This is a genomic window from Cellvibrio sp. ARAG 10.3 (genome assembly GCF_051846955.1).
Classification (GTDB): domain Bacteria; phylum Pseudomonadota; class Gammaproteobacteria; order Pseudomonadales; family Cellvibrionaceae; genus Cellvibrio.
Map to the genome: position 1 here is coordinate 1 of NZ_JBPYCU010000017.1, position 104,048 is coordinate 104,048.

The following is a 104,048-nucleotide window of genomic DNA, read 5'->3' on the forward strand; positions in this document are numbered from 1 at the left end:
ATATGACGTCACTGACGGAAACAACATCGATCCTGCAAGCGCTCGAAGCGCTCAAAAAAGAAAAATGGCTGCCGCACTTGGAAGAACTCCTAGGGCGTTTCGCAGGTTTCGAGTATGAACAGAATGCGGCACTCAACAAAGAGTTGGAAGTGGTGCTGTGGGATATCGTCGCGGTTTTCCAGCGATCAGCGGATTCGCCGTACCTTCGGTTGCTCTATCGCCGCATTTCCGAGCTGGAGTGTTGGCACTATCGTGCAACGCGGTCAGAAACATCCGGAGAACAATCATTCTGGAATCCACTGGAGGAGAAATACATTGATTTCAAACAGGCCGGCAGCACGCACTGTTACATGGCTGACTCCGGTTATCCCGCGCGCGATGTGATTAGAAAGTGGTGCGAGCAACGACTGAAATGAAACTGCTGAAAACGCTGTTCAAACTGCCCCACGTTCTCCCGTTAGGTACATCCAATGCCCCAATTATATTCGATGAATTGGACATGCGCGCGCTCCCGCCACTACGGTCAACGACACTTCTGGAGCTTGTCGGGTTTGATGAACGGCTGACGCAGCTATATCGGACGGTGGGTATCTCGGAGAACCACTTCGACGTCTTGTATCGCCAGCCCGTGCACGCACTCGCTGAGGCGGTCCAGCTGGCGCCGGCGAGTGAAAACAATCACCACTGCGGTCCTGGCGGCCTACTGAAACATACGCTCGAAGTGACTGCTACAGCTTTACATATTCGTAAGAGTTACCAGTTACCGCTGGGCGGTAATCCCGAGGACATGGCCCGAGAAGAACACCATTGGACCTACGGTGTTTTCGTTGCGTGCCTGCTACACGATATCGGAAAAATTCTGACGCGTTTTCAGATCGTGTTGAACATGCCCGATGGTACACAGAAGCTGTGGAACCCGCACAGCGAACCCATCTACGAAACTGGCGCAGTGTCATACGGCATAGTGTTTGAAGAGTGCGAGTACAAAGCCCACCAGCGCATGGGCGTCACCTTATACTCAAGTATCATTCCACAAATTGCGAGGGCCTGGCTGGCGCAACATTCGGTCGTAATGTCACAAACACTTGCATCGATTTGGGGCGATACCTACGAGAGTCAGGTGATTGGAGATATCGTCACTCAGGCGGATCGCGCAAGCACCGGTGCAAACACTGATGTTACGAATGCGGATCTGCGTTTCCCCGGTGCGCGTGAAAGTCTGGCGGATCGGCTGATTCAAAAGCTGCGACAGTTATTGAGCGATGGCGCAATCAAACTCAACAAAGACGGCGGCATGGGTTGGGTTGCCAATGAAGATGTCTACCTGGTGTGTCGGCCGCTGGCTGAATTGCTGGTCAAGTCATTTGAAGACATTGGCGCAACAGGAATTCCGTCTGATCCTGTGCGCATTTATGACGTACTGCAAGAGCATGGTTTTGCGTTACCCACTTCGGATGGTAAAGCCATCTGGAAGATCGATGTGCAAGACAATCAGGGAAAATTTTCGCATACATTAACATGCCTCAAATTCAAAACCCGCCGACTGTTTTTACCCGTGAGACTGCCCCAGAGTTTTGATGGTGTTATCCGAATGTTTGCGCCAGATGATGACGCTGCGCCAGCATCAGTTCCGGCGCCTTTGCGCCAATCAGTTCAAGAAACTGCCCCAGAAAAACCGGCTACGCGTGAGCCTGCTCCAGCACCCGACATTGACACAGCACCAGCTGAGGCTGAGCAAAACATGCGTGAGGCTGGTACAACAGCGCCTGATGAGTATGGGACAGTTGCCCACGATAGCGATGTGACCGAATCGACTGGAGAAGAAACTGAGTCAGCCGCAGAGGCGGAGAACTCTGATCACGATGCGTTTGTACACAAGCCTCCGGCCTCATCTCCACCTCCACCGACGAGCTCACCAGGTGAGTTCAAGGACACGCCTGCCAAAGCGCCTAAACCAAACAAACAAGATCCTATGGCTTCGGCGAGCATTCGAATTACTGACTGGCATGAAGACGTCGCACATGAATTTTGGGAGTGGGTTTGCGAAGGCGTTTTGAATCGGCGTCTCGCGGCGAACAACACAACGGCCTCTGTGCACTTTGTTGAAGAAGGCGTATTCCTCGTCACGCCGCGAATTTTCAAACACTACTGCAAACACGCGAAGCTGGGAGAGGATTCCTACACGAAATTGCAGAAGCGCTTCCAGCGGCTGGGATATCACCGTAGAACCGCTCTCAGTCGCTTAAACGTCCACCCCTATCTCGTCGACACGGGGAACGGAAACCCCCCATCGAAATTGAATGGGTGGGTGATTCCCTATAACCGAGTCTTTCCTGAAGGCGCTGAGTTGCCCCAGCCCAACAAACTCCTGAAACCGGCCGACGCAGAACCGGTTCCAGCATCTGATGCGTAGAGTTGTCGCCAAAAGTTGCAAATTTATGAAAAGATGCTATTTATTCCCATTCGCGATAAGCAAGAATACTTTTTATGTGTTTTTGGGAGAGTAATTTGTCATGAAGATGCTGGATATCGCTCGGATATATGTGTCGGTGAACATCAATAACGATGATACGTCATCGACGGCGATGCGCGCCGCTCGACTATTTGACGAACGCACGGGCATAGCGGATATAGCAGAAATAGATTTCGCTGCGATCGGTCGTTTTAAAGCGGCCGTACTCGCTGTTGGAAAGCCGGTCACCTATAACGGCTATCTGAGATACCTCAAATTGCTGGGTAAATGGGCGCTGGCCGAGGGCTACTGGACGAGAAACTGGTTTGAGTCGGTCCGGAAATTGCCTGAGCCAGACGCGCCGCACAAGACGATCGAGCCGGAAGTTTTTGCGGAAGCAATGAAATTTCTACACAGTAATGAAGCGCTTCAGCCCGCCTGGTTCTGGCGGATCGTCATTCGGTTTTTGTACTTTACTGGCGTGCGCCGGCGGCAGATTGTTCATGTGCAGCTGCGCGATATCGATTTAACGAATCGAGTGCTTACGGCGAGTTATCGCGGCTCTAAAACTCAACGCGAGTGGCAAATTCCACTTGCGGACGAGGTAATCGAGGATCTTCGGTATCTCATCCGTCGAAATGAAAACGTACTGGGCAGAAGGATGCGGCCAGATGATTACGTGTTTAATGTCAGCCGGTTTTACTCTCGGTATAAATCTGATCCAGCCAGGCCTGGGCGGATGGATGGACCCCAATTTACGGGATTCATGAAGCGGCTTTCCGCCCGAATCGGCATGCGTATCGGGATGCACCGGATACGGCATACCTGCGCGACGGACCTTTGTGATTTCGACGACGATGAGAGTCCCGATTTGTTCGCAGCACAACAAATTTTAGGCCACACCATGTTGTCGACCACACGCGGGTATGTGAAGACAAAGGTGCACCGGATGAGGATGCGAATAAATAAGCTGGAATTTCCAAAACAAGGTAAAATCTAGGTGATTCAGCCTAATTTTTGGAAAAAGTTTGACAAAAACACAGATAATAGACGATATTAATTAGTGCCGGGCTCCGTTATGGGTCGCGCAGTCTAATACAGTCAGCAATGACTCACTTCTAAATTCCTCGCATATGCACCAATTCTGCGGGATGAGGTGGGGCCGCTACGGCCCCACTCATAGAATTGGTAGCTAGAGGCGGACTTGAACCGCCGACCCCAGCATTATGAGTGCTGTGCTCTAACCGGCTGAGCTACCTAGCCATACGTGAGGGCGCGTATTTTGGGGCGCGCTTGGGGGATTGTCAACCCTCGATTTAAGATTGGCTTAACCGGGCTTTGGGGGCTTATCGGTATATGGGGCGGGTATGGTGACTTGCTTTTTACCGTTTGAGGAGCAGGCTGGCCTAGCATTCTGGCGCTGCGGTAAGTTGCTATCCGCAGTATTTTTCTTTTGTATGAGTTTTGTACTAATTCGTTCCGGCTCGCTGTGGCCTCCATCGAACTGTTTTGTCCATCGTTCATCTCGCTTTCGACTTCCATGGTGCTCTTGAAATTCAAATGACCTATTACATAATCAAGTGGTCTGGTCCAGCTAATCCAGATACTTTTTTGCCGCCTTTTTCACTTGGTACGATAATTCCGCTATCCGCTTCCCTCTCATCTGTCGCATTTACTTGAAAACGTTTTCCGCAAAAATATTATTTTTTTCACGCAAGCACTAACTCAAAAAAATTATCCTGAAATCGTTTTCAGAAATTTGAAAACGATTTCTTTTTTTCAAAGCTTTGTTTTCTGCTGGACAGGTAATCCTGCACGTCTTTAAGATGATCTTCGTTGGGTGAGCAGTTTTCTTATAAGCAACAATCCGCTGCAAATGTTCCACCCGATACCTATGCATTAACTTACTCAAAAAGGGAATTTTTCATCTGACAACTATTGGCCTTTTTTCCAAAGTAATAAGAGTCGGATGATAAAAAATAATCCATAAATGAATAATTGGAGAGGTTCATGAACATCAAACGAGGCTTTAAGAAAAAAATTCTGGTAAGTGCCATCGCTTCTTATGCGGCAATGGGTTTGAGTGCTCAGGCACAAGCGCAGGCTGGCGATGATACGGTTGAGGAAATTGTTGTCACGGGCGTTAGGGGGGCTCTGACATCGGCAATGGACACCAAGCGTGAGTCTTCCGGTATTGTCGATGTGATTAACGCGCAAGATATCGGTAAATTCCCGGACACTAACCTGGCTGAGTCGCTGCAGCGTATTCCGGGTGTGTCGATCAATCGCGAAGGCGGCGAAGGAAAATTTGTGACGGTACGGGGTTTTGGTCCCGGCTTTAACGTGGTGACGCTGAATGGCCGTCAGCTGACCTCGGAAAATAATAACCGCGATTTTGAATTCGATACGCTCGGATCAGAAATGATTAACGCTATCGTAGTCAATAAGAGTGGTTCAGCGCTTGCTGATTCCGGTGGCATCGGCTCTGTTATTGATCTGCAAACGCCACGGCCTTTTGATGTGGGCAACAAGCTTGCCGGTACGGTCAAGTACAACTACGAAAGCCTCGCAGAAGAGGGAAGCCCCCAAGCCTCGCTGTTATACAGCGGCAACTTTGCGGAGGATACGCTGGGGATTTTATTTGCCTACAATCACTTTGAACGGGATTCGCGCGTTAATCGTGTAACCAACGCGAACTGGGCGCGGGTGGAAGCCAATTCGGGTTCCAATTTGTATCCCGATGCGTCGGAGTTGCGCTCCAACGCTAATCCGGATGGCCGTTTGTACTTGCCACAAAATCACTTTATCCAGGTACAACGCGATCAACGCACGCGCGACAACGCGAATTTGGTTGTGCAGTTTGCGCCCAATGATGATTTCACTATCACGGCAGATGTGTTGTATTCCGAGTTCGAGTTATTGCGCGATCAAAATATGCTGGTGCATTGGTTCGGCAGCCGCCCGGATTGGCGCGATGTTGTGGCGGATGAAAACGGCACAGTGACACACTTTATTGCGGATCGACGCGAAGGCGAGGGCGTTGTGCAGGCCACCGAATTTAACGCAATTAAAGAAAACCGCGAGTCCAGCACCTTGATGGGCGGGCTTAATTTTGCGTGGGATGTAACAGATACCCTGACACTTTCCATGGATGCTTATCGCTCTGAATCTGAATACGATGACCCTATGGGTTATGGTAATTCACAGGTGACCATGGGTTATCGCAACCGCCTCACCTGGGATTTGGGTGATGGCTTTATTCCCGCCATCTCCGGTTTTGAGTCGGGTACGGGTTCGGTTCCCTATCAGCCGGATGCTAACGGTAACTTGACAATTCCGAATGGCGATTATCTTGATCCCAATAATTTGCGGCCGGGCTTTACGATTCGTAACGGTCGTATTGTGGATGACACCATTGATCAATTCAAAATTGGCGGTGCATTTAAATCCAACGAAGCAACAGGATTGGTAAAAGCGGATTTTGGTCTTTCCATGAAAAGCCGCACCAAGGCGCGTCAACAATTTACCACCGGGCGTGGCTTGACAGAGCAAGAGGCCGCGACAATTGCGCAGAATGAACCGCGCGCTTACGTCGGCCCGGGTGCAACGCTGAATTGTATGTTTTGCGGTGGCGAGTTCTTCTGGACGGAAATTACCCCGCCGCAAGTGTCCGTGCTTGATGCGGGTTCTGACTTCCTCAGTGGTGTAAGTGGCAGCGGCAATATTCAAACCCAATGGTTGAAGTTTGATCACGATGAATTCCGTCGTATTTACGAGGGGCACGTTGGTGTTCCTTTCACGACGGTTAATGTGCCTTCGGAGTCTTACGACATTGAAGAAGACATTATGTCGCTCTACACGCAGTTGGAGTTCGCCGGTGATTTGGGTGGTTACCCTTACGGTTTCGTTACGGGCTTGCGCTATGAAAAAACCGATCTGACCATTACCGGAAATCTCGCATCGATTCTGCGCGTTGAGGCTGAAGGTGCGGAAGTGCTGAACGAAGTGCTTACGCCGGTCACGCCGACCAAGCTGGAATCGGATTATGCGATGTTCCTCCCGAATGTGAATTTCAGAATTGATTTCACTGAAGACCTGGTGGCGCGCGCGGCTTATTCTAAAACCATTACTCGCCCGTCCATGCAGGAGTTGCGTCCCAACCTGGAGTTCCGCGATCTTAAACAAAACGGACCCTATCCGGTTACGGCAGGCAACCCGGACCTGAAGCCGCTGGAGTCGGATAATATCGATCTCTCGCTGGAGTGGTATTACGGCTCCGGCAGCTACGCCTCTATCGGTGTGTTCTACAAGCAGGTGGATAATTTTATTGTTAACGCAACGAGTGGGCAGGTTTTCCTGGGTGAAGATGGTGAGCCTATTACTGACCCGGCCACCGGTAGCATTACCATCATTCCGCCCGGTGGTGCGCCGTCTGATCTTATCGATCCCAATGATCAGGTCATCGAATTTGCGGTAACCAAGCCGTCAAATGTTGAGACCGCTGATGTCAACGGTTACGAGTTGGCGGTGCAACACATGTTCGGTGAAACCGGCTTTGGTGTTGTTGCCAACGCGACTTTCGTCAATACCAATGCCGAGTATGATTTGAACAAGTTTGACCAGGGCTTTGCGTTGGTTGGTCTGAGCGATTCCTACAACCTTGTGGGTTTCTATGAAAACGATAAGTTTGAAGTGCGTTTGGCCTACAACTATCGCGATGGCTTCTTGCAATCACTGGATCAGGGCGGCGTAGCGGAGCCAACCTTTGTTGAGGATTACGGCCAGTTCGATTTGAGTGCGAGCTATAACCTGCTGGAAAATGTTTCTGTGTTCCTGGAAGGTATTAACCTGACGGGTGAAGAAACACGGTGGCATGGTCGCTTTGCCAATCAGTTCTTGCTGGCTGAAGAGAGTGGTCCACGTTATACGGTGGGTGTGCGCGCATCCTTTTAATCGCGCTTTTCAGTAAGGCGCAAACAAGGGCCTTTTCTATAAAGGCCCTTTCTATGAAGGCCCTTTCTATATTTGTGCATAAAGCCAAACATCCAATGTTGAACATATCATGGTAAATGACAGCGTAAGGCATGTGGTTATCGTCGGTGGCGGAACGGCTGGCTGGATCACAGCGGGTGTTCTTGCTGCAAAATGTGTGAAAGAACAGGGGCGCGATCTAACGATTACCCTGATTGAATCCCCGACGATTGGCAATGTGGGCGTGGGTGAAGGAACCTGGCCGTCAATGCGGACGACCTTGCAAACCATGGGTATTTCTGAAACGGAATTTATCCAGCAATGCGATGCCACCTTCAAACAAGGCGCACGTTTTAATCGCTGGGTTGATAATGCCGACACCGATTTTTATTACCATCCTTTAATGCTTCCCTATAATCTGGGGCCACTGAGTACGGTGACTCATTGGCTGGACAATGCACCCAACGCCGAAGGGTTATCTTATTCGGCGACAGTCTGTCATCAGGAGGCCATTTGTGAGGCGGGGTTGGCTCCCAAATCGATTACCACTCCTGAATACCAAGGCAACCTGAATTATGCCTATCACCTGGATACCAACAAATTCGCCGCGTTTATCAAAGCTCATTGCATTGACAAGCTCGGTGTTCGCCATGTGGTCAATGACATTGTTGATACTCGTGCGGGCGATGATGGCGAGGTAGCTGCACTGCAACTGGCTGATAGTTCTGAATTGGTTGCGGATTTTTATATTGATTGTTCGGGCTTTGCCGGCTTGTTAATTGACAAGCACTTCAAGGTTCCCTTCATTGATAAAAGCGACGTGTTATTTTGTGATAGGGCGGTTGCCGTGCAATGCCCTTATGGCGCTGACGGGCAATCCGCTATCGCCAGCCACACGATCTCCACAGCGACCGGGTCCGGTTGGATTTGGGATATCGGTTTGCAAAGCCGGCGCGGCATCGGGCATGTTTATTCTAGCCGTTATCTCAGCGATGAAGTAGCCGCACAGCAGTTGCGTGATTATGTTGGCGCTGCAGCGCTAGGTTTACCTTTACGGTTTATCAAGTATACGCCGGGCCACAGGGAAAAATCCTGGCAAAGGAATTGTGTGGCGGTGGGGTTGTCTGCCGGTTTTGTCGAACCACTGGAGGCTTCATCTATCTTGCTCGTGGAAATTTCCGCGTACTGGATCGCAGAAAAAATCCCGCACACTAAAAACGGCTTTGCGCGTTGCGAGCAGCAATTCAATGAGATTTTCCGCTACCGCTGGGATACCATCATTGAGTTTTTAAAACTCCACTACTGTTTATCAAAACGTAGCGATACGTCCTTCTGGCGTGACAACATCAGCCCGGAATCCATTCCTGACGCGCTCCTTGATAAACTTGATATGTGGCAAGCGCAATGCCCCTCGGTATTGGATTTTTTGAGCCGGGCGGATGTTTTTCCCCTGGAGAGCTATTGCTATATTTTATATGGCATGAAGTTCAAGACGGCTACCCATACGCCGAATGAAAAACACCTGCAACGACTCGAAGATAAAATCGTTAACCAGCGTCGACAGCGACAGGCGTTGATGAGCGCTTTACCGTCCAATCGTTCGCTTATTGAGGCGATTCATAAGCACGGCCTACAGAAGATATAAACCTATGAATGCAAATATTGATGTGCTGGATGATAAAACCCACGAAGATCTTCAGGTCGACTTTAAAGAGGCAAGAAAGTCGGCATATAAACAGCGACTGATTCCGGTGGTTGTTTCGGAGTTTCATTCGCTGATGTTTCACTACCCGATTGTTTTTGTTAAAGACGGCGAGACCGGGGCGTTTACCTGCTCGTTATTGCTGGGCGTGTCAGGGGAGGCGAGCCTGCTTGAAGACCAGGATATCACCAATGACGAGGTGCTACCGTTAAACGTGCGTCGGCTTCCGCTGGTTGCTATAGAGTCATCGGATGATAGCGGGCCGGTGATCGGCGTAAATCTTGATTCGCCGGGGGTGGGTAAGGGAGAAAAATTATTTGCATCACAATCTTCGGGATTGGAGTCTGCGGTGGCGGCGCTTGGGGAACTGTACCGCGGCTACAAAGACACCGATGCGTTTATAAAGACTGCCCTGGAACTGGGTTTGATCACCACGCTTAAAGCAGAAATACAATTTAACGGCAAACCCAGGATTGCACTGGAAGGGCTTTACGGGATTGATACCAATAAAGTGCCGCAGATCACCGACAGCGCTGACAAAGATAAATTTCTAACTATTGCCAATTTCGCTTATGCACAAAGTTTTTCTCTATACAACATGCGCAAGCTCACCTTTCTCACAGCTTGAATAATTTCTTCTGTTTGCTCTTCCTGCTTCAACGCATTTCTTTATCTCCCTTTCTAAATCTGCGCAGCATTCTGGTGTTGCGCAGATCAACGATTTATAAAATATCCTTCCTGTCAGTTTATTCATAATTAATTGGCTATAAAAAATAATACTCGGAAATCGTTTTCATAAAATTGAAAACGATTTCATTTTTTTCAGCGCCTTTTATTCTGTGTAAGCAGCCGCTAAGCTAAGGGCTGGGTTAATTTTCTAATCATCAGTCGACGTAAAAATAATGAAAAATTTATTATTGATATTGGTTTCTTTTATGCTTGTTACCTCTTGTTCTCATAAAAAGATCGATACCTTAGTGTCATCTCCCTCCAGCAATCTGAGTGTGGAATTTTTCCTGACACAAGAAGGCCAGCCTGCGTATCGCGTGCTGTATAAAGGGGGCGAGGTCGTGAGCAAGTCATTGATGGGCTTCAAGCTGAAGGACGCACCGGATTTGGCTAGCGGTTTCAAGATCATTTCTTCTGATGCCTCCAGCTTTGCAAATACCTGGGAGCAACCCTGGGGCGAAGAGCGCTACATAGAAAATCGCTACACAGAGCTGCGAGTTGGCCTGCAGGAAGTCGGCGATTTACAGCGTAAGTTGAATATTGTTTTTCGCGTGTATGACGATGGCCTGGGATTTCGTTACGAATTTCCGCAGCAACCACAATTGGGCTCATTCACCATTATGGATGAGCTAACTGAATTCGCGCTCACCGGTGATCACTCAGCCTGGTGGACGCCGGGCCAGGCGGGCAACCAATATGAATACCTGTACCAGAACACTCCCGTCAGCGAGATGAAGCTGGTGCATACACCGCTGACTATGGAAACGGCCGATGGGACGTTTATCAGTCTGCATGAGGCCGCCTTGTTTGATTATCCCACCATGAACCTCGCGGTAACGTCCGGCACATCCTTGCAGGCCGCTTTGGTTCCCTGGAGCAAAACGTCGGATGTTAAAGCGAAGGTAACCACGCCCTTTGCAACACCCTGGCGGACAATTCAGGTCGCCGATAAAGCCACTGATTTATTGACGTCATATTTGATCCTCAATTTGAACGAGCCGAATAAACTCGGCGACGTATCCTGGGTCAAGCCCGGCAAATATGTGGGTATCTGGTGGGAGTTGCATTTGGAAAAAGGCTCCTGGAATCAGGGGCCAAAACACGGTGCCACGACGGCGAATACAAAAAAATATATCGACTTTGCGGCTGAGCATGGCTTTGCCGGGGTGCTGGTGGAAGGTTGGAATGTCGGTTGGGATGGTGAGTGGTGGAATCACGGTGGCGATGCGTTCGATTTCACCAAACCCTATCCCGACTATGATGTGGATGAAGTTACGCGCTACGCGAAAGAAAAAGGTGTTTACATTATTGGCCATCACGAAACCGGTGCATCCACGGATAACTACGAGCGACAACTGGAAGCAGCTTATAAATTTCTCGAAAAATACGGCATGAAGACGGTAAAAACCGGATACGTGGAAACCGGAGAGTTATTAACAAATGGTCATTACCATCACGGCCAGTTTTTTGTTCGCCATGCACAAAAAGTTACCGAGATCGCGGCCAAGCATAAGGTGATGGTCGTTGCTCACGAAACGGTAAAAGATACCGGTGAGCGCCGCACCTATCCGAACTTGATTTCGCGTGAAGTGGCACGCGGCCAGGAGTACGATGCCTGGGCAACCGACGGTGGAAATCCGCCGGATCACACAACGATTCTGCCCTTTACCCGTATGCTCTCCGGCCCTATGGATTTTACGCCGGGCGCCTTTGAATTGACCTTGCCCGACCGTCCCAACAATCAGGTGAACACGACGCTGGCAAAACAACTGGCTTTGTATGTGGTGATTTATTCGCCGGTACAAATGGCATCCGACCTGCCGGAACATTACGAACAACACCCGCAAGCGCTGCAATTTATTAAAGACGTTGCGGTGGATTGGGAAACAACGCGGGTATTGGGTGGAGAGATCGGCAAATATGTCAGCATCGCCCGCCAGGAGCGTGACAGTGATAACTGGTTTGTCGGTGCCATTACCAATGAAGATGAGCGTGACCTGACAGTAGCGCTGGATTTTCTGCCCTCAGGAAAACGCTACACCGCCAGAATTTATCGCGATGCAGATGATGCGGATTATCGCTCCAATCCTGCAGCATATGTTGTTGAGACACGGCAGGTATCCGCAGCGGATACACTGGACTTGTATCTGGCACCCGGCGGTGGCGCCGCCATCAGTTTGTTGGCTGAATAAAGTGGTGATTATTAACCCATAAAAAATTTACGCAATGGTATTCCGGTCCCCAGGTGCATACGCCGACCTCCGGTACCTTGAGCAGAGGATTTCAATAACCTGCTTCTTCTGTCAGGTTGCGATGTCGGTTTACAACTCTGCTCTTTTTTATAACCCGATTGGTGGTGCCGGATGTTGCGGCATCACCAATCCATCTGGCCGTAGGGCTGGATAAACTTCTTCCTCAAGTATGCTGACCAGGCCGGCAGGGCTTAGGCTTTTTCGCTATTTTGCGACTCGGTTGCCAATAATCAGGTGCACAAATCCCCGCAGCTGGCTAGTATCAAGTCAGCTCCTATGGCACATTTCCTGTCATCGGCAAACAATAAGATTTTCCCAACACCCCTGTGCATGACAAACCTTCTATAACAAGCTGAATGTGGGGATCGATATGATCGGTATTAAAGAAATTGCCAAAGAGGCCAACGTCTCGCCCGCCACCGTCTCGCGGGTGCTCAGGAATCCTGAGCTGGTTGCAGAGGCCAAGCGCAATACGGTTTTGGAAGTCATCAAGCGTACCGGTTATACGCCGAACAGTTTGGGGGTAAGCCTGCGCAAATCCAAGACTTACAATCTGGTTGCTGTCATTCCCGACGTGATCAGTGCCTTTAATTATCCGGTCATCCGCGCGATAGAAAGCATTGCGTTACAACACGGTTATTCATTGTTGCTGGGCGATACCCAGGAGCAGGAAAGCCGCGAGCGCTCGTTCGCTGCCATGGCCCGCTCGCGCCAGGCCGATGGTATTTTATTATTCTGCTCGCGCTTGCCCTTTGATATTGATCCCGCGCTTCCACTTGCTGACCAACTACCGCCAATGGTTAATGCCTGTGAAACCGTATCGGTTACCGGCTTGCCGAAAGTGAATATCGACAATGCTGCCGCCGCTGAAGATGCGGTAAATTATTTGCTCTCCCTCGGCCACCGCCGCATCGGTGTTGTCGCCGGCAACATGACCTCACCCAGCACCCTGGACCGCCTGCAAGGCTATCGCCGTGCGCTGCAAAAAGCCGGCTTGCCTTACGAAGAAGAATTGATAGAAGTGGGTGACTACGGTTTACAAAAAGCCGAACAGGCCACACGCAAATTGGTCGCGCGCGAAAATCGCCCCACTGCGATCTTCGCATTCAGCGACGAAATGGCCATGAGCTGCCTGGCTACCTTGCATAACCTCGGCTACAAAATTCCGCAGGATTTTTCGGTGATGGGCTTCGATAATATCTCCTATGCCCAATACTGCTATCCCGCCCTCACCACCATCGCCCAACCCATGACGGAGATCGGCATCGCCTGTATGGAATTGCTACTGCCCCAGTTAAATGGCGAGCCGATGCAGGAATGCAACAAGATACTGCCGCACAAGTTGATTGTGCGGAATAGTACGGGGGTGGTGGGTGGTTGAGTTCGTTATGTAATGGGCACAAAACTCGTATCAATCACCTTACTCAACACCTGCTCACTACCATTCACCAGCACATGGGCCGTGCAGTTCATGCAGGGGTCAAAGCTCTGAATTGTGCGTTGAATATCAATCGCGGCAAAGTCATCGGCAGTGCGAAAACCGGTTTCCAACAGGGGCGTATTCAGTAGTGCTTTTTCCATCGGCCCTGGTGTACGGGCGGGTGTGGTGGTACCGGCGTTGATGCGTGAGGGGATGGCGATCTGGTAATTCTCAATCTGTTGGTTTTTGATTACCGCCCAATGGGCGAGGAAGCCGCGGCTGGCGCCCCATAATCCCACACCGAATTGTTTGGCCTGTGTTTCATGTATGTTTGCATCGTCTGCGGTGCGGGTTTTTGTTTCGCCGGCGGCGAGCAAGCGGCAAGCGTTGTCAATATTTTCCTGCGTGACGGCCAGATTAAACGCGAGTGCGTAAGCGCGCGCCCGATTGCGTGCGAAGGTGTTCCAGATGTCTGGGATATGCCATTCAAGTTCGAGGGCCTGTTTGGCAGAACCGCTCAGCAGGAAATTCAGACTGGAGCCTGTGGCGTGGAGGTAAGGACTCGTGGGAATTTTTTGCGCAGCGGCGGTGAGATAGAGACGCGCATAAGCGCCGACTTCAAAGTTGTGTCCGCGCCAGGTCAGGCTTGACCCCCAGCTATAAGCGTTCGTATTGGTATTTTTGATGGATTGGATTTTTTTATTCCAGGGGTGACGCTCGCTGATGGCGTTACCCAACGGGTCTTGTTTGATCAGGTCAGCATCAGAGATGTTTGTGCGGGTTTGAAAGGAATAATCCAGGCTCTCTTCCATCCCGGCATTCAGTTGGCTCAGTGAAATACAGGCGAGTTTACCGTTGATAACTGCTGCTGGTGTGGACCAGCGATATTGCCCCCAGATATCACACGTTTGGTAGCGGCCATCATAGTGGTCTGGATGATCCCATTGACCAAAGTCCAGTAGCGAGGCATCGCTACGTCCCAGGTCTTCGTAACGCGGGTTGGCTGTTAACATAAAATCAAAAATATCATCCCAGATAGCGGCCGCCTTTTGGCTGTATTCCATGAAGGGTTGCAATAGCTTGCTGAATTCGGCGAGTTTATGTGCGTCGGCGGTGATACTGACCCCGCCGGGAATAATGGATTCAGAGTGTGGATATTTTCCGCCCAGCAGAACGTAAGCCTGGCGGGCCAGAGACACCATCTGCAAAGCTTCCCGGTAGAGTGATCCCGTGCCCTTGTTCAATTCAACCATGATGTCACTGATGCGTGAAAAGCCATGCATGTGCACAAATTGACTCTTGCTTTGTAGCGCCCTGGTCCAGATGTCCGGGTTGGTTTTTTCAACAACGGCCTGGGAATAATCCGGCCCTGCCAGCACAAATAAATGCATGCAGTTGTCGCTCAGGTATTGGCAACTGAGCAGTAAATTCCGTAACACAATCCCGAACGGCGGCGGCTTTATACCTAGCGCCATTTCAAGGCAAAGCGCAGACGCGGTGGCGTGTACTCCGCCACAAATGCCCGAGGCGGTGGCGCTGACCAGTCCGACTTTATCCAGTGCGCGTCCCGGTAGTAAGGATTCGTAACCGCGAAAAAATGTTGCTGCGGATGCGGCCTCAACGATGCTTTTATTATCCAGATCCACACGGCAATTTACCGCCAAACCACCTTCCAGGCGGTTCATCGGATCAGCGCTGTGTGAAAGGCTGGCAAGGTGTTGTTGTTTTACCAGCTCTTGCATGCCGGGGCTCAGCCGCGGTGCGTGAGCATCCCGCTGTTGCTGCTTGGTGGTATTGATGAATGCCGCTAATTCCAGTTCCATTGCGTGCTCCGTATGTCAGGCTTCTGCGGTTAAGTGTGCTTCTTCAACTTCCCAATCCGGTGCGGCGATATGGCCATACCAGGCTTTTTCCGGTGCATCACCATAAAGCGCATTCCTGACCTTGATCCAGATCTGGTTGCCCCAGTCGTAATGCCAGTACAGGATAGGGTCGTTGAGAAAACCTTCGCTGCGCAGTGCCCAATCCATCAGGCGGCGATTCCACAAGCGTTCATCGTCGTCGGGGATAAGTCCCTGTTGCCATTGTTTTTCAAAATAATCCGTCGTGCTCGCGTCAATAATTTCTTCAAAACGGGTGCCCATGTTCATCCAGTGGCCGGTGCTTTTCTGGCGCAAGGTAACATCGATCGAGGCGCCGGTAATATGAATCGGAAAGGTACGGGCATCTTGCGGATTAAAGTTGCGCGGATCGCGCAAGTAGCCCAAGGCATATTGCCGCCACATAGCTTCATCGCCATGGGGAAGTTCGCGACGACCACGTTCGTAAAAAAACGTCCATAAGCCACGTTGGCATTCGATGGGACGATAAGCATCCAGTATCAACAGTTCAGCATTGTAGGGGGCGAGTAACTGATTGGCGCGCGCCAGTTTTTCAGCAATGGTTTTTCTCAGCCAGCCTTCCTGGCGCGAGCCTTGAATTGGCTTTTTATAAGGTGGATTGCTGCCGTCGGTAATAGCGTGCCATGACAAAAAAGGCAAATCATAATGCTTCAGGTTGACCAATGGTTCCTGGTAGAACGGCGATTGTTCATCAATCGGGATGTGAAAATGCGGTGCGCGAATCAGTTGCAAATCGACTAATGGAATCGTGTGGTCAATGTCATACATACCTGGTCGTCCTTTAGGTTATGAAGCGTCGAATATTTCGCTGGCATTGGCCAGCACTCGCATCTTGTCAGCGAAAAGCGGGCCGCTGTAGCGTCGCTCCAGTAGCGCCAGTGAATGAATTTTCCGGCGCGTTGGTTGATCAATGGCATTGATGAGATAGCGAAAATTCTCCGCAGTTTCATTGAACAACCGGCCGAGGCAGCGTGCAGTGGGTGAGGTCTGCGGGTCGCACAACAAGCGCGCAAATGTATCGAGCGATTGCCATTGGCTGCTATTGATCTGGTATTCAATATCGGGATAGCGATGGGCCAGAGTTTTATCAACGGTAAAAATATATAACCAGATACAGTTGCGCACCTGGAGCTGCTCAAACCGCGCTTGCATAAATTGTTGCTGCGTGCCGGTCACGTTGATGTCGTTGATAACGATCACCGATTTGCGCTGGAACTGGGTTAACAGGCTTTTGCTGTCAATATGTTGTTGAACGCGCTGTCGTTCAGCGATGCGCTCTTGCAGATTATTCCTGCTGTAGTTGTTGTAGTGTTTGATGTCTTCTGCGGTGCGAATCTCTACTTGCTGTGGACTCAGGCGTGGTTCTACCAACGGAATATAATAACCCCGTTGTTGCAGCGCATCCTGAATCTGCCGTGCCATCAGGTTAGCCGCGGCAGGCAATTGATAAAACGCCGGTGCGGTCAGTATCCATTGGTCCTGTTGAAAGCTGTTTTTTTGCAACACGTCGAGCGCCAGTTGGCTTAACGCTTGAGAAAAAAAATGAACGTGCGGTAAATAGCCAAGCTTCATACCGGGATAGTGGCGATAGCGCGGCTGGTCCAGCATCAAGGGCAGTGAATTGACATCTTCCAGTGAGTGGATGTGGCTTGTCCGGCTTGATGATTGCGTAACGGATCTTTCCATTGGTGTGCGCGTCCGGGGCGTTTTTATTCGTTGTTGTTATACGCCGTCGTTACCACACAGCGTTGGCGTGGCAACGACGGTTTTCAATTACCGCTAGCGGAGATCAAAGGCTGAGCTTTTAATCATCTTCCTATTAATCGCTTGTTTTTGCGCTGCAGGCAAGGCACTGGAAGGCACTGCATCCAGCTCCTTACCTTTTCCGCCCACGCCGTTTGCCAGGAAGCTGAAGTCGCGCCCAAGTTGCTGCGCGGCGCCGTGGCAGCCCTGACAACCACCCATGCTGAATTGTGCCGCCGGGACCGGTTGGTTTTGTTGCACATTGAGTGATACGTTATTGTAAGTGGCCGGCGGTGTTGAGGTATTGAGTTTCGGGTCAGGATAAACACATTGTGTATTGCCTATGTCGCCGCGGCAATTTACAAAATATTGTTGGTTCTTATCCTGTATGCCCTGCACAGGCACGCCGCCATTTAGCAAAATGCCGGTGAATAATTGAATGCCGGGTTGGCTACTTTCCACCACGATATTTGCGAGAAAGTAGTTGCTCGCAGTGGAATCGCTGGTGGGGATAGCCTGTACGCCTTTGAGACGATAATTGGCCCAGATATTATCCTGGTCCAGACTTTTGATCAGCGCGTTCACCTGGTTGTTCACGTCGTTAACTTCCTTGATGATCGTATTAGGTTGCACTACCGTCGTGTAGTCTTGCGAGATGGCGCCGGCATCGGGTAAGTCGTAGGTGGTTTGTTTATTTTGTTGTGCCGGTTGGCCGGGCGCATTGATTGAATAGGCTCCCGTTACGGTAGCCGTGTGCGGATCATCGCTCGGTGTCTGGTAAGACAAGTTGTTGTAAGTGGTCTTGTAAGCCGGGTCGGTAATCTTGTTGTTGCTATCGCGGGTTACCGCATCCACATGTTCAAAGGTGGTAAAGATAAATTCCTGATAGTTGGCGGTCTTCTGGATGATATGTAGGGCGATCAACGCGAAGGTATCGGTATGAATCGTCGGTACACCACTGGCATCCATGATGTAATAGGTCGCGCTGGCCTGATGATAATTTTGGGGATTGGAATTTTTAATATCCTTAACCCGGCGCCAGGCTGATTTCACTTCTACAACACCGTCAGGAAAATCCCATGACACAGAAGAGCTGGGCGCTTTACGTGCAGGATCGAGCGCGTAGCTTGCTTCAATTTCGTTAACCTTGGCCATAAATAACACCGGGAATTCCGGTGCATAGGAATTCTGGTAGTACAGGAAGTTCTGGCTGATCTGGTTGGTTTCATCCAGGTAAACATAATTTTGACCTGACACGGTTAACGGTACCGTCTTATCACTGTTGTCGGTGTAAAAGGTGTAGTACACCGGCAGTTGCTGAATCGGTGATGGAGGTTTTTGGCTGGTGTAAAACGGAAAGGCTTCGGTGCGATGATAAAAACTTTCGAAAACCAGCGGGTTATCAACACCGGGTGAGGTACCGGTATCAATAAAATTATTCTTACCATTGCCTACTGCGCGACCCTGACCGCTGCTGAGTGTGGCGCTGGTTTGTTGTGTTGCGGCAATAAACAAGCGCCAGGCGTAGTTGGCGAACTGGGTCTGGTTAGCGCCGCTCACCAGGTCGGCAGGAAAATCTGTGACCGGTTTGGTCAGGTCATTTTTGGTAATGCTGTCACCGTTATCCGGTGTTGCAGAAAAAGCCGTGTGTGCGGCAAAAGTTAATAGCAATGCGCTGGTGATTTTAAGAATAAGAGGTTGCGGTTGCATTGGATTAATCTCCATGAAGATGTCATTGATCGGCTGTTATCCACCTCAAGCCGTTGCTTTGTTCCACTCGTGGTTGTGGGGTATTTCACCTTTGGCGAGAGGTGCAATCAGTTCAACGGAAAAACTTTCACCCAGAGGCGCCACCCAAATGCGGGATGAAAGATTGACTTTAAAGAGTTCAAATAACTTGTCATCGTCTGCGCGGGTTTCGCTGTATACTCGACGGTCAATCAATTGATAAAACTCAATGGGCACGAAATCTTCGCGCAATTTTACATGGGCAGTTTGTTGCCCATCACTGACCCACCATTCAAACTTCATTTCGCTGTTGCAGCGGTTTACGCAGTTTTCATTTTGCATGACCGTCAGGCAGTCACGATCAGCACAGCCCGTTACATAATTGAGTGAGTCGAGCACGCCGGGGCCGGGGTGACCGCTCACCACAACAAGATTGTCGCGGCTCCATAATTGCTTTTCCGATAGCGCCAGAGCCGCAACCTGCATTGCGCGATAACCCACCGCCGTTCCCCACCAGAGCGAACGCTGGTGTTGTGCGGTGGCTTCCTGATAGTCGAGCGTGAGTAACTTGCCGTGGTCGAGTACACGGATCAATAATCCTTCTGCAGGAAGATGATCAAGAGAGGAAATAGCGTTCATGAGAAGATCCTTTTTAAGCGTAATAAAATGACCGGAAGATTTAACGGTGCTAACAAATGCGTGGCAGTTGTTCGCCCACCAGCATGTCCACTATGCGTTTACCCCCAAAGCTGGTTTGCATATGAACGCGGCCGGCGCGACCTTCGGCCAATACTGAACCAATGTCGGCGGCGTCCTGGCCGAGTGGGTGCGCGCGCATGGCGGCCAGAGCGGCAGCGGTTTCCGCTTCGGGCACCACGGCAACCAGTTTGCCTTCGTTGGCGAGATATAGCGGATCAAGCCCGAGTATTTCGCAGAAGCCTTTGATCTCAGTGCGAATCGGTGTACGCGCTTCATGAATTTCAATCGCGCAGCGCGAGGTCTCGGCAATTTCGTTAAGCACGGATGCAATGCCCCCGCGCGTCGCATCGCGAATAAAACGCGTATTGGGCGCCGCGCGCAGCAAACTTTGAATCAAGGTATGTAAGGGCGCGCAGTCACTTTCTATGGGGCAAGAGAGTTGCATATCACCGCGCGCGTTGAGGATCGCGGCACCGTGATCTCCTAAAAAGCCGTTCACCAGAATGTGATCGCCGGGGCGGGCTTGATGTGCACCCAATTGATAGTCTTTATGGATGACACCTACACCGGCAGTATTAATAAAAATTTTGTCGCAACTGCCGCGCTCCACAACTTTGGTATCACCCGTCACGATATGAACGCCTGCGGCTCTGGCGGTGGCGGCCATGGACGCGACAATCTGGCGCAGTGTGTCAACCTGCATGCCTTCTTCGATAATCATGGCGCAGGTTAGATACAAGGGCGTGGCGCCCCCCACAGCCAGATCATTGACGGTGCCGCAGATCGCCAACTTGCCAATGTCACCGCCGGGAAAAAATAATGGATCAATCACGTAAGAATCGGTGGTTATTGCCAGACGGTCGCCGTAGCTCGCCAGATCCTCCAGAGAAAAGCGTGCCTGGTCTTCCAGTGTATTTAACGCGGGGTTGCTGAATGCATCGATAAAGACATCATCAATCAAATCGCGCATGGCTTTACCGCCGCCACCGTGAGCCAGTGTAATAACATGACTGACTAACTTTCCCTGACGAATCCGGGATGTTGGCGAGTTTTCGTCAATCGGCTTTTTTTCTGCGATATTCATACTCTGAGCTCCTCAATGTCATCTTCCATTTGCACCGCATCAATGCGATCACCGCCGTACAGGTAATAGGCTGCACAGGCGCCTTCGCTGGATACCATCAGTGCGCCAACCGGGGTTTCCGGCGTGCAGGCTTTGCCGAATACTTTGCATTGCCAGGGTTTTATTGCCCCTTTCAACACTTCGCCACACTGGCAGGACTCGGGGTCGGCAATCGTGACGGTTTGGGTGGAGAATTTTTTCTCGGCATCATAGGCGCTGTATTGTTTATTCAGCTGCACGCCGGAGTGATCAATGGAGCCCAGGCCGCGCCACTCAAAAAATTGGCGCAATTCAAACACCTTGCTAATTGCTTCCAGAGCCATCCTGTTGCCGTGTTCCGGTACGATGCGGTTGTATTGATTTTCCACTCGCGCTTCACCAGCTTGTAATTGCTTCAGGACCATCCACAGGGACTGCAAAATGTCGAGTGGCTCGAAGCCCGCCACCACCACCGGGCGATGGTATTGCTCGGCAATAAAACTGTAGGGCTGGTTGCCGATTACCATGCTCACGTGGCCTGGCCCGAGGAATCCGTCGAGTTGTAAATCCGGCGAATCCAGCACTGCCTTGATGGTGGGAATAATGGTGATGTGATTACAAAACAGTGAAAAATTGGCGATGCCTTTTGCTTCGGCCTGCAGCACGGTCAAGGCTGTGCTGGGCATGGTGGTTTCAAATCCCAGGCCGAAGAAAACCACTTCCTTATCCGGATTCTTCTTCGCAATGCTGAGTGCATCCAGCGGGGAATACACCATGCGCACATCGGCACCGTCCGCCTTCGCTTCAAGCAAACTTTTTTTCGAGCCGGGTACGCGAATGGCGTCGCCAAACGTGGTGAAGATGACATTGTCCTGTTCGGCAATGGCGACACAGTCGTCGACGCGGCCGCGCGGTAATACGCAGACCGGGCAACCGGGGCCGTGAATTAATTCGATACTTGGCGGCAACATATTTTCAATGCCGTACCGAAAGATGGAATGGGTATGGCCGCCGCAAACTTCCATGATGTAGGTGGGGCGCTGTTGGTTATCCGCCAGCGCGTCGGCAATCTCGATAATGTTGCCAAGCAGAACTTTTGCTTTGTGTGGATCGCGAAATTCATCAACGTATTTCATCGCCGGTCTCCTTTGTATTTATCTTTCCGCGCGTATCAGCCAGTAAGGTATGCACCAGATCCCACAGCACGTGGTAGATAGCTACATGGCATTCCTGTACACGGTGAATGCTGGTGGAATCCACAATCAGGCAATGGTCCAGTTGCAGTTTGGCCATTTCGCCGCCGTTGCCACCGGCCAGCGCAATGGTGGTTGCTCCAATCTTTTGTGCCTGCTTCAGTGCCCGTATCAAATTCTCTGAATTACCACTGGTGGAGACGGCAATTAGCGCATCATTTTCTTTAACCAGGTTTGCAACCTGCCGGGCATACACATGCTGATAACCTACGTCGTTAGCGATGGCTGTCATCACGGTTTTGTCGCAACTTAAATCGTAGGCGGGCAGGGCTGGTCGCCCTGTCGTGACCGGGTGTAAAAATTCCACGGCGATATGCGCGGCATCGGAACTGGAGCCGCCGTTGCCCATGGTGAAAAGTTGCCCCTTGCGGTTGTAAACCCCGGCGATTGCCTGGGCGCACTTCACCATGGCCTGCGCGTGGGAACTGAAAAATGCTGTCACGACGCGCTGGTGTTCGGCGATTTTCTTGTCAATGGAATCCAGCAGTGCATGGTTCAACACGGCGGCGTCGGATGGTGTGTTATTGAGGAACGGATAAAGCGCCTGCAAGCTGGCGTTATTGTCGGAATGATTCATCAGGATTCTCCCTCCTGAATTGCGGCCATCTCTTCCTGCATATTGCCCAGCTCCGTGAGCACCGCGAGCGTTGCCTGCGCTTCGGCTTCATTGATAACACTCATGGCGAAGCCGACATGCACGAGCACCCAATTGTCGAGATATTGCTGGAGGTCCGTATTCGGTTCGGCAATGCAACTGAGATTAACAGCCCGCTGGATACCGCCGACATCGACAATGCCGACCTGTTGTTCCGCGTCAATAATGCTGACGATCTTGCCTGGTATTCCTAAGCACATAGTTCTTCCCCTGCTGGTTAACTCAGATTATTGTTAAAGCATCTTTGCTGCTGCGATGACTGCTTGTCCCAATGCGATGCCGCCATCGTTTGTTGGGATATGGGTGTGTGTAATGCCGCGCAGCTGTTGTTTTTCCAATGCGTGTTCGAGCCCCTGCAACAGGATCGCATTCTGGAAACATCCACCCGACAAGACGACGTCAGCAAAATGAAACTCTTTATGTAATTGCTGGATAAGGTGCGCAATGCTGTCAATTAATCCGCGATGGAAGCGTGCAGCAATGACGTCGGTGGATTGCTTTTTCTGAAGGTCATTCAAGAGTGCCGGCCAAAGGCTGGCGATATTAAGCTGGAGTAAACGATGACCTTGCGCATCGTTTATTTGCTCCAGGCGTAAGTTATAGGGACGATCAACCGTGTTATTGAGCACGGCGTCAGCGTCCGTCATCATCTCTAATTCGATTGCGGCCTGGCCTTCAAAATGCACCTGTTCTGCACACAGGCCGAGCGCACCAGCCACGGCGTCAAACAGGCGCCCCATGGAACTGCTCAACGGACTGTTGATCTGTTGTGCGAGCATTGTGTGCAGCGTAGGTAAAGGTTTGCCTGCAAAAAAAGCGGCTAGCGATGTATCGCCATACAAGGTCACAAACGTATCCCAGCTCATGCTGTTGCAGATCTGCGCATAGGTATTGCGCCAGGGCTGTTTGATGGCTTGCGCTGCTCCGGGCATGGCCACGGGTTTAAGCAAAGCCACGCGGCGATAATCGCGGTAAGTTGCCAACAAAAATTCGCCGCCCCAGAGTTCGCCTTCATCACCTAATCCCAGTCCGTCCAGTGCAATGCCCAGGACCGGCGGATGATCAAGGGATAGATTATTTTCAGCCATGGCACTGGCAATATGGGCGTGATGATGTTGAACCTTTATGAGCTCCAGCCGTTGCTGTTGGGCGTCACGCTGCGCGAATTTGCTGGAAAGATATTCGGGGTGTTTGTCAGCTACCAGGTGCTGCAGATTACAAGAAAATATTTGCCGATACAGTTGCAGATTTTTTTCGAAGTCAGCAGCCGTTTCTACCTCTTCCAGATCGCCTTGATGTTGTGACAGGATCGCCGCGCCCTGTTTAACCAGACAGAAGGTTGACTTCAGTTCGGCGCCGTAGGCGATGATATTGTCGGCGCGCTCAAACCCGGCCGGTAAACTGATGGAGCGAGGGGCGTAGCCGCGCGCGCGGCGCAGGACCCTGACGTTATTGCCCACGCATCGCACGACAGAATCATCAATACGATTGGCGATGTCGCGGTTGTGATAAACCATCAGGTCGGCAATATGGCCAAGTTTTTCCAAGGCTTCCTGGTTATCAATAATCTGCGGTTCACCGGAGACATTACCGCTGGTCATTACCAGCGGGCGATCAAACGCCCGGCACAGCAAATGATGTAGCGGCGTATATGGCAGCATAAAACCCAATAAATCGGTTCCCGGTGCAATCGCAGATGAGAGCATGTCAGGGCAGTGTGACGTTGCGTGTCTTCGCAGCAGCACAATCGGCGCTGCACTACTGCACAACGCGGCTTGCTCTGCTTTAGAAATCTCGCAGTAATTACGAATGTTTTCGAGATGGCTGCACATAAGTGCAAAGGGTTTGGCATAACGTTGTTTGCGTTCGCGCAAGCGCTGTACGGCCAGATGATTGGTGGCATCGCAACATAAATGAAATCCACCCAAACCTTTAATGGCGACAATCTTGCCCGTTTCAAGCGAGTCAGCGAGGTGGTTCAGGATGTGCTGTGTCTGTTCGCGGGGATCGCCGGAAAGTGTAAAGGACGCTTCAGAAAAATGATGGAGTAATAATGTTGGGCCGCACTCATGGCAGGCAACGGGTTGCGCATGAAAACGTCGATCCAGTGGATTACGGTATTCCGCTTCGCAGGCTGCACACAAACTGAAAGGTTCCATTGTGGTATTGCGACGGTCGTAAGGAATACCCTGGACAATGGACAAACGCGGGCCGCAGTGCGTGCAGTTGGTAAAGGGATAGAGATAGCGGCGTTCAGCCGGATTCAGGATTTCTTCCAGGCACGCGTTGCAGGTGGCGGCATCCGCTGATATCTCTGTGCGCCCGTGGGATGTGCCGGATTGGCTGATGCAAAAATTTTTATAAGACCATTGCGCGGCTGTTGCGCTGCATTCAATTGAATCAATTCGAGCGAGGGGCGGAGGTTCTTTTTCCAGCCGTTGTAAAAAATTGCGGATGTCTTCCTCAATTCCAGTCAACCGAATAAGTACGCCGTCAGTATCATTAAACACTTCGCCTTTGAGTCGATGCTCAAGCGCCAATCGATAGACTGTCGGGCGGAAGCCCACACCCTGAACAGTACCTCTGACTCTGACTTCACGGTTTTCCAGTGCGATATTTACCACAACTGGTTACCTCCTTGGTATAGGCAAAAGGGCCATCCGCCTTACATCAGAATACTGGCAGAAATGAAAATGCGCGTTAACAGGACGGTCAAGGTTTTCCCGTTATCTTTATCAGAATACGTGTTTCTGATGTGACCGTTGGTATAAAACCTTGAGCGTAACGGCCGAGATGTAAAAATTACTATAGTCACCAACATATAGAAATTACAGAGAATTACCTGAAAAATTTTTTAAATTAAATTTTTTACTCGTCCATTGATGGACGCTTATCATTTTTTTAAATGATGTGATTGAACGCATGATTTTTTGTTTATTAAAAATGTAATGAATTCCGCCAGAAAATAATCTTGCATCTCTATATATGCGAAACAACAAAAATAATAATTCTGGCGACAAATATTACAGGAGATTACACCGGCTGGTGATTGGAAAAAAAGCCGCTACAGTTGTACAGGAATGTGAGTGGTAGCCGTAACGATATATCCATACAGACAAATACCCACGGAGGGTAATCATGCTAAGAACACGTCTTTTGTTGTGCAGTATTTTTTTTGCAACGGCGGTTCACGCCCAGCCTCAATCACAAATTAAACAGCTTGGCTATGTCGATGCCGCCTGTTCAATTTCACCCAAAGAGTTCAATTCCTGGTTTGTGAACGGATCGATCAGTAAAAATGGTCTCGTGGGTTTTGCAGATAGTGTGAATTTTCCAACCGACAATACCAAGTGCGATTTTTACAAGTGGGCGCACCAGATGTTTTTATGGATTACGTCCCCGGTAAACGGTGGTATTTTGTTGGATACCGCCACCTTTTACGATATGTATACCGATGGTGTTGATGCCTCCACGGGCAATACGATTTATCGCTATGTGTCCAACAGCCCCGATACTGTCAATAAGGGTTTTGCCTTGCGTGATACAAAACCGCAAGCGATCCAGCCGGGCGGGCAGGCCGGCGGCAGCGATACCTTGCTTTCGCTCAATGGTTCGCTAGTGTATTTTGCTGTTCATGCCAATGATGTTTATGCCTGGTTTAATACCGCGCTCACAAACAACAAATTACCAGCCACCACGCCATTCCCAACTACGCAAACAGAGCTGAATGCGGTGCTCAGTTACGCGAATAGTCAAGGCGCGAAAATCGGGGATGGCAATGCACTGACAATGGAACTGAAAACCGCTTGGATCGATGCGGCCACCGTGAGTAATGTTGCAGACTATGTCACTATCGTGGCGATGGTTCCCAATTATGTCAAAACCAGTGATACCCAATGGACAATCAGTACTGCAGCACCCACCGTACAAAAAACATTGGCCTTGGTTGGTATCCATGTGGTTGGTCCGGTGCAGGGGCATCCGGAGATGGTGTGGGCGACGTTTGAACATCGCAACAATGCGCCGGACAACACCTTCTATTTCAATGACCTGTTCGGCAAAACCCAATCGGTGCCCTATAACTCCACCGGCCAGTGGAATTTTATGGCAAACGGCGGCAGCCAGACCGGTGCACTGGTGGCGCAGATGACCGTGGATTCGACTAACGGCAGTATCAATGCGACCCCGGGAAATAAAATTCAGGCTAACAACGTCTACCGTGTTAATCCCTGGGGTAATGCACCTACCCAGGATTCTGCGGAAAATAACAGTGAATTGATTTCTCTGAACCTGGACATCCTCGTGATGTTGGGCCTGGTAGGCGATGTGCGCAGCAATTATTTTCAGGTGGGTGCGGTGTGGACGAAGGACGGCTCTATTCCGTCTGGCCCGACAGATTCCGAATTAATCGGTTCACTGCTGTTGGCCAACTCCACGATGGAAACCTATCACCAGCAGGGAACTGCAACATCAGATCAAGGCTGCTTTGGTTGCCATTTTGCTTCAACCAGTACCGGCACCAGCCATGTATTCAGCCTGGCCAATATTCCGTTGGTATCGACCGGCCCAACGGCCAAGAAAAAATAAATCAGTATTGAAGAGGAAACAAACGGCACCACGGAGGGTGCCGATGTGTTAACTGGCCAGCGTATCCAGATAGTCCATGGCGGCCTCATAGGCACTGCCATCCAGTCTCCGGCCATCGTAGATCCCGTTAAAAAATGTCAGGCATAAATTAGCGGCGTTGATCGGCATATTGTCCCGTTTTAAATAGGTGTCCAGAAAGGAGCGATTATTCTGTTTGGCAGCATCCAGCAAGATAGGGCTTAACATGCCTACGTCGCGCAATAGGGGTTGTTTTAGCATCTTGTGGATTTGCGTTAAAAAAATGGTACCAAAGGCGCTGTGGGATAATTGCTTCCACTCATTGATGACCTGGTTGCAGGCATAACGATAAAAGTCGAGAAATTCATTGCCGCGGTCCATCACAATGACGGCATTGTTGACCCGCTCAGAGACAATAATTTTCTCTCCTTCTTGATGGACCCAATGCTCCTGGCAAAACAGAAATTTACAGGCAGGAAGTTCAGACAAAAAATGGGCGGGATTATTGATATACACATCCGCATCAATCCAGATTACCCGATCATAAGTACCCAGTAGCTCCTTGGCCAATTCCAGGCGTGCCACATCGGATACCAGATGACGCTGATTGCCAACCGCCGACCGTAACCGGGCGGGCGCATAATTAAAAAACTCGTCATCATAAAAGTGGTAGGCAAAGCCCCGCAGCTTCGCCCAGCCGGACACAGTCGCCAGACATCGCGCCATCCAGTCGGGTACATCGGTGGTGCGAAATGATTGATACACCGCAGTCTTCATGAAAATCGGCTCCATTGCATTAGCATGATTGCGGAGTTGTGACTCCACAAGCCGGTGATACTAGCCGATCCTTGACCAAAATGCCTTGCCACCTGTCTCGCTTGAATGATCCACGAAGCCGCAAATAAAAAAGCCCCGATATTGCTATCGAGGCTTTCGAATGTGGTGCCCAGGAGAGGACTTGAACCTCCACGGCCTTTCGGCCACCAGCACCTGAAGCTGGCGTGTCTACCAATTTCACCACCGGGGCAGGGAGTGCTCGGCGCTGTTTGCCGAGGCCGCGAACTATAAATATCCCCTCTTGGGTTGTCAACGGGCTCCCCCCGACTTTTTAGCATTTTATTTATGCCAAATTGTAAGGATTCCGCGTCTTTTCGTGTGTTTGCGCAGCACTGACCCTATAATCAGGCTATCTCCGGGCTTGTGATATGAATATCGCAGCCCTATTTCAGGTCTAACCGCTTTAAACCCCATCTCCAGGGACCCTAACAGGACATTTATTTTGACGAAACGCAAACTGCCCAAAGCCGACCCTTTTGCTCAGCGCGAGGCCGACAAGTACGAAAACCCCATCCCCAGCCGTGAATACATCCTCGAATTGTTAGATAAGGCGGCCTATCCCGTTACTCATGCCGAAATGTGCGACTTGCTGAACCTGACCGGGGAAGATGAAATAGAGGCGCTGCGCCGCCGCCTGATCGCGATGTCGCGGGACGGGCAACTGATCAGTAATCGCCGCGACGCCTATGTTCGGCCCGACAAGATTGATGTGGTCCGTGGCCGCGTACAAGGCCATCGCGATGGCTATGGCTTCGTGATCCCCGCCGAGGGCGGCGAAGACATCTACCTCCATAACCGCCAGATGCGCCGGGTGTTCGACGGCGACGAAGTGTTGGTGCGCCTGTCTGGCCAACAATATCGCGGCAAGGAAGAGGGTGCTATTGTTGAGGTACTGTCGCGCAATACCAAGCAGGTGGCCGGGCGCTTCTTTAATGAAGAAGGCGTGCAGTTTGTGCGGCCGGAGAATGTGCGCATCACCCAGGACATCATGATTCCTTTCGGTGCCTGGGGCGGTGCGGAGCCGGGGCAGATCGTGGTGGTGGAGATCACCCAACAGCCGGATAAAAACCGTCTGCCGGTAGGCCGGGTGATCCGCGTGCTGGGCAATCACATGGCGCCGGGGATGGAGATTGAACTGGCGATCCAGTCCCACGGTATTCCTAACATCTGGCCACCGGCGGTTGAAGCTGAGGCGACCGGCATACCCGCCGAGGTGCAGGAAGCCGACAAGCTGCATCGTATTGATGTGCGCCACTTGCCGTTTGTCACCATTGATGGCGAAGACGCACGCGACTTTGACGACGCGGTGCTGTGTGAGCGCCGCAAAGGCGGTTGGCGTTTGTACGTGGCTATCGCTGACGTGTCGCACTATGTGCACGTTGATAATGCGCTGGATAAAGAGGCGTGCCTGCGCGGTAACTCCGTTTATTTTCCCGACTTTGTGGTACCCATGTTGCCCGAAGCGCTGTCCAACGGCTTGTGCTCACTCAATCCCCAGGTGGACCGACTGTGCATGGTGTGCGAGATGACCATCACGGATGCCGGGAAAATCTCCGGCTATCAATTTTACGAAGGGGTGATGCACTCCCACGCGCGCCTGACCTACACCCAGGTGGGCGAGATCCTGGAACACGGGGATGACAACCAGCATCCTCTGCGCCAGCAGTTCCATCACGTTTTGCCGCAATTGCATCGGTTGCACGATCTCTACAAATGTCTACGTGAAGCGCGTGACGAGCGTGGTGCAATTGATTTTGAAACGGTCGAGACGCGTATCGTGTTCAATGAAGAACGTAAGATTGAGCGCATCGTGCCGGTGCGTCGCAACGACGCGCACAAATTAATTGAAGAATGCATGCTCTGCGCCAACGTTTGTGCGGCCAAATTTATACAGAAGCACGATCTCACCGGCTTGTATCGCGTCCACGAAGGTCCGACAGAGCAGAAGCTGGATAACCTCCGTGAATTTCTCGGCGAGTTGGGCTTGTCTTTGTCCGGCGGTGATACACCGACCTCGCTGGATTACCAGGCCTTGATGGAGCAACTCGAAAACCGCGCGGACAGCAACATGATCCAGACCGTCATGCTGCGCAGCCTGCGTCAGGCGATGTACCAGGTGGAAAACCTCGGCCATTTCGGTTTAGGTTATGAAGCCTATACCCACTTTACCTCGCCCATTCGTCGTTATCCGGACTTGTTGGTGCACCGCGCGATACGTTCGGTTATTCGCAGCGAAACGCCGTCCAAACAGGTCAAGCGGGCCGAGGGCGCCAGGTTGCTGAACAGTCGGTTTATCTACCCTTATTCACCGGGGGATATGGCGGGCCTGGGTGAGCACTGTTCCATGACCGAGCGCCGCGCCGATGAAGCCACGCGCGATGTGGTGAGCTGGCTCAAGTGTGAATTCCTGCGCGATCAGGTGGGTGAAGTGTTCCCCGGTATTGTGAGTGCGGTGACTGGTTTTGGTTTATTTGTTGAACTGAAAGAACTCTTCGTGGAAGGGCTGATTCACGTTACCGCCTTGCCGCACGATTATTATCGCTTTGAAGCGGCGCAGCACCGGTTGGTGGGTGAGCGCACACGCAAAGTGTTCGGCTTGGCTGATGAATTGATGGTGCGTGTGGTGCGGGTGGATCTCGACAATCGCAAGATCGATTTTGAGCTCGAAACCGTCGTGGCGCGGCGGGCAAAAACCGGCAAAAGCAAGCCGGTAGAAAAAGCCACCAAGCGCGGTAAAGCGGCGCCGGCCAAACAAGCCAAGGGTAAGAAAACTTCCGAAAGTCGCCCTGCTGCAACAAAGGCTCAGGCGACCAAAACCAAACCGGAAAAATCGGCGACCAAGGCTGGCCAGAAAAAATCGGCGACGGGCAAGGCAAGCGCAAAATCAACGCCGGTTGATGTAGCGCTAACCAAAACCCGTCGCACCCGAGCGGATTCAATGGCAGGAGAGACGGATGGCAATCAAGATCAAAAAACTCGGCGCACGACGAAGGCAGAATCAGTTCCTGCGGCTAAAGCAGGTGCGTCTGCTAAAGGCAAGTCAATTTTTTCGGCCGCGGCAGCTGGCATTAAAAAAGCGCTGGCTAAACGTAAGAAGGAGAAGTAGGGCGCAAACAGAAGTGATTTTATGTGCGGATCATAAAGAGGGGGCCTAGAACCCCGTCGGTTATTGGCTGGTATTTTTTGAGGCTCCGTTTAAAGATAGCGATGAAAGATAACGAATGAAAGATAACGAATTGATTTATGGTTTGCACGCGGTGCAGGCCCTGTTGAAAAGTGCACCGCAACGCGTGCAGGAATTGTTTCTGTTGCAAGGGCGCAACGATCAGCGTCTGCAAAAGATTGCCGCCGCCGCCCAACAGAATGAAATCCCAGTTCAGCAGGTCAGCCGCACCAAGCTGGATGAGTTGGTTGATGAAGAAAATCACCAGGGCGTTGTCGCACGTTGTACGCCAGGTGAGAACCATGACGAAGCTTTTTTATTCCGGATGCTGGACAATCTCACCGAACCGGCCTTCCTGTTAATACTGGACGGCGTAACCGACCCGCATAACCTCGGCGCCTGCATGCGCACCGCAGAAGCCGCCGGTGTTCACGCCGTGATTGCACCGAAAGATAAGTCTGCCGGTTTGACGCCGGTCGCGCGCAAGGTGGCCTGTGGTGCGGCAGAGGTCTTGCCGTTTGTGCCAGTGACTAACCTGGCGCGGACCCTGAAAAAATTGCAGGAAGCGGGGGTGTGGTTATTCGGCGCGGCCGGTGAAGCAAAACAGTCGGTTTACCAGTCCAACCTGACCGGTCCCATCGGCATTTTGATGGGCGCGGAAGGGGACGGCTTACGGCGCCTGACCCAGGAAACCTGCGACCACTTAATGAATATTCCGATGGCGGGAACGGTCAGCAGCTTGAATGTGTCGGTCGCGACCGGTGTGTGTTTATTTGAGGCAGTGCGTCAACGTCAACAGAAGCCCTAACCTAAACCTGGCCTAAAAAACCTAGCCTAAAAAATAAGGAAGCCTATGCGTAAAACGATTATCGCCTTGAGTGTGTTGCTCGGTTTGGTTACAGGTTGTGCGCCGGAAGTCGGCAGCCCCGAATGGTGCAAAAAAATGAAGACCAAACCCAACGGCGAATGGACCATGAACGAAGCCAAGGATTACGCCAGCCACTGCCTGTTCAAATAGCCCCAATTTCTCTTTTACATCGCCCCACGTAGGTCGGATTAGCGCAGCGTAATCCGACAACCTTCCATTCACAAACCCAAGAGCATGTCGGATTGCGCCGCGATGCGGGCAATTGGACTCTACGCGGGTCGTGCTCTTCATCAACCTCATCTGGAACAAGTTTTGCCTCGCATTTTTTATCACCATCCGAGGCAAACACCATGAAATCCGCACAAGACTTTCTGCTGGCTGCCAAGCATTGCGAGATTGATGCATTGGAACAGCTGCGCACGACGTGTGAGCTGGTTACCGGGCTTAGCGAGTTGATCCACAGCTTGCAGCGCGAGCGCGGCGCCTCCAATGTGTATCTCGGTTCGTCCGGTATTCGGTTCAGCCAGGTTTTGCAACACCAGGTTCACGAATCCTCCCGCGCCGAAAAAAAGTTGCGCAACCAGTTTTCCCGCCTTGACCAGCACCTTGGCAGTGTTCGGTTGTTCAGCCGGATTGCGTCTGTCTTGCACGGTTTTGAAACACTGGCGCGCTTACGTGATCGGATTCGGGCCGTCCAGTTATCCTCCCGCGAAGCGACCACGGCATTCAGTCGCCTGATCGCAGGTTTGCTTGCCATTGTGTTTGAAGCGGCTGATACCGCAGCCGACCCGGAGGTGACCAGGCTGCTCGTGGCGATGTTTAATTTTATGCAAGGCAAGGAACTATCCGGGCAGGAACGCGCGGCCGGAGCGATGGGATTTACCGCCGGCTTTTTTACGGCGGAAGAGCAACAACGCATGGTGTATTTGCTGGATGCGCAAGAGCGCTGCTTCGATATCTTTAGCCAATTCGGCCCGGCTAAGGTGCTCGATGCCTGGCGTGAATTGGCGGAATCGCGTTTGTGCGCAGAGTTAAAAGCCTTGCGCCAGATCGCCCGAAAAGCCAGTGATGCGCAACCTGTCCCCTCAGAATTGGGTGAACTCTGGTTTGAGTTGGCCACGCAACGCATCGATAAAATGAAGTTGATTGAAAACCAATTGGCCGATGCGTTGGTGCAGTTATCCGCCTACAAGATTGTTGAAGCCCGCGCGGATTTGCACAGCCACAAAGATGTTCTCGCTGCTTTTAATGAGACGACAACGCCACCCCTGGTACCTATGGCGGTGTTGCTGGATTCCTCCATGATGGGGCTCGGTGCGGTACTGCAGTCGCAAAAACTGAGTGTGGAAGATATGAGTCCCCACCTCAGTCATTCTCTCTTTGATCTCGTCCAAGCCCAGGCTCAACGCCTGCAATCCGTCAGCGATGAATTGTCAGCTGCGAAGCGGGCGTTGCACGAACGCAAACAGATTGAACGAGCGAAAGGCATATTGATGGCCCATCGCGGACTTACAGAAGAGCAAGCCTACAAGATGCTGCGCCAGTCAGCGATGGACCAAAGCCGGCGAATGGTGGATGTTGCCGAGGCCATTCTGAATGTGGCAGATCTGTTACAGGAAAAACGTCAGGTAAATATTCCCGTTATCTAGTTTCTGTGCGCGCAACCTGTGCAGTTTTCCGGTTTTTTGCGCGCTGCTGGTGCATGGATTGGTAAGGGAAGAATATTTCAGGTGTTGTTTAACTATTTGTTTTTAAATGATTTTTTAGGTTTTTAAAAACTTGGTACGCATTCTGCAATATTCAAGTCAAGGATTCGGAAATTCTGAAAGTCAGCAGAATTAAACGAGTCAAAGCAGCTAAATCGATGATGATCTAGCGCTGGTTTTATCCAAGAGTCAACGGGCAACGGTGCCACATACGTTAATTGCTTGCGCGGTAATTAACTTTGTGTGGCACCGTTTTTTTTCGCTTAAAATTTGGCATCAGGGGCAGGCGTAATGGGAAAAAAATCTTCCACAATGATCGGCGGCAATGATTTCAACAAGCGCCGTAAATTTTTAAAACACAGCCTGACGGCGATCGGTGGTGCAGCGGTATTAAGTGGTTTACCCAAAGGGCTCGGCAGCCTTGCCTGGGCCGCAGGGGGCAGCCTGGAAACCACCACCGCAAAATTGGGTTTTATCGCACTCACCGATGCCGCGCCATTATTTGTTGCTGAGGAAAAAGGTTTCTTCAAGAAATATGGCATGACCGATGTGCAGGTCATCAAACAATCTTCCTGGGGCACCACGCGCGACAACCTGGTGCTCGGCTCCCAAAATAATGGTATCGATGGTGCTCACATCTTGTCGCCCATGCCTTACCTGATTTCAGCGGGCGTCGTAACACCGAACAATATTCCTACACCCATGTACATCCTCGCGCGCTTGAATCTGGGCGGCCAATGTATCTCGGTCGGTAAAGAATATGCGGATTTAAAACTGGGCACCGATTCAACACCGTTTAAAGCTGCGTTGCAGAAGAAAAAAGCCAGCGGTAAACCGGTGAATGCCGCGATGACTTTCCCTGGCGGTACGCACGATCTATGGATTCGTTATTGGTTAGCCGCAGGCGGTATTGATCCCACCAAAGATATTTCCACGATTGTTGTTCCACCGGCACAAATGGTGGCCAATATGAAGGTGGGCAGTATGGATACCTTCTGTGTGTGCGAACCCTGGAACGAACAGTTAATTAATCAGAAGATTGGTTACACCGCTAATACCACTAGTGAACTCTGGAACAATCATCCCGAAAAAGCCTTCGCCATGCGCGCCGATTATGTTGATAAAAATCCTAATTCAACCAAAGCCTTATTGATGGCCGTGATGGAAGCGCAGATGTGGTGTGAAAAAGCCGAGAATAAGGAAGAAATGGCGAAGATCTGTTCCGGCCGCAAATGGATCAATGCGCCTTATAACGACATTATCGAACGTATGAAGGGTACCTTTGATTACGGTAACGGCAAGGTGGTGGAGAACAGTCCATTTCAGATGCGTTACTGGAACGACTTTGCTTCTTACCCTTTCCGCAGTCATGACCTTTGGTTCCTCACGGAAAATATGCGCTGGGGTTATTTCCCTGCGTCCACTGACACCAAAGCTTTGATTGATAAAGTGAACCGCGAAGATATGTGGCGCGATGCCGCGGCAACATTAAACGTGCCCGCTAGCGACATTCCCACTTCAACGTCTCGTGGTGTTGAAAAATTCTTTGATGGCAAAGTCTTTGATCCGGAAAATCCAAAAGCGTATCTGGATAGTCTGGCAATCAAATACATGAGCTGAAGTTGAATTGCCAGTGACAAGCGGAGGTGATGTATGAATTCCAGGGCCAGTATTGATAATGCATCGGCTATGCCGTTGACAGTCAATAAAACCGATGCCGGGGCGATAAAAAAATCCTTGTCGAAGGCGGCGGGAAAGTGGAAGGATTTTCTCCTTTCACGCTTTTTGCCGCCGCTCATCGTAATGACTATTCTGGTAGCGATCTGGGAAATAACCTGCTCTGGCCCGGATGCATCCCTGCCATCGGCATCGGCGATGGTTGAACAAAGTTGGGAATTGATTGTTCATCCGTTCTACGACAATGGCGGTAACGATGTCGGTATGGCCTGGCAGATTCTCGCGAGCCTGGAGCGTGTCGCTTACGGCTATCTCCTTGCGGTGATAGCGGGTGTGAGTCTCGGTGTGCTGGTGGGGCAGTCAACCTGGGCGATGCGCGGCCTGGATCCGGTGTTTCAGGTGTTGCGTACCGTGCCGCCGTTGGCCTGGTTACCTTTATCTCTCGCTGGCTTTCAGGACAGTCATCCCTCGGCAATCTTCGTTATTTTTATTACGGCGATCTGGCCCATCATCATCAACACCTCGGTGGGCGTGCGCAACATTCCCGAAGATTATCGCAACGTCGCACGCGTGATTCGTTTAAACGGTTTTGAATATTTTCGCCAGGTGATGTTGCCTTCGGCCGCGCCTTATATCTTTTCCGGTTTACGCATTGGTGTCGGGTTATCCTGGCTGGCGATTGTGGCAGCGGAGATGTTGATCGGTGGTGTGGGCATCGGCTTTTTTATCTGGGATGCCTGGAACTCCTCGTTGATCAGCGACATTATTCTGGCGTTGATCTATGTCGGCATTGTGGGTTTTGTGCTGGACCGGATGGTGGCATTTATCGGCAACCGCGTTACCCGCGGTACATCGGCGAGCTAAGCGCGCAAGAGGACTTGATGATGGCTTCCAGTTATTTGCAAATTGAACAGGTGGCGATGGATTTTACACGTGGCGATCTCACCAGCCACGTATTACAAAACGTGAATTTAAAAGTGGAGCGAGGCGAGTATATTTCCATCATAGGCCACTCCGGTTGCGGTAAGTCCACGGTGCTGAATATTGTGGCGGGTCTATTGCGCGCAACCTCCGGTGTGGTGATCCTTGATGGCAGGGAAGTCAATGACCCCGGCTCGGATCGCAGCCTCGTTTTCCAGAATCATTCACTCTTGCCGTGGCTGACGGTGTATGAAAACGTGGCGATTGCGGTGAATAAAATCTTCAAACACAGCAAATCGGCGGCGGAACGTCATCAATGGATTTTAAAGAATCTGGAGATGGTGAATATGAGCCATGCGCTGCATAAACGGCCAGCAGAAATTTCCGGTGGGATGAAGCAGCGTGTGGGCATTGCCCGTGCGTTGGCGATGGAACCGAAGGTGTTGTTACTGGATGAACCTTTCGGTGCACTGGATGCACTGACCCGCGCACACTTGCAGGATGAAGTCATGCGCATTCAGTCGGAATTAAAAAACACCGTATTAATGATCACCCACGATGTGGATGAAGCGGTATTGTTGTCGGACCGGATCGTCATGATGACTAATGGGCCTTCTGCAACCATCGGTGAAATTCTGGATATCGATCTGCCTCGGCCGCGCAATCGCATCACCTTGGCTGACGATCCCACCTACAACCATTACCGCCATCAGGTCCTCAGTTTCCTCTATGAAAAACAGCGCAGGGTGGATGTGGCGGCGATAGCCTGACGGGATGCCAAATGCATCGCGATTTTTACCGATGAAATTGCCATCAATTCGCTCGCATGTTATACAGACCGCTCAATGGTGCAGCAGTGCTCTCGGTCATATCTCTCCGATGTCCGACGGCGGTGCGCGCAGGCAAGCAGGAATCTCTCCCACAAACGTTTTCTTCGGGTGGATGATGGAATGGTCAACCTCGTCGGGTATTCCTTTGTCTTCGTTGATTGGCACAGCGGATTGAACGGGCCGGTTACCCTTAACCGAGCACCACAAAAAATACTGCCAAATCAGGAGAGCATGATAGATCGTCAAGGTGGCCTGGTCCGGTATGCGGTCCGGTGCTTTTTGCGTGGGCGTTTAATGCGCCTGTTTATCATGAGGATTAACAATAATGAAAAATCCAATCGTGCTATGGCTCGCCGTTTGTGCGAGTGTGTTTTCGGTCAATAGCTTTGCTGTCAATTGCGCTAACCTGCCTGTCTGGTCCAGTACCGGTGTGTATACCGGTGGTACTCAGGTACAACATCTCGCCAAAGCCTACGAGGCTAACTGGTGGACCCAGGGACAGAACCCGGCCTCTCATTCCGGCCAGTGGCAGGAGTGGGATTTATTAGGTAATTGTGATGGTGCGACCTCATCCAGTTCCGTTCCTGCGTCATCCAGTAGTATTTCATCCAGTGTTTCATCCGTCATTTCCAGTTCGGTGGCTAGCAGCAGCTCTTCCGTCGTGGGTGGCAATTGCGCGTCGCCGCAGTATGCGGCTGGCACGGCGTATTCTGCCAATCAATTAGTGCAAAACGCTGGCAGTGAATATCGTTGCATGATTGCTGGTTGGTGTTCATCGACGGCAGCCTGGGCCTACGCGCCGGGTACCGGCATGCACTGGGATGATGCCTGGGATCTGGTGCGCAGTTGTGGTGCCGTGTCCAGCTCCAGCAGCCTTGTATCATCATCAAGCTCCAACAGTTCAGTAATCAATTCCTCCAGTTCGTCATCCATGCCCGGGGGCGTCCGTGCACCGGGCGACAGTAGTCCGCTGCCGCGTCATGCGCTGGTGGGCTATTGGCACAACTTCAATAATGGCAGCGGCGTTATTCGTCTCGCGGATGTGGATGACATCTGGGATGTGATTGTCGTGGCCTTTGTGGATGATGCCGGCAATGGCAACGTTGCTTTCAATCTCGATCCTGCACTGAACAAAGCCCAATTTATCGCCGACATCGCGGCTAAGCGGGCGGAAGGCAAGATCGTGGTGCTGTCGTACGGCGGCGAGAAAGGCACGGTCACGCTCAACAACGCCACCAACCTCACCAACTTCGTCAACAGCACCGCTGCCATCATCAATGAATATGGTTTCGATGGTGTGGATATTGACCTGGAGAGCGGGGCGGGGGTGCTGCACGGTGCGCCGGTGATCCAGAACATGGTAGCGGCGATCAAGCAACTGCACAGTCGCTTCCCCAATCTGTATGTTTCCATGGCGCCCGAACATCCTTATGTACAGGGTGGTCATGTGGCCTATTCCGGTATCTGGGGCGCCTACCTGCCGATGATTGACCAACTGCGCAATGAGCTGGATCTGTTGCATGTGCAGTTATACAACAACGGCGGGCTGGCTACGCCCTACGCCGCCCAGTCTTACCAGGCGGGCACGGTAGACATGATGGTGGCATCGGCCCTGATGTTGATCGAAGGTTTCCCGCTGGCCTACGGCTCGGCCGGTAACTTCACTGGATTGCGTGCGGACCAGGTCGCCCTCGGCTTGCCCTCCGGCCCGCGCGCGGCAGGTTCCGGCCAGGCAACCACGGCTAACATCAACCGTGCGGTGGATTGCCTGACTCGCCTGACCAGTTGTGACACCGTGATCCCCAGCCGGGCCTACCCGGAATTTCGTGGCGTAATGACCTGGTCGATCAACTGGGATGTGAATGACGGGCGTATCTTCTCGATCCCGGTGGGAACTTTCCTGGAAACACTGCCTTAATGTTTTTGCTGGCAGGATGGGGCGCTTAGGCGCCCCTTCTTATTTATAAATGTCGGGTTACGCCTTGCGGCTAATACGACCTACAGTGCCCTTTTCCCCTGCTTATTTTTCATCCTTGCATCGCTTTCGCAAAGTCTCTAGAATGGCGCGCCCTCATTTGGCCTGGGGTTATTCGGGCCTCTCCTTGTCTCACCGCGATCGGCGGGAGACTTTAACCCGTAAGGAGCTAACATGCGTCATTACGAAATCGTGTTCATGGTCCACCCGGACCAGAGCGAGCAAGTTCCAGGCATGGTGGAGCGTTATACCTCTACTGTGAAATCCAGCGGCGGTACTGTTCACCGTCTGGAAGACTGGGGCCGTCGCCAACTGGCTTACCCCATCAACAAAATCCACAAAGCTCACTACATCCTGATGAATATCGAATGCAGTGAAGAAGTGCTGGAAGAGTTGACCACCAACTTCCGTTACAACGATGCCATCCTGCGCAATCTGGTGATTCGTGAAGACGAAGCTATCACCGAAGAATCCATCATCATGAAAGCCGAGAAAGAAGGCCGCGAGCGTAAAGCCCGTCCGCCCCGCGCTGACCGTCGTGATGAAGAGTCGGATACCGAAGAGTCAGATGATGACGACATGGATTCCGATGAACTTGAAGAACAAGAGCAGGGGGTTTAACAGATGGCACGTTTTTTCCGTCGTCGTAAGTTCTGCCGTTTCACCGCTGAAGGCACCAAGCGTATCGACTACAAAGATATCGAAACCTTGAAAGCCTATATCACCGAAACCGGCAAGATTGTTCCAAGCCGTATCACTGGCACCAAAGCCAGATATCAACGTCAGCTGTCGTCCGCGATCAAGCGCGCGCGCTACCTGGCCTTGATTCCGTACACTGATAGTCACGAGTAAGTTTAACCATGCGTGCGCTGGCTGAGTTCATCATGCGCGGCCGCACGCAAGCTGCTGTGGTGGCCGTTCTGGGCACCGCAGTACCCGTGCTGACGCCGGCAACTATTGCATTGGTGTCGTTGCGCAAAGGAATCGGTAATGGCTTGTTGATCCTGTTATGGGGTTTGCTGCCGATGCTGATTTCCCTGGCGATGGGACAGATGCAGCCGCTGATGCCGATCCTGGCGATCAGCGGTTTAGTGGTGACCTATGTTACCGCCCTGATATTGCGCAACAGTGTGTCCTGGCCCTATACCCTGATGGGATTAGTGGCGTTGAGCACCCTGGCGGCCTTGCTGCAATTGGTGCTGGTGCCGGATTTACTGGCCCAACTGACCGCTTCCCTGGCTGAGTTTGTCAAACAGCTGTTCAGTGAGGTGGAGCCGTCCACGGTGGAGATGCCTGGCCAGACGTTTGTGGTCGGCATGATCGCTTATGTCACGGCCATGGGCAGTTTGTTCGGCGTCATTGTCGGGCGTTGGTGGCAAGCGGCGCTGTACAACCCGGGCGGTTTTGCGGAGGAATTCCAGCAGTTTCGCTTGAATAGCCTCCAGGCGGTTGTTTGTATGGCAGCAGCCGTTTACTGCCTGACGCAGTCGCCGGACTACCGTTCCTGGGCCACGCTGTTTGTGTTACCGCTGCTGGTCATGGGGGTGGCAATTGTCCACCGCTTTGTGGCAGTCAAGCGCATGGGTACGCCATGGTTGGTCGGGTTTTATGTGCTGGTGTTCCTGTTGGATGTCGTCGCACAGTTGCTGGTTATCGTGGCGTTTTTAGATACGTGGCTGAATTTTCGCGGGCGGTTTAAGCCGAAGCTGTAGCTTAACCTCACAAGCAATGCTCAGCTGCCCGTTAGATAAATGAAAACTGAGAGGGTAAACGAGATGGAAGTTATTCTGCTCGATAAAGTAGGTAAATTAGGCAAGATCGGTGACAAGGTTTCTGTTAAGGCGGGTTTTGGCCGTAACTACCTGTTGCCGCAAGGCAAGGCTGTTGCTGCAACAGCAAAAAACGTTGCTGAATTTGAAGAGCGTCGCGCAGGTCTTGAAGCTGCTGCAGCTGCCAAGAAAGCCGAAGCTGAAGCACGTGCTGCCAAACTGGCTGAATTGTCAGTCACCATCGCAGCTAACGCTGGCGACGAGGGCAAACTCTTCGGTTCTATCGGTACTCGCGACATCGCTGATGCGATTACTGCTGCCGGCGTAGAAGTGACCAAATCTGAAGTGCGTCTGCCGGAAGGTGTGCTGCGCGAAGTAGGTCAGTTCGACATCGACGTTCAACTGCACCCGGAAGTCATCCAAACCGTCAAACTGGCGGTGGTTGCAGAGTAATCGCGCTACTTGATGCAGTGCGCCAAGGTTCTCGACGGACCGGGGCATACTGACAAGCGTGACGAAATCGGGCACTATCGACACCCCTTCGGGTTGTTTGTAGTGCCCGATTTTTTATTTCAGTCTTTCAAATAATTCCGTAGTTTATTGCCTATGTCTGAAGCATCCTTTGAACTGCCCTCGGCGGAAGCCGTCGCCCAAAAGACTCTCTTGCCCCACTCTATCGAGGCGGAGCAGGCGGTTCTGGGTGGTTTGATGCTCGACAACAAGCGCCTGGATGCGGTGCTTGAGGTGATCTCCGAGGTGGACTTCTATCGCGAAGACCACCGACAGATCTTCAAGATGATGCAGATCCTGCAGGAAAACGCCCAACCGCTGGACGTAATTACCCTGTCGGAAGAACTGCATCGCCATGACCAGCTGGAGCGTGTGGGCGGCCTGGCCTACCTGGTCGAGATGGCCAACAACACACCCAGTGCCGCGAATATCGTGGCCTATGCGCGCATAGTGCGCGAGCGCTCCACCCTGCGGCAGTTGATTGCAGCGGCCCAGGAAATCAGCAAGTCCAGCTATAACCCCTCCGGCCTCGACTCCGACGACCTGCTGCAACTGGCCGAAAAGCGGGTTGCGGAAATTGCCGAAGATCGCCCCAAAGAGGGCGGCCTGGTGGGTGTTAATGACCTACTGAAAGCTACAGTGCAGCGTATCGACGAGCTATTCCGCTCCGGCAGCGACATTACCGGAGTACCCTCGGGTATTGCCGACCTCGATACCCGTACATCGGGCTGGCAGCCGGGTGAACTGATCATCCTTGCTGCCCGTCCTTCTATGGGTAAAACCGCCTTGGCCCTGAATTTCGTTGAAAGTGCCATGTTCAGTCAGAATCGACCGGTACTTGTGTTCAGTATGGAAATGCCCTCCGCCGCGATGGTCATGCGTATGATGTCGTCGGTGGGCCGTATTGATCAGGGACGGATGCGCAACGGTAAGTTGACTGAGGAAGACTGGCCCAAACTGTCATCGGCCGTGGCCAAGATGAAAGACAAGCTGTTATTTATTGATGACACTCCTGGCCTCAGTCCCCAGGAATTGCGCGCCCGCGTGCGGCGCATAGCCCGCGAGCACGGTAACCCCGGCATGATCATGGTGGACTACCTTCAGTTGATGCAGATTGCTGGCTCCAGCGAAGGACGAACCCAGGAAATCTCCGAGATTTCACGCTCGCTTAAAGCGATTGCCAAAGAATTTGATTGTCCGCTGATCGCGCTCTCCCAGCTTAACCGGGGGGTGGAGCAGCGTCCCAATAAGCGACCAATGAACTCAGATCTGCGGGAGTCCGGTGCGATTGAGCAGGATGCGGACGTGATCCTGTTTATCTACCGCGATGAGTACTACAACGAAGACAGTCCGGATAAGGGTATTGCGGAATTGATTATCGGTAAGCAGCGTAACGGTGAAATCGGTACCTGTCGGGCAGCGTTTATCGGTAAATACACCCGCTTCGATAACCTGGCGCCGGAGTATTTTCAGAATGATGGTTATTAATTGATCAATCTATAATTTTTCTGTCTAACCTGCGACAGGGAAAAGACGGGTAAAAAATGTACTTACCCGGCGCAAGAGTGTATTATCGCGCGCCCGGATGTGGGGTCTTTGGTAACAGTTTGGGTGTGTCCGTTATGACGATGCAAGTGTTTCACCACATTCAATCACTGCGCGAAGCGCTGCAGCAGGAACGTCGAGCGGGCAAGCGTATCGGCTTTGTGCCCACGATGGGTAATCTGCATGACGCCCATATCGAATTGGTAAGGATTGCCCAGCGCCACTGTGATGTGGTGGTTACCAGTATCTTTGTTAACCCGTTGCAGTTTGGGTTGAATGAAGATTGGGATAAATACCCACGTACCCTGGCGGCAGATACTGCGCGCCTTGAAGCTGCCCACTGCGATTACCTGTTTTGCCCTTCCGACAAGGAAATCTACCCCAATGGTATGGTCGAGCAGACCCGTGTCATCGTGCCTACCATGACAGATGTGCTTTGTGGCGCCAGCCGGCCGGGCCATTTTGAAGGCGTGACCACTGTGGTGGCCAAGTTATTCAATATCGTGCAGCCTGATGCGGCAGTATTCGGCACCAAGGATTTCCAGCAATTGGCGGTGATCCGCCGGATGGTGGAAGACTTATGTATGCCAGTCAGGATTATTCCCGGCGATATAGTCCGCGAACCCGATGGTTTGGCCATGAGTTCGCGCAATGTGTTTATCACGTCGGACGAGCGGCCGCGGGTCGTGCAGTTGAATCGCAGCCTGAATTGGATCAAAGAGCGGATTGTGGCCGGTGAAACGAATTTTATAGTCTTGGCGGATGCCGCGCGCAAACAGATTGAAGACGCTGGGTTTCGTGTGGACTACATCAGCATCTGCAACAGCCATACCCTGGAGTTGGCGGCTCACGATGATCGCGACATCACCATCCTCGGCGCCATGTACACCAGCGGTGCCCGGTTAATTGACAATGTTTCAGTGGTATTGGGCTGACAGTCGTCAGTTCCAGTAACAAAAGCAGGAGGAGTGTCATGCTCTCACAAATGTTGAAAGGTAAGTTGCACATGGCCAAGGTCACCCAGGCGGAGCTCTGGTACGACGGTTCCTGCGCGATTGATGCCGACCTGGTGGCATTGGCCGGCTTGCGTGAGTTCGAGCAAATCGATATCTATAACGTGAACAACGGTGAGCGTTTTCACACCTACATTATCCTGGCCGAGCCGGGTTCCGGGACCATCTCAATGAATGGTGCGGCAGCGCGTAAGGTACAGGTGGGTGACCGGGTGATAATCGCGACCTACGGTCACTATAGCGAGGCGGAGCTGCTCAATTACAAGCCCAAGCTGGTTTATCTCGATGAAAACAACCGTGTCGAGCGCACAACCAATACCATTCCTATGCAAGTTGCCTGATCCTCACAGATCTGCTGCACAATCTTTCCCAAGGGCCGCTTAGCGGCCCTTTTGCTTGGTGCGTTTTATCTCTCTGGATGAGTGAATCTTTGCGTTCCCCGATGTCGAAACTCCAAGAACGTTGCAGATGCTAAGGAGTTGAACCATGTCAGAACGTTATGAAAAGCAGCAGGATGAGAAACAGCACGGCAAAAAACCGTCCGATAAAACAACCGGTATCACTCAGCCGACCCGCGACCAGGAGCGGGATACCAGCCAGCACCCCACCATGCCGCCAGGGCGCAGTGATCTGGCTTTGAAGCGTTACGAAAACCTTAACGAGAAACAGGACGAGCACAAAGATCACAGTCTGCAGGAGCAGGCGAAAGAGCGCGCCAAACATCCCCACGATTTACATGCCGGCACCCCCTACGACTGGGAGGATCTGGATGCGTACCAAAAGGAGCTTGAGCGACTGGATCGGGAGGGACCAAAAGGTTCAGAAACACCTTGATAGTGACGGGTATTTGCTAATCGGATGTGGGGGGTTAAAATGGGACAACGTTGTCATTGTCCCTGCTGTCATCAGCTGTTAAGCTAGCTCACCTTAACTTGGGTCTGTCCAATAACAACATAACGGCAGGGAGATATTACCGTGTCCGACGTCCATCTTTACCCCGTCCCCGAACATTTCAAGGCTGGTGCAGCCATTAATCTTGAGCGCTACCGCGCTATGTATGCTGAGTCGGTTAACTCGCCCGATACTTTTTGGGCGGAACAGGCCAAGCAATTTTTGACTTGGCAGCAACCCTGGACCCAGGTCACGAAAAGTGATTTGCGTAAAGGTGAAGTTGCCTGGTTTATCGGTGGCAAGCTTAATGTCAGTGTGAACTGTATTGACCGCCATCTGCCCCAGCGGGCCAATCAAACCGCCATCATCTGGGAAGGTGATGACCCTGCCGAAGACCAACTCATTACATACGGTGAACTGCATACAGAAGTGTGCCGGTTGGCCAACGCCTTACGCGCGCGCGGCGTCAAAAAGGGCGACCGCGTTTGTATTTACATGCCGATGATTCCCGAAGCCAGCTATGCGATGTTGGCATGTGCGCGCATCGGTGCCATCCACTCTGTAGTGTTCGGTGGTTTCTCGCCTGAGGCGTTGAAAGATCGGATTCTCGATGCTGATTGCAGGGTGGTTATTACAGCAGATGAAGGTGTCCGCGGCGGCAAAAAAGTCCCGCTGAAGAAGAATACAGACACAGCATTGGCATCCTGCCCGAATGTCCATACCTGTCTTGTGGTACGTCGTACCGCTGGTGATATTCAGTGGAAAGAAGGGCGTGACATCTGGTATCACGATCTGGTTGATCAGCAAAGCGATGTTTGCGAACCAGAGCAGATGAATGCTGAAGACCCGCTGTTTATTCTTTATACCTCGGGGTCGACAGGTAAGCCCAAGGGAGTGCTGCACACCACCGCCGGCTATCTGTTGCAGGCGGCCATGACCCATAAGTACGTCTTTGATTACCAGGAAGGCGATGTGTATTGGTGTACCGCTGACGTGGGCTGGGTAACCGGCCACAGCTACATCGTATATGGCCCGCTGACTAATGGGGCAATTACCCTGATGTTCGAAGGGGTGCCGACCTATCCGGATGCCTCCCGCTGCTGGCAGGTGATCGACAAGCATCAGGTCAACACCTTCTATACCGCCCCGACCGCCATTCGCGCACTCATGGGTGCGGGTAATGAGTGGGTGACCAAAACCTCCCGAACGTCATTGAAATTGTTAGGGTCTGTTGGTGAGCCTATCAATCCGGAAGCCTGGGAATGGTATTACCGGGTGGTCGGCGATAGCCGCTGCCCGATCATGGATACCTGGTGGCAGACGGAAACCGGCGCCCATATGCTGACCCCTTTGCCTGGTGCGATTGATTTGAAGCCAGGTTCAGCGACGGTGCCTTTCTTCGGTGTACAGCCGGTATTGCTGGATGCTGAGGGCAAGGAAATCGAGGGGGCCGGTGAAGGTAACCTGGCAATCAAGGCGGCTTGGCCGAGCCAGATTCGCAGCGTCTACGGCGACCACCAGCGTTGTATCGACACTTATTACAGTACCTATCCGGGCTACTACTTTACTGGCGACGGCGCGCGCCGGGACGTCGATGGTTATTACTGGATCACCGGCCGCGTTGACGACGTGCTGAATGTGTCCGGCCACCGGATGGGAACGGCGGAGGTGGAGAGCGCCCTGGTGCTGCATGATGCGGTTGCTGAAGCGGCGGTGGTAGGTTACCCGCACGATATTAAAGGCCAGGGTATCTACGCCTACGTCACCTTGATGAGTGGTGTGGAGCCTTCTGACGAGCTGCGTAAAGAATTGATTGCGTTGTGTGTTAAGGAGATTGGTGCGATTGCCAAGCCGGATATCATCCAATGGGCACCCGGTCTTCCCAAGACCCGTTCAGGCAAGATCATGCGACGTATCCTGCGCAAGATTGCTGCCAACGAACTCGATAACCTGGGTGATACATCTACCCTGGCCGATCCGGCAGTCGTGGATGAATTGATTCGTAATCGTGCGAACAAGTAAGTGTTAACGGAGCCCGGCAATAGCCGGGCTCCTGCTTAATGCTCGAGGATCGCCAGGTTCTGGCGCGCCCTCTGCAGCAACTCTTCAAATGTCTCCCCCGGTTCAGCGCAACACACGACATATTCGATGTCGATCCGCTGAACAACTTCATCGCCGGCCTCATTGGTGATGCCAATATGCTCCACATGCATCAGTAGCCGGTGCACGATTTCTTCGGCGTTTTCTTTTTTCGTGTTTGGCAGAAACATGGCGAAGCGCCGACCACTGAGGCGTGCGGCTATATCGTGGCTGCGGGTGTGACGAAGCAGCAAACGAGCGACCTGGGTCAGTACAGCGTCACCGGCCTGGTAGCCGAGGCTGTGGTTGGTGTCCTGCAGATTGGCAATGCGCAGGGTAATCAGCGCGGCCGTTTCATCGTGATGTTGGGTGGAGAGCATCAAATCCGGGCAGGTCGCAAAAAAATAGCGGCGGTTATAGAGCTGGGTCAGTTGATCCACCGTGGCCAGGCTGTGCTCGATCTTGCGGTAACTGCCCAGTAGCAAACGGTTCAGGCGATAGGCTTTGCCAAGTTCAAACAGGCCTAAGGATGCGGCCAGCAGGCCACCGGGCAACCCCACAATCTCCAGCCAGCGCACCAGCAGCCAATCGCTGTGAACCAGGGTGTTGAGTAATTCTTGCCAGGCACCGAAAAACAACAATCCGAAGCCGACCATCAATTTCACAATAATCGGGCGGCGGATCGGCAATTGCGCGGTAATACACAGCAGGATAAATGCTGCGATGCAGAAGAACAGGTTGCGCACCGCCAGATGCATATCGACGCTGCTCAAGGGAATGCTATCACCGCCGGCAAACACAGCAACTGCCCAAAGAAACACCGCCACCAAAACCAGCAACAATGTCACCAGTGCAATTGAAAAATTACTCCACATAACTTCACCGATATATGGGAATCATCGTAAATTCAGCATGGCTTGCGCTGAATTATCTCGGGCATAATAAGTCCAGTGCCATCGAGTCCTTGCATGATGGCTGTAGTCGATTATAGCGGTTGCGCGTGAATTACAAGCGCAGCTTTGCTGCTGGAGGGTGCATTAATGAGCGAGAAAGACAAAGATCACGAGTTGTTCACACAACAGATGCAGGATGTGGAGCCGATTCGGGTACCGGAGACCGTCGCCCTGGCTTCCGGCCATAACGATAAACTGAATGCCTCCTCTCGCCGCAAAGCGGCGCTCGCCGAAGATCCACGCGACAAGAATTTTTTATCTGGGGAATATGTTGAGCCGGTCGATCCCTTGGCTATCCTTGAGTTTAAACGCGACGGGGTTCAGCACGGGGTATACAAGAACCTGCGCCTGGGCAAGTATCAGATTGACGCAAGGCTTGATCTGCACCAGATGAAAGTCGAGCAGGCTCGTCTGGCGGTCTATCAATTCATCAAAGACTGCATGGCCAACGATATTCGTTGCGCGCTCATTACCCACGGTAAAGGTGAAGGGCGTGAGCAGCCTGCGCTGCTAAAAAGCTGCGTTGCTCATTGGTTACCCCAGTTCTCCGAGATACTCGCTTTCCATTCCGCCCAGAAACAGCATGGCGCCAGCGGGGCAACCTATGTGTTGTTGCGTAAAAGCGAGAAGAAAAAGCTGGAGAATTGGGAGATGCACCATAAGAAGCGGTGAAAATAGGAAATTAAGAGGTTTCGGATCGCTATCTGGAAATATCCACGGATTAAATGGAATTTGAAACCTTGTGGGAAGTTTTCCTGCTTGATAACCTGAATGAGGGCAAAGATATGCAATGTACAACCTGTAAATCGTCCCCGCTTGAACCGAAGGAGCTTGAACCGGGTTTGCTAGTCGCTGCCTGCGGGCAGTGCGAAGGTGCATTGGTGTCGTTGATGAATTATCGCTTCTGGCTGGACCATTACGGTGGTCTTGCTGAGCCGGAAACCCTGCCGGTTCTGGATGTGCCTGATGAACAACCGGGCGTGCGCACTTGCCCTAAATGCAGCCGGTTAATGACGAAGTACCAAATGGGCGTGAATTCCGCGCACAAGATAGATTTGTGTGCGGCCTGCGATGAAGCCTGGCTGGATAAGGGCGAGTGGCAATTACTTAAGCAATTGGATCTCCATGGCAAATTGCCCAGGATCTTTACTGACGCATGGCAACGCAATATTCGCAAGGTGCGTCAGGAGGCATTTCACCAGGATCGTTACGAAAAACTCTTGGGGGAGGAAGACTTCGCCCAGGTACATGCCTTCCGCCAATGGCTATATCGTCATCCGCGCAAGGAAGATATCAAGCAATATTTATTGATAGCACCGGAATAGTTTTCTATCCAACAATAGAATAAGTTTGATGAGAACTGATTCATCAGTTCTCATCTACATCATCCATATCCACCTGGCCAGACATAGCGCGGCGGATGTGCGACCAGGACATGCCGACCGCAAGCAGGGCGGCAACCAATATTTCGCTGATCCAGGTGATTGGTCCTGCTTTATCCAGTTTGATCCAGCCCCAATACACCAAAAGCCAAACCAGACAAGCGAGAAAAGCGCTCGCCAATATCAAACCCAAAAAGCCCAATGAGCGCAATGTGGCGCGCAGATAAATTGCCCAGCCAATCAGCAGGATTAATCCTGCCAAGGCAATGTAAGGTGTTGGTGCCGACCAATTGGCAGAGAGCCAATGGTAATAGGAGTAGCCGCTGGGATTGTACGTGGCGAACACTAACAACAACGCAAAGATAAAACGAATGCCGACGCCGGCGGCGGAGATGGGCTTCATAAAAATTCCTGACCTGAAACGTTGAATAATTAATTGCTAAAGTTTGTCTTCTTGATGCGGTGCTGTTTGTTCCTTGAGAACGTCCTGGACGAGCACCCATGGTTTTATCACCACAGCCCAGACCAGAGCATTCTGCTCATACCAAATTTGTGCTTGCTTATCTCTCACACTGTCTACCAATGCGGCGTCCATCCATTGCTTTAGTTGTGCGGACTGATCCCGCGCAATAACCCGCGCAACCTCGGTAAGGTCGAGGCTTGAATCGACGGCGATTGCTTTGCCGCTGGCAAAGAAGCGTTGCAGTTCCCGCCAGGGTATTTGTGCGGTTTCCAGGTTTATTTTTGCCTGGACAATGTCATCGGGAAGGTATTCATCCATCATGCCTGGTGTTTCCGTGTGATAGCTTGTGCGACTTTGGAGCCGTTGGTTTTTCCGAGCGATTCACAGATGTTGTTGCCGGCAGCAATCAATTTTTCCAGATCAACGCCGTGAATAATACCGAGACCATTCAACAAATAAACCACATCTTCTGTTGCGACATTCCCTGAAGCACCCACCGCATAAGGACAACCGCCCAGCCCCGCGACCGAGCTGTCCACAACGCTGACGCCGCACTCCAGCGCGGCATAGATATTTGCCAGTGCCTGACCGTAGGTATCGTGCATATGGACCGCGAGTTTTTCCACGGGAATATGCTGTATAAGTAATTCGATTAATCCTTTGACCTGGCCGGCCGTTCCCACACCGATGGTGTCACCCAGCGAAATCTCATAGCAGCCCATGGCCAGCAAATCCCGGGCGATTTTTACAACGACTTCCGGGTCAACGGCGCCGCTGTAAGGGCAGCCGACCACGCAGGAAATATAACCGCGCACGGGTATGTTATGGCGTTGGGCTGCCTCCATCAGTGCTGTAAATCGCGTAAGGCTTTCGGCGATAGAACAATTAATATTTTTTTGGCTAAAGGCTTCGGAGGCTGCTGCAAATATCGCAACCTCGTCAGTGCCCGCGGCGAGTGCGCGCTCGAAGCTTTGCAGGTTGGGTGTTAACGCAGCATAAGTCACACCGGTTTTGCGGGTAATGCCGTCGAACACTTCAGCGCTGTCGACCATTTGCGGCACCCATTTAGGGTTAACAAAACTGCCGGCTTCAATATAAGACAGGCCCGCTGCGGACAATTGATTGATGAGTTGAATCTTGGTGTCAGTGGCGATGGTTTGCTTTTCATTTTGCAAGCCATCGCGGGGGCCGACTTCTATGATTTTGACTGCTTTGGGTAATGCCATAATGTTTGATTGCGTTGGTTAGAACGTTGTCGGATTACGCTGCGCTAATCCGACCTGCGGATGGAGTTTGATATTAGTCTTCGCCCCAGCGGGGCATCAGATCTTGCTCAATGCCTAATTGGTCGAGGATGCGGGCGACAATAAAATCAATCAGTTCGGTGATGGATTGCGGTTGCATATAAAAGCCGGGGCTCGCGGGAAGAATGACTGCGCCAAGCTGCGTGAGCTTGAGCATATTTTCCAGATGAATCGCGGAATAGGGTGTTTCCCTGGGGACCAGGATTAATTGCCGGCGCTCCTTCAAGGCAACATCGGCGGCGCGCTCAATAAGATTGTTGCTGGCGCCATGGGCAATCGCTGAAAGGCAACCACCGCTGGCGGGGCAGATCACCATGGATGTCGGTGAACTGGAGCCTGATGCAACAGGAGAAAACCAGTCGTCTTTGGTAAAAATTTGCAACTGGTCTTCATCCGCACCGAATAATTTGCTAAGCATTGCCTGTTGCTCTTCGAGAGTCTCCGGCAAGTCCAGATCCGTTTCTGTGCGAATCACAACCTCCGCTGCGCTGGATAACAGCAAATACACTTTACAATCCGCTGCCAATAAACATTGCAACAAACGTAAACCATACTGGGCGCCGGATGCGCCAGTCATGGCCAGGGTGATGGTGCGTTGTGTCATGGTCGAATTCCCCGCTGTCCTTAAAAATGTTGGCCTTATATGAAACGATATTAATTACAACGCGTGCTTTTTTAATTGCTCAATCATCTTTTGATGCACGCCGCCAAATCCGCCGTTGCTCATAATCACAATGTGGGTATCCGCTTCGCTCAGTGAAATCGCACAGTGAATTAATTCATCCAGGTCGTGAAGTAATTTTGCCGGAACGGGGCTGGTATTTACGACTTCATCCATCGCCCAATCAACATTCGGCGGTTGATACCAGAGTACGTCGTCGGCGTCAGTGCAGGCTTTATTTAATGCGTCTTTATGAACACCCATACGCATGGTGTTAGAGCGCGGCTCAATCACGGCGATAATTTTCTGGTCACCCACTTTAGCGCGCAGGCCGGCGAGGGTGGTTTTTATCGCCGTGGGGTGATGAGCGAAATCATCATAAACTTTTATGCTATGGATATCGGCTAAACATTCCATGCGCCGCTTTACCCCGGCAAATTGTTCCAGGGCTTTGGCACTGATCTCTGGTGTAACACCGACATGACGCGCGGCGATCATCGCCGCTAAACCGTTATTGACGTTATGCAAACCGGTCTGCGCCCAATGCACTTGCGCCACTGCTGTGCCTTCATGAAACACGGCAAATGCTGAACCGTCTTTCTCCAACAACTCCGCCCGCCACTCGACGGAGGTATCACCATCGACAGAGAATTTTTGTTGCGGTGTCCAGCAACCCATGGCCAAGACTTCATTAAGCGCCGCATCATCCTGTGGCGAAATCAGCAAGCCGTTATTCGGTACCGTGCGCACTAAATGATGAAATTGTTTTTGAATGGCTGCGAGGTCTGGAAAAATATCCGCGTGATCAAATTCGAGGTTATTGAGAATTACCGTGCGTGCATTGTAGTGAACAAACTTGGAACGCTTATCAAAAAACGCGCTGTCGTATTCATCCGCCTCCACCACAAAAAACGGCGTCTCACCCAAGCGAGCAGAACTGGGAAAGTTTTTCGTCACCCCGCCAATTAAGTAACCCGGCGCCATACCCGCGTATTCAAGAATCCACGCCAGCATACTGCTGGTCGTCGTCTTGCCATGCGTACCCGCCACCGCCAACACCCACTTCCCCGGCAACACATAATCACGCAACCACTGCGGCCCGGACGTATAAGGAATCCCCTGCGCCAACACATACTCCACCGCCGGGTTCCCGCGACTCATCGCATTCCCGATCACCACCAGATCCGGCGCCGGCTGCAAATGCACTGGGTCAAAGCCTTGCATCAATTCAATGCCAGCTTGCTCCAGTTGAGTACTCATGGGGGGATACACATTGGCATCACTGCCGGTCACGCGGTGCCCGAGAGCTTTGGCAAGTTGCGCGAGGCTACCCATAAAGGTGCCGCACACGCCGAGAATATGGATATGCATGTCAATCGCTCGTAAACCCGTAATGGGTGCGAGCTTATCACTTAAGGTGGTGGGGCAAAAAGGCTGGCGATGATCAGTTTTAGCTCTAAAGACTTATAAAAATGACTTTAGAAAGGTGACAGCTTTATCGGGCGGCGCGTAGGGCATAGCGGAGTTGGGGTGCGGGACCATCACCGACAGGATGTCGGTGCTGAGCCCCCATGGATGGGTTCACGGCGTGTCCCGCACCCCAACTCCGCTATGCTCGTTCTCATTCAATGAACGAAAATTAACGTTCTAATATGCCATTCACGAAATCAAGAATCGCTTTATCCTGGCAATTCTCAAAGAAACATGCCTGGAATCGCTCGCCAGTTACCGCCGTCTTCACCAATTCCGGATCAAGGGACTTCAAGCCCTCCAGGTAATCCTTAGTCAACGCATTTTTAACACTGCTCAGAATCCCCGCATTACGCACCTGGGACTCTTTACGCTCCGCCGGATAACCCTGGCCGCGCACGCCGCCAAATGCCTTCTCAAAGATATAACGGATGTTCAATTCCGCGCCCCAGCCAAAGCCTTTGGCAAACGGTAGCGCGAGCGCATTGCCATTGTTGATCTGGGCGAACAGGTAGGCGTCGGAGGGATCGATACAGTAGCCGCACACGACGCCCGGGTGGGCATTTAATGACATCAGTGCGCCTTGGCCGGTGCCGCAACCGCTCACCACAAAATCCACGGCCTTTGAGTTCAGCAGCAGGCTGGCCATGATGCCGAGGTGGATGTAGGTCAGGTAGTGGTCGTTGTCGTCGCTCATGCCGACGTTGTAAACGGTGTGACTCTGCTCAGCGGCAACGTCTTTCAGTTGTTGCAGGACAACGGCATTCTTGGATGCCTGGCTGAATTCATTCATCAATGCAATTTTCATGGTTGATTCTCTCTCTTGGTTAAACGACGTAAATCGGAGGGCAGGCTCGTTGGCGCTGCTTTATTGATGTGAGGGTGTCTATTGTAGAGGTTTAGACCATGGGATGGTACCGAGCCGGGTGGTTCGGTCGTAAAGGAGTGTGAAGGGAGGTACCTGAAGCAGCGCAGCGGGCGGCGCCCGCCGGAGATGCTAGGCGACTTTCGCGGTGGCGACCGCTGGGGTCAGATAACGCTGGCGTTTATTGGCTTTCATCAGCGTGAGGTCACCCATAAACAAGCCATCGACACAGTTACCGAAATCCGAATCCACGCTAAATGCCAGCAATTGGTAACCGCCGTCTTCATATAACGCCGCGTATTGCTTGAACAACACCGGCAATTTATGGCCCTGCTCGGAAAATTGTTGTTGCAGGTAATCGAAGCCCTGATCGCGATCCAGGGTGGTAAAGATTTCGCTGAAGGCTTGATAGGTTTCTGGCTCAATAAAATGCGGATGGCTGCCTTCCGCGAGGGGCGCGGGGGCGCGGTAGTAACGCTGGTAGTAAAACACCAGCAAATCGCGCAAGGCTTTCGGGTAACTCGCACTCATGCTGACCGGGCCCAGAACATAACGCACCTCGGGGTGATGTTGCAGATAAGCGCCCAAACCCTGCCATAAATAATCCAGGCTGGCCTTGCCCCAATATTCCGGGTTCACAAAGCTGCGGCCCAACTCAATGGCTTGCTCAAGGTACTGGTTGGCGCCAGCGCGGTAGTGAAATAAATCGGCGGTATACAAACCGCTGATGCCCTGTTCATGCAAAATGCTCGCGCAGTCCCCCAGGCGATAAGCGCCAGCAATAGTGAGCTTATCTTCATCCCACAGCACCAGGTGGCGGTAGTAGTGATCGTATTTATCCAGGTCGCGGCGGCTGCCGGTACCTTCACCCACCAGGCGAAACGTCTGTTCACGCAGGCGGCCGATTTCGCGCAACACCGTCGGATGTTGACGGTAATCGCATAGATAAATGCGATGATTGTCGCGGGTGGCGCCGATCAGCGTGGCCGTTTTAAATTCTTTTTTGAGTGCACTGCGATCTTCCGGGTGCGCAATAGTTTTCTCGGTGACAAAGATCGCTTGCTTGCCTTTGCCAATTTTGTAGAGGTGTTTTTTCAGGCGTTTAATCAGTGCTTTGTCGGCGAGTTTATTGGATTCCAATGCATGATGTGGAATCACTTCGCCAACGCGAAATTTAATTTCGCTGGAATGTTTGTTAAACATTTCGTGGGCGAGCAGGGCGGTAGCAAAGGGTTTGAAGATAAACGAGGCGCTGTAAAATAGCAGAGAATTTTTCGCCGATACAAAAATCGGCAGCACCGGCGCTTTGGCTTTACGTGCAAAGTGCAGGAAGCCCGCTTGCCATTGACCGTCGCGAATGCCCTTGGGGCTTGCGCGCGAGACTTCACCGGCCGGAAACACAATCACCGCTTCTTCATTGTTAAGTGCTTGCAGGATGTTTTTGTAACTCTGGCGATAGGCAGAGCGCGTCATATTATCCAGCGGTAATAGCAATTCACGCAGCGGCTCAAACGCCATCAGCATATCGTTGGCGATGATCTTCACATCGCGGCGCACTTCGCTCACCAGTTTTAACAGGGCCAGGCCATCCAGCGAACCAATCGGGTGGTTGGCGATGATCACCACCCGGCCTTGTGCGGGAATATTGTTCCGCTCCCGGTGAGGCACGCTGTAGCTGAAGTTAAAGTAATCAAAGATGCGTTCGATAAAATCCAGACCGCGATTGCCTTCGTTATCGTGCAAGAATCGGTTGATCTCCTGCTCGCGGGTGAGCTTGCGCAACAGCGTCAGGGTGGATTTGCGGATCAGTGGTGCCTTGGTGGCAAAACCGGGAAATTTATTAACGACTGATTGTTCAATGTTAAGCATGGCAGCGAACCTGTAGGAGTGAACGTCCACAGGTTATGACGGCAAAATGACGGTTGTGTGATGAATGTGTTGCGGAAATGTTGCAGGTGGGTGATGCAGGGATTGTTGTCGGCTTACGCTGCGCTAAGCCGACCTACGGGCTAAGTCGACTTACAGATAAGCCAGTGCTAAACCTTTACGAGTTGTTCTTCCTGGCGGACGAGCAATTCGCTGTAGGGGGCCTTGATGGTGGCCAACTTGCCGCTGTTCACGTCCACTTCAATGTGCGCCAGCAAAGTGTCGTCCAGCAAATGGCGACTGATGAGGATGTCACCGCGCTCGGGATGGATAGGGTCTTGTTGTTGGGCCACAAAATCTTTCAGCAATACGCAGTGACTATGATTTGCCGGACGCGCAACTTCCTGGATAGCCGCTGACAGCTGTAGGCGCGGACTGTTGGCGCGGGCGCAGAGATTGTTCAGCAGTTGTGCGCAGCACAGCGCGCGAAAACTGCAGTCATACAAAGCTTCGCCAATGAATTCCACCATCAGCGTGTCGTTGTCCAACAACTGGCGCTGGCCGTTGTACAAGGACAAAACTCCCTGCAATTGCTTTTCAAAGCGACGCAGCACATTGGCAAAGCCCTCACTATTGAGTTGCTGATACAGCCTGGTGAGGTTGGTGATGCGGATTTGCAAACGCACCGCAACCTCCGGCGGTGGCGGGGGTTCTGGCGCGAGGGGTTTAAGGGCTTCCAGCGGGACTTCCGGAATGGTAGGAATCTTCTCCACCACGGTGGTGACGATCTTGCCGGGCGAGGGCAATTTATCGCGCAGGCGCGACCACCACTGCCGCTGGATCGACCACCAGATGGTCCAGAGCGACACAAATACCGCTGCCGCCCAGATGCTCAGGAAATAATAGTCGTAGCGCGAATAGCGCGGGACTTCCAGGGTCACTTGCAGGTAACCGGCGATATTATTGTGCAGGGCGATGGGTGCGGTAAAACTGTAGCGCTCACCTTCGATAGGCTGGTTGGGGTTATAGCCGGTTTGCACCAGCAGTTTATTTTCCACGTTATGAATGGTCGCACCAACCACGGTGGGAGACTGGCCTACATCCAGCAATACAGCCTGCAGGCTGATGAGGTCTTGTGTAAGGGTTGCATCCACCGCTTGCCGCGCCGCACTGCGAGCCAGGGTCTGGCCGTAGTAATGAATTTGTTCCTGCTGGTTGTGATAGGTGTTATGCAGATACAGCCCGGCGCCCAGAAAACCGAGGATCAACAGCAGGACGCTGCACAGGAAGAGTTGCGGATAGGATCGGTAAGTCGTGAGTAACGGCATCGGTATCTCAAACGGCCGGGGCGATCCCCGTGCATCCAGCTGATTGTCAAAAGTGAGCCGCATTCTAGCCTAAAGCGGCTGGCTACTGTAGCGTTCTCATTTAGGCTAGAATGCCGCCCCTTGATGAGAACCGGCTGATAAAAGTGAGCGAACGTGAAAGAAATCCTGTTGATTAACGTCTCCGGCGATGACAAACCCGGCGTCACCTCGGCGATCACGGCGGTATTGGCCCAGCACCAGGCCACGATCCTCGACATCGGTCAGGCGGTGATCCACGATACTCTGGCCCTGGGCATCCTGGTGGCTCTGGAAGTCGATGCCAATACCAAAGCGGTGATCCTCGACGAAATTCATGCACGGACCCAACCCCTGTCAATCCAGGTGCGCTTTCAACCGGTCTCCCTCGAAAGTTATCAGCACTGGGTCGATCAGCAGGGTAAGCCCCGCCACATCGTTACGCTCCTGGCGCGGCAGATCAATGCGGCCCAGATCGCTGAACTGACCGACATTACCTTCAAACACGGCTTGAACATCGACAGCATCAATCGGTTGTCCGGCCGCATCCCGCTCGACGCGCTGGAAAATCATAGCAACGCCTGTGTGGAATTTTCTGTGCGCGGCACACCGGAAGACCTTACCGCGCTGCGTGCGGATTTTATGGATTTGTCCGCGCGCCTGGATGTGGACATCGCCTTCCAGCGCGACACCGTGTACCGCCGCAACCGCCGTCTGGTGTGTTTCGACATGGATTCCACGTTGATTGAAGCGGAAGTGATTGATGAGCTGGCGATTGCCGCCGGTGTGGGCGAGCAAGTGATTGCCATCACCGAAGCCGCGATGCGCGGCGAGTTGGATTTCAAACAAAGTTTTGCCCGGCGCCTGGCGTTATTAAAGGGTCTGGATGAATCCGTGCTTGAAGGCATTGCAGCCAACCTGCGTTTGACCGAAGGTGCAGAAAAACTGATTTCTTCCCTGAAAAAACTGGGTTACAAAACAGCGATTTTATCCGGCGGGTTCAATTATTTCGGGCGCTATCTGCAACAACGTCTGGGCATTGATTATGTGTACGCCAATGAGTTGGATATTGTTGACGGCAAGGTAACCGGAGATGTTGTCGGTACCGTGGTAGACGGCCAGCGCAAAGCTGAGTTGCTTGCCATGCTCGCACAAAAGGAAGGTATTGCGCTGGAGCAGGTGATTGCCGTGGGCGATGGCGCGAATGATTTACCGATGTTGAGTGTGGCCGGTTTGGGGATTGCCTTTCGCGCCAAGCCACTGGTGAAAGCCTCGGCACAACATGCGATTTCTACGCTCGGGCTGGATGCGATTTTGTATTTGTTGGGCTTTCGGGATCGGGATAAGTTGTTGTGATGGGATATTGTTGGATGGGGTTGTTTAAATGGAATTGATAGGATTTGATAGACGCGTTGATATCGGTTTTATTGGCTTGTGCGGTTGTCGGATTACGCTGCGCTAATCCGACCTACGTGTGCGATGCTTTGTAGGTCGAATTAGAGGCGCAGCCTCGTAATCCGACATTAATCCCATCAGACACCGCCAGTCTCTATCACGTCTCCATATTAAAATCGTAACTCATATTCTGCGTCGGCTCTTGCAGGTAATGCCCTTGAATATAATGCGCACCCGCTTGCCACAAGGTCGACAGCACGCTGGCATTTTCCACAAACGGTACGATGGTGATTTTATTTTCACCATGCAGCTGCTCAATCAAATGAATCAGTGTTTCCGGGCTTTCCTTATTATTCTGGATATCCATGGTAAATGAGCCGTCGATCTTGATGACGCTGGCCGGCACATGCTTGAGGGTATTAAACGGATTCAATGAACAACCGAAGTTGCTGATCGACATAAACGTTTTCAGTTTTTGCAAACCTTCCGCAAAGGACTTGGCTGCATTCAGGTGGTTGGTTACATCCACTTCGTTTGCCTGGAATACAATGGCATCGCTCGATAATTTCGCCGCTTTAAAAGCCACACCCAGCCAGGGCACCAGCGACTCATCGCACAGTGAATCTTTGCTCAGATTTAAAATTAATTTGGTCTTGTTACCCTTGGCGCGATGCTGGGACAACATCTTGATCGATTCCAGAATCACCCAGCGATCAATCTTGATACTGGCACCGATGGACGACGCCGTTTCAATAAACCGGCTGGGGGAGATTTCCTCGTTATTATCGTTGAGCATCCGCAAATACACTTCGTAATACTCTTCCTCGGAACCGCGCAGGCTGATGATCGGTTGGAACAATAAACGGAAGCGGTCGTTATCCAGCGCATGTTGCAAATCAGAGGCAATATTTTTCTGATCGCGTTCATCTGCCGACATTTCCGGCTCAAACAATTGCGCGTTATTGCCATTGGCCCCGCGCACCTTTTCCATGGCGTTGATCGCCTGCTCAATCACCTTGTTGGCGCTGGTGGTGTTGTCATTGATCAAGGACACACCAATGCTGGCGGTGAGCTGCAAGGTTTTGTTGTCTATATCAATAATATGTTCTTCAATGGCTTTGCATAATTGCCTGGCGCGATTCACGGCCGCATCGGCGCGGATATTAGGCACCAGCACGGTAAACGCCGTGTCGCCGAAGCGGGCGATGATGTCGGTGGTGTTATTTTTTTCGCGCAGCAACGACGCCAGATCGCTCAGCGCCATATCGGCCGCCGCCACGCCCAGGGTTGACTGCGCGCGCTCGATAAAATTATCGATGTCGATATACAACAAACTCAGGTTGTCTTTTTCGCTGACGTTGTCGATGACCTTTTCAAGGTGGTCGATCATGTACTGGCGGTTGTACAAACCGGTGACCACATCCTGCCATTTAATTTGTTTGATCTGCGCTTCCAGTACATCATTATTGAGATCCACGCGGTTAGCGCGCGCTAAAAACTGGATGCAGGGTTCTTCATCGTAGGTAACGTGTGACACTTCCAGACTGATGGGGGTGGCGGTGCCGTCCTGTTTCAAACCGCGGAATGCCAGCTTGGTGGATTCGGCATCCAACCCTTTGAAGGTGAAATCCTTCAGGAAGGTTTTCAGCGTGTCCTGATCCTTGTCATCGACCATGTCCATGATGGGCATACAATCGATATCGTCTTTATCCTCGTAGCCGAATAATTCAGCGAAGGATTGGTTGGCATACAGATACAAGCCGTCCTGCACGTAGGCGATGGCATCGCGCGAGCTGTCGAGCAATTGCTGGCTGCGCCGTTCGGCTTCGCGGAAGCGACGGTCGGCCAAACGCTTGGCCTGCCGCTCTTCGCGGTTATTCATCTCCCGCTGCATCACCAGCAATAAATGCTGGTCATCGTCGAGCCGTACCACATCCGCCGCGCCCAGCTTCATGCCTTCTACGACGGCCAGGAATTCATCGTCGTTTTGCAGGATCACGGGCACGTCTTTGTTCAGGCGGCGGATATGTTTGATGGCGGTTTGGGGGGTAACGTTGGTGGTCTGGTCGTGAGCAATCAATAAATCCCAGGTCTGCTCTTCGAGTAATTTGACGAGCGCTTCCTCGCTCTCGACATGCTGGGCGCGGCTGGGCCGGCCGGCGTTGTGAAGCATACTGATCAGACGTTCCGCTTCTGCGCGAGAATTATTCAGAATCAGGAGGCGGATTGTGTCATTTGCATTCATAAGGCGTTACTGCGCTCTTTGTCTGTGCCACTTGGCCACTTGATGCGACTTTTACACCAATAAAATTGGAAAAGTCTTGCAAGCAGGATTTATCTACTCAGAGTCTAGGCTAGCTGCGTATATTACCCAAATAGTCTGTCGCCTCAATGCGGCAGGTTGAATTGTGCGACATGACTATAACATTTCGTCTGGTTGGGTCACTTTTCCCTGCGTTATCAGTTCTTTTGCCACACGGAGTCAAAGTCATCTTTTGATTCTCCGGCATCCGGTTTGGTGGTGACCAGCTCGCGATAGGTGAACTGGCTGAACGCGCCGGTGGCAAACACCCGCCGGGTTAATTGCACCGGGATTTCGCGGTGCCCTTCCTCCTGGGGCGAAGGCGGATGAAACAGGCGGACCTTGCTGTATTCGCGGAACGACACCGAATTGGTCAGCAGGGTGACCGGCTGGTTGATTGCCTTCAACGCCGGAAGTTGCAGGGCGCGCAGGTATTCGGAAAAGCCGCCGGTTTTATGCACGATGGCCACACCCAGCGGCGTAGCCTGGGGCGCCAGGATCTGGATGCCCAATTGCGTAGCGCCCTTGGTTTGCTGTACCCAGCGCACGACACCTACGCTCCATTTCTGTCGGCCCTCATCCCGAACGCCTAACAATTCACCCGCTTTGACCTGGTTGGGAATCTCGTCCTGCCATTCCAGGCAGTAGCCGCCGGGGCTGACATCCACCAGCGGTACCTTGTAGGTGGGATGCTTGCCCTGGTAATCCTGTTGCTCTTGTTTGCGAATGGTGCTTTCGATATTCAGCGTCGGCAGATTTTTTCCCGCCAATGCTGTGCCGGCCACGTCGAAGGCATCGCCCCAGGGATCGTCATCGGTGGGTTTGTTGGGCTTTAACTGTATGCCGCGTTTTTGGAAGATGGCTTCGGCATTATCGTCACTGTGGACGTTGGCGGTTTGATTCAGAAACAGATTAAAGGGCAACTTTCCGGCAAGGTGGAAGTGCAGGTTGGTCAGACCCACGGTCACCTCGATAGTGCCGCTGGTTTCCTGCCGTTCAAAGCTGCGTTGGGCAAGAATATTCCACGCCTGGATCAGGTGCTCCGTCAGCGCGGGTGACAAATTCAGCTCGTTGCGCAGGCTGCCTTCGCTGGTGGGGCTTTGCTTGGCCTGTTCTTGCAGTGTGCGCGCCAGTTGCGCGGTATTGAGTTCGCGGATTTCGCCATCGGCGTTATGGGGTAAGCGCGATTTGTATTGCGGTGGCCGGTTACCCGCCAGTTGGATAGCAAACAGGTTATCTTTTTGCGCCGGGTTATGCGGCAGCAATTTCGCCTGCGTGCACAGGGTTTCCAGCGCGTTGTAGGTGGCCAACACCTCGTCCTGGCGCATCTGGTTCGGCTTGGCGCACGCCAACAGCATCAAGCGCAAATAGGCCAGGCTGATGCTCTTGATGTGTTGATGATGTGCCAGGGGGTCATCGACCGGGTATTCAATCAGGTCCAGGGCGTCGGCGATTTCATACAAGGTATGAATCTCGGTCCAGAGCTGGCCGGTAATGGGGATATATAACTGGTAGCTGCGCAGCAAGAGCAATCCCAGTCCCGTCAGCGCGCGGTGAATGGCCTGGGCCTGGCGTCCACTGGACTCTTCACTTTTACCCGGTGCACACAAATCGCGTACTGCCACGAGGTAGGCGTTGCTCATATGCTTTTGCAGGGCTTGCGCAACGGTCGCTGTCTTGCGTGCAGCCTCTGGCAGGATCAGCGGTTGGTTAAGGAAGTGTTGTGAGAGTCCCTGAATGCACTGTTGCACCGCCGGGCGCAGGGTTTCGAGGATGGCCAGACGGGTGTCGCTGCCGGCTTTCAAACGCCCGATTTCCGGCACGGCTTTATAGAGCAACGCACTCACATGGTTGATGCGCGTCAGCGGCAAGGCGCGCACCCATTCCCGCACCTGTTGGTCTTTGCTGCCGGCGCAAAACGTCAGAGCCGCCAGATCCTGAGACGGCACATTGAGACGTTCAAGCAATGTCTGGAGTCGAGGGTCAGCAGTCATTCATTCGCGGCCATGGCAATCGGTTTATAGGTTGTACAACACGGCGGAGTTTTGATCAAAGATATATATCCTTACTAATAGCCGCTGTCTTTTTAACCTGCTCATCGGCTGTCGGTTTATGAGCCTCGACTATGTTACCCCTGAATATAGCTGAAATCTGTTCGTCTACCATCACAGGTTATTTCATCAGGGCCAATGCCTTGATCTGCGCGTACACCTGTTGGCCTACCGCCAAACCTAATTGATAGCAGGACAAATGGGAAATCCGGGCCAGCAATACCTGATCTTCAATGGCCAGGTGCACCAGATTCTGGCCGCGATCACCCGCCTCAATCTGCGTGATGCGCGCCGGTAAAATATTCAGGATACTGGTGCGTTGCGGATAATCCAGGCACAGGCTGACATCCCGGGCATACACCCGCAACCGGACAGGCTGATGTTGCGCGGCATGCAGTTGCGGCAAAAAAACGGTTGTTGTGCCGAAGCTAACACAGGTCAGGTGATGTGCGCCGTTGATGTCGGTGACGGTGCCGTGAAGCAACGTGAATGCATCTTCCCTGTGTGCCAATAACGGATGCTCGCTCAATAAATCCGTGAGTGCGCCTGCCGCCACAATCTTGCCTTTGTCCATCAATAACAGGTGATCGGCCAGCTGCACAATTTCATCCAGTGCGTGGCTGACATAGATCACCGGAATAGCCAGATACTGCTGCAAGCGTTCGAGGTAAGGAACGATCTCTTGCTTGCGTTGTTGGTCCAGTGCGGCGAGGGGTTCATCCATCAGCAGGAGCCTGGGACTCGCAAGCAATGCTCGCGCAAGGGCAACACGCTGGCGTTCACCGCCGGACAAATGGTGCGTGCTGCGTTCGAGCAGTGGGGCGAGGTCGAGTAACGCTATCAACTCGTCGACCTTTACCAACTCGTCGTCATTGCCCCGTGATGATTGATTGCGTTTGAAACCGTAGGCGAGATTTTTTTGCACGGTTAAATGTTCAAACAGGCTGGCTTCCTGAAAAACAAAACCGACCTTGCGTTGGTGCGTGGGCAACTGTTGTGTGGCGGAAAACCACACCGTGCCGTTTACCTGGATATGGGAATGCGGTTTGGTTAATGCGGCATCCTCCAGGCCGGCGATTGCGCGCAGCAAACTGGTTTTGCCACAGCCGGACGGACCAAAGACCGCCGTGATGCCTCGCCCCGGAATCGCCAGGTCCACTTGCAGATGAAATGCAGGGCGGGGCAGGTCGAGCTTAATGATTATCGCAGTGGAATTCATCGCGCCCTCACCACATCAAAGCGACGGTTTAACGCATACACGCCGATCAACAACACCAACGACAGAATCAACAGGCAGGCCGACAGCCAATGCGCTTGTGTGTATTCCACCGCTTCCACATGATCGTAAATCGCCATGGAGGCCAATTGGGTCTTGCCGGGAATATTGCCGCCGATCATCAACACCACGCCGAATTCACCCAAGGTGTGCGCAAAACCGAGGACGGCGCCGGTGATGTAACCGCGGCGTGCGAGGGGTAAAACTACAGTAAAAAAAGTATCCAGCGGTGTTGCGCCCAAGGTGGCGGCAACTTCCAGTGGGCGTGCGCCAATATGGGTGAACGCCTGTTGTAATGGCTGCACGACAAACGGGAGTGAGTAGATAACTGAACCCACGACTAGCCCGGCGAAGGTAAAACTCAGGGCGGGTAAACCGAGTGCATTCAACGCGCCGCCGATCACGCCGTTGGGGCTCAGGGTGATCAATAAATAAAATCCCAGCACCGTGGGCGGCAATACCAACGGCAAGGCCACCAATGCTTCCACCACGAATTTAAAACGCCAGCGGGTGCGCGTCAGCCACCAGGCCAACGGTGTGCCGATTACCAGCAGGATGGCAGTGGTTACGCTGGCCAGTTCCAGGGTTAGCCACAGGGCGGAAAAGTCTGAAGAAGAAAGCATAGATCTCCGATGAGTAACACTGTTGTTTTTGTCGATGGAGGATGGTTTTGTCGGATTACGCTGCGCTAAACCGACCTATATCAATGTTTAATTCAATACGGGCAACTCGTAGGTCGCATTAGGCGCAAAGCGCCGTAATCCGACACGCAGTTTAGCAAGTCGAGTTAATCGCGCTCGTAATCCAACTCGCTATTCATAACCATAGCCCCGAATAATACCTTTCCCTTTTTCACCCCGCACAAAATCCATAAACTCCCGCGCAGCCTTTTTATCACTCAACAACACCGCCTGCTGCTCAATAGGCTCATACAAATCCGCAGGCACCCGCCAATAAGAACCGCTGATTTGCTCCGGCTTTCCCGGATCAATAATCTGCGCCAGCGCCACAAAGCCCAATTCAGCAGCACCGCTGTGAACAAACTGATACGCCTGACTGATGTTTTCCCCGCGCACCAATTTTTCCTGCAGTTTCTCCGCAACCCCCAAGGCTTCCAGCGTTTGTTGTGCCGCTAATCCGTAAGGTGCAAGGCGCGGGTTAGCCATGGCAAGATGCGCAAAATCACCGCGCTGTAAAACTTTGCCTTCTGGATCAACAACACCCGCTTTCGGGCCCCACAACACCAACAGCCCGCGCGCATAAGTAAAACGCGAACCGCGTTGAATTTTTCCTTCCTCTTCCAGACGCATCGGCGTTTTGGCATCCGCTGCAAAAAACGCATCGAAGGGCGCACCGTGAATAATTTGCGCGTAATGCCCACCGGTAGACCCAAAGGCCAGATGCACGCGATGTTCGCTGCATTGCTCGAATTCAGCCACCAGTTGCTTGGCCGCGCGCGTAAAGTTGGCGGCTACTGCAATGGTGAGTTCATCGGCGTTGCTGAGGGGGACCCACAACAGCAACAGGGCAATTAGGCTTTTGCGTAAGAGACAGTGCATAGCGAATTCGTTCTGGAGTGTTGATGAAGGTTATTAACATGCCCGGCAGGAGCAGAGTGTAACCCAAATGCCTGAACGCGCAGTGCGGGGATTAGCCCTAGGAATGCCCTCTGACAGTTCAACTTGTGACGAGCCCCCGGTACACTTTGCCGCTCTTCCATTCAGCCAAAGGTGCCCGCTTGGAATTTTCTGCTGAGATATTGCTTATGCTGTTCGTGGTGGCACTCTGCGCCGGCTTCCTCGACACCCTGGCCGGTGGCGGTGGCCTGATTACCATCCCGGCGCTGGTGTTATCCGGCGTGCCGCCGCTGGCGGCGCTGGGCACCAACAAACTGCAGGCCTGCGTGGGGGTGGCAACCTCCAGTTTTTTATTGTTCCGGCGCGGTAAGCTCGATTGGTTGGCGCTGCGTGGTTTGATGCTGACGGCCTTTATCGGCTCGGCGGCGGGCACGGTCCTGATTCAATTTGTCGACCCGACGGTATTGGGGTTTGTGATCCCTGCCGTCCTGGGCATCATCGCGGTGTATTTTATTGGCTCACCTTTCCTGCGTCTGGAAACCGGTACACCCCGGCTCGGTGAGCCCACCTATAAAAACACGGTGATTCCTGTTATCGGTGCCTACGACGGGATGTTCGGGCCGGGGACCGGTTCCTTCTTTGCGCTGGCGGGTGTGAGCCTGCGGGGGCTGGAATTGATTGCGGCCACCGCGACCGCCAAGCCGCTGAATTTTGCCACCAACCTGGCATCGCTCATCGTGTTCCTGTTGGCGGGGCAGGTGTTGTGGCTGGTCGGCTTGATCATGATGATGGGGCAGGCGCTGGGTGCCTGGGCGGGTTCGCACTATCTGTTTAAGGTAAATCCCATCCTGTTGCGCGGCATTATTGTGACTGTTTGTTGATGTTGGCGCGCTACGTCTATCAACATCTCGCCGGTTGATGTGTTGCCAGGGGTCTGATGCACTCCTTGGTGCACTTTTTTGGTTCGTATTGCGCCGTTTTTAATGCGCAGTGATGGTTCATAAAAAGCAGCGCCGCATGACTTTGTGCATTAATTTTGCGCATTCATAAAAGTGGTTTTCTCACCGCCGGGATTTATCGTGCATGTGCTCCCGGCGGGTTTCCGTTGCGCGGTCATTTAACAGTCCGCTGAAATAATTTAATAAAAATCAAAGTATTAGCAGAGTCTCCTGGCAAAAAGGTGCTCCCGCTTCGCGCGCAGTTTCATCCGGTTCTCCCGTTTTTTTCCGTCTGGCATAAGCCTTGCTCAAGGCCATTCAATACTTCATTTTCCTGTTTGAATGATCGCTTATGTCTGAGTCAGTTGAGACATCAACGAAAACCGTTGCCAGCGTCTGCCCTTATTGCGGGGTAGGATGCGGCATGCTGTTGGAAACCGACGGCAAAAAAATCCTCAAGGTCAGTGGTGATAAACAACATCCCACCAACTTTGGTCGCCTGTGCACCAAGGGCTCCACCAGTGGCATGGCGCTGCGCGATTCGGGGCGGATGGAGTCGGCGTTCCTGCGCAATGAGCGGGGCCGTGATCCGGTGCAGATCGGGATGGACGAGGCGATCAGTGCCAGCGCCAAACGCCTGCGGCAGATCATCGATCAGCATGGGCCGGATGCGGTGGCCTTGTATGTCTCTGGGCAAATGTCCACCGAAGCCCAATACCTTGCCAACAAACTCGCCAAGGGTTTTATCGGCACCAACAATATCGAATCCAACTCGCGCCTGTGCATGGCCAGTGCGGGTGCCGGTTACAAACAATCCCTGGGGGCCGATGCGCCGCCCGGCTCCTATCAGGATTTTGATCAGGCCGATGCATTCCTCGTCATCGGCGCCAACATGGCGGACTGCCACCCGATTCTGTTCCTGCGGATGATGGAGCGGGTCAAGCAGGGCGCGAGGCTGATTGTGGTCGACCCGCGCCGCAACGGCACTGCTGAGAAAGCCGATCTGTTTTTGCAGATCAAACCGGGTACTGACCTCGCGCTGCTCAACGGCTTGTTGCACCTATTGCACCAGGACGGCCACACCGACGCCGACTTTATTGCCTCCTTCACCGAGGGCTGGGAAGCCATGCCGGAATTCCTTGCGGAGTACACGCCGGAGCATGTGGCTGACATCACTGGCATCCCGGCGGCGGATATCATCAAAGCCGCCCAGTGGCTCGGCGCCGCGCCGGAATTTATGACCTGCTGGACCATGGGCCTCAACCAGAGTACCCACGGCACCTGGCACACCAACGCCATCTGCAACCTGCACCTCGCCACCGGCAAGATCTGCCGTCCTGGCAGCGGCCCTTTTTCGCTGACCGGCCAGCCCAATGCCATGGGCGGGCGGGAGATGGGTTACATGGGACCGGGCCTGCCCGGCCAACGCAGTCTGCTGTCGGAGACTGACCGCGCCTTTGTCGAAGACTTGTGGCAGATTCCGCGCAATAGCCTGCCCACTACACTGGGCAAAGGCACTATCGATTTGTTTGAACGCATGGCCGCTGGTGCGGTGAAAGCCTGTTGGGTGATCTGCACCAACCCCGTCGCCAGTGTGCCCAATCGCCAAACGGTTATCGACGGCCTTACCCGCGCGGAACTGGTGATCACCCAGGACGCTTTCCTCGATACCGAAACCAACCGTTACGCCGATATCCTGTTGCCCGGTGCGCTCTGGGCCGAAGCTGAAGGGGTGATGGTCAACTCCGAGCGCAATATCACCCTGATGCAAAAAGCCATCGACCCGCCCGGTGCAGCCTTGCCGGATTGGCAAATCATCGCGCGCATTGCCTGCGAGATGGGGTATGCCCACGCGTTTACCTACGCCTCTGCAGAAGATATTTTTGAAGAGATCAAATGCGCTGCCAATCCGCAGACCGGTTATGACATGCGCGGAGCCAGCTATGCGCGCCTGCGCCAAACGCCACTGCAATGGCCGTGTCCGCCGGAGCAAGAGAATACCCGCAACCCGATTCGCTATCTCAATGACGGTGTGAGCCAAACCCTGCGCGAAAACAATGGCAAGCGCCCGCGTCTGAATTTCGCCACGGCCAATGGCAAGGCTGTTTTCTGGGCGCGCCCCTACCTGGCGCCCGCCGAATTACCGGACGATGATTTTCCCTTCGTATTAAATACCGGTCGCCTGCAACACCAATGGCACACGCTCACCAAGACCGGCAAGATCGCCACGCTGAATAAACTTAACCCCGGCCCCTTCGTGGAATTACATCCGGACGATGCAGCGCGGTTCGGTGTAAAAAATAACGATTGTGTAGAGCTGACGTCCCGGCGCGGCAGCGCAATCTTGCCAGCGGTGGTGACGGATCGTGTCAGACCGGGCAACTGTTTTGCGCCCTTTCACTGGAACGATGTCTACGGCGAACAGCTCGCGGTTAACGCGGTGACCAACGACGCGATTGATGCGGTATCGCAACAACCCGAGATGAAATTCTGCGCGGTAAGTTTGAAAAAAGTTGAATTGATTGCGCGCGAATTTGCCAGCGCACCCGCTGCTGAATGTGCGCCACCGACTGCCGAGCCGGTAATGACATTCGCGCCCATGAGTGAAGAAGCCAGTATGACCCTGATCCAGACCTTCGCACAAAAAGTGGGGGTGGCGCAGGCGCTGGCACCGGAACTGTCGGACGATGAGCGCAGTTACCTGAGTGGTTTTGTCAGTGGTTTGCAAGCCAGTGCGCGTTTAATCACAGCGGTGCCCAGCCTGCCGCTCGACGCGCCGGTAGAGCCGGGCAAACGCACCTGGATCAACGGCTTGCTGGCAGGCATGTTTAGCCGCGTGTTGCCGGTAGATGCTTCGGCAGAAAACGATAAGCCTGCGCTACAAATTTTATGGGCGTCCCAAACCGGCAACGCGGAAACCCTCGCGGAAAATCTTGCACAACAGGCGAGCCAGGCGGGATGGGCGGTAAAGGTTAACGCGATGGATGAGTATCCACTGACGCAACTGCCACAGGAAAAGTATTTGGTGTGTATTAGCAGTACCTTTGGTGATGGCGATGCCCCGGATAATGGCCAACATTTTTGGCATCAATTGTGCGATGACAATGCGCCGCCGATAGGTCAGTTGCACTTTGGCTTGTTAGCGTTAGGCGACTCAAGCTACGCCCAATTTTGCGGGCACGGTAAAAACCTTGATGCACGCCTGCAAAAACTGGGCGCAAAACCCTTATTGAATCGTCTGGATTGCGATACCGATTTTGAAACACCGGCGGCACAGTGGTTTACTCAATTACTCGCCAGTTTGCCGACCGATAAAAAGCCAGTGGAAAAATTATCGGGAGTGGTTGCAGCTGCAAAAACAGAGACAAGCTACTCCAAAACCAATCCCTATCCCGCCCGCCTGATTATCAACCGGCGTCTCAACAGCGAGGGTGCGGCAAAAGACACACGACAATTCGGGTTTGCCCTCGGCGATTCCGGTATGACCTATGAAGCTGGCGACGCCCTTGGTGTCTGGCCACAGAACTGTCCCGAGTTGATTGTTGAAATGGTGCAGCAACTTAATCTCAACCTGGAAACCCCGGTGTTGGTCGATGCACGCGAGAAGCCATTGCAACAAGCGCTACACCAACACTTCGAAATTGCCCGCCCCAGCCCCGACGCGTTGAAATTGATTGCTGAACGCTCCGGCAATGATGAGCTGAAGAAATTATTGCAGGTGGAACATAAAGCGGAATTGCAAGACTGGTTGTGGGGGCGGCAATTGGTGGATCTGCTTCATGAGTTTCCCATCCAATGTTCTGCCGACGAATGGCTCGCGGTACTCAAGCCTTTGCAGCCGCGTTTATATTCGATTTCATCCAGTCCCAAAGCCTTTGCCGATGAAGTTCATTTAACGGTATCAGCCGTGCGCTATACGCGTTACCAGCAAGGCAAGAAAATGCGCAAAGGCGTGTGCTCTACTTTTCTCGCGGATCGCGCAGACGACATGACTGTGCCGATCTTTGTGCAGAGCAACAAAAACTTCCGTGTCCCCGCCGACGGTAGTGTGCCCGTCATTATGGTCGGCCCGGGCACGGGAGTTGCTCCCTTTCGCGGCTTTTTGCAAGAGCGTCGCGCGCGCGGCGATACCGGCAAAAACTGGTTATTCTTCGGGGAGCAACACCAGGCCAGTGATTTTTATTATCGCGACGAACTGGAAGCACAACTGCGCGACGGCCACCTAACCAAGCTCAGCCTCGCCTTCTCACGCGACCAAGGCCAAAAAATTTATGTCCAGGACCGCATGCGTGAAGCCGGTGCCGACATCTGGCGCTGGCTGGAAGAGGGTGCTTACTTTTATGTTTGTGGCGATGCAAGTCGTATGGCTAAGGATGTGGATAACGCGCTGCGCGAGATCGTCGCGCAGCACGGTGGTTTTAATGAAGTGGATACCGTGAATTACATGCGTAAGTTGAATATGCAGAAGCGGTATTTGCGGGATGTGTATTGATTGCCAAAAGCGTGTGGATCCCTTTTAAAACTGGTTGTCGGATTACGAGGCTTGCGCCTCTAATCCGACCTACGAATCTGGATTCAATTAAAAATATTGTCGTCGCCGGGGAAAATTCCTGCTTTCACGTCTGCGACATATTTTTGCATCGCGCCGGGAATATCCCGCGCTTCCAGTAAAAAGTTTTTGGAGAACTTGGGCGGTTGTTCGGTTAACCCGAGGATGTCGTTAATCACTAACACTTGTGCGTCGGTATCGCGGCCGGCGCCGATGCCGATGGTGGGGATGGGGATGCTGCGGGTAATGGCGGCACCCAGGGTGGCGGGTACGCATTCGAGGACTAATAAATCCGCGCCGGCGTCGGCTAATAATTTTGCGTCGGCAAGGATTTTATCGGCGTCTTCCTGAGAGCGGCCTTGCACTCGGAAACCGCCAAATTTGTTCACCGACTGCGGCGTTAAGCCCAGGTGTGCGCATACCGGAATGCCGCGTTCGGCGAGCATGGACACTGTCTCGGCCAGCCAGGCGCCGCCTTCGAGTTTTACCATGTGCGCGCCGGCTTGCATGATGCGCGCGCAGTTGCGCAGCGCATCGTCGGGTGTGGCATAGGTCATAAACGGCAAGTCGCCGACGATAAGGGATTTTTTATTGCCGCGCGCCACGGCTTCAACGTGGTAAATCATTTGTTCCATGGTCACCGGGATGGTGCTGTCATAACCCAGCACGGTCATGCCCAATGAATCGCCAATCAACACGACTTCGACACCGCACTTTTGTGCCATGGCGGCCATGTGCGCGTCGTAAAGCGAAATCACCACAAATTTTTCGTTGTTACTTTTTAATTTATAAAGTGTGTTAATGGTGACGGGTTTGGTCAGCGCGCTGTCGGTGGTGGGTGTTCCGTAGGGCATAAAGGTATTCTCTTGAAGCAGCGTGTGATGGTCACAGCGCGGGTGTCGGGTTGTAATAGTGGCGGCCACTTTTGATGGTCAGCACATATTCAACCAGTTGTTTGAAATGATCGCGGTTGCTTGCCAGGTTTAAATCTTTGGCATTCACGATCAACAAAGGTGCGCCGTCGTAATAATGGAAAAAATGCGTGTAGGCGTCGTTTAACGCTTTCAAATAATCGGTGCTGATGTGTTGCTCGATAGCAACGCCGCGTTGGCGGATTCGCTCGACCAGCACATCCAGCGGCGCTTGCAGGTAAATCACCAGGTCCGGTCGCGGCGCATTGATCGTCAGGCGATCATAGACTTGTTGATAAATATTTAGCTCGTCATCATCCAGGGTGACCTGGGCAAAGAGTTGATCTTTTTCAATTAAAAAATCCGCGACGCGCACCGGTTCAAAAATATCCGCCTGACGCAATGATTCCAATTGATTGGCGCGTTGGAATAAAAAGAATAATTGGGTGGGTAGAGCGGCGGTTTTCGGGTTTTGGTAAAAGCGGGCGAGGAAGGGGTTCTCTTCCGGTTGTTCAAGTAGCACGTCGTAATTAAACAGGCGTGCGATATTTTTGGCGAGCGTGGTTTTGCCCACGCCGATGCAACCTTCCACCGCAATGTAGCGCGGCAATTGCACATTGGTTAAATCCAGGTGTAACTCATCAAATACGGCTTCCACTGACTGCTCCTGTATTTGTTATGGCGGAAAATCCTGATCAGTTGATAACCCGCAAGCCATCGGCGGGTGTCTGCGCTAATAATGCCGCAAGACGAGTGCCGCAGGGTAACACTAATTGCGGATCAATAGCGGCGAGTGGGTAGAGCACGAAATTGCGCTGGGTCAGGTAAGGGTGGGGGACTTGCAGGCGCGGGTGATCGATTACCTGGCCATCGTACAGCAGCATGTCGAGGTCCAGAGTGCGCGGCCCCCAGCGTTCCAGACGCACGCGCTGGTGGGCCTGTTCAACGGCTTGCAGCTGGTCCAGCAAAGCCAGGGGTTCGAGGTGAGTGATGATCCGCGCTACGGCATTGATATAGTCCGGTTGCTCCCCCGGCCCAACCGCTGTGCTCTGGTACAGCGGCGATCGGCCGGTGAGGCGGGTATCGGGAAGCTGCGCCAGTTCAGCAAATGCCTGCTCAACCTGCGCACGCGGGTTCTCAAGGTTGCTGCCCAGACCAATAAATGCGGTGATGGCGGGGGTCACACGGCTCATGATCAATCGTTAGTTGTGCCGGGTGGGCTGGCATCAACGCCTTCAGTGCGCGGTTTGCGCGGCGCGCGCCGACGGGTTCTGAGTTTGCCCTTTCCGCCCGCCTGTTTGCCCAGGTCTTTTACCATCTGTTCGCGCTCCTCGTCACCGGCGCCCTGGAAGCGCGTCCACCAGGTGCCTAACCCGTCGAGCTGCTCGCCCGCTGCTTCGCGCATCAACAGGAAATCATAGGCGGCGCGGAAGCGTGGATGATCCAGCAGGCGTAAAGCACGCATGCCCTGGCGTTGGGGCAGGCGATACTGCAAATCCCAGATTTCGCGCATCGGCAGCAGGAAGCGTTTGGGTAACGAGGTGTGGCCCAATTGCTGGCTGATGACGGTTTGTGCGGCCTGCAGGTACGCCTGGGTCGGTGGCATCTGCTTCGCCAGGCGGTGCAGCTCAGCTTGCAGGGCGGGCCATAACAGCGCGGCGTAGATAAAGGCAGGGGTGACGGTTTTGTCACTGCGCACCCGCTTGTCGGTATTGACCATGGTCTGTTCGATCAGCGCCGCGCCAGTGGTGTCGCCCGCTGCCAGCGCGGCTTCAGTGCCGGGGAAGAGGTAGCCGAGCAACTGGTATTCGCGCATCAACTCGAAGGTGGCCGTCGCGGATCCGCCCAGGAATAATTTGAGGACTTCTTCGAACAGGCGCGCAGAGGGGATGTTGCGTAGCAGCGCTCCCAATTCAAAGATCGGGTCGGCGGTTTTCGTTTCGATGCTGAACCCCAGCTTGGCCGCGAAACGCACCGCGCGCAGCATCCGCACCGGGTCTTCCTTATAGCGGGTTACCGGGTCGCCAATGATGCGCAACTGGCGCTGCTTGAGGTCTTCCAGACCGCCGGTGTAGTCGTAGACCGCAAAATCCTTGGCGTTGTAATAGAGCGCGTTAACGGTGAAGTCGCGGCGCACGGCATCGGTTTCGATGGTGCCGTAGACATTGTCGCGCAGCAGCATACCGTCTTCCGAGCGGGCTTCATCGTGATGGCCGCGAAAGGTGGTCACTTCGATAATCTCCCGCCCGATACGCACATGCACAATCTGGAAGCGACGGCCGATAATACGCGCTCCGCGAAACACGCGTTTGATTTCTTCCGGCTTGGCATCGGTGGCGACGTCAAAGTCTTTCGGGTGTCCGCCCAGTAACAAATCCCGCACGCCACCGCCGACCAGGAAGGCATTGAAGCCGGATTCCTGCAGCTGGCGCATAATCCGCAAGGCCGCCTGGCTGACGTTTTTACGCGAAATATTGTGCTGATCTCGGGGAATAATGAGCAGGGATGGATGGGTGGATTTGCCCTTGGGAGCAAGATAATTTAACAAGCGTTTAAGCATAGGCACAGCTACATGAAGTGGATTCGTGGGGGCTGGCTTGACATGTCGTAAACGACTTTCCTTCGCGAGGATGGTTGATCCAGCGCCCTTGCTTATAGATGCGCGGGAGTTTAGCACGGGCGCGGGAAACGGGGAAATCAAGGGTGTGACGGTGGCGTCGAGGATATTGGTCTATTCCACCTGAGGGTGTCGGATTACGCCTTTGGCTAATCCGACCTACTGGGTGCGTCCCCATAGGTCGAATTAGCGCAGCGTAATCCGACACAACTACACCCGCTCCCCAATCGGCAAACGCGTCACTGGCTTTCCGGTCGCTGCAAACAACGCATTGGCCAAGGCCCCGGCCACCGGCGGCACGCCGGGTTCACCTACACCCGAAGGCGGCTCTGCCGAGGGCACGATATGCACCTCCACCTTGGGCATCTGCGGAATCCGCATCAGTGTGTAGTTGTGGAAGTTGCTCTGCACCACCTTACCCTTGTCCAGGGTAATTTCCTCGGCCAGAGCCGCGCTCAGGCCAAAGCCGATACTGCCTTCCATCTGTGCGCGGATTACGTCGGGATTAACCGCAATTCCGCAATCAATCGCACAAACGACCCGGTCTACCGTAAAACGACCATCGTCAGCAACGGTGACTTCCGCCACTTGGGCGCACCAGGAACCCATCGCCTTGTGCACAGCAATACCTCGCCCGCGCCCTTTAGGCAGTGGCTTATCCCACCCGGCCTGTTGTGCGGCCAGGTTGAGCGCGCCAAGGAAGCGCGGGTGGTCCGTCAACATTTCACGGCGGAACACCAGTGGGTCTTTACCTGCCGCCTTGGCCAGTTGATCGATGAAACCTTCCACAATAAACGCGTGACCGGAGTGTCCGACGGAACGCCACCACAGCGTCGATATACCGGCTTTCATCTCGGTGGCCTGTACGGACAGATTGGGAATGGCGTAGGGCATATCGGCGATACCCTCAATCAAGGTGCCGTCGATAGGTCCCTGGATAAACGCCTCAAACGGCGAGCCGCGCAAAATCGGCTGAGCGACGGCGTGGTGGTCCCAGGCCACCAGCTTGCCTTCCGGGGACACGGCACCGCGCACCCGATGAACTGCCATCGGGCGGAATTTGCCATTGTGGATGTCGTCCTCACGGGTCCACACCATCTTCACCGGTCGACCGGGAACCTGCCTGGCAATGGCCACGGCATCCATCACATAGTCATTCGGCGATGCGCGCCGGCCGAAGCTGCCGCCGGCATAAAGTGTGTGAATCCTTACTTGCTCGGGTTTCAGGCCGGTAGCCTTGGCTACTTCGTGTTGATCATTGGTCTGCATCTGGCAGGCGTACCAGAGTTCACAGGCGGTCTTGTCCACCTTCACCACACAGTTCAGGGGTTCGATGGGTGTATGGGCCAGATAAGGCAGGTGATACTCCGTCTCGATGACTTTGTCGGCCTGGGCCAGCGCTGCCGCAGCATCGCCCTCGGCTTTGACCGAGGTGCCTGGCTTGCGCGCGGTGTCGGTGAATTGTGTAAAGAGTTCGTCGCTGCTGCGGGTTTCACAGGCCGACAGATCCCACTCTGCTTGCAGCAGTTGGCGCGCTTTTTGGGCGGGCCAAAAGCCCTCGGCCACCACCGCCACACCGCGCGGAATTTCCACCACATCCACCACGCCGGGCGCGGCTTTGGCTTTGCTGGCATCGACTTTCTTCAACTTGCCCAACAGCTTCGGCGGGTAGAGCACCACGGCCGTCAGCATGCCCGGTAACTGGATATCCTGGGTATAAATGGCCGTGCCGTTGGTTTTCTCCTGGCTGTCTTTACGCGGGATATTTTTGCCGATCAGGCGGAAATCCTTGGGGTCTTTCAGTGCGGGTGACTGGGGCACCGGCAGCGCCGCCGCCTTACCGGCCAGTTCGCCGAAGGTCGCCGTCTTCTTGCCGTGGGAGATGATGCCGTCTTTAACCTTGATCTCTTTTTCAGGCACTTCCCATTGCTGCGCAGCGGCCGTGACCAGCATGGCGCGCGCCGCAGCGCCGGCTTTACGCATTTGCTCCCAGGAGTTGGCGATGGCGGTTGAGCCGCCAGTACCCTGGGCCGGGCCCCAGAACAGGTTGTTGTAACGGCTGGCGTCGGCGGGTGCGGATTCCCAATCCATTTGTTCCCAGTTTGCATCCAGCTCTTCGGCCACCAGCGTGGTCAGGCCGGTGCTCACGCCCTGACCCATATCGAGGTGTTTCACCACCACCGTCACGCGATTGTCCGGGGTGATCTTGAGAAACGCGTTAAATACCAGTTCGTTGCCCGCAGTCGCTGCTTCAGCGGCTGAAGCACTGAGCGTCAGGCTCGACAGAGCGCCACATCCCAGCACCAGGCCGCTGCCAGCGGTAACGGATTTGAGAAACAGACGGCGGCTCACACCTTGGTCGGTGGACGGTTGCAGGTCACGGGCCTGCAGGTGATGTTGCAGGAAGTTCATCAGGCTTTCCTCCCTAATTCATCCGCCGCTTCATGGATTGCCGTGCGGATACGATGATAGGTGGCGCACCGGCAGAGGTTGCCCTGCATCGCGCTATCGATCTGATCATCGTTGGGCTTGGGATTATTCTCCAACAGCGCCACTGCGGACATGATCTGGCCGGACTGGCAATAGCCACATTGCACCACGTCGAGCTTGCGCCAGGCTTCCTGCACGACCTTGGCCGTGGGCGATTGCAGGCCTTCAATAGTGCGGACATCGGCGCCGCTGGCGGCTGATAGAGGAATGCTACAGGAGCGCACCGCCGTACCATTGAAGTGAACAGTGCAGGCACCGCACTGGGCGACGCCGCAGCCAAATTTAGTACCGGTGAGTTTAAGTTCATCGCGCAACGCCCACAGCAACGGCGTATCCGGCGCAAGGTCCAGCGACTGCTGTTTACCATTTATCTTGAGTGAAATCATGGTGTTATCCCTGTTTTACGTGAAGGAGGTCGGATCGGGTGTCCACATCAAAGGCGGCGTTTGGCAGGTGAACGGCGATGACATCATTGCCGTTCAACAAGCCTTTGGCGCCCCGGTCACCGCTCAGCTGCAACAGCCAGGGTTTGGCTGTTGCCGGAAAGATGGCCGGTACCCCGCGTATGCCGGCAAAGGCCGCGCAGATGACAGCATGTGGATTGGCTTTCCAGGTTGTTAGTAATTGTTGTAAATCGTCAGTGTCGATCAAAGGCTGGTCGCCCAGCAGTACCAGTACGGCATTCTCCGGCGGTAGTTGGCTTACGCCATAAGCCAGGGAGCAGCCCATCCCGGCCTGCCAGTCGGCGCAGTAAAGTATGTCCACATTATTACGTTGGCCTAGGTAGCCGAGAATATCCTGATGATAAGCGCCGGTTACCACGGCTAACCGTTCCAGCGGCAACTGGCCTGCCGTATCAAGAACTCGCTCTATCACCGGTTTACCCTGCCAATTCGCCAGGAGCTTGCAGCCTCCAAAACGAGAGGCGGCGCCCGCTGCCAGGATGAGCGCGTCCAGCTTCATGGTTAACCTGCCGCGTTAAACGTGCCCAGGTTCGGGCGTGGTCCGCTGATATCTTGCGCCGTATCGAGAGCATAAGCCTCGCTCAAGGCTGCCGCAGTGCTGCCGTGGATGACCGCATGACATTCCGCGAGGACTGACAACGCAATACTTTCCGGCAGGTCGCCGCCCAATGCCAGCCCCATAGGCCCCGCAACCGGCACGGGAAGTTGGTGTTCACTCATCGCCGCTGCCGCAAGCACCTCGCGCTTGCGTTGGGCCGGTCCGAGCAAGCCGATGTAACTGGCGCCACTGCCGCTCAGTCCTCGCAGGGCTGCCGCATCCAGGACGACGTTGTGATGCGCAACGATGATGCCATCGACATGTTGCAGCAAGGCTGCATCAAGGTCGGTAACACTCGCCTGTAACAACTCCACCCCGGTGGGGAAGGTGTCGCGACGTTGATGCGACAGGCGCTGATCTGCCAGGGTCACTCGCCAGCCCATAGCAAGGGCCAACTCGCACAAAGGAACCATATCGATGCCGCTGCCGAGGATTAACAGGTGGGGTAAGGGGTTGATCAGCGTAACCAGGTGGTTATCAATAATCTTGCCGGCCTGGCGTTGGTAAAACGCCTTGGGGCAGGGGGCGACAACGGCGGCATCCTGATCGACGCCCAGTTGGTAACGGCACGCCTGTTGCGCCCGCAAATGCTCAAAGACCTGATCCAGGGCCAGGAAATGGTTACCGCCATGACAGGGATGGAGGAGGATCTCGGCAGCGCCGCCGCAGCCAATGCCAAGGCGCCAGGCTAGGCTGCCTTCATCGGTAGCGTCGTAGGTAACACGTCGGCTTTTTTCCAGTGCAATGACCTTGCGCGCTTGCAGTAACAAATCCCCTTCCAGGCAGCCGCCACTCAGCAGCCCCAGTTGATGGCCGGCATCCGACAGCAGCATCAGCGCGCCACTCTTGCGATAAACCGAACCTCGGGTATTGATAACCGCCCCTAGCACCCAGTGGTGCTCGTGTTTCAGCGGAAACCATTGGGCGAGTGCGTGGTAAAAACTGGTGGCCATAAGGACAGTCCTGCGTCTGGTTAAGCCTGCTTAGGGTTGTTATAGCGCCAGAAGGAGGCTTACGTTCGCATGGGACTTGGGCAGGGGAAAGGGGGTTTACATTTCTTTTATTTGTTTAAAAGAAATACAGGAAATTTTAATGCGCAGAGGAGGTCATTCGATGTAACAGGTGCCATCAGCAAAGAGAGGCATGAATGATATTCAATACCCCATTAAAGCAAAACGGGAAATCTTTCGATTTCCCGCTTGGAGGGCAGCACGACAAAGGTGCCAGTGGCATTCAAATGGGGTGCTTCCGTGCCCATATCCAACTTCGCTTGCTATCCCATCCTGTGCCTAGTCAGTATTTCCGCTTTATTGTGTCTTGTTATATTTCTTGTCTTCTAGCGCTGGTTTTATCTAATTAGTCTTGTTGTTATTAGTAATATCTCTGTTTTTATTATTTGTTGTTGTTATTAGTCAGTTTTCAGTTTCTTATTGTTTGTTGTTTTTATTAGCGTTTTTCAGTTTTTTATTGTTTGTTGTTGTTATTAGTTTGTCGCTTTTTTCTTATTGTTTGTTGTTATGGCTGCGTATAGAGCATGTCTTGTGCCAATGTTGGTTTTTCTTTGTTTTTCAATGACTTAACTTTTTAGGAGAACCACTTATTCAGTTTGGTTATTTCCGTAGGTTACAGATTTAAGGGAATGTTGTTACGATTCCGTTGTCCGGTAACAATATCCCGTCGGTAACAGGCTCGTGACCCGGGGTAACGATCTTGTCGCGCAACGCGGCCAGCTGGCGCCCTACTCAGCAAGAGTGTCACCGGGCGAGAGTGTCACCGGGAGAAAAGAGTGGGACAACGTGAACAGCCTGTACCGGTCGCATAGGGCGACCGGGAATGAGCAAGCAGGGACAAGCAGGAAAGGGAAACGGTGATTATTTAAGAATATGAGCGGTAGACTTGTTGCGTGGAATGCCGAGGCGCTGGCGCCGTTCCCACAGGCATTTACGGCTGACGCCCAGCTTGCGCGCCAGTTCGGTTTCACTCATGGTGTCCTGGTGTTCAAGGACAAAGCGTTGGAAATAATCTTCAAGCGATAAGTCTTCTGCCGGGTCCTGCGGACCTTTATGCGGCGCGCGGCCATTACGTGCCGTGGCGCGATGCTCCCCAAAGGTGGGTTCCTCTTCCTCATCAAAACGAACCAGGTCCAGATCGATGGACAGCAGTTCATGTCCTATCTCTTTTTCATCCTCACACAGGATCACCGCCCGCTGCATGGCATTTTCCAGCTCGCGCACGTTACCGGGCCAGGTGTAGGTGGTGATGGCCTGGATAGCCTCCGGTGACAGACGTAACAAAGGCTTGCCGAACTGGGCGCAGTAACGTTGCAGAAGGGATTCGGCGATATTGATGATGTCCTTGCCGCGCTCACGCAGAGGGGGCAGTTCCAGTTGCACCACGTTGATCCGAAAATACAGGTCTTCGCGGAATTTACCTTCCTTCGCCAGCTTGCGCAGGTCGCGGTGGGTAGCGGCAATCAGGCGGACATCCACCTTGCGCGATTCCACCGAGCCTAGTGGTCGCACTTCACCTTCCTGTAACACCCGTAACAAACGTGCCTGGGCTTCCAGGGGCAGTTCGCCAATTTCATCCAGAAACAGGGTGCCGCCATCGGCGGCGGCGACCAGCCCTTCACGGGTGCTGGCGGCGCCGGTAAAAGCGCCTTTTTCGTGGCCGAACAGCTCGGATTCAATCAGGGTTTCGGGGATGGCGGCGCAGTTGACCGAGATCATCAGGTGATCCCTGCGCTGGCTTTCTTCGTGGAGGGCGCGGGCGACCAGCTCTTTACCGGTTCCCGTTTCACCGTGGATCAGTACAGTAGCGGCGGTCGGGGCGACTTTATGGATGCGGTTGTAGAGGTCCTGCATCACATCGCTGCTGCCGATCATGCCGGCGATGGCGTGGCTGGCAGTCTGCGGCACGACGCCGTTGACACGACTGTTCGCCTTGGCTTTGCCGATAACCCGCTTGACCGCTGTGACCATCTCATCGTGGTCAAAGGGTTTGGCGATGTAATCCACCGCGCCCATGCGCATGGAGTCCACCGCTGAGCGCAGGCTGGCGTAGCTGGTCATGATGAGTACAGGAATCTCGCCGGCAAGCTTGATCAGGTCGGTACCCGGCGCGCCGGGGAGGCGCAGGTCACTGATGATCAGGTCGTAATCCTTGAGTTGGTAACGAGTGGTAGCTTCCTTAACCGAGGGGGCTTCATCAACGTCGTATTGGTTGCGCTCCAGCAGTTTGCGCAGCGCGGTACGAATGATGGTTTCGTCTTCAACAATCAGGATTTTGCTCATAGGTCTTTTGTCGCTTAAGTAAACCGTACCCGGTTGAGTATGGGGCTTATCCTACATCAAAACGGTAACACTTCCACTGGGAAGTGTGTAGGAAATGCACTTTTCGGGTGAAATAGATACGCATCCATGCGCGCTAACAGGGCAATACTGGTTACCTACAATACCGAGTCGATATGGCGCGGCAGCTTGATGGTGAAGCGCGCGCCGCGATTATGCACTGTATCTGCGGGGCTGATGATATCCAGGTAGCCGCCGTGGTCGTCGACAATGCTGTACACCATCGCCAGGCCCAGGCCGGTGCCTTCACCGGGTTCCTTGGTAGTGAAAAAGGGTTCAAAGATCTGTTCGATGTGTTCGGGCGCAATGCCGGACCCTTCATCGGTAACAGAAAAGATAATGCTGTATTCGTCTTCGCTGCTCTCCAGGGTAACGCGGCCCTGTTCGGGGCTGGCATCCCGCGCATTGGAGAGCAGGTTGATAAACACCTGGATAATTCGCTGGGTGTCACCCGCCACAATCGCATTGGCTGCGATATCGTTACTGAACAACACCTGGTTCTTGTCTTTTTGCAGAGAAAGCAACTGGATGGCTTCGTTGGCGCAGTCACGCAGAATAACCGCCTGGAAGTCGCTCTTTTTGTTGTGACCGGTGTGGGAGAATCCGACCAGGGACTGCACGATCCGGCTGACCCGGTCGGTTTGGCTGAGGATCTGCTCTGCCGTTTCCAATATTTCCGGGTTTTCAGACTCATAGCGCAGGTTCTGCGCCAGGCAGGCAATGCCGGTGATCGGGTTGCCGATCTCATGGGCGACGCCGGCGGCCAGTCTACCCACGGAGGCGAGGCGTTCGCTATGGACCAGTTCCTGTTCCAGCAATTGGGTCTCCGTCACGTCTTCCAGCAGGATCACCTGGTCATATACGCCGGCATTGATGGTCCCTTCAATGGCGGCCTTATGCAGGCTGACCCAATGAGGCCGGCCGTTCAGCTCGATTTCGCGCCGGTAATAATGGGTTTCGCTGCCGTTACAGAATTCTGTAAGCAAGCTGCGCCAGGGCTCCGCGATGTCATCCAGGCGTGAACCGGTGACTTCTTCGCCGGGCGTCTCGGTCAAGTCCGCCATGGCGCGGTTCCACATCAGGATTTCCATGTCGCGCCCCAGGGAGCAGACGGCCATGGGCAGCTCTTCCAGGGTTTTGCGGTGATACAGGCGCAGGTTGTTCAGCTCCGCCGCCATCCCGGTCAGGTGGTCGCGGTATTCGGACAGGCGATTTTCCATCAGGTTGATATCCACCGTATCCCGCGCTTCTGCCACCTGGTAGGGCAGGTGTTTATCCATAATTTCGCTGGCGACATGAATCCCCATCAGGCTGGAGAGATTGCCCTCGATCTGGTCGCGCAAACGACGTAAGGCGTAGGGGCGACGCTCGTTGATGCTCAGGTTCAGCTCGTTGAGCGCAATATCCACCTCGCGGCTGGCGGTCACCTTGCCCAAAGGTTTGGCAAGGCGGGTTTTGAATTCCAGGGCCGAATGCACATCCAGCGCCTGCCGTACGGGATGGCTGAGTTCGTCGGCGGCACACAGGTCAGCACTGTAATGTTCATCTTCTGTCTGGCGGGTAATCAGCGAGATGATGACAAATATCAGCGTATTTACCCCGAGGGATACCAGCGTCACATCGCTCCAGTGCTCAATACCGACGGGAATCACCACATCGGTAAAAGGCATGGTGAGGGCTTCGATATGCCATATCACCGGAGCCAGTAAGCCGCCCGCCCAGATCAGCGTGCCGGCAGCCAGCCCGGCGAGCATGCCGCGCCGGTTACCCTTGGTCCAGAACATGATGGCGAAGGTGCCGGGCAGGAACTGCAGGGTTTCGATAAAGGCTAGTAAGGCAAGGTTAGTCAGGCTGTAGCGATTATCGAGAATCCAGTAAAACAGATAGCCGCCCAGGAAGATGGCGCCGATCAGGATACGACGCAACCACAGCAATTGGCGGTAGATGTCATGGCGCGCACGCAGGCGGAAGGTCGGTAACAACCAGTGGTTCATCACCATGGTTGCCAGGGCCAGGGTGATGATGATCATCGCGCCAGTAGCGGCGGACAGACCGCCGAGGAAGGCTAATACCGTCAGCCCCGGCGAGTTAAACAGAATGGGCACGCCCAGGGTGAAGTATTGCGCGGGCAAGGGCACTGCCAGTTCAAACCCGGCCCATAAAATCGGGAATACCGGTAACGCCATCAACAACAGGAACAGCGGAAACGCCCAGGTGACTGTGTGGGAATTGCGCATCAGCGGGTTTTCCGCGAGCCCCAGGTGGAAGATGTGTGGCATGGTGACTGCCGTGGCGATAAACACCAGTAGCAGGGTGTGCGCCGAACCATCGCGGATCGGTGTGTGCAGTAACGCGATATTCTCCGGGTGATCGGCGAGCCATTCATCCAGCCCACCCAAGCCGCCGAAGATGCCGTACACCGCCACCAATCCTACGGCGCAGAGCGCGCACACTTTCAGTAACGACTCAAAGGCCATGGCGGTAATCAAGCCGCGATGCTGCTCGCGGTTGGAGCCGAACAGTATGGTAAACAGCGCGAGGATCACGCAGTAACACAGTGCCATCAAATCCTTGAAGGTCAGCCCGGTGCCTTGTAAGGGGAGCGACGGATTGCCGCTGACGGTGAGGATGTGCATGGTGTCTGCAATGGCCTGGATCTGCAGCGCCATCAGCGGCAGGATGCCGAGCAACATACACAGCGTCGTCAGGGCGCCCACGGCGTGACTGTGATAGCGGAACACCAGCAAGTCGGCGAGGGAGTGCACCTGATGCCGCCGCGCCAACTCCGCGAGGGGCGCCAGTGCGACAGGCGCAAACAGGAACAATGCCCCAGTGCCCAGGTAATAGGCGAGGGCGCCGTAGCCGTAGGAAAAGGCCAGGTCAATCACGCCATAAAACGCCCAGGCGCTGGCAAAGATACCGAGGGACAAAATATAGGTGATGGGATGCGAGGTAATGGCATCCGGAATCCAGCCGCGCTCGGTGATCCAGGCGATGCCGAACAGAAGCAGAAGATAACTGATGCCGATCAGGGCAACATGGCTTAATTCAAACGTCATGGTGGTCGATTCTTTTTGTAAGCTTTTTCAGTGTGTGTATAACTTTTCATTACCCGGGTCGATGGTCCGGGGTGTCGCAGTTAATCCTGCAAATGGCGCCGGCTGATGGACGGCTTTTTGCGCATCTGGATCACAAACGCAATGACGATGACCAGTGCCCAGATAATGTAAGGCCGGTACCAGGCGCCTTCCGGGTTGATGATCCAGGTAAACAAGGTGGGCGAGAAAATATAGGCAATCAGCAACAGCAAGATGACAAGGCGTTGATTGGTCATGGTGAAGTTCCTGTGTTGCCGATGTGTGTGGTGCCAGCGTCGCTGGTCAATTATCCGCCGAGCGATTGTCGGGTTGAAGGTTGCGGCTGTCCCAGTGGACCTTGCCCCATTCCAGAACCTCGAGTGCGCTGGCATTTTGTAATACAAGAGGTGGATTCTGCCCTAAAAACTGCAGTGCATGCCATAAATTGTTGCCAGCTTTCGCGTTGTCGAGCGGCGGAGCCAGATTTTGTTTGCTCAGCTTCTGCCCCTGCGCATTGAGCACCAGCGGTACATGCCCAAAGGCGGGAACTGCAGCGCCCAATAGTCGGAAGAAGAAAATCTGGCGGGCGGTTACCTCTAGCAGGTCATTACCGCGAATAATATGCGTCACCTGCTGCGCGATATCGTCCACGACCACCGCTAACTGGTACGCAAATAAATCATCCTTGCGCTTCAGGATTTGATCGCCCGCAGCGCGGCGCAGGTTTTGCTGTTGCTCACCCTGAAGCAAATCGGTAAAGCGCACCTCGCTTTCCAGTGCGGCGTAAGCCGGCGGTAAATCGTATAGCTTCAGGCGCCAGGCGTGCGGCTGATTCAGGTCGATTATCCTTTGTCGACAGCGACCATTGTAGATACCGCCCATGGCGTGCAGATCCTGCCGCGTACAGTCGCAGGCGTATACCAGCTCCTCGCGGCGTAATGCGTCCAGCACAGCTTCATAGGCACTTAACCGTTGGCTTTGATAAAGCACTGCACCATCCCACTGTAACTGGTGCGCCTCAAGGCAACGCAAGATGGCGTCTGCGGCACCGGTCTGTTCGCGCGGCGGGTCCAGGTCTTCCATACGCACCAGCCAAGTGCCGTTGTGATGTTGCGCGTGCAGATAACTCGCCAGCGCACTGACCAGCGAACCGAAATGTAAGGGGCCGGTGGGAGATGGTGCAAAACGCCCGATATAAGGCCGGGGAGGGTGAAGCGGAGACAGGGCGGCGAGTGACTTGATCATAGGGCCAGAATGCAGAAGGGAGCCCGCAGGCTCCCTTATTCTCGCGCAGCAGCTTAGCCGCCGATTTGTTTCTCTTTGATTTCGTCCAGGGTTTTGCAGTCTACACACAGCGTGGCGGTGGGACGTGCTTCCAGACGACGGATACCGATCTCGACACCGCAGGCATTACAAAAGCCGTAGTCGTCGTTTTCGATCAGTTCCATGGTGCTGTCGATCTTCTTGATCAGCTTGCGCTCGCGGTCGCGGGTGCGCAGCTCCAGGCTGAACTCTTCTTCCTGGCTGGCGCGGTCGGCGGGGTCAGGAAAGTTGGCTGCTTCATCTTTCATGTGGCTCATGGTGCGATCCACTTCTTCCATGAGTTCCATCTTCCAATTCATCAGCAACTGCTTGAAGTGTTCCTTTTGATTGGCGTTCATATACTCTTCGCCTTTCTTCTCTTTATAAGGAACAAAAGGGCGTAAAGCGAAGGTTTCGGTATTCGTTGAGCTTTTCGGCATGATTTTGGCGCCTCGTCTAACTTCCTCAATCCAGCAGATATACGGCACTGGTGCCGCTCAAGCCTGTTGCTGCCGAGGGCTCGCGGTCATACAGCAACCGTCCCGGGCAAGCACACAGATTTTTAAGGGGAGGCAAGCTACCAGATAACAAAACTTGGTGCCAGCACTTTTTGGTGGGGCCTTGCAAGACTCCCCGGCCAACCCTTGAAAGATAAAATATAGCCGTTAATTGACCATCTGGCGGTTCGTTTTGTTGCAGTTTTGCGACCTGCGTCGGGTTAATGAAGGAAGTGTTAAGCGATTCGAAACCCTCGGCAAAGCGATGTTATCCTCTCCGGCCCGACAGCTACACAACGCTAATACACGGAGAGCCTTGTTCATGTTGCTACCGACCCAGGCTGAATTGCCGTCCTGGCAAACTGCAGAACTGCTGAAACGCTACAAACGTTTTATGGTGGATGTCCGCCTTGCCGACGGCCATGTCATTACCTTGCACTGCCCCAACACCGGCTCCATGCGCAACTGCGTTCTGCCTGCTACCCCATGCTGGTATTCCACGTCCGATAATCCCAAACGCAAATACGCCCATACCCTTGAAGTGGTCACCACCCCTGGCGGGCACCTGGCCGGTGTGAACACCGGGCGCGCCAATCACCTGGTGCAACTGGCAATTACAGCGGGGGTTATTGAGGAGCTGCGCGGCTACACAACCGTGCGGCGCGAAGTGATTTACGGGGAAGAAAAGTCGCGGATTGATTTTTTGCTGGATGGCGCACCGCAGGATCCACGCCCCTGCTATGTAGAAGTCAAAAGTGTGACCTTGATGGAGGCGCCAGGGCAGGGCTTGTTTCCCGATGCCATCAGTGATCGCGGCAGCAAACATTTGCGCGAGCTGATGGCCATGGTGCAACAGGGATATCGTGCGGTGTTGCTATTTTGCGTGCAGCATACCGGCATTGAATGGGTGGAACCGGCTGATGGGATAGATCCGGTTTATGGCAAACACCTGCGCGATGCCATCGCCATGGGGGTGGAGGTGATTGCCTACCAGGCGAGCATCAACCCTGTTGCGGCTGACATCACCCTGGTAAAAAAAATACCGGTACGGACTGAATAAATTACTCATCTTGCAGCAGATAACCCCGATCACGCAGATAACCGATCACACTCGCTACACACGCCTCTGGTGATACCTGGTCGGTGCGCAGGTGAATCTCCGGTGCTGATGGCGGCTCGTAAGCAGAGTCGATGCCGGTAAAGTCTGCGATGTATCCGGCCCGCGCTTTGCGATAGAGACCCTTGGGGTCGCGTGTTTCGCAAACAGCCAGCGGCGCATCGACAAACACTTCGATAAATTCTCCCGGTGCAAATGCACGCCGAACCTCGTCGCGCATGCTGCGCAGAGGTGAGATGGTGGCGGTTAGCACCATCAGGCCCGACTCGGTAAATATTTTGGCCGCCGCCCCAATGCGACGAATATTTTCCCGCCGGTCAGTAATCGAAAACCCCAGGTCCTGGCACAGCGTTGTGCGCACCTTATCGCCATCCAATGAAAAGGTATGACAGCCCGCGGCAAATAACGCCCGCTCGGTCAGGGTGGCCAGAGTGGACTTTCCCGCGCCGCTCAGGCCGGTAAACCAGAGCACGCAGGGGCGTTGATGTTTTTGTTGCGAGCGTTCCTGTTGGGTAAGTGGCTGCATAAATTGAATGTGTAGTGAGGTGTAATGTTTATTTGGCGGTGAATGTGCTGACAATAATATATCGACGCGCCAGGCGGTGAAGTGTAGCGCAGCTTGCGTCACCTGTGCGCTGGTGTTTGCCTGCGTTTGTAATTTCAGAATTTTCATCTAGGGTTAAAAAAGCTGATCCCGGTCGGATCGCGTTGGTTAACATATTTATTTAGGGAGCCCACGGACGTGTTATGGAAATAACAGCCGCATGTAGTTCAAATGACCTTGATAGCCCGCCGGTGATTTCCTGCGCGAAGCTGCCCTGCCATGTTGACTTGCCGGCGTTGCAGGATGAGCTTGCCCGGCTGCTTGAAGCGACCGGGGTAGCCTGGGTTGATCACGTCAATCGCAAGGATTATTCCGGTGGTTGGGATGTGTTGCCGTTGCGTTGCTCGCATGAGCATCTCGATGCACATCCAATTTTGCAGGGCTTTTCTATCGCGGCCGGTGACCACTGGCAAGACTTGCCGGTGCTAGCGACATGCCCCGCGATAAGCGCAATTCTCCAGCGCCTGCAGTGCCCATTAAAATCTGTACGCCTGATGCGCCTGAAAGCCGGTGCCGAAATTAAACCCCATCGCGATTACGGCTTGAGCCTGGAATATGGCGAAGCGCGCTTGCACCTTTCGTTGCAAACCTCAAACCAGATTCACTTTTATGTTAACCACCAGCGCGTTCCCATGAACGCGGGCGAGCTTTGGTATATCAATGCCGACCAGGAACATGCGGTGCAAAATCGGGGGAGCGAAGATCGTATCAACCTGGTGATCGACTGTGTGGCTGATAATTGGTTGCGTGAACAGGTCACGCCGGGATGGCCACAAGATATGGAGCATCAGGTTGCATGAGTATCCTGGCCGCTTATCGGGAATTGATTTGCTCGCCGGCACAACTGGCGCAGTGCCAACAAGCCACCACCGTTGAACAATTTCTGCAACAGCTCAAATCGCTATGGCGTCAGGAAGCATTGACGGATGATCAGTTGCTGAGAGCGTTGGCTGCCTGTAATCAGCAAATACATGATGTTGAGCTTACAGCCTTGAGTGCCCATTGGCTGCCATATCGTTACCAGAAAAAAGTCCGCAGTATTGATTGGTGTTTGCCTCTGGGGCATGCCACTGAACCTTTTCATGACCAATACATTGGGCGTTGTCGCGGGCAATTGCTGAACCAGTTGATTACACCAAAGACTTCATTGGAGTCTTTGATGGATGGTCAGATCATTACCGCGCCGTTACAGCCGGCGGGCTTTATTTTTCACTTATCGCGCTGTGGTTCTACCTTGGTCTCGGGCTGCCTTGCCGAGCTGGATAACACCTGTGTGTTATCTGAATCTCCTTTGCTGACAGAGTTGATGCTCGATGATTCTCTCAATGAAAAAATAAAACAACATCTACTGCCGCAACTCATCCATTTACAGGCCATAACGTCGTCAAGCCGACGCAAGGTTATTATCAAATGGAACGCCTGGGATATGTTTTTCTGGTCACAGATTCGTGCACTCTATCCCCAGGTTCCGGTGCTATTTCTGGTGCGTAATCCGGTAGAAATCCTGGCCTCACATCAACGCTCCGCCGGGCGACATATGGCAGGAGATCAATCCCTGATGGTTATCCAACCTATTCGCGCTGTCGCCAACGGCACCAGTCTTGGTGAATTTCGTGAAGGTGTATTGCGATCACTGCTCGACGCAATGAATACCTATAAAAATAGCAGCGGTGTGTGGACGGTAGACTATGCAAGTTTAACGGTGAGCAAAATGTTTGAAGTGGCTGAGTATTTTAATTTGGGGATTGGTGAGGATACACGGACCAGAGTAGTGACGCGTATGAATTTTCATTCCAAGGCGCCCGATCAGCCATTTCAATCTGACGGGCAAAATAAGCGGGATTTTTATCGTTCGCACGAATTTCCGATGCCGGGCGAGGAGGTGTTGTCGCTCTACCGTAATCTGGCTTATGTCGACTCTCTATCGCTGGCAGGGTTGTGCTGATGCTGGAAAGTTTTTCGCTGTTAGAAGACCTGAAGTACCGGCTTGCGACGCAAGAGGATGATGTATTTCTAGAACAACTTTTCCGGTATACGCGCGACGACCTCTATCAGCTACCGATGTCCAGAGAATTCATCGACAAACTGGTCGTCCAACAATATCAGTTGCAACAAGCCTCATATCGCCAGCAAGCACCGGATGCCAAAGTCTATGTGGTCGAGTCAAGGCAAACAGCGATTGGCAAGATCATGCTGCACTTCGATATTTCCTCTATTCATATTGTGGATTTTTCAATTCTGCCCGCCGAGCGGGGTCAGGGAATTGGAACGCGCGTGTTGCAGGCTGTACAGAATGTGGCCCGCCAACAAAAGTGCACCATCAGGCTTTCCGTAGATCGGATGAATATGCCAGCAAAGAAATTGTATCTGTCACAAGGCTTTGTGATTGCCGGGGCAGGCGAGACCCACGAAACGATGGTGTGGAATGTTGCCTGATGGTCGGCGCTGTTATGGCGTGTAATGCTATTTTTAGTTCGCAGGCGCTAAGCTGCTGGTTGAGTAAGGTTTGCCATGCTGAATCTGCCAAAAAAATGGCGAATGATGCTGGTGACAAGCGCAATCATTCAGGCTCGTCAAATTAAAGTTTTTGGCGGTTTGTGAGGCTGGAACTTCCAGAATAATCTTCTACAGTTACAGCAAAAGCTTAAACAACGAGTTGGATTAGATAAAAACAGCATGACTGATTCAAGAAAAGACAATTAATGCGCTGAAAATCCCGTGATTAGCTGAAAAGTCCAGTCTCTTTTCACTTGATAAAGAGGCCGAGTATGCCCGCTTTTTATTCACCTGATGCCGGTTGGGGCAGGTCTTATCCACAAGGAGAAAATGTATGGCAGAACCTTATCTTGGGGAAATCAAATTATTTCCTTATCCATTTGCACCTAAAGGTTGGGCTTTGTGTCAGGGGCAGCTCTTGTCTATCGCACAGAACCAGGCTTTATTTGCATTAATCGGTGTGACTTATGGTGGTAACGGCACCACCACATTTGCTTTGCCTGATTTGCGCAGTCGCGTGCCGATGCATTCCGGAAATGGTCAGGTTCCCTTGGGGCAAATGGCTGGTATGGAAAATGTGACATTAACGCTAGCCAATTTACCTATGCATACACACATGATTTCAGCCACCAATACGGCCGGGATGACCCCGTCATTTGATGGCAGTGCAATCGCATCCAGCAATGTAAGTACAATTAACCTGTATGGCCCCGCCCAAGAAATGCAAACCTTAAGCCCGACCAATATTGGAAATACCGGAGGCTCCCAGCCGCACCCTAACAGTCAGCCGTCTCTGGTGATGAATTTTTGTATTGCGACCTCGGGTATTTTCCCGTCACGTAACTGATTAAGGAGAAATACTGTGGAACCATATGTTGGAGAAGTGCGTTTATTTGCCGGGAATTTTCCGCCGCGTAACTGGGCATTTTGTGACGGCAGGTTGTTGCCCATCAGCCAGAATGAAGTCTTGTTTACGGTAATAGGAACGACCTATGGCGGCGACGGACAGACAACCTTTGCATTGCCGGATTTGCGTGGACGGATTCCCTTGGGGCAAGGCCAGGGAACAGGATTATCACCTCGTGTTCTTGGCGAGTCCTTTGGGTCAGAAACCGTTACCTTACTGACAACGCAAATACCCGCGCACAACCACCTGTTCACAGCAAGCAAAACAGAAGCTGCATCGTTAAGTCCGACGGATGCTGTATTTGCTTCCAATGCAATAAATAACTTTTATGCTCCCAACCCAGGTGGTGTGGAACAGCAGGTATTGGACCCGCGCACGGTGGCGGCTGCAGGTGGCAGCCAGCCGCACGATAACATCATGCCCAGCACCGCTATTAACTACATTATTGCACTGTTCGGCATTTTCCCGAGCCAGAATTAAGGAGCCCAACCATGGACCAGTTTATTGGTGAGATTCGCGTTTTCCCTTACAACTTTGCACCGCGAGGTTGGGCATTATGTAATGGTCAGTTGATGGCTATATCCAGCAATACCGCCTTATTTTCTATCATAGGAACAGTCTATGGTGGCGATGGGAGAACAACCTTCGCCTTGCCTAATTTGATGGGGCGAGTAGTACCTGGGGTTGGGCGCGGGCCGGGACTTTCTCAATGGGACCTGGGCCAGGTCGAAGGAGAAAACCAGGTCACATTGCTGGAAACAGAAATGCCGGGACATAGCCATTTGCTAACTGCGTTGAACACTAATGGTGCTACGGGCACGCCCGACGAGAATTCATTCTTAGCAAAAGATGTGCGCGGTGGCGGTGGCACAGTTAACTATATGAATAACAGTCAGGGGCTCGTTCCCGATACCCTCATGTCACCCATGGCTGCTACGCCGAATGGTGGGAGTCAGGCTCATGAAAACCGCCAGCCTTATCTTACGCTCAATTTCTGTATTGCGGTGGATGGTATTTTTCCGCCGAGAAATTAGCTTGGAAAATGGCGAGAAGTAATTGGTGTTTAATACATAGGTATTGAAAATAGCACATACACAAGGATGTGTTTCAATGAAAACTGATTCTGGATAGATCTCTATAGATGTCAAAAAAATTTCATTTCATATCCGGCTTGCCTCGCTCGGGTTCAACATTGCTTGCAGGAATACTCAAGCAAAATCCCCGCTTTCATGCGGCAATGAGCAGCCCTGTCGCTGGCTTGGTCAACGGTATGCTTGAGCAGACCGGGGCCGGTAGCGAATTTTATACATTCTTTGACGAAGAAAAACGCAAACGCATGTGTAAAGCATTATTCGATGCTTATTACGATGATAAAACACAGTGCGATCTTATTTTTGATACCAATCGTTTGTGGACCGCACGTTTACATCAATTGGTGGAATTGTTTGATGACTTCAAGGTGATTTGTTGTGTGCGCAACCCCGCCTGGATTATGGATAGCTTTGAAGTCATCTACCGCAAAAATCCGTTCGACTACAGTCGCATGTTCAATGCCGGCAGTCGTCAGACGGTATACAGCCGTTGTGAATCACTGATTAATGCCGGAAGCACAGTTGGCAGTGCATGGACTGCATTGAAAGAAGCTTACTATGGTGAATATTCTGATCGATTATTGTTGGTTGATTATGATCTGCTAACACAACATCCCAACAAGACGCTGCAACTGATATACCGATTCATTGGCGAGCCAGAGTTTGATCATAACTTTAACGAAATTGAATACGAAGACAGTGAGTTTGACCAAAAACTCGGTGTGAAGGGATTGCATACCGTTCGAAAAAAAGTGGAATTCAGATCCCGGCGAAGCATCCTGCCCCCCGACCTGTTCAGTAAATATCAGGAAATGGATTTTTGGCAGGACACTAATGGAACGTCAGCCAACATCATTGCGGCCAAGTCAAAAAACATCACCCAGGAATAACATGATGCGTAAAACAATTCTCGGCAGTATGACCAGCCTTTTGCTTCCCCTTGCGGCCTATGGTGCGCCGTCGAGTTACGGCGCATATCAACGAAAGTTGACTGCCAGCGCAGTGAGCCATTCGGCTTTGCCAGTGAGTTCGCCTTTGTCCTGGCAGCGTCAGTCGCCAGCAGTTGTACAAGCGGATGAATTGTTTTTAACGCAGGGCACGCAAGCTCGCGAACTGGTCCTTGTCGACGCCAATGTGCAGGATAAACATTTGATCCTTAAGCAGGTGAAGCCTGGCATAGACATTGTCGAAATTAAAAACGCCGATGGCGGTGTTGAAGCCTTGGTTCAGGCCCTGAAGGGCTACAAAAACTTACATGCTGTGCATATTGTTGCTCACGCCGAAGCAGGGGTGATGTACCTTGGTGGCCACCAGATCGATAAACAAACTCTGCTGGAAAATATCCCGGGATTTGCAGCGATTAACCAAGCTGTTCGCGAAGGCGGTGATCTATTGCTTTATGGTTGCGATCTTGCTCAGGGCGAGGCAGGCGAAGACTTACTGGACGTTCTGAAACAGAATACGCATGTGGATGTGGCTGCGTCAGTAGATAAAACCGGCAATGAAATCCTGGGGGCTAACTGGGATCTGGAAATACGCAAAGGCGATATTGATACATTGGTTTTGTCCGAGTCGATTGCACTCAAAGATTTTTCAACTATATTAGCCGCTGCTGATGGCACGTATGACTTTAGTGGTTGGGCGGGAAACAATACTACAGAGCTCAGCACAACCGATTTCAGAATGACGGCAAGAGATGGCAGCAATATCATACGAAATGTTGGTATCTATGGAGGTAGCATCGGTTATATGGCGACCGGTGCGGGTAACGCCAACCATTATTTATATGTGCGAGCAGATGGAACCAATACCACGGCGTTCGAACTCACCGGGTTAAGTAGCGGTGAGGCCCTAGGATATATGCATAACTTTTCCAACATACGCATAGTCGGGATGGTTCAGGGCGGAGGAACGGTCAACTCTTCCACGATAGCTGGCACTGCTACATTTGATGAATCGTTTACGTTCGGAGGTGGTCAGCTCACCGCATTTTCCGGTGTCAAGTTGACCGGGTTTAAGCTTTATTTTGATTGCGGGACAAGTTGTGATCAGCTGGCTGATGTCGCGCTGTTTGAATTCAGAAATTTTACAATCCAGGGCGCTATTGATTCGTCTCCGCCTATCGTCACCGACGGCAACATCAGTATCAGCGGCTACTCTGGAATTGGTAACGCGTACAAAATTGGTGATACGGTAACAGCCACGTGGAACAACACTGCGGGTGGAGATAACAACAGTGATCCTCTCAGTTCCGTTACGGTCGACTTCACACAATTCGGTGGTGGTGCTGCCATCGCGGCGACCAATAGTGCAGGTACTTGGAGCGCGACTTACACCATTGTCTCCGGTGCCATTGATGCTACCAACCGCAACGTAAGCGTAACCGCCACTAATAGCAGCGGCAGTACTACTACAGCAGATACGACCAATGCGACCGTGGATAATGTCGCGCCTACTGTCACGGATCCGCGGATCAGTATTAGTGGCGCATCCGGTACCGGCGGTGCTTACAAAATTGGCGACACAGTTACCGCTACGTGGAACAACACTGCTGGTGGAGACAACAATTCTGATGCAGTTAGTGGCGTTACCGTTGACTTTAGCCAATTTGGTGGCGGTGCTGCCGTAGCGGCGACGAATAGCTCGGGCACCTGGACTGCAACTTACACAATTACGGCGGGAGCTATTGATGCAACCAATCGTAATGTCTCTGTCACTGCCACAGACAACGCTGGAAACACCACGACCACTGCGGACACGACAAATGCAACGGTCGACAGCGTCGCTCCTACCGTAACTGATGCCAACATCAGCATCTCCGGCGGCGGTACCGGGTCGGGCGGCACCTACATTATTGGCGATACAGTAACCGCAACCTGGAACAATACGGCTGGAGGCGATAACAACAGCGACTCCATCACCAATGTGACCTTTGATTTTTCTCAGTTTGGCGGCGGTGCAGCAGTAACTGCCACGAACAATGCGAACACCTGGACGGCCACTTACACGGTTGTTGCCGGTGTAATAGAAGCCGGTGGGCGTAATGTGTCAGTCACTGCAACGGACAACGCAGGCAATGCTACAACCAGAGCCGATACGTCCAACGCTGCCGTGGATAACGCAGCGCCGACGGTAGTGAGTGTCAGCGTTCCTGCCAATGCCACCTATATTGCCGGACAAAACCTCGATTTCACGGTGAACATTGCTGCCGGTAGTGACGTCGTTGTGAATACCACAGGCGGCACACCCCGTATCGCGCTGACTATTGGTGCAACTACCCGTTATGCGTCTTATATATCCGGTTCGGCGTCACCTTGGTTAACCTTCCGCTACACCGTTCAATCGGGCGACCTGGACGCCAATGGTATTGCGGTAGCGGGAGTGATCGAAGCCAACGGTGGCATATTGCAAGATGGCTCCGGCAACGATATGAACCTTACGCTCAACGCCGTCGGCAGTACCGCATCAGTCCTAGTGGATGCTGTGGCTCCGACAATTAGCAGCGTGTCAGTACCTGCGGCCGATACCTATTTGGTCGGGGAAACCCTGAGCTTCACGGTTAACACCACAGAAAACGTTACAGTGAACACCGGTGGCGGCACGCCTCACTTGCCATTGACCATCGGCGCTACAGCGCGTGAAGCAGTTTATGCCTCCGGCTCAACTACATCAGCCCTGGTCTTCAGTTACACCGTGCAGGCGGGCGACAACGACGGTGATGGTATAGCCATCGGTGCTTCTGCTGTTTTGGACGGCGGAACGATGCGCGATGCGGCTGGCAATGACTTGACGCTTACCCTGAATACGGTTGGTGATGCCTCTGGCGTGCTGGTAGATACCGCCGCGCCCACCCTGCAAACCCTCAGTCCGGCGGACGACTCTGCCACGGTCGCAGCCAACGCCAACTTTGTGATGGCCTTCAGCGAAGACATCACATTAGGTGCAGGCGATATCACCCTTTACGACTCGCTGAACGTCCCGGTCGCGGTCATTGATGTCACTTCCCACGGTGGTCAATTGAGCATCACGGGCAACGAGCTGACGATCAACCCGACAGCTGACCTGAGCGAGAGCACCAGCTATTACATTCAGGTGGACAATGGCGCGGTAACCGACCTGGTCGGCATCGCCTACGCGGGTATTGCGGATAGTACCTCCTGGAACTTCACTGTCGCTGATGTGACGCCACCGACGGTCACCTCGATCACCGTCGCCGGTTCACCCTCGGCCAGTGCGGAAGCCATCCAGTTCACCGTGACCTTTAATGAAGTGCCCGCGAATATTTCTGTGAGTGACTTTACGCTGACGCCGAGTGGCGCGGGGGTATCTGGCAATATTGCAAGCAACTCGCCGGTGAACCTGAATACCGTGACAGTCACGATCGACCAGATTACCGGCACCGGCACCCTGCGCCTGGATGTGAACGCCAATTCCGGCATCACCGATACCCTGGGCAACGGCAATGGCACTAACGGCTTTGTGCCCGCTTTTACCAGCGGCGACCTCCACACCGTGGACCGCGAAGCACCCGGTGTGCCCACCGGTCTATCACTGGATGCCGCATCGGATTCCGGTACGCCTGGAGACGCCGTTACCAACGACAATACGCCCACCATTAACGGTACGGCGGATGCCAATGTCACGATAGAGGTCAGTTCTGACGTGGACGGTGTGTTGGGTACCACCACCTCCGACGGTAGCGGCGCCTGGAGTTTCACACCCGGTGCAGCAATGACCGACGGCGCCCACAACCTGACCGCAACGGCGGCGGATACAGCGGGTAACGAGAGTGCCGCTTCCAGCGCACTGGCCATAGAGGTCGATACGGCACCGCCGACTGTGGGGATTGTCGTTGCAGACACCAACTTATTGGTGGGCGAAACCTCTTCGGTGACATTTACCTTTAGTGAAGCCATCTTGGGCTTCGCTAACGACGATCTCACCATTGGTAATGGCACCTTGACTAACGTCAGTTCGAGTGACGGTAACGTGACCTGGACCGCTACCCTGACCCCAGCGGCTGACACGGCCGCCGTCACCAATGTCATCAGCTTGAACCTGACCGGTGTGACGGATATTGCTGGCAATGCGGGCGCAGCGACCACGGATTCCAATAACTATGCGGTAGACACTCAGCGCCCGACGGCAACCATAGTGGTGGCAGATACGGAATTACTGGCTGGTGAAACCGCGCTGGTGACCATTACCTTTAGCGAGGCTGTGAGTGGCTTGGATGCGGCTGATATGGACGTGATCAACGGTAGCCTGGGCGCCTTTACGACAGGGGATAACATCACCTGGACGGCGACTTTTACACCAGATCCGGATATATACGAGCTGGATAATTTAATCAGTCTGGACAATACCGGCGTGGTCGACGCCGCTGGCAATACCGGAAGCGGTACAACTTTTTCCAACGAATTCACCATCAGAACCCAGGCGTTGACCCTGCTGGTAACCAGTAACCTCGACACCGGCGACGACGGAACCACCGCCGCTACTCTGATTGATGATGAAGCCGACGGTAACGGCCTGAGCTTGCGTGAAGCCTTGTTCTGGGCACGCAGCAACGGCGACACTATTACTTTTGATTTAGACGGCGGCACAGCAGGGAATCAGGGCGGTACCATTACCCTTAATGGCTCTGAACTCGCCGTTAATCACAACAACCTCATCATCGACGGTGACCTGGATGACGACGGCTCGCCAGATATCACTCTCTCCGGTAACAACGTCAGCCGAATCATACGGGTGGCTTCAGGCCGTACGGGTATCGAACTGATAGGGCTGACGTTGACCCAGGGGGGCGGTAATGGCGGCGGCGGAGGGCTTGCGCTCGAGGTCAACACCGATACGACGCTACGCGACTCTATGGTCACGGACAACCACGAATTGGGCTGGGGTGGTGGCGGTATCTATGGCTCCACGGTCACCTTGCGCATCATCAACAGCACCATCAGCGGGAATAGCAGTGACACGTTTGGTGGCGGTATCCGCTTGGTAGGCAATGGTGTACTACATCTGATCAATAGCACCGTGAGCAACAACACCACCACGGGTGCCGGAGGCCATGGCGCCGGTATCCAATATGCCGGTCCTGACTTGCTGGTCGTGAACTCGACCATCAGTGGCAATACAGCCTCTGGCTTGAGCAGCGTTGGTGGCGGACTTCGGATCAGCAGCGGTGCAGCAGCCATCTATAATTCCACCATTGTCGGTAACGCTGCGGCGGATAGCGGTGGCGGCGTATCGGCCAACGGCACAAATGATGTCTTTGTGAATACTGTGGTTGCGGGCAACACGGCGGGTGCGGGTGCAACGGCCAGCGGCAGCGGCTCGCCCCTGGCAACGGGTGGCTCAGCAAGCGATGTTATTGGCACGATAGAAGCAGCAACCAACAGCTACTTCGGTACCAGCGCGACCATCACGACTGACAATAACAGCCTCAACAACCAGGGTACTCTCGACCTGCTGCTCGGCGACCTCGCCGATAACGGCGGCAGTATCATGACTCACCGACCCATGGCTGGCAGCGCCTTATCCGATGCGGGCAGTAACCTTGCCTTACCCGCCGATACCTACGATCTGGATGGCGATGCCATTACAGCTGAGGCGCTACCGATAGACGCCGTAGGCTCTGCGCGCGTTGCCGGTGCGGCGGTGGATATCGGCGCAGTGGAAGGTAACCGCGCACCGGTACTTCTGGATTTGAGTGGTGGTAACACCTACATCGAAGATGGCGTCGCGGTGGTGATGGATAACGATGTCACCGTCACCGATGACGAACTGGATGAGCTGAACGGCGGCAACGGCAACTACAACGGCGCCTCTGTGACCATCGCGCGCAATGGCGGAGTGGAGGCTTCTGACACCTTCGGCTTTATGGATGGCAGCGGCATGAACCTGGTGGCAGGCGAGATCATCAAAAACGGTCAAGCCATCGCCACCTTTGATACGGCGACCGCTGGCCAGTTGGTGGTGACCTACACCGATGCCAATGGCGAGCTGCCGGAACGCTCCGACGTTAACGCCATGATGCAGCAGATCACCTACGCCACTACGTCGAACGATCCGGATGCCAGTGTAGTGCTGGACTGGACGTTTACGGACGAAGCCGGCGCGTCAGTGACCGAAACGGCGTCAGTCACCATCAGCCTGAAAAACGACGCACCGGTCGTAATGGCCACCGGCGGTACCCCGACCTTTACCGAAGGCGGCGCCGCAGTGGATCTGTTCAGTGCGGTCAGCATTAATCCGGTAGAAGCCGTGCAAAGCATCATCAGCCTGCAACTTACCGTGGCCGGTATTAACAATGGCAGTGATGAAATCCTGGCCATTGACGGCTCCGATGTCGTGCTGACCCAGGGCAACGCGCTGGTAACGGCCACCAATGCGCTGGATGTTTCAGTGGCTGTGGCGGGCACCACGGCGACCGTCACCCTGAGCCATGCCACCGGCATCACCGGCGTGGCGGCGCAGGCAGTCATTGATGGCCTGACCTATCGCAACACCAGCGAGAATCCGAATCCGCTCAGTCGCACCGTGACCCTGAGCAGCGTTCAGGATAACGGCGGGGTTGCGAATAGCGGTGCTGATACTGCCGCGCCTGCCATTGCAGCAACGGTAACCATTAGTGCGGTGAACAATGCACCGACCATCACTGGTACCCCGGCGACGGTTACTGACCAGAACGCGCTCTACAGCTTTACGCCGTCGGCGGCGGATGTTGATAGCGATACCCTGACCTTCAGCATCGCTAACCAGCCGGTCTGGACGAGCTTCGATACTGAAACCGGCACCTTGAGCGGTGTGCCATCACAAGCCAATGTGGGCATTACCAGCAATATCGTGATCACCGTCAGTGATGGCGTTGAGAGCTCCAACTTGCCAGCATTCAGCCTGACGGTTGTTGATGTGAACGATGCGCCGGTTATCAGCGGTATGCCCGCCACCAGCCTGGATCAGGATACGCCGTACCTCTTCACCCCGACTGCCAGCGATCTGGACGGTGACGACCTGACCTTCAGCGTTGCCAATCAACCGGCCTGGGCTAGCTTTGATCCGGCGACCGGCACCCTGGCTGGCACGCCCGACGTCGATGATGTTGGCCTCTACCCGAACATCATCATCACCGTCAGCGATGGTGCACTGACTGCTAACCTGCCGGGCTTTAGTATCGAAGTACTGGCAACCAACGTGGCACCGGAGATCAGCGGTACCCCGCCCTTGACTGCTTACGTGGGTGCCACCTACAGCTTTACGCCCACCGCATCTGACGCGGATGACGACGAACTGAGCTTCAGCGCGCTCGGCCTGCCGGGCTGGTTGACCCTGAATGCCGCGACCGGTCAGTTGAGCGGTACCCCGCGTGCGGCCGATGCGGATATGTCCTATAACATCGCCCTGTCTGTCAGCGACGGTATTGAGACGGTGACCCTGCCGGTCTTTACCCTGACTGTGGAATACGACGGTGCCGAACCGGTAGTCACACCGCCGGAAGACATCACCATCAACGCCATTGGTCTCTACACGCCCATCAGCCTGCGGCAATTGCTCAGCCTGCCGCCGGGCACCAGCCCAGCAGTGGTGCAACAAGCCCTGCGGGATCTGGCCAGTGACAGCACGGGTGGTGAGGATTGCTGTGTCACGCAGCCGCAAGGCTTGCTGGCTAACCTGATCCTGCTGCCGCCGGGCCGCCACGAGATTGTCTGGCGTGCGACCAATCCGGATGGCCTGACTGGCGAAGCGGTGCAGGTGGTGAACGTGCGTCCGCGTGTCGCCTTCGGCAAACACCAGGTCGCCGTGGAAAACACCAGCGTGCAGGTGCGGGTCATCCTCAATGGCCGCTCACCCTTCTATCCGTTGGAAGTGCCTTATGTCATCGACCCGGCGAGCACGGCGCTCCTGGGTATCGATCACGACGCAATGGACGGCAGCGTGACCTTTACTGAAGGCCAGACCGAGGTGTCTTTCACCGTGAACCTGCTGGCAGGCGGCACACCGGGCGATACCCGGTTGATCATTCGCCTGGATGACGACTCACCGCGCAGTAATGAGCCGATCCCGAATTACGACCCGGCCAACCCGGACATCCGGGATATCAATGCCGGTGCGGCGGATCATCACTTCATCAATATTATTGATGGCAATGTGATACCCAAGGTGAACCTGGTAATGAACCAGGCGGGGGCCGATACCATCCTGGTGGGTGCGGGCAGTGGTCCGGTGACCGCAACCGCCGTGGTGACTGACCCCAACCCGGGTGATACCCACAGCTTCAACTGGGCCGGTACCGACAGCCGCTTGAGTGACACCGACGGCAGTGCCACCAATAACACCTTTGTGTTTGATCCTGCCGGCCAGGCAGGGCTGCGCAAACTGGAGGTGGTTACCACCGATTCGGCAGGTGGGGTAGACACGAGTTACCTCTACTTCCTTGTCCTGCCTTCCTTGCCGGTGCTGGATGCGGGCACCGATACGGATGAAGACGGTATCGATGACCTCACTGAAGGCACATCGGATACCAATAGCAACGGTATCCCGGATTACCTGGACAATATGCCGTCCAGTAACGTCCTGCCGCAGGTCATCATCAGCACCACCTCGTACCTGATCGAGTGTGATCCCGGTGTGCTTTGCGGTATCGGCCAGTTTGCTCTGGGTGGTGGTTCCGGCGGTGTCCAGGTTCTTAACGATGAACTGGGCGTTACCGAAGGTCTGGTGGCCGATGAGGACTTTGAACCCGTGGGTGGTATCTTTGACTTCGTGATCCGGGACCTGCCCACAGCCGGCCAGAGCGTTCGCATTGTGATCCCGCAACAGGCGCCGATCCCGGCTAATGCGGTCTACCGTAAATTTATGGGCGGTGAGTGGGTGAACTTCGTCGAAAATGCTGATAACACCCTGCATTCCGCGCCTGGCAATCCCGGCTATTGTCCGCCACCAGGCGACGACACCTGGGCGCCGGGCCTGGTGGAAGGTTACCTGTGTGTGCAGTTGAACATCCAGGACGGCGGCCCCAACGACGCGGATGGTATCGTGAATTCCGCTATCGCTGATCCGGGCGCGGTGAGTTCCGCCAAACCGGTAGAGCCTCCACCGCCTCCGCCGCCACCACCGGCTACCTCCATCGACAGTGAAGGCAAGGGCGGCGGTGCATTGGATTGGACGTGGCTTTTATTCGGAGGAGTATTATTGGTGTTAAGACGTTATGGATCAAAAAAACCGGCGGTGTTACTGCTGGTAGTGGCGCTCTTCTCGGGCGCCAGCCAAGCCCAGCCGGAAGCAGGGGATACCTACCTGCGCCTGAATGTGTACCAGGCAGAAGGAGATCAAAGCGCGGGAGATTTCAGTAGAGCCATGGCCGGTGACGGCCTGGCAGTAAGCCTGCGCGATTACGATGAATCACGCGTTGCCTACCGGTTGAGTGTCGGCTATCAATGGACGGAAGCCACGTCGGTGGAGCTGGGCTACCTGGACCTCGGCGATGTCACCGTTAACTTTGATACCACCGCCACCGATATGGCGGCCCTCACGCGCGCGCTGGAAGAACACTATCCAATGAGCGCGGACGGCTTCACATTGTCACACCGCTTCGGTCACCACTTCACCTCCGGCCTGAGCCTGTCCGGTGAAGTCGGGATCTTTATGTGGGACGGCAAGATCGACGTCGACGGCGCCGCCATTGATCCCGATCTGGGCAGCGGTATAGACCCGCTATTGGGGGTGCAACTGGATTACCGCCTGGCTAAACCCGTCAGCATCGGCCTCGGCTACCAACGTATCTTCTTCGACGGACAAGCCGTAGACCTGGCCGGCCTCTCCGCCACCTGGCACTTTTAACCTGTCCCATTCGAATCTGTGGCGGCCCAGCCCACCACAGATTCGATTTCTCTGTCTTTTCCCGTTTGTCTTCCCCCTTTCCTTCATTTCTGTCTATCCTCCCCAAACCATCCATTCGTGAAGGAGGATCTATGTCCAGAATTGCCCTGATTACCGGCGCTTCATCCACCAACCTGGAGCCCCTTCGCCGTCAGCCGCGACATGTAACACCCCTTTTTCCGTAGATACCATCTCTCCGATACCACCACAAGCAACCCATCAGGCCGCTTGTGGTGAGTATGCTGTTTGATGCTT

General features: G+C 53.4%; 79 protein-coding genes and 2 tRNA genes. 40 read left to right on the plus strand and 41 right to left on the minus strand.

The genetic code is table 11. The annotated features are described in order from the left end of the window. The 3 genes from ACSV5M_RS17545 to ACSV5M_RS17555 all read left to right on the plus strand — a co-directional run. The coding region (locus ACSV5M_RS17545) for a hypothetical protein (RefSeq protein ID WP_439177751.1) at positions 1 to 416 on the plus strand (416 nt) is incomplete at its 5' end. Beyond that, complete coding sequence (gene mobH / locus ACSV5M_RS17550) at positions 413 to 2,413, plus strand: MobH family relaxase (RefSeq protein ID WP_439177753.1); 2,001 nt, start codon at positions 413 to 415, stop codon at positions 2,411 to 2,413. The genes ACSV5M_RS17545 and mobH, both read left to right, overlap by 4 nt. A gap of 100 nt (positions 2,414 to 2,513) precedes the next feature. Then, on the plus strand, positions 2,514 to 3,452 hold the full coding sequence (locus ACSV5M_RS17555; RefSeq protein ID WP_439177755.1) for a tyrosine-type recombinase/integrase: 939 nt from the start codon (positions 2,514 to 2,516) through the stop codon (positions 3,450 to 3,452). Positions 3,453 to 3,638: 186 nt separating this feature from the next. Here ACSV5M_RS17555 and ACSV5M_RS17560 read toward each other — a convergent pair. Further along, positions 3,639 to 3,715: transfer RNA gene (locus tag ACSV5M_RS17560), tRNA-Met, on the minus strand. Between the two features lie 747 nt (positions 3,716 to 4,462). On the opposite strand from ACSV5M_RS17560, the gene ACSV5M_RS17565 reads away from it, so the two are divergent. The 5 genes from ACSV5M_RS17565 (at position 4,463) to ACSV5M_RS17585 (ending at position 13,487) form a co-directional block, all read left to right on the plus strand. Beyond that, positions 4,463 to 7,405, plus strand: coding sequence for a TonB-dependent receptor (locus tag ACSV5M_RS17565; protein WP_439177756.1), 2,943 nt, complete (start codon positions 4,463 to 4,465; stop codon positions 7,403 to 7,405). Positions 7,406 to 7,514: 109 nt separating this feature from the next. Beyond that, positions 7,515 to 9,068, plus strand: a complete 1,554-nt coding sequence (locus tag ACSV5M_RS17570; protein WP_439177757.1) for a tryptophan halogenase family protein — start codon at positions 7,515 to 7,517, stop codon at positions 9,066 to 9,068. A gap of 4 nt (positions 9,069 to 9,072) precedes the next feature. Then, positions 9,073 to 9,753 carry a SapC family protein gene (locus ACSV5M_RS17575; protein ID WP_439177758.1) on the plus strand — a complete coding sequence of 227 codons (681 nt, stop codon included), beginning with the start codon at positions 9,073 to 9,075 and terminating at the stop codon, positions 9,751 to 9,753. 307 nt (positions 9,754 to 10,060) lie between these two features. Beyond that, positions 10,061 to 12,046: a glycoside hydrolase family 97 protein gene (locus tag ACSV5M_RS17580; protein ID WP_439177759.1), complete on the plus strand. Its 1,986-nt coding sequence runs from the start codon at positions 10,061 to 10,063 to the stop codon at positions 12,044 to 12,046. A 430-nt stretch (positions 12,047 to 12,476) separates the two neighbouring features. Further along, positions 12,477 to 13,487: a LacI family DNA-binding transcriptional regulator gene (locus tag ACSV5M_RS17585; protein ID WP_439177760.1), complete on the plus strand. Its 1,011-nt coding sequence runs from the start codon at positions 12,477 to 12,479 to the stop codon at positions 13,485 to 13,487. A gap of 5 nt (positions 13,488 to 13,492) precedes the next feature. Here ACSV5M_RS17585 and ACSV5M_RS17590 read toward each other — a convergent pair whose 3' ends face one another. The 10 genes from ACSV5M_RS17590 to hypF form a co-directional block, all read right to left on the minus strand. Continuing rightward, positions 13,493 to 15,349, minus strand: a complete 1,857-nt coding sequence (locus ACSV5M_RS17590; protein WP_439177762.1) for a nickel-dependent hydrogenase large subunit — start codon at positions 15,347 to 15,349, stop codon at positions 13,493 to 13,495. A 15-nt stretch (positions 15,350 to 15,364) separates the two neighbouring features. Continuing rightward, positions 15,365 to 16,195 (minus strand): M15 family metallopeptidase, encoded by an 831-nt coding sequence (locus ACSV5M_RS17595; RefSeq protein WP_439177764.1) that lies wholly within the window; start codon positions 16,193 to 16,195, stop codon positions 15,365 to 15,367. Positions 16,196 to 16,213: 18 nt separating this feature from the next. Next, complete coding sequence (locus tag ACSV5M_RS17600) at positions 16,214 to 17,113, minus strand: phosphoribosyltransferase family protein (protein WP_439177765.1); 900 nt, start codon at positions 17,111 to 17,113, stop codon at positions 16,214 to 16,216. Between the two features lie 93 nt (positions 17,114 to 17,206). Next, positions 17,207 to 18,880: a hypothetical protein gene (locus tag ACSV5M_RS17605; RefSeq protein ID WP_439177766.1), complete on the minus strand. Its 1,674-nt coding sequence runs from the start codon at positions 18,878 to 18,880 to the stop codon at positions 17,207 to 17,209. Between the two features lie 45 nt (positions 18,881 to 18,925). Next, complete coding sequence (locus ACSV5M_RS17610) at positions 18,926 to 19,537, minus strand: hypothetical protein (protein WP_439177767.1); 612 nt, start codon at positions 19,535 to 19,537, stop codon at positions 18,926 to 18,928. A gap of 49 nt (positions 19,538 to 19,586) precedes the next feature. Beyond that, positions 19,587 to 20,681, minus strand: coding sequence for a hydrogenase expression/formation protein HypE (gene hypE, locus ACSV5M_RS17615; protein ID WP_439177768.1), 1,095 nt, complete (start codon positions 20,679 to 20,681; stop codon positions 19,587 to 19,589). Further along, complete coding sequence (gene hypD / locus ACSV5M_RS17620) at positions 20,678 to 21,835, minus strand: hydrogenase formation protein HypD (protein ID WP_439177770.1); 1,158 nt, start codon at positions 21,833 to 21,835, stop codon at positions 20,678 to 20,680. The genes hypE and hypD overlap by 4 nt, the downstream gene beginning before the upstream one ends. Continuing rightward, positions 21,822 to 22,529 (minus strand): D-sedoheptulose-7-phosphate isomerase, encoded by a 708-nt coding sequence (locus tag ACSV5M_RS17625; protein WP_439177772.1) that lies wholly within the window; start codon positions 22,527 to 22,529, stop codon positions 21,822 to 21,824. Before ACSV5M_RS17625 ends, hypD begins: the two co-directional genes overlap by 14 nt. Then, complete coding sequence (locus ACSV5M_RS17630; protein ID WP_439177774.1) at positions 22,529 to 22,807, minus strand: HypC/HybG/HupF family hydrogenase formation chaperone; 279 nt, start codon at positions 22,805 to 22,807, stop codon at positions 22,529 to 22,531. The genes ACSV5M_RS17625 and ACSV5M_RS17630 overlap by 1 nt, the downstream gene beginning before the upstream one ends. A gap of 33 nt (positions 22,808 to 22,840) precedes the next feature. Next, the gene (hypF, locus tag ACSV5M_RS17635) at positions 22,841 to 25,231 is read right to left on the minus strand and encodes a carbamoyltransferase HypF (RefSeq protein ID WP_439177775.1); all 2,391 of its coding nucleotides are present in this window, start codon (positions 25,229 to 25,231) and stop codon (positions 22,841 to 22,843) included. Positions 25,232 to 25,745: 514 nt separating this feature from the next. On the opposite strand from hypF, the gene ACSV5M_RS17640 reads away from it, so the two are divergent. After that, positions 25,746 to 27,194 carry a hypothetical protein gene (locus ACSV5M_RS17640; protein WP_439177776.1) on the plus strand — a complete coding sequence of 483 codons (1,449 nt, stop codon included), beginning with the start codon at positions 25,746 to 25,748 and terminating at the stop codon, positions 27,192 to 27,194. A 48-nt stretch (positions 27,195 to 27,242) separates the two neighbouring features. On the opposite strand, the gene ACSV5M_RS17645 is transcribed toward ACSV5M_RS17640, so the two are convergent. Continuing rightward, entirely contained in the window at positions 27,243 to 27,989 is a 747-nt protein-coding gene (locus tag ACSV5M_RS17645; RefSeq protein WP_439177777.1) for a hypothetical protein, read from the minus strand. Between the two features lie 163 nt (positions 27,990 to 28,152). Next, positions 28,153 to 28,239, minus strand: a tRNA-Leu gene (locus ACSV5M_RS17650). Positions 28,240 to 28,491: 252 nt separating this feature from the next. On the opposite strand from ACSV5M_RS17650, the gene rnr reads away from it, so the two are divergent. The 17 genes from rnr to acs all read left to right on the plus strand — a co-directional run bounded on the left by rnr (position 28,492) and on the right by acs (position 46,939). Further along, on the plus strand, positions 28,492 to 31,155 hold the full coding sequence (gene rnr / locus ACSV5M_RS17655; RefSeq protein ID WP_439177779.1) for a ribonuclease R: 2,664 nt from the start codon (positions 28,492 to 28,494) through the stop codon (positions 31,153 to 31,155). 115 nt (positions 31,156 to 31,270) lie between these two features. After that, a complete protein-coding gene (rlmB, locus tag ACSV5M_RS17660) occupies positions 31,271 to 32,020 on the plus strand; it encodes a 23S rRNA (guanosine(2251)-2'-O)-methyltransferase RlmB (protein ID WP_439177780.1) in 750 nt (249 codons plus the stop codon). Between the two features lie 45 nt (positions 32,021 to 32,065). Continuing rightward, a complete protein-coding gene (locus ACSV5M_RS17665; protein ID WP_439177782.1) occupies positions 32,066 to 32,230 on the plus strand; it encodes a DUF3012 domain-containing protein in 165 nt (54 codons plus the stop codon). A 200-nt stretch (positions 32,231 to 32,430) separates the two neighbouring features. Beyond that, entirely contained in the window at positions 32,431 to 33,729 is a 1,299-nt protein-coding gene (locus ACSV5M_RS17670; protein WP_439177783.1) for a nitrate- and nitrite sensing domain-containing protein, read from the plus strand. A gap of 348 nt (positions 33,730 to 34,077) precedes the next feature. Further along, positions 34,078 to 35,406, plus strand: coding sequence for a CmpA/NrtA family ABC transporter substrate-binding protein (locus tag ACSV5M_RS17675; RefSeq protein ID WP_439177784.1), 1,329 nt, complete (start codon positions 34,078 to 34,080; stop codon positions 35,404 to 35,406). Positions 35,407 to 35,439: 33 nt separating this feature from the next. Beyond that, a complete protein-coding gene (gene ntrB, locus ACSV5M_RS17680; protein WP_439177785.1) occupies positions 35,440 to 36,327 on the plus strand; it encodes a nitrate ABC transporter permease in 888 nt (295 codons plus the stop codon). Positions 36,328 to 36,347: 20 nt separating this feature from the next. Continuing rightward, the gene (locus ACSV5M_RS17685) at positions 36,348 to 37,154 is read left to right on the plus strand and encodes an ABC transporter ATP-binding protein (RefSeq protein ID WP_439177861.1); all 807 of its coding nucleotides are present in this window, start codon (positions 36,348 to 36,350) and stop codon (positions 37,152 to 37,154) included. Positions 37,155 to 37,539: 385 nt separating this feature from the next. Continuing rightward, on the plus strand, positions 37,540 to 39,132 hold the full coding sequence (locus tag ACSV5M_RS17690; RefSeq protein ID WP_439177787.1) for a chitinase: 1,593 nt from the start codon (positions 37,540 to 37,542) through the stop codon (positions 39,130 to 39,132). Between the two features lie 231 nt (positions 39,133 to 39,363). Beyond that, the gene (rpsF, locus tag ACSV5M_RS17695; RefSeq protein ID WP_439177788.1) at positions 39,364 to 39,810 is read left to right on the plus strand and encodes a 30S ribosomal protein S6; all 447 of its coding nucleotides are present in this window, start codon (positions 39,364 to 39,366) and stop codon (positions 39,808 to 39,810) included. Positions 39,811 to 39,813: 3 nt separating this feature from the next. Further along, positions 39,814 to 40,041, plus strand: a complete 228-nt coding sequence (rpsR, locus tag ACSV5M_RS17700; protein ID WP_087466730.1) for a 30S ribosomal protein S18 — start codon at positions 39,814 to 39,816, stop codon at positions 40,039 to 40,041. Positions 40,042 to 40,049: 8 nt separating this feature from the next. Then, positions 40,050 to 40,901 (plus strand): hypothetical protein, encoded by an 852-nt coding sequence (locus tag ACSV5M_RS17705; RefSeq protein ID WP_439177789.1) that lies wholly within the window; start codon positions 40,050 to 40,052, stop codon positions 40,899 to 40,901. 63 nt (positions 40,902 to 40,964) lie between these two features. Then, on the plus strand, positions 40,965 to 41,411 hold the full coding sequence (rplI, locus tag ACSV5M_RS17710; RefSeq protein ID WP_087466728.1) for a 50S ribosomal protein L9: 447 nt from the start codon (positions 40,965 to 40,967) through the stop codon (positions 41,409 to 41,411). 153 nt (positions 41,412 to 41,564) lie between these two features. After that, entirely contained in the window at positions 41,565 to 42,956 is a 1,392-nt protein-coding gene (gene dnaB / locus ACSV5M_RS17715) for a replicative DNA helicase (RefSeq protein WP_439177791.1), read from the plus strand. A gap of 140 nt (positions 42,957 to 43,096) precedes the next feature. Continuing rightward, the gene (gene panC / locus ACSV5M_RS17720) at positions 43,097 to 43,948 is read left to right on the plus strand and encodes a pantoate--beta-alanine ligase (RefSeq protein ID WP_439177862.1); all 852 of its coding nucleotides are present in this window, start codon (positions 43,097 to 43,099) and stop codon (positions 43,946 to 43,948) included. 38 nt (positions 43,949 to 43,986) lie between these two features. Beyond that, complete coding sequence (panD, locus tag ACSV5M_RS17725) at positions 43,987 to 44,367, plus strand: aspartate 1-decarboxylase (protein WP_439177793.1); 381 nt, start codon at positions 43,987 to 43,989, stop codon at positions 44,365 to 44,367. A gap of 145 nt (positions 44,368 to 44,512) precedes the next feature. After that, a complete protein-coding gene (locus ACSV5M_RS17730) occupies positions 44,513 to 44,860 on the plus strand; it encodes a hypothetical protein (RefSeq protein ID WP_439177795.1) in 348 nt (115 codons plus the stop codon). Positions 44,861 to 45,001: 141 nt separating this feature from the next. After that, the gene (gene acs, locus ACSV5M_RS17735) at positions 45,002 to 46,939 is read left to right on the plus strand and encodes an acetate--CoA ligase (RefSeq protein WP_439177796.1); all 1,938 of its coding nucleotides are present in this window, start codon (positions 45,002 to 45,004) and stop codon (positions 46,937 to 46,939) included. Positions 46,940 to 46,974: 35 nt separating this feature from the next. Here the strand turns inward: acs and ACSV5M_RS17740 are convergent, their stop codons facing one another. Then, entirely contained in the window at positions 46,975 to 47,871 is an 897-nt protein-coding gene (locus ACSV5M_RS17740) for a GGDEF domain-containing protein (protein ID WP_439177798.1), read from the minus strand. A gap of 165 nt (positions 47,872 to 48,036) precedes the next feature. Here ACSV5M_RS17740 and smrA point away from each other — a divergent pair, with 165 nt between their 5' ends. Then, on the plus strand, positions 48,037 to 48,621 hold the full coding sequence (smrA, locus tag ACSV5M_RS17745) for a DNA endonuclease SmrA (RefSeq protein ID WP_439177799.1): 585 nt from the start codon (positions 48,037 to 48,039) through the stop codon (positions 48,619 to 48,621). A gap of 53 nt (positions 48,622 to 48,674) precedes the next feature. Further along, positions 48,675 to 49,274 carry a hypothetical protein gene (locus tag ACSV5M_RS17750; RefSeq protein WP_439177800.1) on the plus strand — a complete coding sequence of 200 codons (600 nt, stop codon included), beginning with the start codon at positions 48,675 to 48,677 and terminating at the stop codon, positions 49,272 to 49,274. Between the two features lie 43 nt (positions 49,275 to 49,317). Here ACSV5M_RS17750 and ACSV5M_RS17755 read toward each other — a convergent pair whose 3' ends face one another. From ACSV5M_RS17755 to ACSV5M_RS17790, 8 genes are all read right to left on the minus strand, one after another. Beyond that, complete coding sequence (locus ACSV5M_RS17755) at positions 49,318 to 49,734, minus strand: DUF6524 family protein (protein WP_439177802.1); 417 nt, start codon at positions 49,732 to 49,734, stop codon at positions 49,318 to 49,320. A gap of 36 nt (positions 49,735 to 49,770) precedes the next feature. Continuing rightward, a complete protein-coding gene (locus tag ACSV5M_RS17760) occupies positions 49,771 to 50,115 on the minus strand; it encodes a DUF2288 domain-containing protein (RefSeq protein ID WP_439177804.1) in 345 nt (114 codons plus the stop codon). Continuing rightward, complete coding sequence (locus ACSV5M_RS17765; RefSeq protein WP_439177806.1) at positions 50,112 to 51,020, minus strand: hydroxymethylglutaryl-CoA lyase; 909 nt, start codon at positions 51,018 to 51,020, stop codon at positions 50,112 to 50,114. The genes ACSV5M_RS17760 and ACSV5M_RS17765 overlap by 4 nt, the downstream gene beginning before the upstream one ends. Before the next feature lie 73 nt (positions 51,021 to 51,093). Continuing rightward, positions 51,094 to 51,702 carry a flavin prenyltransferase UbiX gene (locus ACSV5M_RS17770; RefSeq protein ID WP_439177807.1) on the minus strand — a complete coding sequence of 203 codons (609 nt, stop codon included), beginning with the start codon at positions 51,700 to 51,702 and terminating at the stop codon, positions 51,094 to 51,096. 54 nt (positions 51,703 to 51,756) lie between these two features. Continuing rightward, positions 51,757 to 53,130, minus strand: coding sequence for a UDP-N-acetylmuramate:L-alanyl-gamma-D-glutamyl-meso-diaminopimelate ligase (gene mpl, locus ACSV5M_RS17775; protein WP_439177808.1), 1,374 nt, complete (start codon positions 53,128 to 53,130; stop codon positions 51,757 to 51,759). A 268-nt stretch (positions 53,131 to 53,398) separates the two neighbouring features. After that, positions 53,399 to 54,037 carry an RpiB/LacA/LacB family sugar-phosphate isomerase gene (locus ACSV5M_RS17780; RefSeq protein WP_439177810.1) on the minus strand — a complete coding sequence of 213 codons (639 nt, stop codon included), beginning with the start codon at positions 54,035 to 54,037 and terminating at the stop codon, positions 53,399 to 53,401. Positions 54,038 to 54,226: 189 nt separating this feature from the next. Further along, on the minus strand, positions 54,227 to 55,963 hold the full coding sequence (locus tag ACSV5M_RS17785; protein WP_439177812.1) for a GNAT family N-acyltransferase: 1,737 nt from the start codon (positions 55,961 to 55,963) through the stop codon (positions 54,227 to 54,229). A 167-nt stretch (positions 55,964 to 56,130) separates the two neighbouring features. Further along, a complete protein-coding gene (locus ACSV5M_RS17790) occupies positions 56,131 to 57,288 on the minus strand; it encodes a hypothetical protein (RefSeq protein ID WP_439177814.1) in 1,158 nt (385 codons plus the stop codon). Positions 57,289 to 57,441: 153 nt separating this feature from the next. Here ACSV5M_RS17790 and serB point away from each other — a divergent pair, with 153 nt between their 5' ends. Continuing rightward, the gene (gene serB / locus ACSV5M_RS17795; RefSeq protein ID WP_439177815.1) at positions 57,442 to 58,659 is read left to right on the plus strand and encodes a phosphoserine phosphatase SerB; all 1,218 of its coding nucleotides are present in this window, start codon (positions 57,442 to 57,444) and stop codon (positions 58,657 to 58,659) included. A 196-nt stretch (positions 58,660 to 58,855) separates the two neighbouring features. On the opposite strand, the gene ACSV5M_RS17800 is transcribed toward serB, so the two are convergent. The 5 genes from ACSV5M_RS17800 to modA form a co-directional block, all read right to left on the minus strand. Further along, positions 58,856 to 60,943, minus strand: coding sequence for an EAL domain-containing protein (locus tag ACSV5M_RS17800; protein ID WP_439177817.1), 2,088 nt, complete (start codon positions 60,941 to 60,943; stop codon positions 58,856 to 58,858). Between the two features lie 215 nt (positions 60,944 to 61,158). Then, the gene (locus ACSV5M_RS17805; protein WP_439177818.1) at positions 61,159 to 62,994 is read right to left on the minus strand and encodes a hypothetical protein; all 1,836 of its coding nucleotides are present in this window, start codon (positions 62,992 to 62,994) and stop codon (positions 61,159 to 61,161) included. Positions 62,995 to 63,172: 178 nt separating this feature from the next. Next, on the minus strand, positions 63,173 to 64,270 hold the full coding sequence (modC, locus tag ACSV5M_RS17810) for a molybdenum ABC transporter ATP-binding protein (protein ID WP_439177820.1): 1,098 nt from the start codon (positions 64,268 to 64,270) through the stop codon (positions 63,173 to 63,175). Continuing rightward, positions 64,267 to 64,950 (minus strand): molybdate ABC transporter permease subunit, encoded by a 684-nt coding sequence (gene modB / locus ACSV5M_RS17815; protein WP_439177821.1) that lies wholly within the window; start codon positions 64,948 to 64,950, stop codon positions 64,267 to 64,269. Before modB ends, modC begins: the two co-directional genes overlap by 4 nt. 189 nt (positions 64,951 to 65,139) lie before the next feature. Next, complete coding sequence (gene modA, locus ACSV5M_RS17820; RefSeq protein WP_439177822.1) at positions 65,140 to 65,886, minus strand: molybdate ABC transporter substrate-binding protein; 747 nt, start codon at positions 65,884 to 65,886, stop codon at positions 65,140 to 65,142. A gap of 179 nt (positions 65,887 to 66,065) precedes the next feature. On the opposite strand from modA, the gene ACSV5M_RS17825 reads away from it, so the two are divergent. Further along, entirely contained in the window at positions 66,066 to 66,785 is a 720-nt protein-coding gene (locus tag ACSV5M_RS17825) for a TSUP family transporter (protein WP_439177824.1), read from the plus strand. Positions 66,786 to 67,194: 409 nt separating this feature from the next. Further along, positions 67,195 to 71,334: a sulfite reductase subunit alpha gene (locus tag ACSV5M_RS17830; protein ID WP_439177825.1), complete on the plus strand. Its 4,140-nt coding sequence runs from the start codon at positions 67,195 to 67,197 to the stop codon at positions 71,332 to 71,334. An 83-nt stretch (positions 71,335 to 71,417) separates the two neighbouring features. On the opposite strand, the gene panB is transcribed toward ACSV5M_RS17830, so the two are convergent. The 13 genes from panB to dksA form a co-directional block, all read right to left on the minus strand. Then, positions 71,418 to 72,245, minus strand: coding sequence for a 3-methyl-2-oxobutanoate hydroxymethyltransferase (panB, locus tag ACSV5M_RS17835; RefSeq protein ID WP_439177827.1), 828 nt, complete (start codon positions 72,243 to 72,245; stop codon positions 71,418 to 71,420). A gap of 31 nt (positions 72,246 to 72,276) precedes the next feature. Continuing rightward, a complete protein-coding gene (locus ACSV5M_RS17840; protein ID WP_439177828.1) occupies positions 72,277 to 72,960 on the minus strand; it encodes a deoxynucleoside kinase in 684 nt (227 codons plus the stop codon). A 37-nt stretch (positions 72,961 to 72,997) separates the two neighbouring features. Continuing rightward, positions 72,998 to 73,495, minus strand: coding sequence for a 2-amino-4-hydroxy-6-hydroxymethyldihydropteridine diphosphokinase (gene folK / locus ACSV5M_RS17845; RefSeq protein WP_439177829.1), 498 nt, complete (start codon positions 73,493 to 73,495; stop codon positions 72,998 to 73,000). A gap of 2 nt (positions 73,496 to 73,497) precedes the next feature. Next, complete coding sequence (pcnB, locus tag ACSV5M_RS17850; RefSeq protein ID WP_439177830.1) at positions 73,498 to 74,862, minus strand: polynucleotide adenylyltransferase PcnB; 1,365 nt, start codon at positions 74,860 to 74,862, stop codon at positions 73,498 to 73,500. Positions 74,863 to 75,129: 267 nt separating this feature from the next. Beyond that, on the minus strand, positions 75,130 to 77,331 hold the full coding sequence (locus tag ACSV5M_RS17855; RefSeq protein WP_439177832.1) for a molybdopterin cofactor-binding domain-containing protein: 2,202 nt from the start codon (positions 77,329 to 77,331) through the stop codon (positions 75,130 to 75,132). After that, positions 77,331 to 77,795 (minus strand): (2Fe-2S)-binding protein, encoded by a 465-nt coding sequence (locus tag ACSV5M_RS17860; RefSeq protein ID WP_439177834.1) that lies wholly within the window; start codon positions 77,793 to 77,795, stop codon positions 77,331 to 77,333. Before ACSV5M_RS17860 ends, ACSV5M_RS17855 begins: the two co-directional genes overlap by 1 nt. A gap of 4 nt (positions 77,796 to 77,799) precedes the next feature. Continuing rightward, a complete protein-coding gene (locus ACSV5M_RS17865; RefSeq protein ID WP_439177836.1) occupies positions 77,800 to 78,372 on the minus strand; it encodes a nucleotidyltransferase family protein in 573 nt (190 codons plus the stop codon). A 2-nt stretch (positions 78,373 to 78,374) separates the two neighbouring features. Then, positions 78,375 to 79,424, minus strand: coding sequence for an XdhC family protein (locus tag ACSV5M_RS17870; protein WP_439177837.1), 1,050 nt, complete (start codon positions 79,422 to 79,424; stop codon positions 78,375 to 78,377). A 918-nt stretch (positions 79,425 to 80,342) separates the two neighbouring features. Continuing rightward, positions 80,343 to 81,764, minus strand: coding sequence for a sigma-54-dependent transcriptional regulator (locus tag ACSV5M_RS17875; RefSeq protein WP_439177839.1), 1,422 nt, complete (start codon positions 81,762 to 81,764; stop codon positions 80,343 to 80,345). A gap of 155 nt (positions 81,765 to 81,919) precedes the next feature. After that, on the minus strand, positions 81,920 to 84,880 hold the full coding sequence (locus ACSV5M_RS17880) for an ATP-binding protein (protein ID WP_439177840.1): 2,961 nt from the start codon (positions 84,878 to 84,880) through the stop codon (positions 81,920 to 81,922). An 80-nt stretch (positions 84,881 to 84,960) separates the two neighbouring features. Further along, a complete protein-coding gene (locus ACSV5M_RS17885) occupies positions 84,961 to 85,155 on the minus strand; it encodes a hypothetical protein (RefSeq protein WP_439177841.1) in 195 nt (64 codons plus the stop codon). Positions 85,156 to 85,201: 46 nt separating this feature from the next. Then, positions 85,202 to 86,143 carry a tRNA glutamyl-Q(34) synthetase GluQRS gene (gene gluQRS / locus ACSV5M_RS17890; protein ID WP_439177843.1) on the minus strand — a complete coding sequence of 314 codons (942 nt, stop codon included), beginning with the start codon at positions 86,141 to 86,143 and terminating at the stop codon, positions 85,202 to 85,204. Between the two features lie 53 nt (positions 86,144 to 86,196). Continuing rightward, entirely contained in the window at positions 86,197 to 86,640 is a 444-nt protein-coding gene (gene dksA / locus ACSV5M_RS17895) for an RNA polymerase-binding protein DksA (protein WP_087466688.1), read from the minus strand. A gap of 379 nt (positions 86,641 to 87,019) precedes the next feature. On the opposite strand from dksA, the gene sfsA reads away from it, so the two are divergent. Beyond that, positions 87,020 to 87,757, plus strand: a complete 738-nt coding sequence (sfsA, locus tag ACSV5M_RS17900) for a DNA/RNA nuclease SfsA (protein ID WP_439177845.1) — start codon at positions 87,020 to 87,022, stop codon at positions 87,755 to 87,757. Between the two features lies 1 nt (position 87,758). On the opposite strand, the gene cysC is transcribed toward sfsA, so the two are convergent. After that, entirely contained in the window at positions 87,759 to 88,487 is a 729-nt protein-coding gene (gene cysC / locus ACSV5M_RS17905) for an adenylyl-sulfate kinase (protein WP_439177847.1), read from the minus strand. 74 nt (positions 88,488 to 88,561) lie between these two features. Here cysC and ACSV5M_RS17910 point away from each other — a divergent pair, with 74 nt between their 5' ends. The 8 genes from ACSV5M_RS17910 to ACSV5M_RS17945 all read left to right on the plus strand — a co-directional run bounded on the left by ACSV5M_RS17910 (position 88,562) and on the right by ACSV5M_RS17945 (position 103,754). Then, on the plus strand, positions 88,562 to 89,218 hold the full coding sequence (locus tag ACSV5M_RS17910; protein WP_439177848.1) for an aspartyl/asparaginyl beta-hydroxylase domain-containing protein: 657 nt from the start codon (positions 88,562 to 88,564) through the stop codon (positions 89,216 to 89,218). After that, the gene (locus tag ACSV5M_RS17915) at positions 89,215 to 90,363 is read left to right on the plus strand and encodes a sulfotransferase family protein (protein ID WP_439177850.1); all 1,149 of its coding nucleotides are present in this window, start codon (positions 89,215 to 89,217) and stop codon (positions 90,361 to 90,363) included. The genes ACSV5M_RS17910 and ACSV5M_RS17915 overlap by 4 nt, the downstream gene beginning before the upstream one ends. Then, the gene (locus ACSV5M_RS17920; RefSeq protein WP_439177852.1) at positions 90,363 to 90,854 is read left to right on the plus strand and encodes a GNAT family N-acetyltransferase; all 492 of its coding nucleotides are present in this window, start codon (positions 90,363 to 90,365) and stop codon (positions 90,852 to 90,854) included. Before ACSV5M_RS17915 ends, ACSV5M_RS17920 begins: the two co-directional genes overlap by 1 nt. A 394-nt stretch (positions 90,855 to 91,248) precedes the next feature. After that, on the plus strand, positions 91,249 to 91,761 hold the full coding sequence (locus tag ACSV5M_RS17925; RefSeq protein WP_439177853.1) for a phage tail protein: 513 nt from the start codon (positions 91,249 to 91,251) through the stop codon (positions 91,759 to 91,761). Positions 91,762 to 91,776: 15 nt separating this feature from the next. Continuing rightward, a complete protein-coding gene (locus ACSV5M_RS17930; protein WP_439177855.1) occupies positions 91,777 to 92,301 on the plus strand; it encodes a phage tail protein in 525 nt (174 codons plus the stop codon). An 11-nt stretch (positions 92,302 to 92,312) separates the two neighbouring features. Beyond that, entirely contained in the window at positions 92,313 to 92,855 is a 543-nt protein-coding gene (locus tag ACSV5M_RS17935) for a phage tail protein (RefSeq protein WP_439177856.1), read from the plus strand. A 107-nt stretch (positions 92,856 to 92,962) separates the two neighbouring features. After that, positions 92,963 to 93,802: a sulfotransferase family protein gene (locus ACSV5M_RS17940; protein ID WP_439177858.1), complete on the plus strand. Its 840-nt coding sequence runs from the start codon at positions 92,963 to 92,965 to the stop codon at positions 93,800 to 93,802. A 1-nt stretch (position 93,803) separates the two neighbouring features. Then, positions 93,804 to 103,754 carry an Ig-like domain-containing protein gene (locus ACSV5M_RS17945; RefSeq protein WP_439177859.1) on the plus strand — a complete coding sequence of 3,317 codons (9,951 nt, stop codon included), beginning with the start codon at positions 93,804 to 93,806 and terminating at the stop codon, positions 103,752 to 103,754. Positions 103,755 to 104,048 lie beyond the last annotated feature (294 nt).

What these genes read in the sequence shown, in the direction of transcription:
- mobH (WP_439177753.1), top strand. Translation starts at nt 413, where the DNA reads ATGAAACTGCTGAAAACGCTGTTCAAACTGCCCCACGTTCTCCCGTTA.
- ACSV5M_RS17555 (WP_439177755.1), top strand. Translation starts at nt 2,514, where the DNA reads ATGAAGATGCTGGATATCGCTCGGATATATGTGTCGGTGAACATCAAT.
- ACSV5M_RS17565 (WP_439177756.1), top strand. Translation starts at nt 4,463, where the DNA reads ATGAACATCAAACGAGGCTTTAAGAAAAAAATTCTGGTAAGTGCCATC.
- ACSV5M_RS17570 (WP_439177757.1), top strand. Translation starts at nt 7,515, where the DNA reads ATGGTAAATGACAGCGTAAGGCATGTGGTTATCGTCGGTGGCGGAACG.
- ACSV5M_RS17575 (WP_439177758.1), top strand. Translation starts at nt 9,073, where the DNA reads ATGAATGCAAATATTGATGTGCTGGATGATAAAACCCACGAAGATCTT.
- ACSV5M_RS17580 (WP_439177759.1), top strand. Translation starts at nt 10,061, where the DNA reads ATGCTTGTTACCTCTTGTTCTCATAAAAAGATCGATACCTTAGTGTCA.
- ACSV5M_RS17585 (WP_439177760.1), top strand. Translation starts at nt 12,477, where the DNA reads ATGATCGGTATTAAAGAAATTGCCAAAGAGGCCAACGTCTCGCCCGCC.
- ACSV5M_RS17590 (WP_439177762.1), bottom strand. Translation starts at nt 15,349, where the DNA reads ATGGAACTGGAATTAGCGGCATTCATCAATACCACCAAGCAGCAACAG.
- ACSV5M_RS17595 (WP_439177764.1), bottom strand. Translation starts at nt 16,195, where the DNA reads ATGTATGACATTGACCACACGATTCCATTAGTCGATTTGCAACTGATT.
- ACSV5M_RS17600 (WP_439177765.1), bottom strand. Translation starts at nt 17,113, where the DNA reads ATGGAAAGATCCGTTACGCAATCATCAAGCCGGACAAGCCACATCCAC.
- ACSV5M_RS17605 (WP_439177766.1), bottom strand. Translation starts at nt 18,880, where the DNA reads ATGCAACCGCAACCTCTTATTCTTAAAATCACCAGCGCATTGCTATTA.
- ACSV5M_RS17610 (WP_439177767.1), bottom strand. Translation starts at nt 19,537, where the DNA reads ATGAACGCTATTTCCTCTCTTGATCATCTTCCTGCAGAAGGATTATTG.
- hypE (WP_439177768.1), bottom strand. Translation starts at nt 20,681, where the DNA reads ATGAATATCGCAGAAAAAAAGCCGATTGACGAAAACTCGCCAACATCC.
- hypD (WP_439177770.1), bottom strand. Translation starts at nt 21,835, where the DNA reads ATGAAATACGTTGATGAATTTCGCGATCCACACAAAGCAAAAGTTCTG.
- ACSV5M_RS17625 (WP_439177772.1), bottom strand. Translation starts at nt 22,529, where the DNA reads ATGAATCATTCCGACAATAACGCCAGCTTGCAGGCGCTTTATCCGTTC.
- ACSV5M_RS17630 (WP_439177774.1), bottom strand. Translation starts at nt 22,807, where the DNA reads ATGTGCTTAGGAATACCAGGCAAGATCGTCAGCATTATTGACGCGGAA.
- ACSV5M_RS17640 (WP_439177776.1), top strand. Translation starts at nt 25,746, where the DNA reads ATGCTAAGAACACGTCTTTTGTTGTGCAGTATTTTTTTTGCAACGGCG.
- ACSV5M_RS17645 (WP_439177777.1), bottom strand. Translation starts at nt 27,989, where the DNA reads ATGAAGACTGCGGTGTATCAATCATTTCGCACCACCGATGTACCCGAC.
- rlmB (WP_439177780.1), top strand. Translation starts at nt 31,271, where the DNA reads ATGAAAGATAACGAATTGATTTATGGTTTGCACGCGGTGCAGGCCCTG.
- ACSV5M_RS17665 (WP_439177782.1), top strand. Translation starts at nt 32,066, where the DNA reads ATGCGTAAAACGATTATCGCCTTGAGTGTGTTGCTCGGTTTGGTTACA.
- ACSV5M_RS17670 (WP_439177783.1), top strand. Translation starts at nt 32,431, where the DNA reads ATGAAATCCGCACAAGACTTTCTGCTGGCTGCCAAGCATTGCGAGATT.
- ACSV5M_RS17675 (WP_439177784.1), top strand. Translation starts at nt 34,078, where the DNA reads ATGGGAAAAAAATCTTCCACAATGATCGGCGGCAATGATTTCAACAAG.
- ntrB (WP_439177785.1), top strand. Translation starts at nt 35,440, where the DNA reads ATGAATTCCAGGGCCAGTATTGATAATGCATCGGCTATGCCGTTGACA.
- ACSV5M_RS17685 (WP_439177861.1), top strand. Translation starts at nt 36,348, where the DNA reads ATGGCTTCCAGTTATTTGCAAATTGAACAGGTGGCGATGGATTTTACA.
- ACSV5M_RS17690 (WP_439177787.1), top strand. Translation starts at nt 37,540, where the DNA reads ATGAAAAATCCAATCGTGCTATGGCTCGCCGTTTGTGCGAGTGTGTTT.
- rpsF (WP_439177788.1), top strand. Translation starts at nt 39,364, where the DNA reads ATGCGTCATTACGAAATCGTGTTCATGGTCCACCCGGACCAGAGCGAG.
- rpsR (WP_087466730.1), top strand. Translation starts at nt 39,814, where the DNA reads ATGGCACGTTTTTTCCGTCGTCGTAAGTTCTGCCGTTTCACCGCTGAA.
- ACSV5M_RS17705 (WP_439177789.1), top strand. Translation starts at nt 40,050, where the DNA reads ATGCGTGCGCTGGCTGAGTTCATCATGCGCGGCCGCACGCAAGCTGCT.
- rplI (WP_087466728.1), top strand. Translation starts at nt 40,965, where the DNA reads ATGGAAGTTATTCTGCTCGATAAAGTAGGTAAATTAGGCAAGATCGGT.
- dnaB (WP_439177791.1), top strand. Translation starts at nt 41,565, where the DNA reads ATGTCTGAAGCATCCTTTGAACTGCCCTCGGCGGAAGCCGTCGCCCAA.
- panC (WP_439177862.1), top strand. Translation starts at nt 43,097, where the DNA reads ATGCAAGTGTTTCACCACATTCAATCACTGCGCGAAGCGCTGCAGCAG.
- panD (WP_439177793.1), top strand. Translation starts at nt 43,987, where the DNA reads ATGCTCTCACAAATGTTGAAAGGTAAGTTGCACATGGCCAAGGTCACC.
- ACSV5M_RS17730 (WP_439177795.1), top strand. Translation starts at nt 44,513, where the DNA reads ATGTCAGAACGTTATGAAAAGCAGCAGGATGAGAAACAGCACGGCAAA.
- ACSV5M_RS17740 (WP_439177798.1), bottom strand. Translation starts at nt 47,871, where the DNA reads ATGTGGAGTAATTTTTCAATTGCACTGGTGACATTGTTGCTGGTTTTG.
- smrA (WP_439177799.1), top strand. Translation starts at nt 48,037, where the DNA reads ATGAGCGAGAAAGACAAAGATCACGAGTTGTTCACACAACAGATGCAG.
- ACSV5M_RS17750 (WP_439177800.1), top strand. Translation starts at nt 48,675, where the DNA reads ATGGAATTTGAAACCTTGTGGGAAGTTTTCCTGCTTGATAACCTGAAT.
- ACSV5M_RS17755 (WP_439177802.1), bottom strand. Translation starts at nt 49,734, where the DNA reads ATGAAGCCCATCTCCGCCGCCGGCGTCGGCATTCGTTTTATCTTTGCG.
- ACSV5M_RS17760 (WP_439177804.1), bottom strand. Translation starts at nt 50,115, where the DNA reads ATGATGGATGAATACCTTCCCGATGACATTGTCCAGGCAAAAATAAAC.
- ACSV5M_RS17765 (WP_439177806.1), bottom strand. Translation starts at nt 51,020, where the DNA reads ATGGCATTACCCAAAGCAGTCAAAATCATAGAAGTCGGCCCCCGCGAT.
- ACSV5M_RS17770 (WP_439177807.1), bottom strand. Translation starts at nt 51,702, where the DNA reads ATGACACAACGCACCATCACCCTGGCCATGACTGGCGCATCCGGCGCC.
- mpl (WP_439177808.1), bottom strand. Translation starts at nt 53,130, where the DNA reads ATGCATATCCATATTCTCGGCGTGTGCGGCACCTTTATGGGTAGCCTC.
- ACSV5M_RS17780 (WP_439177810.1), bottom strand. Translation starts at nt 54,037, where the DNA reads ATGAAAATTGCATTGATGAATGAATTCAGCCAGGCATCCAAGAATGCC.
- ACSV5M_RS17785 (WP_439177812.1), bottom strand. Translation starts at nt 55,963, where the DNA reads ATGCTTAACATTGAACAATCAGTCGTTAATAAATTTCCCGGTTTTGCC.
- ACSV5M_RS17790 (WP_439177814.1), bottom strand. Translation starts at nt 57,288, where the DNA reads ATGCCGTTACTCACGACTTACCGATCCTATCCGCAACTCTTCCTGTGC.
- ACSV5M_RS17800 (WP_439177817.1), bottom strand. Translation starts at nt 60,943, where the DNA reads ATGAATGCAAATGACACAATCCGCCTCCTGATTCTGAATAATTCTCGC.
- ACSV5M_RS17805 (WP_439177818.1), bottom strand. Translation starts at nt 62,994, where the DNA reads ATGACTGCTGACCCTCGACTCCAGACATTGCTTGAACGTCTCAATGTG.
- modC (WP_439177820.1), bottom strand. Translation starts at nt 64,270, where the DNA reads ATGAATTCCACTGCGATAATCATTAAGCTCGACCTGCCCCGCCCTGCA.
- modB (WP_439177821.1), bottom strand. Translation starts at nt 64,950, where the DNA reads ATGCTTTCTTCTTCAGACTTTTCCGCCCTGTGGCTAACCCTGGAACTG.
- modA (WP_439177822.1), bottom strand. Translation starts at nt 65,886, where the DNA reads ATGCACTGTCTCTTACGCAAAAGCCTAATTGCCCTGTTGCTGTTGTGG.
- ACSV5M_RS17830 (WP_439177825.1), top strand. Translation starts at nt 67,195, where the DNA reads ATGTCTGAGTCAGTTGAGACATCAACGAAAACCGTTGCCAGCGTCTGC.
- panB (WP_439177827.1), bottom strand. Translation starts at nt 72,245, where the DNA reads ATGCCCTACGGAACACCCACCACCGACAGCGCGCTGACCAAACCCGTC.
- folK (WP_439177829.1), bottom strand. Translation starts at nt 73,495, where the DNA reads ATGAGCCGTGTGACCCCCGCCATCACCGCATTTATTGGTCTGGGCAGC.
- pcnB (WP_439177830.1), bottom strand. Translation starts at nt 74,862, where the DNA reads ATGCTTAAACGCTTGTTAAATTATCTTGCTCCCAAGGGCAAATCCACC.
- ACSV5M_RS17855 (WP_439177832.1), bottom strand. Translation starts at nt 77,331, where the DNA reads ATGAACTTCCTGCAACATCACCTGCAGGCCCGTGACCTGCAACCGTCC.
- ACSV5M_RS17860 (WP_439177834.1), bottom strand. Translation starts at nt 77,795, where the DNA reads ATGATTTCACTCAAGATAAATGGTAAACAGCAGTCGCTGGACCTTGCG.
- ACSV5M_RS17865 (WP_439177836.1), bottom strand. Translation starts at nt 78,372, where the DNA reads ATGAAGCTGGACGCGCTCATCCTGGCAGCGGGCGCCGCCTCTCGTTTT.
- ACSV5M_RS17870 (WP_439177837.1), bottom strand. Translation starts at nt 79,424, where the DNA reads ATGGCCACCAGTTTTTACCACGCACTCGCCCAATGGTTTCCGCTGAAA.
- ACSV5M_RS17875 (WP_439177839.1), bottom strand. Translation starts at nt 81,764, where the DNA reads ATGAGCAAAATCCTGATTGTTGAAGACGAAACCATCATTCGTACCGCG.
- ACSV5M_RS17880 (WP_439177840.1), bottom strand. Translation starts at nt 84,880, where the DNA reads ATGACGTTTGAATTAAGCCATGTTGCCCTGATCGGCATCAGTTATCTT.
- ACSV5M_RS17885 (WP_439177841.1), bottom strand. Translation starts at nt 85,155, where the DNA reads ATGACCAATCAACGCCTTGTCATCTTGCTGTTGCTGATTGCCTATATT.
- gluQRS (WP_439177843.1), bottom strand. Translation starts at nt 86,143, where the DNA reads ATGATCAAGTCACTCGCCGCCCTGTCTCCGCTTCACCCTCCCCGGCCT.
- dksA (WP_087466688.1), bottom strand. Translation starts at nt 86,640, where the DNA reads ATGCCGAAAAGCTCAACGAATACCGAAACCTTCGCTTTACGCCCTTTT.
- sfsA (WP_439177845.1), top strand. Translation starts at nt 87,020, where the DNA reads ATGTTGCTACCGACCCAGGCTGAATTGCCGTCCTGGCAAACTGCAGAA.
- cysC (WP_439177847.1), bottom strand. Translation starts at nt 88,487, where the DNA reads ATGAAAATTCTGAAATTACAAACGCAGGCAAACACCAGCGCACAGGTG.
- ACSV5M_RS17910 (WP_439177848.1), top strand. Translation starts at nt 88,562, where the DNA reads ATGGAAATAACAGCCGCATGTAGTTCAAATGACCTTGATAGCCCGCCG.
- ACSV5M_RS17915 (WP_439177850.1), top strand. Translation starts at nt 89,215, where the DNA reads ATGAGTATCCTGGCCGCTTATCGGGAATTGATTTGCTCGCCGGCACAA.
- ACSV5M_RS17920 (WP_439177852.1), top strand. Translation starts at nt 90,363, where the DNA reads ATGCTGGAAAGTTTTTCGCTGTTAGAAGACCTGAAGTACCGGCTTGCG.
- ACSV5M_RS17925 (WP_439177853.1), top strand. Translation starts at nt 91,249, where the DNA reads ATGGCAGAACCTTATCTTGGGGAAATCAAATTATTTCCTTATCCATTT.
- ACSV5M_RS17935 (WP_439177856.1), top strand. Translation starts at nt 92,313, where the DNA reads ATGGACCAGTTTATTGGTGAGATTCGCGTTTTCCCTTACAACTTTGCA.
- ACSV5M_RS17940 (WP_439177858.1), top strand. Translation starts at nt 92,963, where the DNA reads ATGTCAAAAAAATTTCATTTCATATCCGGCTTGCCTCGCTCGGGTTCA.
- ACSV5M_RS17945 (WP_439177859.1), top strand. Translation starts at nt 93,804, where the DNA reads ATGATGCGTAAAACAATTCTCGGCAGTATGACCAGCCTTTTGCTTCCC.